The organism is Escherichia sp. WS3063, from assembly GCF_046486595.1.
In the GTDB taxonomy this organism is placed as follows: domain Bacteria; phylum Pseudomonadota; class Gammaproteobacteria; order Enterobacterales; family Enterobacteriaceae; genus Escherichia; species Escherichia coli.
In genome coordinates, this window is the sequence record NZ_JBJQKY010000001.1 from 56,795 (window position 1) to 171,386 (window position 114,592).

Here is a 114,592-nt window from a genome sequence, read left to right on the forward strand (position 1 = left end):
CGACTGGCTGGCCAGACCGCTGACCGAACGTCAGTGTGAATACGCAGCGGCGGATGTCTGGTATCTGTTACCGATCACCGCAAAACTTATGGTAGAAACGGAGGCCTCCGGCTGGCTACCTGCGGCGCTGGATGAATGCCGCCTGATGCAAATGCGTCGTCAGGAAGTCGTTGCGCCGGAAGATGCCTGGCGTGATATCACCAATGCCTGGCAGTTACGCACACGCCAACTGGCCTGTCTGCAACTGTTAGCCGATTGGCGATTGCGCAAGGCTCGGGAGCGCGATCTGGCAGTGAACTTTGTCGTGCGTGAAGAGCATTTGTGGTCGGTAGCGCGTTATATGCCGGGAAGTTTAGGCGAACTGGACAGCCTGGGTTTATCCGGTAGCGAAATCCGCTTTCACGGTAAAACGCTGCTGGCGCTGGTGGAAAAAGCGCAGACATTGCCGGAAGAGGCCTTACCGCAGCCGATGCTTAACCTGATGGACATGCCGGGTTATCGTAAAGCGTTTAAAGCGATTAAGTCGCTGATTACTGACGTGAGCGAAACGCACAAGATCAGCGCCGAATTGCTGGCATCGCGTCGGCAAATCAACCAACTGCTGAACTGGCACTGGAAACTGAAACCGCAGAACAATTTGCCGGAGCTGATTTCCGGCTGGCGTGGTGAGCTGATGGCGGAAGCATTACACAATTTATTGCAGGAATATCCGCAGTAAAATCTTCCGAAGCCGGACTGGGCGCGCTCAGCGCCACATCCGGCTTCGGCAAACTACAAATCCAACACCAGGCGTTTACCCTTCGCGCGCGAACAACAGATCAACATACTTTGCTGGCTGGCACGCTCTTCATCGCTAAAATACTGATCCCGATGGTCAGCTTCACCTTCCAGTATTGCCGTTTCGCAGGTTCCGCATACCCCTTCACGACATAAACATTCCACTTTCGCTGCTTTATTATTTTCAATAACCTGCAAAATAGTCATCTCTTCCGGCACCACAAACTCTTTTCCGGAACGGGCAAGCACCAGGGTAAATGCATCGCCGGTTTTGTCTTCAATCGCAAATTGTTCAAAGTGCATCGTATCGGCGGCGATGTCCAGACGCGCAGCTTCACTTCTTACCGCCTCATTTAGCGCCTCGGGGCCACAGGTATAAACATGTGTGCCAGGTTCGATATCCGCCAATAATCGCGCTAATTCCAGTCGTGTTCCGGTTGATGAATGATGAAAATGAACTTTCTCAGCCTGCGGATGCTGGACTAGCTCATCACGAAATGCGCAACTTTCTGGATTTCGCGAGCAGTAATGTAACTGCCAGTCGACGTCGCTGTATTGCAACTCTGCCAGGTGCGACAGGAAAGGGGTGATACCAATACCGCCCGCGATAAACAGATGCTTTCTGGCCGAGGGAATTAGCGCAAACAGGTTATTAGGCGTTGAAATCGTTAACCGATCGCCCACTTTTACCTGCTGATGCAAAAAGCGGGAACCGCCGCGCGAGTGTTCTTCCAGCCGAACGGCAATCTGATAACAAGAGGTGTCATGCGGCGAACTCAGTAGTGAATACGCATTGCTGTACTCGTTATCACCATCGCTCATCTGCACAATGACGTGACTTCCTCCGGTAAACGCAGGTAATGGTTTGCCATCGGTTGCCACCAGCGTGAAGCGTTTCACCTGTTCGGTAAGCGGTTCAATTTGGCTCACCTGTACTTCAAACATTTGATAGTCTGACATTGCTGTACTCCATCAAAAATCAGCCCAGCGGCGGAAAATACCGCCGCCGATGTCATTAGTCCTTAAACACCTGCGCCAGCAGATTATGGAAATGGGCGATACCATGTTCGGAAATTCCGCTACCGCTACTGTCGGCCATGATGCGCCCCTGACCACGATAGCCACGCGATTTCAGCCCTTTCTGTACGCTTTCAACCAGACGTAAATCTTCCGGACGGAACACATCGCGATACCACTCAATCAGCGATTTTTGCTCGTCGGTTAACTCTTCATTGGTGAAGTAAATATCGTAGTTTTGCAGGGTAGTTTCAGAATCCACCGGGAATTCATAAATGACCGTCATCATCCCTTTGATTGGGGTGACGTTCAGCATCGTGCACGGCCACAGCCAGAAACCGTGGAATGCCGCATCCGTGCCCTCTTCGAATTTGAAAGACTGTTCTGACGGTTTGGCGAAACCGTATTGCAGCGTCCAGTTACCGTGCATGGTGTGCCAGTAACGATCAACCTGAACGGAGTCGGAGAAACCTGGATGCGCCGGACCACAGTGATAGCACTCGAGATAGTTATCGACAATGTTCTTCCAGTTGGCAGGCGTGCGGGTGGTAAAGCGGGCCGCCAGTTTCAGGTCGTGGACTTCCGGGCAGGCTTCCAGCACTTTCGCCCCCAGACAGGGTAACTGATCTTCTACGCTGGTGGCGTTGGGATCCATGTTGATGAAGACGAATCCGGCATATTCGTCCAGACGCACCGGAACCAGTTGCGCTTTGTCGCTATCGAAATTGGCGACGTTTTCGCAGTTACGTGCATGGGCCAGGTTGCCATCGAGTTTGAATGCCCAGGCGTGATACGGGCAGGTAATCACATTTTTCGCTTTTCCTTCACCGCTCAACAACTGATGACCACGGTGCGGACACACGTTATAGAACGCGCGCAAAACCTTATCACGACCGCGTACCAGCACAATGCTTTCGCCAATGATCTCACGCGTCACATAATCATTGGCATTCGCCAGTTCGCTGCTGTGAGCGACGCAAATCCAGCTTTTGGCGAAGACGTTCTCTTTTTCGTGTTCAAAGGCGTTCTGATCGGTATAAAAACGGGCAGGAATGGTCCACGCCTCCTGCGGGTTAGCGCAAAAATTTTCGGGTAGTACAAAGTCAGGGCTCAGATTGCTCATAGGGATACCTTTATCGTTAGGATGATGGCGCTCAGTTGTCGCCTTTGAATACGGTTCCCGCAGGGAGCACTGGTGTTTTTTCCAGGGCTTCAACCGGTGTCTGCGGGAGATAATGTTCAACTTGATGAGCCGGAATGTCGGCGTAATCCTGTTTCAGCCAGCGAATAAATCCGCCGACTTTCACCAGTAAAATGACGAGGAACGGAAGGGCTGTGAGTACGACGGTGGTTTTCATCGTTTCCAGCGACGCGCCAGTGAAAAGAATTGAAAGCGGGATCAAGGTAATTACCACGCACCAGAAAAGACGCAGCCCACGGTCAGGATCGTCACCTTCCTGGAGATTACGCGTACTGGTTGCCGCCATGGTGTAGGTCACTGCATCCATATGCGAGGCAAGGAAAATAATCATCACGCCCAGGTATGCGGCGAGGAACAATTTACCGGCTGGCAACGACATCAGAACTTGCTGCACAGCTGTCTCGCCGCCCAGTGTTTCCAGCACCTGTGGGACGTTGATTACGCCATTGATAAACTGGTGAATGGCATAGCTTTCCATTACGCCGAAGAAGAACCAGCAACCGACGGTGCTGCCGAGGATCAGTCCCCAGATAACTTCTTTAATCTTACGACCGCGGGAAACGCGGGTGACAAACATTGCTACGCCAGGGGTGTATGAGATCCACCACAGCCAGTAGAAAACGGTCCAGTTGCGGGTAAATGATCCATCGCCAAGCGGATCGGTGAATAAGCTCATTTGCAGGAAGTTTTGCGTGGTCAGGCCGATGGCATTGATGATGCTGTTGGTAATAAATTCGGTTGGACCGACAATCAGCACCAGTAATGGCAGCAGGAACGCGCCCCAGCCAACCATTTTGCTCAGACGTTGCAAACCGTTGTTGATACCAATCCATGAGCTTAGGCAAAAAATGCCGCCGGAAAGCAGGATCACAAATGCCTGCACGGTGAAATTATCGGGTAAACCGGTCAGCGCGGAAAGCCCACGGGTAAAGGTTGCTGCGGTGACAACAAGGGAAATGGTCAGTGCGCCGACAGTGGCGATCAGGAACATCAAATCGACCAGTTTTCCCCACGGGCCTTGCGGGCGAACGCCGGTAATCGCGGCAATAATGCCGGAAAGACTCAGACCTTTGTTTTTCCGCACATGAAAGTGATAAGCCATGATTAATGAGGCCAGCGTATAAGTTGCCCAGGCGCTGATGCCCCAGTGGAAGAAGGAGTAAGGGACGCTAAATTCGAGTGCCTGTTGTGAACGCGGTGCGATATTTAATCCAGGTGTTTGATAATAATAGGCCCATTCAGCAACCCCCCAATAAAGCGTAGAAGAACCTAAACCGGCACAAATAAACATAAACAGCCAGGAGAGCGTGCTGTATTCCGGTTTTCCTTCGCCAAGACGAATATTGCCGTATTTACTGGTGGCTAAATAAATCACCAGTCCCATTGCCAGCAAAACCAATACCTGTACGGCGGAACCTAACGTACGCGTAACAAAAGTGTATATAGCGTTGGCCGCGTCGGCCGATTGTTGTGGGAAAAGGCTTAATGCAGCTGCGATGAAAAGAATGGCCACCAGACTGATGCTTATCAGCGGCACATCTTTTTTCTTAACATTGCTCATCATGAGTCATCTCCTGGGCATAAAAGCCCGTCTCTGGCTTTTGCCAGTTGTAATTATTTGCAGGGTAATGAGTTGTATGTCGTGATTAACAAATTGATTATTTGCATGTTACATAAATTAAACAATTAAGAATACGGAAAGCCATAAAACACGAAACGGAAACAATAAAAGGTGAAATGACGCAGGTTATTTACTGCAAAGAACGAATAAAAAAACCGCGTCAGTGACGCGGTTCAAATAAACTGGTTTGACCTTAACGCAAAATAATTTTGCAAATCGCGTCGGCAACCTGTGGCGTGGTGGCATTGCCTTTCATATCAGGTGTTTTCGGCCCGTGAGCAATCACTTCTTCAATCGCGGCCAGAATACCGTTATGCGCTTGCTGGAAACGCTCATCGCCATTGCCGAGAAAATCGAGCATCATTGCACCGGCCCAAATTGTGGCGATAGGGTTAGCAATGTTTTTCCCGTAGATATCCGGCGCGGAACCGTGGACTGGCTCGAAGAGCGACGGGAAAGTGCGTTCCGGATTCAGGTTGGCGGATGGGGCAATGCCAATGGTGCCGGTGCAGGCCGGGCCAAGATCGGAAAGGATATCGCCAAACAAATTGGACGCCACTACCACATCGAAGCGTTCCGGCTGCATCACAAAACGCGCGCAGAGAATATCAATATGCTGCTTGTCCCAGCAGATCTCCGGGTAATTCTCGGCCATTGCTTCCACTCGCTCATCCCAGTACGGCATGCTGATGGCTAAACCGTTCGATTTAGTGGCAGAAGTTAGCGTCTTACGTGGGCGGCTTTGTGCAAGTTCAAAGGCATAACGCAAAATGCGATCGACACCACGACGCGTAAATACCGATTCCTGAATGACGACTTCATGCTCTGTACCTTCATTCACTCTACCGCCGAGCGAGGAATATTCGCCTTCGGTGTTTTCCCTGACCACGTAAAAATCGATGTCGCCAGGCTGTTTTCCCGCCAGCGGGCAGGGAACGCCAGGAAAGAGACGAACCGGGCGCAGGTTGACGTACTGGTCGAACTCACGACGAAATTTCAGCAGCGAACCCCACAACGAAATATGGTCCGGAACGGTATCCGGCCAGCCGACGGCACCAAAATAGATGGCGTCGAAACGGCTAAGTTGCTCATGCCAGTCGTCCGGCATCATTTTACCGTGATGGCTGTAATACTCGCAGCTCGCCCACTCCATTTGCTCAAAACTCAAGGCGAAGCCCCAGCGCTCAGCGGCAGCCTGTAACACGCGAATCCCTTCAGGAAGGACTTCTTTGCCAATCCCGTCTCCCGGGATCGCAGCAATACGCATCGTTTTCATCATTGGGTTCTCACTTCCTGACCATCAAAATTGACAATACCCTCATCCTATAATTGACTGAAAAGGAATTAATCCCCGTAACTGGTGAAACATAAAACACGAATCATGAACAATTTACCGCTGCTGAACGATTTGCGCGTCTTTATGCTGGTGGCTCGCCGGGCTGGTTTTGCCGCTGTGGCGGAAGAACTGGGCGTTTCACCGGCGTTCGTCAGCAAGCGCATCGCCTTGCTGGAGCAAACGCTAAACGTGGTGTTGTTACACCGCACCACCCGCCGCGTCACCATTACCGAAGAAGGAGAGCGGATTTATGAATGGGCGCAGCGGATTTTGCAGGATGTCGGTCAGATGATGGACGAACTTTCTGACGTGCGTCAGGTGCCACAGGGGATGCTGCGTATTATCAGCAGCTTTGGTTTTGGACGACAGGTGGTGGCTCCGGCGTTATCAGCACTGGCGAAGGCGTATCCGCAACTGGAATTACGTTTTGATGTGGAAGACCGACTGGTCGATTTGGTCAATGAAGGTGTCGATCTCGATATTCGCATTGGCGATGATATCGCCCCTAATTTAATCGCCCGCAAACTGGCGACTAATTACCGCATTCTCTGCGCGTCGCCGGAATTTATTGCGCAACATGGCGCGCCGAAACATTTAACCGATCTTTCTGCATTGCCGTGCCTGGTCATTAAAGAGCGCGATCATCCTTTTGGTGTCTGGCACTTACGCAATAAAGAAGGCCACCATGCGATTAAAGTCACCGGCCCACTGTCGTCTAATCATGGAGAAATTGTCCATCAGTGGTGTCTCGATGGACAGGGGATTGCTCTGCGCTCCTGGTGGGATGTTAGCGAAAACATTGCCAGTGGTCATTTAGTACAAGTGCTACCGGAATATTACCAGCCAGCGAACGTCTGGGCCGTTTATGTTTCAAGGCTGGCGACGTCAGCGAAAGTGCGGATAACGGTAGAATTTTTACGCCAGTATTTTGCCGAGCACTACCCGAATTTTTCACTGGAGCATGCCTGATTAATGATTCAATTATCGGGTTGATATCAGGTTAAAACCTGATTTTCTCCTTTCTAAGCCGCTACAGATTGGTTAGCATATTCACCTTTAATCGCGCATGATCGAAAGATAATTAAAGAGGTTAATGTGTTCGCTGAATACGGGGTTCTGAATTACTGGACCTATCTGGTTGGGGCCATTTTTATTGTGTTGGTGCCAGGGCCAAATACCCTGTTTGTACTCAAAAATAGCGTCAGTAGCGGTATGAAAGGCGGTTATCTTGCGGCCTGTGGTGTATTTATTGGCGATGCGGTATTGATGTTTCTGGCATGGGCTGGAGTGGCGACATTAATTAAGACCACCCCGATATTATTCAACATTGTACGTTATCTTGGTGCGTTTTATTTGCTCTATCTGGGGAGTAAAATTCTCTACGCGACCCTGAAGGGTAAAAATAACGAGGCCAAATCCGATGAGCCTCAATACGGTGCCATTTTTAAACGCGCGTTAATTTTGAGCCTGACTAATCCGAAAGCCATTTTGTTCTATGTGTCGTTTTTCGTACAGTTTATCGATGTTAATGCCCCACATACGGGAATTTCATTCTTTATTCTGGCGACGACGCTGGAACTGGTGAGTTTCTGCTATTTGAGCTTCCTGATTATTTCTGGTGCTTTTGTCACACAGTACATACGTACCAAAAAGAAACTGGCTAAAGTGGGCAACTCACTGATTGGTTTGATGTTCGTGGGTTTCGCCGCCCGACTGGCGACGCTGCAATCCTGATGCTTTCAGCCCGCGTTGTCGCGGGCTTCCCATCTGTAATCCTCCCTGATTCTTCTCTGATATGGTGCTAAAAAGTAACCAATAAATGGTATTTAAAATGCAAATTATCAGGCGTACCCTGAAACGGCTGGAATAAACCGTTTTCAGCGCATTCACCGAAGGAGGGAAAAGGATGCTGCAAATCCCACAGAATTATATTCATACGCGCTCAACGCCTTTCTGGAATAAACAAACTGCGCCTGCCGGAATATTCGAACGTCATCTTGATAAAGGAACGCGCCCGGGGGTTTACCCACGCCTTTCCGTTATGCATGGGGCGGTCAAATATCTCGGCTACGCTGATGAACACAGTGCAGAGCCTGATCAAGTGATCCTTATCGAAGCGGGGCAGTTTGCGGTGTTCCCTCCAGAAAAGTGGCACAACATTGAAGCCATGACTGACGACACTTATTTCAACATTGACTTCTTCGTTGCTCCTGAAGTCCTGATGGAAGGCGCGCAACAACGGAAAGTCATTCATAACGGGAAATGAATCATGGGCAAAGCAACGTATACCGTGACCGTCACCAATAACAGCAATGGCGTTTCTGTCGATTATGAAACAGAGACGCCGATGACTTTGCTGGTACCAGAAGTGGCGGCTGAAGTGATAAAAGATCTGGTGAATACCGTGCGTTCTTATGACACGGAAAACGAACATGATGTTTGTGGTTGGTAATTATCACTGATCGTTGATGGCGCAATTTCTGCGCCATCGCAAAAAATTCCTCCGTGATGCTCGTCACAAATCTTGCCCTCCCGATGTTGTGCTATGCTTTTTATCAGCGACTAACCCGCTAATGCAAAACAGATAAGTGAGGAAACAATGGGCATTCTGTCATGGATTATTTTTGGGCTTATTGCCGGTATTCTGGCGAAGTGGATCATGCCAGGTAAAGATGGTGGTGGATTCTTTATGACTATCCTGCTGGGGATAGTCGGTGCCGTAGTCGGCGGATGGATCAGCACGCTGTTTGGCTTTGGTAAAGTCGATGGCTTCAATTTTGGCAGCTTCGTGGTTGCCGTTATTGGCGCGATTGTCGTGCTGTTTATCTACAGAAAGATTAAAAGTTAACGCGTAAATTGCACAAAGGCTGCACACAGGCAGCCTTTGCTATTTTCTAGATGTGACGTTACCACCATCCCAGCTCAGTGCCGAGTACGACAATAATCGCCACACCCATCATAATAATCGTTGTTTTTTTCATCTTTATGCTCCCGGGGCAGCATAGCCGCCAATAAAAAACCATGCTAAAAATACGACCGCTGTAATAAAGATTACAACCGGAAAAATAATACCGATTCGCATGTTATCACCAATCAAAAGGATGTGAATACGCCTCAGGAATGTAGCGCTGGATGCGCGACAAAAGGTGTTTTCTGTTTGTGTTTTTTCTCCTGATACATCGCGATATCGGCAGCATGCAGGGCACTGTCTGCATCGGTCGTTTCAGGATCGACTTCTACTATGCCAAGACTGGCACCAGGATAATACAAATCAACATCAGCTAAGTGATATTCTCCGCGTATTTGTTGTTGAATACGTTCTCGCAGCGACGAAATATCCGCATTCTCGTTGTTCAGTGAAACAACCAAAAACTCATCACCGCCGAGACGACCAATAACTTCGCCATTTTGCTGGAGCGTATTAAGGCGCTCGCCAACCTGAATGAGAAACAGATCGCCACTATTATGACCAAAACGATCGTTGATTAATTTGAAGTTATCCAGGTCGATAAACGCGATCATTATCTTATGGTTAAGATGCCGGGCGAGAGAAAACAGCGTCGTCAGATTTTCAAAAATCGCCCGCCGATTCGGTAGCCCGGTTAACGAGTCGGTATACGATTGCGCAATCAGCGCAGCATTAGCTTCGCGCAGCTGTTCAACCAGTGCCTCTTTTTGAATATATTGTGCAATCAGTCCGGCGAATAACTGCAAAACCTGTTCCGCGCGTTCACTCCACTGGCGCTTCTCACTGCTGGCGGCGCAAAGCGTGCCATAGAATGATCCATCCGGTAAGTGAATTGGCGTGCTCAGAAATGTGGTGATGCCAAGATTGCGTGCCGCAATACAGTCGCCCCAACGGTCGGGGACTTCATCGCTGAAAAAGCAGTTTTCATCAATGGCGCGTTTGCATAACGAGTAATCCCACGAGACGGTAAAATTCTCCGGGATGTGCATTTTCTGGCTGTTACGGGCAAACATTATATGCTGCAGGCGCGCTTCGACATCCACTTTGGTCAGGTAGGTTGATTCCATATCAGTGACCATTTCCAGCATCTCCAGAAGCTGTCGAACCAGACTTTCCAGTGACTGTTCTTTGGCAAGGGATTGCGAGACGCGGGCGATAATCTGATCTGACACGAAACAACTCCAGGATACGGCGGGTAAATGCTGATTATTTAATCTTTGCAGGCATGATAAAACATCATCAACAAAGATGAAACAAGGCGTAATATGTTTTGAGTGAATGTAATAAAAATAGTGCTGCAAAACAAAACGATACCGCGATACTCTAAGTCTGGATAAATATGTGAGATCAATAAATGAAAATTATCAGTTTTGTTCTGCCTTGCTTGCTGGTCCTGGCTGGTTGTTCAACCCCTTCTCAGCCAGAAGCACCTAAACCGCCACAGATTGGTATGGCAAATCCGGCGTCGGTCTATTGCCAGCAGAAGGGCGGGACGCTCATTCCTGTGCAGACAGCGCAAGGGGTCAGCAACAATTGCAAATTACCGGGCGGTGAAACGATTGATGAATGGGCATTGTGGCGACGGGACCATCCGGCTGGTGAAAAATAACCGCCGGATGGCGTACTAAAATCACAAGCTACGTAGCCAGTCTGCCAGTACCAGCGCATGGTTCTGCGTGGTGTTTTTTGCTGAGTAGAGCAGGGTCAGCGGCTGTTTTTTGGCGATGTTCGCCAGCCGCTTTCCTTCTTGCTCGTGTTGCGCCAGTTCTGCAAGATATTGCTCGCGAAAGGTTGCAAAATCGACGACTTCGCCGTGAAAGGCTTTGCGCAGTTCCGTTGACGGCGTGATTTCTTTATCCCACTCATCAAGGGCTAAATCGGTTTTTTTGATACCGCGCGGCCAGAGGCGGTCGACCAGTACGCGATAACCATCGCTCTGTTCAGCCGGATCATAAACGCGTTTGCACTGAATATTCATCGTGTTTGTTCTCCCTTTCACGCATGATTTGTCACGTCACTATAGCACCGGATATTAGCGAATTTCTTTGTCTCTCCCGGCGCAAAGTCCGAAAATCGCCATCAGTAGTGAAAGTATGGCAACACCCATCAGTGGTATGGACCAGTCACCGTTAGCATCGTGTATTTTACCCATCAGCGGCGGCCCACAGGCTGCCAGCAAATACCCGACGGATTGTGCCATCCCCGAGAGTGCCGCCGCCTGATGCGCAGAACTTGCCCGAAGACCAATGAACGTCAACCCCAGTATCATTGTTGCGCCGGAACCAAAACCGAAAAGCAGAGTCCAGGTGATCGCGTGCGCTGGCATAAAGCAGAGCCCAACCGCGCCCACTGCGCACATCAAGGCAACGAACGCTGCAATACCACGCTGATCTTTCACATGATGTAAGAAAAGTGGGATCAGCAAACCGGGAGCTGCTGTGGCTAGTTGCAGCAAACCATGCAGTGAACCCGCCTGTGCTTCGCTATAGCCGTGACTGATGAGGATCGCCGGAAGCCAGCCAATAATCACGTAATAGACGAGTGAGTTGATCCCAAGAAACAATGTTACCTGCCAGGCAAGCGGCGAACGCCAGATACCCCGAGTATGTAAGGCGCGTGAGGTACTCAAATTTGCATGTTGTTGACTTCGCCACTGTGGCAGCCATAAAAAAAGAGCCAGCAGAGGAAAAGACATCAGCATGAGCAACGCGCCTTGCCAGCCAAAACCGTTCAAAGCCAGCGGCACTACCATCGCCGATCCCAGTGCCGCTGCAGCTCCCATTGTCAGGGAATATGCGCCGGTAAGTCTGGCGACGGAATGAGGGAAATCGCGTTTAATTAATCCTGGCAGTAAGACATTACCTAATGCAATCCCACCGCCAATGACCGCTGTACCGCCAAATAATAAGTAAGGCGAAGGGAGAGAGCGAATTGCGATACCTGCACAGATCAAAAGTAACGCGGCAAACAGGCTACGTTCCATACCAAAACGTCGCGCCACCGGGGCGGCCAGCGGTGAGATTAGCGCAAAGGCTAATAATGGCAGGGTGGTCAATAAGCCGGTTTGCGCCGTCGTCAGCGAGTAAGCGGAACGAATCGTATCCAGTAACGGTGCTGCGCCGGTAAAGGTGACGCGTAATGTTGTGGCAATCATCAGAATACCAGCGATAAGGACAATCCTGTTTTTGCCGCTTAATGAAGTTGAACAGGTCATATGCTTCTCATTGTTACAAACGAGGCTGTACCTTACCGTTTTTATTGTTATGTTGAATCAAGCTAAAATGACAAATTATCGCTAAATTCGGACAAAATGATGCACAGGTTGAATCTCAATGGCTATGAACCCGACCGACACCATGAAGCCGCGGTCGCATTTTGTATTCACGCCGGAACGGATGAGTTAACCAGTCCTGTACATCAGCACCGCAAAGGACAGCTGATACTGGCGCTACATGGTGCAATTACCTGTACGGTGGAAAATGCTTTGTGGATGGTGCCGCCACAATATGCGGTTTGGATACCGGGAGGGGTGGAACATAGCAATCAAGTGACAGCTAACGCTGAACTCTGTTTTCTGTTTATCGAACCCAGCGCAGTGACAATGCCGACAACCTGTTGCACATTGAAAATATCGCCCTTATGCCGGGAATTAATTTTAACCCTGGCAAACAGGACGACGACTCAGCGTGCTGAGCCGATGACCCGCAGATTAATTCAGGTCCTGTTTGATGAACTCCCTCAGCAGCCACAACAACAGCTGCACCTACCCGTTTCTTCTCATCCTAAAATCCGCGCGATGGTGGAGATGATGGCGAAAGAGCCCGTCGAGTGGGGCTCATTGGGGCAATGGGCTGGCTTTTTTGCGATGAGTGAACGCAATCTTGCCCGGCTGATAGTGAAAGAGACGGGCTTGAGTTTTCGCCAGTGGCGTCAGCAGTTACAGCTGATTATGGCGCTTCAGGGATTAGTGAAAGGCGATACTGTACAGAAAGTTGCTCATACGCTGGGGTATGATTCAACAACGGCCTTTATTACTATGTTTAAGAAAGGCCTGGGGCAAACGCCAGGCCGATATATTGCGGGATTAACTACTGTTTCCCCACAATCAGCGAAACCAGACCCGCGGCAATAAGCGGGCCAACCGGTACGCCGCGAAACAGCGCCACGCCTAAAACAGTGCCCACCAGCAACCCGGCGACCAGTTGCGGCTGGCTGCCCATTAACGTCACGCCGCGCCCTCCCAGCCAGGAGACAATAACGCCGACTGCAATTGCCACCAGCGATTTCCAGTTCAGAAACGAGTGAATCAGGGTTGAGGGCGGTAGCGTCCCGCTGGCGATGGGGGCCATAACACCAATCGTCAGAATGATTATCCCGATACTTAGCCCCTGTTTTTCAATCCACGGAAAAAAGGTGCTTAACGGTGTGACGCGGACAATAATCAACACCAGAATTGAAACGGCGACAGTGGTGTTATGACTGATAAAGCCCAGCGCAGCTAACCCGAGCAGGATCAGCAAAGTGACATCAAACATCGTGGTTTCCTTGCCAAAAAATAATAAGCCTGCTTACTTTACGCTTGCTGCAGGAAGGAAGTAGAAAATCTTTACGTTTTTTGCATAAAAAATCAGGCGAACTGTCATCAAACTGCCATTTGCGCACGCTAACAATAACGTGAAAACAGCTATCTCCCGGGGGCATACTATGAACGATCAAATGTTCGTCGAGACACTGATTATCACGTCATCGTTTTTTGCCATTGCTGTTGTGCTGGTTTTGTCCGTTCTTCTTATCGAACGGACAGGCTAGTTACGCAGTGCGGCGGAAATTGACCAGTTCTGGTTGCGCAATGCGCAAATAATCCGCGGTTTTCAAAATAACGGATTTATCCAGCATGCCTGCATTGAAGGCGATTTCATCAAATCGTTCGAAGAGTAGGGGGTCGGCAACCAGTTTGAGTTTTGGATGGAAGCTGAAAGGGGGGATCGCGCCGAAGACACAGCCTGTGAGTTCATCGACTTCCGCCGGACTGGCCAACGAAGCGCGTAATCCGCCTATATGGCTGGCGAGTTGGCTCAGATCGGCCTGTTGATCGGCAGCGAGGATCGCCAGAACATGTTGATTTACGCCATTGCCTTTGACTTTACATACCAGTGCCTTAGCCCCCTGGCCTAAAGCGGTGCCACGAATTTCTGACACCGCTTCACATTTACCTACCGCTTCATGGGTAACGACGCGGAAGTCAGCACCTTCTTGCGATAATAAAGCGATTAACCGCTGATGCGTCACGCTTCCTTTAGCCATTTCAGTCATTTCATGCTCCTGAGATTACAAGCAAACAACCACAGAAGGTTATCATGAACGGCTGTTTTTGTTCTGCTTATTGACATATAAACGCTCATCGGAAGCTTTATACGCATCATGTAACGTATCGTTTTCTTTCATCGCGTAAATACCGGAAGAGAAGCCGATCTCTTTCTGCGGCGCGATATGTTGTAGACGTTTTTCGATACGTTCAGGCAGTTGTGCTGCAATTTGCGGCGTCGAATCGACAAGAATGATGCAGAATTCATCGCCACCGAGTCGGATGGCATAATCACTTTTACGAATCGATTGTTTAATCGCCTGAGCTAATAACGTAATCGCTAAATCCCCCTCCTGATGACCAAGGGTGTCATTTATTTGCTTTAACTTGTCCATGTCAATTGCAATAAACATCACCGAAGAACCGGATTGCACCAGTTTCTGCAACCGCTGCTCCAGTTCAGGGGTTAAAATTTTGCGATTATACAGTCCAGTCATCGCATCACTAATATTTTCTCGCGACACATTTTGGTATAAACGGAAGTGCATCCGCACCATATTCAGCAAAATTAACGCCGTCAAAATCCAGAACAGAACGCTTTTCCACGAAGACGTGATAAAGTAAAGAATATCAATGGATAACGAGACACGAATGCCGCCCGGTAAGTCATGGACGTAACTGACATACTGGAACAGATTATCTTCGCTCTGGTTGATGATAATGTCGCGCCCCGAATCTGTATCAGTTAGCGTGACATTGAGAAAACGCCAGAGGAGAGGGCGGTCATGAGTGTAAAAGATATTCCGCAGATTGTTTTTGTTAATATCCAGCAGCACAATCCCTTTTAGCTGCCCTGCGACATATACCGGCGTCAGCAAACTCATCACGTTCTGTTTAGTACGCTGATCCTGGTAAATGCTCGATAATACGGTACGCCCGGTAAATACCTTTTCAATATCTTTGCGATCGATGCCAATACTTCCTGACTGCAGGAAGGACCAGTTATTCATCGCAAAGTACTCAACATTAACCGGCTCATAAAAATAGACATAGCGGTCATTGAGATCGAGATAATAGTGAAATTTCTCTTCGGCCATCCCAAGACCTGAACCGTAATCATCCTGGTGGCGGTTGCCTTCCACTGCCTGATCAAAAGCGGGTAATAGTGCAGCAGCTTCCACAATTGTGTCGCAGTCAGTGGATGCGGTTTGTAGTGTGCCGCGTAAGCCAGGGTATTTATGGGCAGTCAGGTTTAAGCCATGGGTATTATTGGCAGACTCAAAAGCCTCGCAGATGGCTCGCCGCTGTTCTGGCGACACTTCCGACTGCTCAGCAGCGAGAGCGCGCATCACATGCGCGGCAATACTCTGATTCTGATACTTATCATAAAGAAAGGAGGAGTCTGCTCTCTGCACGATATAGCGCAGATAGGCACTCATTGCTCTGTCACTGGCGACAAGTTCAAAAATAAGGAAGGAAGATGTCAGCACAATGACACTTGCGGCGATAAAATGCCGGAGCATTCTATGGTGCAATTTCATGATAAATGGCACTCCTTCGGTTAGTGAAACGAGAAAACCAGATAAAGTTCGATTGCGGCCTGGCACAGGGGCGCTAATTATACTCATCTCTGCGCCGCTGGGGAGGGGAAATTTAGGGGTAATAGTAATAAATTGTATGCAAAAGCCACGCAAAAAGCATGGCTCTGAATATTTTTGCACTTAAATATGATGAATAATCACTTTGTTGCCCCCCTCGCTTTTCGCTTCGCGTAAGGCTTTATCTGCTTCCGTCATGACAAGCGAGATATTATGCGTGTCACCCGTTGAAAAAACCGTGCCAATACTGATGGTCATTTGTTCAGGAACATCATATCTGTTACTAAAGCCGGTCAGGAGTTCGACATTTTTACGCATACGTTCCGCAATGATTTTTGCCTGGGCACTATTGAGTTCGGTAAATAGCAAGCCAAACACCTCACCCTCCAGTCGCGCTAAAATATCATCGGGGCGGATGCTTTGCTGGATAATATCGACAATTGATACCAGCACTTTATCACCCACACGATGTCCCCATTGGGCATTGATGCGTTTGAACTGATTAATATCAACCAGCATGACACAAAAGTCCTTAACAACAGGTCGCGACAATAATGACTCTACGCTGTTGAAAAAGTAGCGCCGATTATAAATATTGGTCAGCACATCATGAACTGCCAGTTTGCTGGAGAGTTGCAGTTCCTGAAAAATGTTATAAATCAGAAAAGACACAACAAACAGTTTACTGGAAACTTCAATCCCGCGACTGATATACCAGATGGTGTAATTATACTCATCCAGAGTCAGTAGAAGTAAGTTGCAGCATAGCGATGCCAGACATAATAATGCTATTAACGGCCATAGTTCGCTGGCTAATCGTGTACGCATGATAATAAAGAACAGTAAAAATGCCCACAAACAAACCAATATTTTTGTATAGTTGATTCCCCAGGTCGCAGTATGGTTGTCCGGACAGTAATCGACGACATACAAAGAATAGTCAGCGTTATAACTACTCAGATTGTGTGCCAGAAGGGGAAAAACTAAAAAAGGAATCAGCGCCAGCAACAGAATGCCAGTTTTTTTCTTATTGTTGTCAAGGATGTTGTCTTTCCCATAACAAAAGAGCGCCAGCGAGGTTAAACAAATGAAACTGAGTTGGCGGAAAATATAGAAAATAGAAACATCATTCGACTTTGTCTGGATCAGTGTACTGCCGTTGATTGGTTTATGGATAATTACAATGGTTTCAACTAAATAGATAAGGCCACTTAAAAATGCAAGGCTTAAAATGAGTGTTGGTAAAATTTGTTTGTTAGTGAAATACTTCATTAACATGAAAAGAAAAATGACGGCGTTAAGGAAAAACAAAGCCACAACAACCATCAGGTAATTCATCTGTGGGATGAGTTTTACATTCGTGTTTTCGTTATATAAAGTAGTAATGCAAAATAAAATTAACGTCAGCAATAAGCTGAAAACTAAAAAGCCTTGAGCTTTTAATTTTTGTGTACCCATAGAAGCCATAAAAAGGAGAGCAATGTGAGTGCTGGATTTTATTGATGGCAGAGATATATAGTTTTGACCAGGATCAATTTTCGTTGACGATAAAAAATAATTAAAGAATAACCCCAGGGAAATACGTGTTGACCGAATCATTTTTCCGAATGATTGTTTTCTGGAACTAAATTGTGTAAAGGTTATGCTGTCATATTTAAAGCGATTGTAAGCTAATGTATGTAATAAATGAGATAATTTACAGTGAGCTAAAAATCAGCCAGGCGATAATGACCCGGCTGACAGTTTTAGTCTTTAGCTGTTGCATTTTGTTTATGAAACAGTTCACGGAACACCGGATAAATATCATCCTGTTCGCGGATATGCTGCATCGCAAAGTTGTCGAAAGTAGATTGCAGATGCTCATATTCTCGCCACAGTGTCTGATGCGCGCGACGTGTAATTTCGATATAGCTGTAATAACGAACGACGGGTAATATTTTTTTCGCCAGAATTTCATGGCAAAGCGGAGAGTCATCGGCCCAGTTATCGCCGTCCGATGCTTGTGCTGCGTAAATATTCCACTGTGCCGGGTTATAACGCTCTTTCACTACCTCATCCATCAGTTTCAGGGCGCTGGAAACAATGGTGCCGCCAGTTTCCTGCGAGTAGAAAAACTCATGTTCATCGACTTCTTTCGCCTGAGTATGGTGGCGGATGTAAACGACTTCCACGTTCTTATACGTTCTGCTAAGGAACAGATACAGCAGAATATAAAAACGCTTAGCCATATCTTTAGTGGACTGATCCATTGAACCCGAAACGTCCATCAGGCAAAACATCACTGCCTGGCTGGAGGGATCGGGCCGCTTCTCGTAGTTCTTGTAACGTAAATCGAAGGTGTCAATGAAAGGGACGCGTTCAATTTTGGCACGTAATTCTGCAATTTCTTTGCGCAGACGTTCCTCTTCCAGCAGTTGCGCAGGTTCACTGTTGCTGATGATGGCCAAATGCTCTTCCAGCGCATGAAGTTCCCGCCGCTTGCCCGCCGTCATGGCTGTGCGTCGTGCCAGTGAGTTCTGCAATGAACGCACAACGCTGATATTGGCCGGAACGCCGTTAGCGGTATAACCCGCACGATGCGTTTTATATTCGGTCAGCTGGCGTTGTTGGTTTTGTTTCAGATTCGGTAAGGCCAGATCTTCAAAGAGCAGATCAAGATACTCATCTTTCGAAATCTGAAAGACAAATTCATCCTGACCTTCACCATCCTGGCTGGCCTGGCCCTGACCACTGCCGGAACCTCCGCCGCCACCCTGGGGACGTTCAATTCGGTCGTTCTGGACGAAATGGTCATTGCCCGGATGCACGCGGTGGCGCAGACCGCCACGCCCCTGATGAAACATCGGTTCGCTAATATCTTCCGTGGGAATGGATACGGACTCGCCGCTGTCGACGTCAGTCACCGAACGCTTATTAATGGCCTCGGAGATCGACTGTTTAATTTGCGCTTTATAACGGCGTAAAAAACGCTGGCGATTCACCATGCTTTTGTTTTTGCCGTTCAGACGCCGGTCAATAAACCAGGTCATATGCCCCCCGTACTACATTTGCCAACGGTATGCTACGCCTGTGTTGCCATTTCTCTGGCCCACGGTTCGCTGTCGTTGTAGGCCCGGTAGCATGTGTACCGGGCCAGGGTTGTTAAGACGATTTACGTACGCGCAAATACCATTCGCACAGTAAACGCACCTGTTTACGGGTGTAGCCTTTTTCCATCATACGGTCGACAAAGTCGTCGTGTTTCTTCTGCTCGTCGGTTGACGTTTTGGCGTTAAACGAGATAACCGGCAACAGCTCCTCGGTATTGGAGAACATTTTCTTCTCAATAACCGTGCGCAGTTTTTCATAGCTGGTCCAGTTCGGATTGCGTCCGCTGTTATTCGCTCTGGCGCGCAGTACGAAGTTAACAATCTCGTTGCGGAAATCTTTTGGATTACTGATCCCCGCCGGTTTCTCGATTTTCTCCAGCTCGGCGTTAAGAGACTCGCGGTCAAACAACTGCCCGGTATCCGGATCGCGATACTCCTGATCCTGAATCCAGAAATCCGCGTAGGTAACATAACGGTCGAAAATGTTTTGCCCATATTCGGAATAGGATTCAAGGTAGGCCGTCTGGATCTCTTTGCCGATAAACTCGGCATATTTCGGGATCAGATAACCTTTCAGGAACTCCAGATAGCGTTCTGCCTGCTCTTGTGGGAACTGCTCGCGCTCGATCTGCTGTTCCAGGACGTAGAACAGATGGACCGGGTTTGCCGCCACTTCTACATGATCGAAGTTGAACACGCGGGAGAGGATCTTAAACGCAAAACGCGTCGACAGACCGTTCATCCCTTCATCGACACCGGCGTAGTCACGATATTCCTGATACGACTTGGCTTTGGGATCGGTGTCTTTCAGACTTTCGCCATCATAAACCCGCATCTTTGAATAAATGCTGGAGTTTTCTGGCTCTTTCAGGCGCGAAAGAATGGAAAAACGTGACAGTGTTTCCAGCGTGCCAGGGGCGCAGGGGGCGTGAGTCAATTCACTGTGATTAAGCAATTTCTCGTAGATTTTGATCTCTTCGGAAATGCGCAAGCAATACGGCACCTTCACGATGTAAACACGGTCGAGGAAGGCTTCGTTGTTTTTGTTATTACGGAAAGTGACCCATTCGGATTCGTTCGAGTGGGCGAGGATAATCCCGTTGAACGGCAGGGCGGAGATACCTTCCGTCCCGTTGTAGTTACCTTCCTGGGTGGCGGTTAACAAGGGATGCAGCACTTTTATCGGTGCTTTAAACATCTCGACAAACTCCATGATCCCCTGGTTGGCGCGGCACAGTGCACCAGAATATCCGTAGGCGTCTGGATCGTTCTGCGCGTAGTGTTCGAGTTTACGGATATCGACTTTCCCTACCAGCGCTGAGATGTCCTGGTTGTTCTCATCGCCAGGTTCCGTTTTGGCGATAGCAATTTGTTGCAGAATTGACGGCCAGACCTTTACCACCCGGAACTTAGTAATATCGCCACCAAATTCATGCAGGCGTTTTGCCGCCCACGGCGACATGATGGTGCCGAGATAACGGCGAGGAATGCCATACTCTTTTTCCAGAATCTGCGCATCTTCCTGCGGATTGAAAAGACAGAACGGATGATCGTTGACCGGGCTACGCTCACCGTTGGCGCTCAATACATAAATCGGTACGAGCTGCATTAATGATTTCAGTCGCTCAGCAAGCGATGATTTACCCCCACCCACAGGCCCCAGCAGATACAGGATTTGTTTCTTCTCTTCCAGCCCCTGAGCCGCGTGTTTCAGATAAGAGACAATCTGTTCAATCGCGTCTTCCATGCCGTAAAACTCTTCAAACGCCGGATAACGTGCAATGACCCGGTTAGAAAAGAGTCGAGAAAGTCTGGGTTCCTGGGCTGTATCGACCATGACAGGCTCACCAATAGCCATCAATAGCCGCTCAGCCGCGTTGGCATAAGCACTGCGATCTTGCCGACAAGTGGTAAGAAACTCCTGCAGTGTGAACTCTTCGTCCTTGGCAGCTTCATATCGCTGGCGATAGTGATCGAATATATTCATGGTATGCCGTCCTTTCGTTTTTTAGCACAGGTTAAGAGCCGTTCATATGAATAGTAGAGGCTCCCGGAAGAGGTAAACTGAACGACGTCTCTTGCTAAAACACAGCAACTCTCATGCCATTTTATTGACGATGAGAACAACGTGCCCGGTGATACACCTTCAAAATTAAGCGTAGATGGCAAATGGAAAACTTGCCTGCACGGCTTTCTTAATTTCAATGGCATATCAACAACTCATCCATAAATTTTGCATAATTAATGTAAACAATAGGGTCGCCGGTAACGCTAAATTCATTTGGCTGTAAGCGTGGTGTCATCTGCGTCAGGAAAATTAAACAGTTACTTTAAAAAATGAAAACGTAAAAAGGTTGGGTTTCGATGTATTGACGGGTAAACTTTGTCGCCCGCTAAACATTTGTTTAAGGAATGATTAATTGTGACCAAACTCAAACTTCTGGCACTTGGAGTGCTTATCGCAACGTCTGCAGGCGTAGCGCACGCTGAAGGTAAATTTTCCCTGGGCGCAGGCGTAGGTGTCGTTGAACACCCATATAAAGATTACGATACCGATGTTTACCCAGTACCGGTAATCAACTATGAAGGCGATAACTTCTGGTTCCGTGGCTTAGGTGGTGGTTACTACCTGTGGAATGACGCAACGGACAAACTTTCAATTACCGCTTACTGGTCGCCGCTTTACTTCAAAGCTAAAGACAGTGGCGATCACCAAATGCGTCACCTGGATGACCGTAAGAGCACCATGATGGCTGGTCTGTCTTATGCTCACTTTACCCAGTACGGTTACCTGCGTACCACCCTGGCTGGCGATACCCTGGATAACAGCAACGGCATTGTCTGGGATATGGCCTGGTTGTATCGTTACACCAACGGCGGCCTGACCGTGACTCCGGGTATTGGTGTGCAGTGGAACAGCGAAAACCAGAACGAATACTATTATGGCGTATCGCGCAAAGAGTCCGCTCGCAGCGGTCTGCGTGGCTATAACCCGAACGACAGCTGGAGCCCTTACCTGGAGCTGAGCGCCAGCTACAACTTCCTCGGCGACTGGAGTGTTTACGGTACCGCGCGCTACACCCGTCTGTCTGATGAAGTTACTGACAGCCCAATGGTGGATAAATCCTGGACTGGCCTGATTTCTACCGGGATCACCTACAAATTCTGATAATGCATCTTTCCAGGGCATTTTGTGCATAAAAACAGGGCGTCATGCCCTGTTTTGCATTACGGTGGTGCAATACCTGGGAGGAAACAATGCAACAAAAAATGATTCAATTTAGTGGCGATGTCTCACTGCCAGCCATAGGGCAGGGAACATGGTATATGGGCGAAGATGCCAGTCAGCGTAAAACAGAAGTTGCTGCACTACGCGCGGGCATTGAACTCGGTTTAACCCTCATTGATACCGCCGAAATGTATGCCGATGGCGGTGCCGAAATGGTGGTTGGGGAAGCATTAACCGGCCTGCGTGAGAACGTCTTTCTCGTCTCTAAAGTTTATCCGTGGAATGCTGGCGGGCAAAAAGCGATAAATGCATGCGAAGCCAGTTTACGCCGTCTCAATACTGATTATCTCGATCTCTACTTATTACACTGGTCTGGCAGTTTCGCTTTTGAAGAGACTGTCGCAGCGATGGAAAAATTGATCGCCCAGGGAAAAATCCGCCGCTGGGGCGTTTCTAACCTTGATTATGCCGATATGCAGGAACTCTGGCAGCTGCCGGGGGGGAATCAGTGTGCCACTAATCAGGTGCTTTACCATCTCGGTTCACGAGGGATTGAGTACGATCTACTTCCCTGGTGCCAGAAACAGCAGATGCCGGTGATGGCTTACAGTCCGTTAGCCCAGGCCGGGCGGTTGCGCAATGGGCTGTTAAAAAACGCGGTAGTCAACGAAATTGCACATGCTCACAATATCAGCGCGGCACAAGTATTGTTGGCGTGGGTGATCAGTCATCAGGGTGTGATGGCGATTCCAAAAGCGGCCACGATTGCCCATGTCCAACAAAATGCGGCTGTGCTTGAGGTCGAACTTTCATCAGCGGAATTAGCTATGCTGGATAAGGCATATCCGGCACCAAAAGGAAAAACTGCGCTGGATATGGTGTGATGTTGATACGTGCCGGATGCATCGCACCCGGCACACAACATTAACGCAAATTAACGTTTCGCAACGCGAATGGATTGCGCCAGATGTGCAGGTTTCTCTTTGGTGACTTTTTGCGTTTCTGAGGCGTAAGCTGTTTCTACACAAACAAAGGTCTTGTAGCCATCATCCGGCATATCGCCCATGCTAACTGAAAGCGCCGGTCCTGGGTTCCAGCCTACAACGTTCAGATGATGCTGGTGGCCTACGGCGATAATACGATTCAGCGCTTCGTCATTAATTACGCTGCAATCTTGCGGATTCAGATACACGCGATCGGTACGGTCAGGGAAGGTCTGAATACCGTCGGTCAGTACATCTTCTTTCGCGTCATTCACTTTATCAATGAAGCGATCGCCCAGTCCACTGACGCTTACCTTAGTGATATCACCCACGTTAAAGTAGGTATGCAGGGCAGAGGTGGTTTCAAATTCGCCGTGTGCTTCAAGATCGATTTCACAGGCTTTACCCACGCGGAAATGCGCTAATAGCGTAAAGTCGTGTGGCCAGAATTTTTTCGTCTCTTCGCTTTGTGTCAATTCAAAAGTCAGCGCTACGCCATCAGCATCTTCACGATGTGATTTCAGCGTCCACGGCAGGTTGCGGGCAAAACCGTGCGCAGGCAGACCTTGTTGTGCAGCCGGACCAAACCACGGCCAGCAAACCGGTACGCCACCGCGAATAGCGACGCCATTTTTGAACGGTGTGTTATTGCTCAACCACAGAACTTCTTCTTCACCCGCAGGTTTCCATGAGAGAAGGTGTGCGCCCTGTAATGCAAAAGAGGCTTTTACCTGGGGATGATCGACCACAATGAGGTCCAGTTCATCCAGTTTACGACGGGAGAGGACAGGGGAGATTTGTTCGATGACCGGAAGGGCAAAAATTTTCTTAATCATGACGCAGTCCTTTAACTTCATTTTATCAGGTAAAAAAAAGAGCGACCGAAGTCGCTCTTTTTAGATCACAGTGTCATCTCAACTTATTTGGAGATGTGAGCGATCAGGTCCAGAACTTTGTTGGAGTAACCGGTTTCGTTGTCGTACCAGGATACCAGTTTCACGAAGTTGTCGTTCAGAGCGATACCCGCTTTAGCATCGAACACGGAAGTGCAAACTTCGCCGTTGAAATCGGTAGATACTACGTCATCTTCGGTGTAGCCCAGAACGCCTTTCATTTCGCCTTCAGCAGCAGCTTTAACGGCAGCTTTGATCTGCTCGTAAGTTGCAGCTTTTTCCAGACGAACGGTCAGGTCAACTACGGATACGTTCGGGGTCGGAACGCGGAACGCCATACCAGTCAGTTTGCCATTCAGTTCTGGCAGTACTTTACCTACAGCTTTAGCAGCACCGGTAGAGGACGGGATGATGTTCTGGGAAGCACCGCGGCCGCCGCGCCAGTCTTTGTGAGACGGGCCATCAACGGTTTTCTGAGTAGCGGTAGTAGCGTGAACGGTGGTCATCAGACCTTCGATGATGCCGAAGTTATCGTTGATAACTTTAGCCAGCGGAGCCAGGCAGTTGGTGGTGCAGGAAGCGTTGGAAACGATGTCCTGGCCAGCATATTTGTCGAAGTTAGCGCCTTTAACGAACATCGGAGTGTTGTCTTTAGACGGACCAGTCATAACCACTTTCTTCGCACCAGCGGTGATGTGTTTACGAGCAGTTTCGTCAGTCAGGAACAGACCAGTTGCTTCAGCGACAACGTCAACACCAACTTCGTCCCATTTCAGGTTAGCCGGATCACGTTCAGCGGTAACACGGATTTTTTTACCGTTAACGATCAGATGACCGTCTTTCACTTCAACGGTACCGTCGAAACGGCCGTGAGTGGAGTCATATTTCAGCATGTATGCCATGTAATCAGCGTCTAACAGGTCGTTGATTGCAACGATCTCGATGTCAGAACGTTTCTGAGCAGCACGGAAAACAATGCGACCGATACGGCCAAAACCGTTGATACCTACTTTGATAGTCATATATTCCACCAGCTATTTGTTAGTGAATAAAAGGTTGCCTGTAAAATTACAAAAACCTTACGCAGCGTCAAGCGGAATCGTGTCAATCATTGCGACAAATCAATCCTGTGCCTAAGCATTACGCGACTGACTCGCCTCACTCTTCCTTTGGGCTTGAGACCACATGGGGTCGGCGTCCCGAATTTTAAAGGGCAATTACGATAAAAATGTGATTTTCATCACGATTTAGGTGCAGCCATTTCGTCGAGATCAAGTTTAGGACAAAATTTTGCCAGTTGGTGTTAATGTTTTGTTAGAATCAGTCACGTAATGTGAGCACGATTAAAGTGAGATGTGAGCAAATGGCTAATAAACCTTCGGCAGAAGAACTGAAAAAAAATTTGTCCGAGATGCAGTTCTACGTGACGCAGAATCATGGGACAGAGCCGCCATTTACGGGTCGTTTACTGCATAACAAGCGTGACGGCGTATATCACTGTTTGATCTGCGATGCCCCGCTGTTTCATTCCCAAACCAAGTATGATTCCGGCTGTGGCTGGCCCAGTTTCTACGAACCGGTGAGTGAAGAATCCATTCGTTATATCAAAGACTTGTCACATGGGATGCAGCGCATAGAAATTCGTTGCGGTAACTGTGATGCCCATCTGGGGCATGTCTTCCCCGACGGGCCGCAGCCAACGGGTGAACGTTATTGTGTTAACTCAGCCTCTTTACGCTTTACCGATGGCGAAAACGGCGAAGAAATCAACGGTTGAAAAAACGATTCAGCAACTTATTCCACAGGAGCGGAAAAATTATGAATCTTGATGACATTATCAACAGCATGACGCCTGAGGTATACCAGCGTTTGTCGACAGCCGTTGAACTGGGGAAATGGCCTGATGGCGTTACGTTGACCGAGGAACAAAAAGAGAACTGCCTGCAACTGGTGATGCTGTGGCAAGCCCGCCATAATACCGAAGCACAGCATATGACAATTGACACAAATGGTCAGATGGTCATGAAGAGCAAACAACAGTTAAAAGAAGATTTTGGTATCTCAGCAAAGCCAATTGCCATGTTTAAGTAAGTGGTTTGTCCCCTTTTTGCCGCGGTTATAAAGGGGATAGCCAACAATAACCCCACGACTCATCTCAATTATCTCGTCACGACCAGGCAAAGCCCCAGTCCGGTCTCTTGCAGTCGCGTTCACGCCTGAATGACTTCTCCTGAACTTAAGTCTCAGACCTATTTGGCCGGTAATCCCTCTCAAATTTGCTCATTTTGCGTTCCGCCTTCCATCAACCTGTAACAGATCCAGCCATTTTCTGCGTAATTGTGATCTGAGTTGTAAAACGCAGATCATTATCTGTGTTTTACAGATTTAATGTTGACCTCAAAAATCATGTGGGTAAGTATGATGACCATCTAAGCAAAACAAAATACAGAGGATGACGCAATGAAAGCACTGGCTCGGTTTGGCAAAGCCTTTGGCGGCTACAAGATGATCGATGTGCCACAACCCATTTGTGGCCCGGAAGATGTCGTGATTGAAATTAAAGCCGCGGCAATCTGCGGCGCAGACATGAAGCACTACAATGTCGATAGCGGTTCTGATGAGTTTAACTCTATCCGCGGCCATGAGTTCGCAGGTTGTATTGCGCAGGTTGGTGAAAAAGTCAAAGACTGGAAAGTGGGGCAACGCGTCGTGTCAGATAACAGCGGTCACGTCTGCGGCGTTTGTCCGGCCTGTGAACAAGGTGATTTTCTGTGTTGTACAGAAAAAGTAAACCTTGGTCTGGATAACAATACCTGGGGCGGTGGTTTTTCCAAATATTGTCTGGTTCCTGGTGAAATTCTCAAAATTCATCGTCATGCGTTGTGGGAAATCCCTGATGGTGTTGATTATGAGGACGCAGCCGTACTTGACCCTATCTGTAATGCCTACAAATCCATAGCGCAGCAATCGAAATTCCTCCCTGGTCAGGATGTGGTCGTCATCGGTACTGGCCCACTCGGGCTGTTCTCCGTACAAATGGCGCGGATTATGGGGGCGGTAAATATCGTCGTCGTTGGTCTACAAGAAGATGTGGCGGTCCGCTTCCCGGTTGCAAAAGAACTGGGTGCGACGGCAGTAGTAAATGGTTCTACCGAAGATGTGGTGGCGCGCTGCCAGCAAATTTGTGGCAAAGACAATCTGGGACTGGTGATTGAATGCTCCGGTGCCAATATCGCATTGAAACAAGCCATCGAAATGCTCCGCCCGAATGGGGAAGTGGTACGCGTTGGAATGGGCTTCAAACCTCTTGATTTCTCGATTAATGACATTACCGCCTGGAACAAAAGCATCATTGGGCATATGGCCTATGACTCCACCTCATGGCGTAACGCTATCAGGCTATTAGCCAGCGGCGCTATCAAAGTCAAACCGATGATCACGCATCGTATCGGCCTGTCGCAATGGCGCGAAGGGTTTGATGCGATGGTCGATAAAACCGCAATCAAAGTGATCATGACTTACGACTTTGATGAATAACTACTCTCCTGAAGGAGCGTTATCGCATGGAACAGATAACAAAACCGCATTGTGGTGCTCGGCTGGATCGCTTACCGGATTGCCGCTGGCATTCGTCAATGTTTGCTATCGTCGCGTTTGGCTTGCTTGTCTGCTGGAGTAATGCCGTTGGTGGCTTGATCCTCGCGCAGCTGAAAGCGTTGGGCTGGACAGATAATTCCACCACTGCCACATTCTCAGCAATCACGACCGCCGGAATGTTTCTCGGTGCGCTGGTTGGCGGCATCATCGGTGACAAAACCGGTCGCAGAAATGCGTTCATCCTCTATGAGGCCATTCATATTGCCTCGATGGTGGTCGGTGCTTTTTCACCGAATATGGATTTCCTTATTGCCTGCCGTTTTGTGATGGGCGTTGGGCTGGGAGCTTTACTGGTGACGCTGTTTGCTGGTTTCACCGAATATATGCCCGGTAGAAATCGCGGAACGTGGTCCAGTCGGGTTTCTTTTATTGGCAACTGGTCATATCCGCTCTGTTCATTGATTGCGATGGGACTCACGCCGCTGATTAGTGCAGAGTGGAACTGGCGAGTACAACTGCTTATCCCTGCAATATTGTCGCTTATCGCTACGGCGCTGGCCTGGCGCTACTTTCCTGAATCCCCGCGCTGGCTGGAATCGCGCGGACGGTATCAGGAAGCCGAGAAAGTCATGCGGAGTATAGAAGAAGGCGTCATACGCCAGACGGGAAAACCTTTGCCGCCCGTGGTTATTGCTGATGACGGTAAAGCGCCACAAGCGGTGCCGTATTCAGCCTTACTGACAGGAGTATTACTGAAACGCGTGATATTAGGTTCTTGTGTGCTGATTGCCATGAACGTTGTGCAGTACACACTAATTAACTGGTTGCCAACAATATTCATGACCCAGGGGATTAATTTAAAAGACTCGATTGTTTTAAATACCATGAGTATGTTTGGTGCGCCATTTGGTATATTTATTGCCATGCTGGTGATGGATAAAATTCCGCGTAAAACAATGGGTGTGGGGCTATTAATCCTGATTGCGGTGCTCGGATATATCTATTCACTGCAAACCAGTATGTTGCTCATAACGCTGATTGGTTTCTTCCTGATTACTTTCGTCTATATGTACGTTTGCTATGCCTCGGCAGTGTATGTCCCTGAAATCTGGCCGACAGAGGCCAAATTACGTGGCTCCGGTCTGGCGAATGCGGTAGGGCGAATCAGTGGTATTGCCGCACCTTATGCCGTTGCAGTGCTGCTCAGTAGTTATGGCGTAACGGGAGTCTTTATTCTTCTGGGGGCTGTTTCAATTATTGTCGCAATTGCTATCACCACCATTGGAATTGAAACGAAAGGTGTCTCCGTTGAAAGTTTAAGTATTGATGCAGTAGTCAATAAATAATACTGGTGGATTCAAAATGAAAAATTCAAAAGCAATATTGCAGGTGCCGGGCACAATGAAAATTATTTCAGCAGAAATACCTGTGCCTAAAGAAGATGAAGTTTTGATTAAAGTGGAATATGTCGGTATTTGTGGTTCAGATGTACATGGTTTCGAATCAGGCCCGTTTATTCCGCCTAAAGACCCAAATCAAGAAATTGGCCTGGGTCATGAATGCGCCGGGACGGTTGTGGCTGTGGGAAGCCGTGTGCGCAAATTTAAAGCGGGGGATCGGGTAAATATCGAACCTGGCGTTCCTTGCGGTCACTGTCGTTACTGTCTGGAAGGCAAATATAACATCTGCCCGGACGTTGATTTTATGGCGACACAACCTAACTACCGCGGCGCATTAACGCACTATCTGTGTCATCCGGAGAGCTTTACTTACAAACTGCCCGACAATATGGACACGATGGAAGGGGCGCTGGTGGAGCCTGCCGCAGTCGGGATGCATGCCGCGATGCTGGCAGATGTTAAACCGGGTAAGAAGATAATTATTCTGGGAGCGGGTTGTATTGGTTTGATGACGTTGCAAGCGTGCAAATGCCTGGGAGCTACGGATATTGCCGTCGTTGATGTGCTGGAAAAACGTCTGACAATGGCGGAACAGCTCGGCGCGACAGTGGTTATTAACGGCGCAAAAGAAGACACTATTGCACGCTGTCAGCAATTTACCGAAGAAATGGGCGCAGATATTGTTTTCGAAACAGCGGGTTCTGCGGTCACCGTTAAACAGGCACCTTATCTGGTAATGCGCGGCGGTAAAATTATGATTGTTGGTACTGTACCGGGCGATTCGGCAATCAATTTCCTCAAAATCAATCGCGAAGTCACTATCCAGACAGTATTCCGCTATGCCAATCGTTATCCGGTCACGATTGAAGCTATTTCCTCAGGGCGATTAGATGTGAAATCGATGGTGACACATATTTACGATTATCAGGATGTACAACAGGCATTTGAAGAGTCGGTTAACAACAAACGCGACATTATTAAAGGCGTTATTAAAATTAGCGATTAATTAATACGGGAGAACAGAATATGCTCGCAGATATCAGATATTGGGAAAACGATGCCACAAATAAACATTATGCAATTGCCCATTTTAACGTATGGAATGCAGAAATGTTGATGGGCGTTATCGACGCAGCCGAAGAAGCGAAATCACCGGTTATTATTTCTTTTGGTACAGGTTTTGTCGGGAACACCTCATTTGAAGATTTCTCTCACATGATGGTATCAATGGCAAAAAAAGCAACGGTGCCGGTAATAACTCATTGGGATCATGGTCGGAGTATGGAAATTATTCATAACGCCTGGACTCATGGTATGAATTCATTAATGCGTGATGCTTCCGCATTTGATTTCGAAGAAAATATTCGTTTAACCAAAGAGGCTGTTGATTTCTTCCATCCGCTGGGTATTCCGGTAGAGGCGGAATTAGGGCATGTCGGTAATGAAACCGTTTATGAGGAAGCGCTGGCGGGCTATCACTATACCGATCCTGACCAGGCGGCTGAATTTGTTGAACGTACGGGCTGTGACTCATTGGCTGTCGCCATCGGCAACCAGCATGGGGTTTATACGTCAGAGCCACAATTGAACTTTGAGGTCGTCAAAGGCGTACGCGATGCTGTTTCTGTTCCGCTGGTTTTGCACGGCGCATCGGGGATCAGTGATGCCGACATTAAAACTGCAATTTCGTTGGGTATTGCGAAAATCAACATTCATACGGAGCTCTGTCAGGCCGCAATGGTAGCAGTGAAAGAAAACCAGGATCAGCCTTTCCTGCATTTAGAACGTGAAGTACGTAAAGCTGTAAAAGAACGGGCATTGGAAAAAATTAAACTGTTCGGTTCTGATGGCAAAGCGGAATAATGATATGGATAATCTCGACGTTATTTGTATAGGTGCCGCTATTGTTGATATTCCATTGCAACCGGTCAGTAAAAATATCTTTGATGTGGATTCTTATCCTCTTGAAAGAATCGCAATGACCACCGGGGGTGATGCAATAAATGAAGCAACAATTATTTCTCGTCTGGGCCATCGCACAGCATTAATGAGTCGTATTGGTAAAGATGCCGCCGGGCAATTTATTCTCGACCATTGCCGCAAAGAGAATATTGATATTCAAAGCCTGAAGCAGGACGTCAACATAGATACCTCTATTAACGTTGGACTGGTGACGGAGGATGGCGAGCGGACGTTTGTCACAAACCGTAACGGCAGTCTGTGGAAATTGAATATTGACGATGTTGATTTTGCGCGGTTTTCCCAGGCGAAATTATTATCACTGGCCAGTATTTTCAACAGTCCACTATTGGATGGTAAAGCGCTAACAGAAATTTTTACGCAAGCTAAAGCCCGGCAGATGATTATCTGTGCCGATATGATCAAACCGCGGTTGAATGAAACGCTGGATGATATTTGCGAAGCATTGAGTTATGTCGATTATCTGTTTCCTAATTTTGCCGAGGCAAAATTACTCACCGGGAAAGAGACACTGGATGAAATTGCTGACTGCTTTCTTGCGTGCGGCGTAAAAACGGTGGTGATTAAAACGGGTAAAGACGGCTGCTTTATCAAGCGTGGTGACATGACGATGAAGGTGCCGGCGGTCGCAGGAATAACCGCCATCGACACCATTGGCGCGGGCGATAACTTTGCTTCAGGTTTTATTGCGGCACTGTTAGAAGGCAAAAATCTGCGTGAATGCGCACGCTTTGCCAATGCAACGGCGGCTATCTCGGTTCTAAGCGTCGGTGCCACCACCGGCGTAAAAAACAGAAAGCTGGTCGAACAATTGCTGGAAGAATACGAAGGATAATGAAGGCAAATGAAAAAGATACCTTTAGGCACAACGGATATTACGCTTTCGCGAATGGGGTTGGGGACATGGGCCATTGGCGGCGGTCCTGCATGGAATGGCGATCTCGATCGGCAAATATGTATTGATACGATTCTTGAAGCCCATCGTTGTGGCATTAATCTGATTGATACTGCGCCAGGATATAACTTTGGCAATAGTGAAGTTATCGTCGGTCAGGCGTTAAAAAAACTGCCCCGTGAACAGGTTGTAGTAGAAACCAAATGCGGCATTGTCTGGGAACGAAAAGGGAGTTTATTCAACAAAGTTGGCGATCGGCAGTTGTATAAAAACCTTTCCCCGGAATCTATCCGCGAAGAGGTAGAAGCCAGCTTGCAACGTCTGGGTATTGATTACATCGATATCTACATGACGCACTGGCAGTCGGTGCCGCCATTTTTTACGCCGATAGCTGAAACTGTCGCAGTGCTCAATGAGTTAAAGGCCGAAGGAAAAATTCGCGCTATAGGCGCTGCTAACGTCGATGCTGACCATATCCGCGAGTATCTGCAATATGGTGAACTGGATATTATTCAGGCGAAATACAGTATCCTCGACCGGGCATTGGAAAGCGAACTGCTGCCGCTATGTCGTGATAATGGCATTGTGGTACAGGTTTATTCCCCGCTAGAGCAGGGATTGTTGACCGGTACCATCACTCGTGATTACGTTCCGGGTGGCGCTCGGGCAAATAAAGTCTGGTTCCAGCGTGAAAACATGCTGAAAGTGATTGATATGCTTGAACAGTGGCAGCCACTCTGTGCTCGTTATCAGTGCACAATTCCCACTCTGGCACTGGCGTGGATATTAAAACAGAGTGATTTAATCTCCATTCTTAGTGGGGCTACTGCACCGGAACAGGTACGCGAAAATGTCGCGGCATTGAATATCAACTTATCGGATGCAGACGCAACATTGATGAGGGAAATGGCAGAGGCCCTGGAGCGTTAAATACTCAACACGATTCACCTCTGTTTCTGTGAAAACTGTGATGAAAATCTGTGATTCAAACAGGTTATTTTGAAAGTAAACATCGGTTATGCGATAATCGCGCTAATGTGATGTAAAAAGATACAGGGGTGTAATCGTGGCGGCAAAAGACAGGATTCAGGCAATTAAGCAAATGGTTGCCAACGATAAAAAGGTGACAGTCTCAAATTTGAGTGGGATTTTTCAGGTAACCGAAGAAACCATTCGCCGCGATCTTGAGAAGCTGGAAGATGAAGGCTTTTTGACCAGAACCTATGGTGGTGCTGTTTTAAATACAGCGATGTTGACGGAGAATATCCATTTTTATAAGCGCGCTTCATCGTTTTATGAAGAGAAGCAGCTTATTGCACGCAAGGCACTACCCTTTATCGACAATAAAACCACCATGGCAGCCGATTCCAGTAGTACCGTAATGGAATTGCTCAAATTGTTACAGGACCGTAGTGACCTGACGTTGCTAACCAACTCGGCGGAAGCGATTCATGTTCTGGCTCAGTCAGAAATTAAAGTCGTTTCAACGGGGGGGGAACTAAACAAAAATACACTTTCCCTGCAAGGAAGAATTACTAAAGAGATCATCAGCCGCTACCATGTCGATATCATGGTAATGAGTTGTAAAGGTCTTGATATTAACAGCGGCGCGCTGGACTCTAACGAAGCGGAAGCTGAAATCAAAAAGACAATGATCCGTCAGGCGACAGAAGTTGCGTTATTGGTTGATCACTCTAAGTTTGATCGCAAAGCTTTTGTCCAGTTAGCTGACTTTAGTCATATTAATTACATAATAACTGATAAATCACCGGGTGCAGAGTGGATAGCATTTTGCAAAGACAATAATATCCAGCTGGTGTGGTAATTTAAGCACACGTTGTCAATATTATTTGTTCCTGCGCCTGGAAATAAAATGATGATAAAGATGCGGCAAGTGAATTTGCCGCAATTGCTACCTTTTTAGCAAATCCGAGGCACCTAATGGAACAATATGATCAAATTGGCGCAAGACTGGACCGCTTGCCTTTGGCCCGGTTTCATTATCGTATATTTGGTATTATAAGCTTTAGTCTGTTATTAACGGGTTTTTTGAGTTATTCAGGCAATGTTGTTTTAGCAAAGCTGGTAAGCAATGGATGGTCAAATAATCTCCTCAATGCCGCCTTTACCTCGGCATTAATGTTTGGTTATTTCATCGGCTCTCTTACCGGTGGGTTTATTGGTGACTACTTTGGGCGGCGCAGGGCGTTTCGCATAAATCTTCTCATCGTCGGTATTGCGGCAACAGGGGCCGCTTTTGTCCCTGATATGTACTGGCTCATCTTCTTTCGCTTCCTGATGGGAACAGGAATGGGGGCGCTGATTATGGTTGGCTATGCCTCATTTACGGAGTTTATCCCCGCGACGGTGCGTGGAAAATGGTCCGCGCGGCTCTCATTTGTCGGTAACTGGTCGCCCATGTTGTCTGCGGCGATAGGCGTGGTGGTTATCGCTTTTTTTAGTTGGCGGATAATGTTTCTGCTGGGTGGTATTGGCATACTGTTAGCCTGGTTTCTCTCAGGTAAATACTTTATTGAGTCGCCTCGATGGTTGGCGGGGAAAGGGCAAATCGCAGGTGCAGAAAGCCAACTTCGTGAAGTAGAGCAGCAAATTGAAAGAGAGAAGAGTATTCGTTTACCCCCGCTTACTTTGAACCAGAGCAACAGCAAGGTTAAGGTAATCAAGGGTACCTTCTGGCTCCTGTTTAAAGGGGAAATGTTACGACGTACATTAGTCGCGATTACTGTTTTAATTGCAATGAACATTTCGCTTTATACCATCACCGTATGGATACCGACCATATTTGTTAACTCCGGCATTGATGTTGATAAATCAATATTAATGACCGCTGTTATTATGATTGGCGCTCCGGTAGGGATATTTATTGCGGCATTAATTATTGATCATTTTCCTCGTCGATTATTTGGCTCTGCCTTACTTATTATTATTGCTGTGTTAGGCTATATCTATTCAATTCAGACTACAGAGTGGGCGATTTTAATCTATGGCCTGGTGATGATCTTCTTTTTATACATGTATGTGTGCTTCGCGTCGGCGGTTTATATCCCGGAACTTTGGCCAACGCATTTACGCCTGCGTGGTTCGGGTTTCGTTAATGCCGTCGGACGGATCGTCGCAGTCTTCACGCCCTATGGCGTTGCGGCACTATTAACGCATTATGGGTCAATCACGGTGTTTATGGTGCTTGGTGTCATGTTAGTGCTCTGTGCGCTGGTTCTCTCCATTTTTGGCATCGAAACGCGGAAGGTGTCGCTGGAAGAGATTTCTGAGGTGAATTAAATCTTTCGTTGATGGCATCAATTGCCAGATGTACCACTGACGTGTTTTATTTGGCCTACAATGGCAGTACAGAATTGTAGGCCAGCGTAAAATTACTCCTGCGTTTCTTCCCAGTCTGCCAGCGTATATAGCGTTGCCCCAGCTGCTGACATCTCCATAAACGCGTGCGCACTGTCCTGTGGCTGGATATTTACGCCACGACAACCATCGGTAATCACGTTCACCTTATAGCCTAACTGTAACGCGTCCAGCACGGTAAACTTCACGCAATAGTCAGTAGCCAGACCCATAACGATCAATTCATTGATTACATGAGCGCGCAACCAGTCATCGAGCGCAGTTTTCTGCCGACGGCCGTTATCAAAAAAGGCACTGTAACTGTCAACTAAAGGATTTTCGCCTTTATGGAACACCGCTGCGATCGCTTTTTGGTTCAGTAACGGATGTAATTGTGCGCCTTCACTGTTCTGCACACAGTGATCTGGCCAGAAGGTTTGTGGCAAACCGTCGAGTTGGCCCGGCGTATAAGGCTCTACACCGTGCTGACTGGCAAAACTGCCGTGATTCGCCGGGTGCCAGTCCTGACTGGCGATAACCGCTTCACCGCGCGACTGGCACCAGTCAATCAGGCGGTTAGCGACATCCACCGTACTGTCACCTTCCGGCACGGCGAGCGCGCCACCAGCACAGAAATCATTTTGTAAATCGACCAGTAACAGGGCGCGAGGGGGCATTGCAGTCTCCTTAATCATCCGGCGTCAGTTCGCCGCGCAGGTTTTGGCTCATGGCCTTGCGAATGGTTTCAGTATCCAGTTCCTGGCTAAGCAGGTAATGCAGTTTGGTTAGTGTGGCTTCTACAGTCATATCTGCACCGCCAATAACGCCGGCATGGGCGAGGGCGTTACCGGTGGCATAACCACCCATATTCACTTTACCGGACATACATTGTGTCAGGTTGACTACCACAATACCGCGATCGCTGGCTTCTTGTAATTCTTGCAGGAAGGCTTTGTTTTGTGGCGCATTACCCACGCCATATGAGCGCAGAATCAATGCTTTCACCGGTTGGCGCAGAAAATTGCGCACGACGTCAGCAGAAATCCCTGGATAAATCGTCACTACGCCAATCGGTTGTGGGGTGATTGGATGAACGATCAATTCCCCTTCACCGTGCGGGGCGGGTGGTGTATTCAAACGACGAATATGGATACCTGCTTCCAGTAACGGAGGAAGGTTTGGAGAGGCAAACGCATCAAAACCATCGGCATGGGCTTTGGTGGTACGGTTGCCACGATAAAGTCGATTATTAAAAAAGAGAGTTACTTCGTTGATAGGATAATTCGCCGCAACGTACAACGCATTCAGCAGATTAATTTGTCCGTCAGAGCGTAACTCAGCTAGCGGGATTTGTGACCCTGTCACAATGACCGGTTTACCGAGATTCTCGAGCATGAACGACAGTGCAGAGGCGGTATACGCCATCGTGTCTGTACCGTGCAGAATGACAAAACCATCATAGTCGTCATAGTGCGCTTTAATATCTTCAGCAATATGCTGCCAGTCTTCTGGCGTCATATCAGAAGAATCCATCAATGGCGTATATTCATGAATGGTGAAATCTGGCATCTCCGGGCGATGGAATTCCGGCATCAGCGCCAGTTGGCGTTGTAGATGACCTGACACCGGAATATAACCCTGCTCGGAACGCTGCATCCCGATGGTCCCGCCCGTGTAGGCGACGTAAATTGATTTCTTTTGCATGATATTGATATGAATGATATCGAAAGAGCAAAAGTATATACGTGAGGCAGGGGGAGCGCACCTGATACTATGCGGATAAGGAAATATGGGGCGAGACAGCGGGAAGAGGATTCGTCGAGGTAAAAAAAATGTGGCCGACGATCTGTCGGCCACTTAGTACATGACTTAACGCACGTTGGCGCAGGTCAGGCAAAACGCATAACGGTTTTGTGGGTCGTTAAACGCGGCCAGCTTGTCGCTTTCACTTTTAACGGTAGAGGCTACCGAGGCCAGCGGTGCAGGTAACATGGCCTGGAACGCATCTGGCAACATTGCGCGGACAGAACCAGACATGTTGTCCATCACTTTGTCGAAGAAGGTCGGTTCATCAACGTAGTATTCCAGATGCCACTGTTTCACTTTTGCCAGCTCTGCTGCTTTGGCGACCGCATCATCGAAATCCCCGAGACTATCGACCAGCCCGTTAGCTTTTGCATCCTGACCGGTCCAGACGTGGCCCTGGGCGATTTTATCAATCTGCTCCGGCGTTGAATGACGCGCATCAGCAACCAGCGTGATAAAGCGTTTATAGCCATTCTCAATGCTTAACTGCATCATCTGCTGCGCTTCCGGCGGCAGTGCCCTGGTGATAGAAACATCCGCCAGCGGTGAAGTTGAGACACCATCAGTATGAACACCAATCGAATCCAGACTATTTTCTACGGTGGTGATCACGCCGAAGATACCGATAGAACCGGTCAGGGTGCTGGGGTTAGCCACAATGTAATTAGCTGGTGTGGAAATCCAGTAACCACCAGATGCCGCCATACCGCCCATCGATACAACCACAGGCTTACCCGCTGCCCGGGCTGCTGCCAGTTCAGCGCGAATCACTTCAGACGCGGTAACGCTGCCGCCTGGGCTATTAACACGCAGGACAATCGCTTTCACTTTCGGGTCAAGGCGAGCGTCGCGGATTTGTGCCGCAGTGGTATCACCGCCAACATTCCCCTGAGTTTCCTCGCCATCCATAATTGCGCCATTAGCGAAGACGACTCCGATGCTGTCACCGGTATCTGCCGGCGTTTTCAATGCGTAATCGTAATAACTGATGGCGCGATAATTTTTATCAGTCTTACTCCAGCCGAACTCTTTGGTCAGAGCTTTTTCGATTTCGGCACTCGATGCCAGTGCATCGACCAGCTTGTTTTCCAGCGCATATTTCGCGGTATCGCCACCGGTTTTGGTTAAACCCTCAAGCAACCCTTGCGCGCCAGGGAATACCTGCTGAGCAGGGATCTGCCGGTTAGCGGCAACAGTATTCAGATAGTTTTGCCACAGCTCACCAATCCAGCGGCTGTCAGCTTCGCGGGCTGCCGGCGACATATCATCACGAATAAACGGTTCAACGGCAGATTTATACGTACCCACGCGGAACACATGGGTGGAAACTTTCAGCTTATCCAGCAACGATTTGTAGTACAGACCGTTGGTGGCAAAGCCGTGCAGATCCACCACGCCTTGCGGAGACAGCCAAATTTTATTGGCGAAACTGGCGAGATAATATTGCCCCTGGCTGTAGTTCTCGCCAACGGCATAAACCGGTTTCCCGCTGTCACGAAACTCTTTCAGAGCTTTGCCGATGTACTGCATAGACGGCTGGTCGCCGCCTGCAAAGTTTTTCAGATCCATCACGATACCGGTGATATTGCGGTCGTCCTTCGCCTGGCGAATGGTGTTGACGATATCAAACAGTGAGTTTTCCTGCAGACGATCGGAACTGGCACCAAGCAGCTGGCGGCTTAATTTACTAAACCGCTGAGAACTGTCGGGTTTATCGACGATCACACCAGAAATGTCCAGCAGCAGTGCGCCACGACTGGCCGTTTCTTTCGAATCACCACCACTGACCTGCATCCAGATCCCCACACCAACCAGCACGAGAAAAATAAAGAACAGGTTAAGTACCATTTCACGGACGAAATTCAGCAGACGCCACGTCCATTTAAAAAATCCGGCAATAAATCGCCAAAGGGTTCGCATGTATTCTCCCAACTTAAGGTCACACCTTTTTCAGGCGCAATAGATGTGGTTATCGTAATGACCCAACCGGCACTTGTCAGCAGGAATTGCGGACTGGGCTGTAACAAAATCCACTCTCGTGTTAATTTTGTGAATAAATATCACGACAGGAGTTAATCAAATGGATGCACTCGAACTATTGATCAATCGCCGTAGCGCCTCCCGCCTGGCTGAACCCGCGCCAACGGGTGAACAACTGCAAAACATCCTGCGTGCGGGTATGCGTGCGCCGGACCATAAGTCCATGCAACCGTGGCATTTCTTTGTGATTGAAGGGGAAGGGCGCGAGCGTTTCAGCGCTGTACTGGAGCAGGGGGCGATTGCTGCCGGTAGTGATAACAAAGCCATCGACAAAGCGCGTAATGCGCCGTTCCGCGCACCGCTCATCATAACGGTGGTGGCGAAATGCGAAGAAAATCATAAAGTCCCGCGCTGGGAACAGGAAATGTCTGCGGGATGCGCGGTCATGGCGATGCAAATGGCAGCAGTTGCCCAGGGGTTTGGCGGCATCTGGCGCAGTGGTGCATTAACTGAAAGTCCGGTAGTGCGTGAAGCATTCGGTTGCCGTGAGCAGGATAAAATTGTCGGTTTTCTCTACCTCGGTACGCCGCAGTTGAAAGCATCTACGTCGATAAACGTCCCGGACCCGACGCCGTTTGTGACTTATTTCTGATAATTGTCGCGAAACTGTCTGGATTGTGAGCAAAGGAGCAGGAATTCAGACACTCTCACTTATCACTTCATGGAATGAGGGTTACCATACCCGGATTGCATTGACAGGAGATGTCCATGAGCGAGAACTCGATTCGTTTGACCCAATACAGCCACGGCGCTGGTTGCGGCTGTAAAATTTCCCCAAAAGTGTTGGAAACCATCCTGCACAGTGAGCAGGCGAAGTTTGTTGATCCGAATTTGCTTGTGGGTAATGAAACCCGCGACGATGCGGCGGTATACGATCTGGGCAATGGCACCAGCGTTATCAGTACCACCGACTTCTTTATGCCGATCGTTGATAATCCTTTCGATTTTGGCCGCATTGCGGCGACTAACGCCATCAGCGATATCTTCGCAATGGGCGGCAAACCAATTATGGCGATTGCGATCCTCGGCTGGCCGATTAACAAACTTTCCCCGGAAATTGCCCGCGAAGTGACCGAAGGTGGACGCTATGCATGCCGTCAGGCGGGTATTGCGCTGGCTGGCGGTCACTCCATCGATGCGCCGGAGCCGATTTTTGGTCTGGCGGTAACGGGGATCGTACCGACCGAGCGGGTGAAGAAAAACAGTACCGCACAAGCCGGATGCAAACTGTTCCTGACGAAGCCGCTGGGGATTGGCGTTCTTACCACGGCTGAGAAAAAATCACTGCTTAAACCAGAACATCAGGGACTGGCGACGGAAGTGATGTGCCGGATGAACATCGCAGGCGCGTCCTTTGCCAACATCGAAGGCGTAAAAGCGATGACCGACGTTACGGGTTTTGGTTTGCTGGGGCATTTAAGCGAAATGTGTCAGGGCGCAGGTGTGCAGGCGCGCGTCGACTATGACGCGATCCCGAAATTGCCTGGGGTTGAAGAGTACATTAAGTTGGGCGCAGTGCCTGGCGGCACCGAACGTAACTTTGCCAGCTACGGTCATCTGATGGGTGAAATGCCGCGTGAAGTGCGCGATCTGCTGTGCGATCCGCAAACTTCTGGCGGTTTGCTGCTGGCGGTCATGCCGGAAGCAGAAAATGAGGTCAAAGCTACAGCCGCCGAGTTTGGCATTGAACTGACGGCGATTGGCGAACTGGTGCCAGCGCGCGGCGGTCGTGCCATGGTTGAGATCCGTTAATTCAATGCGGTTGTTTATTGCCGAAAAACCGAGTCTGGCGCGCGCCATTGCTGATGTCCTGCCTAAACCGCACCGGAAAGGCGATGGCTTTATCGAGTGCGGTAATGGTCAGGTGGTGACCTGGTGTATCGGTCACCTGCTTGAGCAGGCGCAGCCAGACGCCTACGACAGCCGCTATGCGCGCTGGAATCTTGCGGATTTGCCAATTGTCCCGGAAAAGTGGCAATTACAGCCCCGACCCTCCGTGACTAAACAACTTAATGTCATCAAACGCTTCCTGCATGAAGCCAGCGAAATCGTTCACGCCGGAGACCCGGATCGCGAAGGGCAACTGCTGGTGGATGAAGTGCTGGACTACCTGCAACTGGCACCGGAAAAGCGCCAGCAGGTACAGCGTTGTTTGATAAACGACCTGAACCCGCAGGCGGTTGAGCGGGCGATCGATCGTCTTCGCTCCAATAGCGAGTTTGTACCGCTGTGCGTTTCTGCACTGGCGCGAGCCCGAGCTGACTGGCTGTACGGCATCAATATGACCCGCGCTTACACCATTCTCGGTCGCAATGCCGGTTATCAGGGCGTACTTTCCGTGGGACGCGTGCAGACGCCCGTACTCGGACTGGTGGTGCGCCGCGACGAAGAGATTGAAAACTTCGTGGCGAAAGATTTCTTTGAAGTCAAAGCACATATCGTGACACCTGCCGATGAGCGGTTTACCGCTATCTGGCAACCGAGCGAAGCGTGTGAACCGTACCAGGATGAAGAAGGGCGCTTGTTACATCGTCCACTGGCGGAGCATGTGGTTAACCGCATTAGTGGTCAACCAGCTATTGTCACCAGCTATAACGATAAACGGGAATCAGAATCCGCGCCGCTTCCTTTTTCGCTTTCGGCGTTGCAGATTGAAGCGGCTAAACGTTTTGGTCTGAGCGCGCAGAACGTGCTTGATATCTGCCAGAAGCTGTACGAAACGCACAAGCTAATCACTTATCCGCGTTCCGATTGCCGCTATTTGCCAGAAGAACATTTTGCCGGACGCCACGCAGTGATGAATGCCATCAGCGTTCATGCACCGGATCTGTTGCCGCAGCCAGTGGTAGATCCAGATATACGCAACCGCTGTTGGGATGACAAAAAGGTCGATGCGCACCACGCCATCATTCCGACCGCACGGAGTTCTGCGATCAACCTGACGGAGAACGAAGCGAAGGTCTATAACCTGATTGCCCGTCAGTACTTGATGCAGTTCTGCCCGGATGCGGTGTTCCGCAAGTGTGTTATCGAACTGGACATTGCCAAAGGCAAATTTGTCGCTAAAGCCCGTTTTCTTGCTGAAGCAGGCTGGCGCACGCTGTTAGGCAGCAAAGAACGCGATGAAGAAAACGACGGCACGCCGCTGCCTGTGGTGGCGAAAGGCGATGAATTGTTGTGCGAAAAAGGTGAAGTGGTAGAGCGGCAAACCCAGCCGCCGCGCCATTTTACCGATGCAACACTGCTTTCGGCGATGACCGGGATCGCACGCTTTGTGCAGGACAAAGATCTGAAAAAGATCCTTCGTGCGACCGATGGTCTGGGGACAGAAGCAACCCGTGCCGGGATTATTGAACTGTTGTTCAAGCGTGGTTTCCTGACCAAAAAAGGGCGCTATATCCACTCCACCGACGCCGGAAAAGCGCTATTCCATTCGCTGCCAGAGATGGCGACGCGACCGGACATGACCGCGCACTGGGAATCGGTGCTGACGCAAATCAGCGAAAAGCAGTGTCGCTATCAGGACTTTATGCAGCCGCTGGTGGGGACATTGTACCAGTTGATTGATCAGGCAAAGCGCACGTCGGTAAGGCAGTTTCGGGGAATAATGGTTCCCGGCGGTGGAGAAGGGAAGAAAAAGGATTCGACACGCAAGAGAGCGCCGAAAAAAAGCCCGCCATCAGAAGAGGCGGGCAATGGAGTGATAATATAAAGGTTCTTTCAACCATCTGATACTGAAGATTTTTATGGCCGGATAAGGCGTTTGCGCTGTATCCGGCACAATTGTCTTAAATCACGCCCTGGCTTAACATCGCATCGGCAACCTTCACAAAACCGGCAATATTCGCGCCCTGTACGTAGTTGGTTTGCTCACCTTCACCACCATGCTCAACACAGGCATGGTGGATATCCAGCATGATGTGATGCAAACGTGCGTCAACTTTCTCGGCTTTCCAGCCCAGGCGCGCAGCGTTTTGCGCCATTTCCAGGCCCGATGTTGCTACACCGCCAGCATTAGCCGCTTTACCCGGTGCAAACAGTACGCCTGCCTGCTGGAACAGTTCAGTCGCTTCGATGGTGGTCGGCATATTTGCCCCTTCGGCGACGGCTTTAACGCCATTGGCGATAAGCTGATGCGCGGCGTCAACATCCAGTTCGTTCTGGGTGGCGCAAGGCAGGGCGATATCAACCGGTACAGACCACGGCTGTTGGCCTTCGAGATAGACCAGACCAAATTCTTTGGCGTAATCTGCCACTCGACCATCGCGGCTGGCTTTGATTTCGATAAGACGCGCCAGTTTCTCTTTCGTGAATCCGCTTTCATCAACTACAGTGCCACTGGAGTCTGACGCAGTGATCACACGAGCACCAAATTCCATCGCTTTTTCGATAGCGTACTGGGCGACGTTGCCGGAGCCAGAAACGGAAACGCGCATTCCTTCAAAACCCATACCGTGGCGTTTTAGCATTGCTTCTGTGAAATAAACCAGACCGTAGCCGGTAGCTTCCGGGCGAATAAGACTGCCGCCAAATGAAAGGCCCTTACCGGTGAAGACGCAGGCGGTATTGTTGGAGAGCTTTTTCATCATCCCCGCCATAAAGCCGACTTCACGACCACCAACCCCGATATCACCTGCCGGAACGTCGGTATCCGCGCCCAGGTGGCGATACAGTTCAGTCATCAGCGCCTGGCAAAAACGCATCACTTCACCTTCGCTTTTTCCTTTCGGATCGAAATCGCTGCCGCCTTTACCACCGCCCATCGGCAGAGTAGTCAGGGCATTTTTGAAGGTTTGTTCGAAGCCGAGGAATTTGAGAATGGAAAGGTTAACTGACGGATGGAAGCGCATACCGCCTTTGTACGGGCCGATGGCAGAGCTGAACTGCACACGCCATGCACGGTTGACCTGTACCTGGTTGCGATCATCAACCCATACCACGCGAAACTGGATCACGCGCTCCGGTTCAACCAGACGCTCCAGTAATGACATCTGGCGATATTTTGGATTTTGTTCAAGAAAAGGCCAGAGTGTGGTCATTACTTCACGAACGGCTTGCGCGAACTCGGTTTGATTCGGGTCGCGCTTTTGGACATGGTTGAGGAATGACTCCAGAGAATATGTCTGATCCATAGATATAAAACCCTTATATATTAATACGATTGTGCTTATGTTGTTTATGTCATGTGCTTTTGCAGTTTTCGACTATACCATCAAGAATGTGACGGTAAGCAAGAAAAAAATGACCCAGGAAAGCAAATTAATAACGAGAGTAATCTCATAACCAAATGCGATAACTCAGACGCTAAAGTTATGCCGCCCGGCTACCGTTATTAGTAGCAGAGACAATAACGTTAAGGAGTTCCCTGTGAGTCGAGCATTGTTCGCCGTAGTATTAGCATTTCCATTAATTGCACTGGCTAACCCGCATTATCATCCGGACGTGGAGGTAAACGTACCGCCAGAAGTGTTCAGTTCAGGCGGGCAGTCAGCGCAGCCCTGTACTCAGTGCTGCGTTTATCAGGATAAAAATTATTCTGAAGGAGCGGTAATTAAAGCCGAGGGAATACTGCTGCAATGCCAGCGTGATGACAAAACCCTTAGCACTAATCCGCTGGTCTGGCGGCGCGTAAAGCCATAAATGCCTCTAATAGTGGAATGTCAGCAGGGGCCAGCGGATATTGCAGCGCCTCTTCAGGTGAGCACCAGACCAGCGCCTGATGTTCATGTGCCTGTAACGTCCCGTGGAAGTCGGGTACGTGCCAGGCATGAAGATGGATAATCCGCCCCGAAACTTCTCGCTGATGGCTGGCAACATATTCACCCACAGCTGCTTCGATGCCCAGTTCTTCGCGTAACTCACGCACCAGCGCCTGCCGCTGGTTTTCATCCGGCTCGACTTTACCACCGGCAAACTCCCATAATCCCGCCTGATCGCTATGGGCGGGGCGTTGCGCGAGTAAAATTTTGCCATCACGTTCGATGATGGCGGCAACAACTTCAATCATTTTCATAAATTACACACGGGCAGATAAGCGAAAAATGCCATAATATCCGCACTGTTGCTCAATCAGAAAGGCTTTATATTTAAGGAGTGCCTGTGCTAGACCGCCATCTTCATCCCCGGATTAAACCGTTGTTGCATCAGTGCGTGCGGGTTCTTGATAAACCGGGCATTACGCCAGATGGTTTAACATTAGTGGGATTTGCCATCGGCGTGCTGGCACTGCCTTTTCTGGCGCTGGGCTGGTATCTGGCGGCGCTAGTCGCCATTTTGTTGAACAGGCTGCTTGATGGTCTGGACGGTGCGCTGGCGCGGCGCAGAGGGCTTACCGACGCGGGCGGCTTTCTCGATATTTCTCTCGATTTTCTCTTTTACGCGCTGGTGCCGTTTGGTTTTATTCTTGCTGCACCGGAGCAAAATGCGCTGGCAGGCGGCTGGCTGCTGTTTGCGTTTATCGGCACGGGCAGCAGTTTTCTCGCTTTTGCTGCGCTGGCGGCGAAACATCAGATTGATAATCCTGGTTATGCGCATAAATCGTTTTATTATCTGGGCGGGTTAACCGAAGGCAGCGAGACGATTTTGCTGTTTGTTCTGAGTTGCCTCTTTCCGGCCTGTTTTCCGTGGTTTGCGTGGGTATTTGGTGCGTTGTGCTGGATGACGACCTTTACGCGGGTGTGGAGTGGGTATCTGACGCTGAAGTCGCTCCAGCGTCAGTAATTGCAATGTTATTTGCTGCTGTCCGGGCCGCGTTCACCGGTTGCTACCGGATTTTTTGGATCGCTGCTCCATTCGTACCAGCCGCCGTCGTAAACGGAGACGTTATTCCAGCCCATTGCGCGTGCGTACATAAAGGTTTCGGACGCGCGCCAGCCGGTGCCGCAGTAGAATGAAACTTGCTGATCTGGCTTGATATTCCATGCTTTCCACATAGCGGTAATATCATCGGCGCTACGCATGGTGCCATCCGGGTTATGGAAATCTTCCATATGCGTCGAGTCGCTACCAGCGTGTCCCCAACGTGCTCCGGCTATTTCACCTTTTGGTTTAATATAGCTGTAACCACTGGTCGTACCGATAAACTCCGGCCACGAACGAATACTCACCAGCGATGCATCCTGGCGATGCAGCAGTCCACGCGCTTGTTCCATATCAAGCATCAGTTGCGGTTGTGCCGGGATCTTCACGCCGAAATCCGGTTCCGCTTTCACTTTCGGTGGCGTACCGCGCTCAACGGGCAGACCCGCGTCGGACCAGGTTTGCCAGCCTCCGTCCAGCAGGCGCACATCTTTCACGCCGGCATAAAGCATAATTTGCGCCACACGCGCTGCAGCGTATACGTCACGCCCGTACAGAATGACCGTGGTGTCATGGCGAATGCCGTGTTTTGCCAGCATCGCTTTCAGTTGTTCATCAGAAACTTTGTTCCACAGCGGTTCGCTTTCCACTTCGTTGGTGTCGATGTAGTCAGCGCCGGGAATATGGCTGATAAGGTAAAGCTTAGGAGCGCCCCAGGCCGCTTCAATGACTTTCCAGTCACCGGCAGGTTTCGCCGTAACCTCTTTACCTTGTTGCAGGTCATGCAGCCATTGCGGATAAACCAGCTGCTCAAAGTGCGGCAGTTTTTGCAGACGGGAAGGTTCGCTTAGCGCGTCACTCAGGATGGAGATATGCGTAAAACCTGCTTTTTGCAGACGCGTTTTGACGGCATCGACATCTTTGTCATTACCGTACAGCGCCACCGGGGCATCGGCTTTCAGGTTATGTTGCTTGATCCACTCGTTGAGCTGTTCGGTGCTCATTTTGTCGAGCCAGCTAGCAGAGAGGTTTAAGGCGGCAGGTTCATGACCGGAAGGGCCATTTAAGGTTTGTGGCCAGCCGTTATAAAACGCGCTGGGGCGAGTATCAATCGCTTTGCCATTTTGTTGTTGAAGCTGGTCAAGTGTAAGAGGCTTCGCCAGTTCAGCGGCCCACGAAGAAGCGCAAGCCAGCCCTAAAGCCATTGCCAGCGCGGTCATTTGAGAAACACGTTTCATCGAAAATCCCGACATTGTATTTTTGAGAGCGCCATTCTGAACTGACGCATTGAGAAAAACTTTGCGTTATCGCAGTTTGTTGTAATTTTCTGACCACTGCGCCATATCCAGAACGGGGCTATCAGCAGGAACATCCTGGAGATCGTGCGTTACCTGAACGACTGGGATCGCCTGGGCGCGAACTTCGCTGAACACCCACTGGCGAAAATTATCGCGCAGAGCTACATCAAGACGGCTGAATGGCTCATCCAGTAGCAACGCTTTTGGCTGAGCGAGAAGGGCGCGTACTAGAGCAACGCGCGCTCGCTGACCGCCAGACAAAGTGGCAGGATCCTGATGGAACATACCGCCAAGCCCCGCACGCTCCAGCGCATCATTTACCGCATCGCGCCTTGCAACACCTTTGAGTGCCGCTGGCAGAGCCAGCAGTAAATTTTGCCCGACGCTGAATTGGTCAAATAACAGTGCATCCTGGAAAAGAATGCCAATCTGACGCTGTGCGGTGGGTAGCATGTCAATCCGTTGCTCATTGAGCCATAGCTCACCTGTACAAGAAAACTGTCCGGCCAGCGCACCAATCATCCATGAAAACAGTGTAGATTTTCCACAGCCAGACGGCCCCATTAACGTGACAATGTCACCTTTATCCACCGTAAAGTTAACGTTTGTCAGCAAGCGGCTTTCTGGTAAACGTAGCGAAACATTTTTCACGCAGAGCATTAGCGGAGTCCTTGTCTGACATAACCTACCCATTTTGCGACTAACGCGGTCAGGGCAAAAATAATAAGCGGCAACAGTAGTTGCCATAAAGCCTGGGCGGCGAGAATGCCGTTGCTGCCGCCGCTGCTTAATGCCACCGCTTCAGTGGTGAGCGTCGGAAAACGCCCCGCGCCCAGCCACAGCGTCGGCATATACTGCGCAATACTGACTGAAAATCCCACCGCGAAGGCAATCAACGCAGGGCGCAACATGAGTGGGCATTTTACGTAAAAGAAGATTTTGGCCCGCGACCAGCCCAGTGTTTGCGCAATCAAAATTAACCGTGAATCAATGCGCTGCCAGGCGGGTTGCAGGATAAACAGCATCCACGGCATTACCCACAGCAGATGCCCCCAGACCACCGCCGTCCAGCTTCCATCCAGGTTCAGCCATAGCGCCAGCGTGTACTGGCCCGCCACCAGCGGCAGAGCGGGTAATAAAATAGGCAACCATAGCCACAATTGGCGACGCTGTGGCCCCCATTCCAGCCACAGCAGTAACAGGAGCAAAGCGATGAATGTCGCCACCGGCCCCATTGTCAGGCTGTTGATGAGCGCTTCACTATTGATCGTCGACTGATCCGCGAGGATCGCCAGCAGAACCACACACAGCACACCGGTTAAGGGTAAAAAACTCGCCAGCGTATTGCCTGGCAATAAAGGCGTGGCAGGCTTACGAACGCCATCTACGCGGGGAATAGTACGCCGCCAGCCACGCCATAGCAGATAGTCCAGCAAAACGTAGGCGGCGAGTAACAGCATCAGCAGCAGGCTGGCGAGTGCGCCTTTCGTTTGTTGATCGGCGTCGCCCTGAGTTAACCACTGCCAGCTAATTACTGCCAGCGTCGGGGGATTACCTGGCCCAAGAATAATCGCCACATCCACGACCGACAGCGACCAGGCCACAATCGCCAGCATCGCCATTGCCAGCGCAGGCGCGACGGAGGGCAACAGCAGCCAGTTCAGGCATTGCCAGCGGCTGTAGCCCAGCGAATCCAGCACAATGAGTTGCTGCAACAGCCGTTTTTCGCTCAATACTGCCGCTAAGATCCACAATAGAAATGCGCTTTCTTTCACCGCCAGCGTGAAGCCCAGCCCAATACCCAATTTGTCCATTGGCGGAGTGAAATATGGGAAATAGTCATAAAGCAGCCCTCCGTCAGCAAAGAGCAGAAGGGTGCTGGTGGCAAAAGCCACATGGGGAATGGCGAGCAGCCACGGCAGACGGGCGCACATACGCTGCCATTTCGGCCCAGGCCACAGCGCCACAATCACCAGCAGGGCAATCAACAACGCCCCGACCGCCGCGATGGTTGTCGACACCAGCGTTGCCAGTAATGCCTGCGGTAACTGTGGATCGGCAAATAACGCCTGCCAGTGTGTCAACGATAAAGCAGGCGATATCAGCGTGAGAGTTGCCGGGATCAGCGGTGCATAAATCACCGCCACCATCGCCCACAGCAAAAAGATTAATGCGTACCGTAACGGTGTAGCCATTCTTGTTCCAGCGCATTTACCCAACCTGCGTGCGGTTCAGCCAGTACCGGCGGCAGATCCTGCGGCATTCTCGATTGCAATGTTTCGCGCTGCCCGTCAGGCAGTTTTTGCGGATCGAGAACAGAAGGATCGCCCCAGACAGTGGGATCTGCTTTACGCAGTTGCGCATCGGGTGAGAGCAGGAAATTGGCAACTACCTTCGCCGCAGCACTGGCATTCGCGTTGGCAGGAATGGTGACGAAATGCACGTTGCCAATCATCCCCTCGCGAAAGCCAAAACTGTAACTGCTGGCGGGTAAATCGCCGCTGGCGATTTTTTGCTGCGCATGCGCGGGGTTAAAGGTCAGCGACAGGCGCAATGTGCCGGCTTTCAGCAGAGCATCCATCCGCGCGGGCGAAGGCGGGAAATCCTTTCCTTCGCGCCACAAATACGGATGTAGCGCATCAAGATATTGCCACAAGGGAGCAGTGACACGGGCGAAAGTTGCATCGTCCGGCGCTTCTTTTAATGCTGCGGGATCGGGCGTCAGCATAATCAGCAACTGTTCAAGAAACGCCGTGCCGGTAAAGTCCGGTGGGCGCGGATAGGTAACCGTGCCGGGATTGGCTTTAGCAAACTCCAGTAAGGCTTGCGGCGTTTGTGGTGGCTGTGGCGTAACATCGCGGCGGGCGATAAACGTCAATTGCGCGCCGCCCCAGGGTGATTCTGCCCCTTCTGTAGGCACTGAAAAATCTTCCCGCACCGGCAGCTGTGTGTCGACATAGCGCCAGTTGGGCAGGGTCTCCGCCCAGTCAGTTTGCAGTAAATTAGCCTCTTTTAAGGTGCGGAAGTTTTCGCCGTTCACCCAGAGCAGATCCACCGAACCGCCTGTTTTGCGCCCGGCAGCAGCTTCGGTCTGAATGCGCTTCACCGCGTCTGCGGCATCCGCGAGACGAACAATCTTCAGGTTTATAGCGTAATGGGTTTTCATCTCGCCGCTAACCCAGTCGAGATAGCGGTTAATTGCGGTATCGCCGCCCCAGGCGTTAAACCAGACGGTTTGCCCTTTGGCCTCATTTTTAATTTCCTGCCAGTCACTGGCATGTGTTGCCAAAGAAAACAGCGATAACAATCCCAGCAACCATACACAATGGCGCATCATCTCTCCTTAAGAACGTTTGTCAGGAATACGGCACAGCCCCTGAGCGGGAATGTCCATGGCAGAATTAAAACGGGCTGACAGGTTTTGCAGGCCGATCAATGCCGTCAGTTCGGTGAGTGCCTGAGCGTCAAAATGGGTAGCCAGTCGGGTACGCAGGGCATCATCGACCGTTGGCGGTGTGACGCTTGCGGCTTCGGCGTACTCCAGCGCCAGCCGTTCTTCATCGCTAAAGAGCGGGCTTTGCCGCCAGTCAGCCACTGCCAGCAGTTTATCGGTGCTGCCGGTACGCTCGGCGACTTTCATACTGGTGATATCCACGCAAAACTCACACAGGCACATTTGCGCAATGCGCGCGCTGACAAGCGATCGCACTACCGGATCGAGCGGTGAGCGTTTGCGCTCCAGCCAGCCGACAAACATCGACACCAGATAAAAGATAAACGGGATCCGCCCCCACCAGCGAATCGGGCTTAGCACCTCGCCGTAATGGCGACGATGCAGCCACGCCTGCGGACGTAAAATGAAAGGAATTTTGCTAAGCGGCGGTAAACCCATCAGGCATTCCTCTTCTGGCGCTCAAGCCATATTTTCTTCGCCATAAAAATCACCACGGTCAGGGCAAACAGAATAAACAGTCCGGTGACAAACCAGAAGGTACCGCCTGTTAACATGCTGCCCGCCCAAGAATAAACAATAGTCGCCGGTAACTGACCAAGCCCGGTGGCGATAAAAAACGAGCGAAAACGTATTGAAGTCAAACCGGCAGCATAGCTTACGGGATCAAAAGGCACAAAAGGCAATAACCGACATACCAGGATGGTGTGTTTGCCGTAGCGAGTGAAAAAGCCGTCCATACTGTCAAGTACGGTTTTGCCGGTTAATTTTTCCACCACTTCGCGGCCCATCACTCTGGCGATAAAAAAGCACAGCGCCGCGCCGGCCATCGAACTGGTCCACGACAGCAATCCCCCCCAGAACGCGCCAAACAGCGACGCATTGGCAAAGGTGATCAAAAACGCAGGTAGCGGTGCAGCAATGGCCTGTAAAATCATCAACAAGAACGAGACAACTGCCGCCAGTGCGCCGTAAGACTGAATAAAGCGTTCTATACCCTGTTGGTCCACGGCGGCAAACGCCGCAACGCTGCGATTGATAAACTCATGGACGCCGGGAAGCAGCGCCCATGCCAGCAGCATAGCGAACAACAGGATGATGAGGGTTATACGGTAGTACCAGATTTTTCGCGATTGCATCTTCATCATCCTTTATCCTGGCTTTATTCGGTGATTTTAAAGGTAACCGTTGCCAGCGTGTTATCCGCCGGGAGAACTGAGGCATTGCCTTTGAATTTCACTTCGCCGCGTTTTTCCACCGCACCATAAGTGTATGTTGCATTGCTGACGATGCCGACCGGGCAGCTATCCAGACACACCAGGCAACCCGTTTTCTTCTCTTCTGCTGCCGTTAAATTACCGCCAAAGCGCATGTCCAGTTTCTTGCCATTACTGTCAACAATCACTTCATCGAAGGAATACGCTTTTGCCGCCCCTTGCCAGTTGACCGAAATATCCAGTTTGCTGCCTGTGACATGAGTCGTTTCTTTATTATCCATCGTCATGTTTTCGCCCGGCGTACCACCTGCCTCTTTCAGGGCTTCATAAAATGCTTTCGGGGTCGCATAACCCATAAACAGCGATTTATGTCCGTTGGAGCCATCTTTAAACACAATACCGTGACGAGTGTCGTCGGTGAGGAAGCGACCATTAATTTGCACCAGCATGGTTACCGTATGGTTATTAGCATCGACACGCAGCGGTTGGCTGTTCGAAAGTTCGTCGTATTCCACTTTTGCCGCCGCATTCTCTTTTTGATCGCAGCCGCTAAGCCCAGCAACAGCCAGTAAGCAGAGTGCAGTCAGTCCTTTTTTCCATGACACTGAATAATGTTGCAACATTGTTCTATCCTTCATTTTTTGGGTGAGAAAGTGGGCTGCGGCGAGAAGCAGACAGATCCACATGTTTGTGTCGAGCGTAGAGTTTTGCGAGCTGGACGAGAATAAACAGCGCCAGGCCCGCCAGACAGAGTTGTAAAATAAAGCGCAGCGTAATGCCTTCATTGGCGAGATCGCTTGCCATCACGGTATAAATAACAATACCGGGCAGGGTCGTGAGTGCCGAAATAAGGGTATAAGGCCAGAAGGCGATTGTGGTTAATCCGTAAGCGTAATTTTGAATATTGTAAGGAAACAACGGGATTAAGCGGGTCAGAATAAGAAAATCAATACCGTTACGCGCAATGCCTTTTTCAATGGACTGAAAGGTATGGCTATGACCAACGTATTTCAGCAGTAAATCACGTCCCAGCCAGCGCGCCAGCAGGAATGAGCACGAGGAGGCCAGCGTGGCGGCAATTAATGATAGTAGTGTCCCTAAGAGCGGGCCAAAAACTATCCCTCCAGCGATCACCAGTATGCTTCCTGGCAACAGAAAGAGGGTGGCAATGATGAATAACAGAATATAGAGGCTATAACCGAACAATCCGCTCTGGCGAATGAGTGTCTGTAAGTGAGGTAAATCGGTGAGCAGCTCGAATAAACCGAAAGCGTGGATAGCGTAAATGACCAGCGCAAAAATAAGACAGGCAAAAAGAAATTTACGCTCAGCGTTCATCGTGGAGTTTCCTATATCAAACTTGATAATAGAGAAGTGGTCAGACAACTAAAAACGCTGTGACGGTATAACAAAGGACGGCAGGCAACAAATCATTACTGACAGTTTGTTGATTTTTCTCAAGGTTAATTCTCCTGACTCCGTTTGTGCCAGGAGAGCAGCTAAATTAGCGGCGGAAGGTCGCCCACACAGGCGCGTGATCGGACGGTTTTTCCATGCTGCGGATTTCATAGTCGATGCCGGTTTCTACGCAACATTCTGCCAGCGGTTGGCTGGCGAGCAGCAGGTCGATGCGCAGACCACGGTTATCGTCAAAACCTTTTGAGCGGTAATCAAACCATGAGAAACGATCTGCTGTTTGCGGATTCGCATGGCGGAAGGTATCGACCAACCCCCAGCTCATCAGTCTCTCCATCCATTCGCGTTCCTCCGGAAGGAAAGAACATTTTCCGGTACGCAGCCAGCGCTTACGGTTCTCTTCGCCAATGCCAATATCCAGGTCGCCAGGACTGATATTCATATCGCCCATAATCAGCACCGGATTTTCACGCTTAAGTTCGGTTTCGAGATAGTTTTGCAGGTTCTGATAAAACTGCGCTTTCGCCGGGAATTTAATCGGATGGTCGCGACTTTCGCCCTGTGGGAAGTAACCGTTGATCACGGTGACATTACCCAGCGGCGAGGGGATTTCCGCCATAATAATTCGCCGTTGTGCCTCTTCGCCGTCGTCAGGGAAGCCGCGACGCACAGCAATCGGCGTCTCTTTGGTCAACAATGCCACGCCGTAATGGCCTTTCTGCCCGTGATAAAACACGTTGTAGCCGAGCTTCGCCACCTCTTCGAGTGGAAACATATCGTCATGAACTTTTGTCTCCTGCAGGCCAATCACATCCGGCTGGTGCTTTTCGACGATGGCTTCAAGCTGGTGAGGTCTGGCGCGCAGGCCGTTGATATTAAAAGAGACAAATTTCATAGTCGCTGCCATTTATTCAGATAAAGAGTGCGTGGATGGTAGCAGAATTTCGCTTTGCTTACCGCCTGTTGTTAAGTGATTTGATCGATGGTTGTTAATGATGTCAACGATGGCGCAAAAAATGCCCGCTTTTGGTGCGCGCTGCGTCAGAATGGCGCAGTAATTTCCAGTAAATTTCGTCAATGATCACAATTCCAGAATTATATTTTACTTCTGCATAACATTGCGTTTTTTATTCTTTTTATTCACCCACATCGCAAACGTATTCACTTTATATGCACTTTAAATGCATATGATGTGGTTATAACTCCTTGATTTTCAGTTAGCCTCCGCCGTTTATGCACTTTTATCACTGGCTGGCACGAACCCTGCAATCTACATTTACAGCGCAAACATTACTTATTATTAACATATAAATAACGAATTATTTACTGTAGAGGTCGCTATGTCTCAGCCAATTACGCGTGAAAACTTTGATGAATGGATGATACCTGTTTACGCTCCGGCACCGTTTATACCGGTACGTGGCGAAGGTTCGCGCTTGTGGGATCAGCAGGGGAAAGAGTATATCGACTTCGCGGGTGGCATTGCGGTGAACGCGCTGGGCCATGCGCATCCGGAACTGCGTGAGGCGCTGAACGAACAGGCGAGTAAGTTCTGGCATACCGGCAACGGTTACACCAACGAGCCGGTACTGCGACTGGCGAAAAAATTGATCGACGCCACGTTTGCCGATCGCGTCTTCTTTTGTAACTCCGGTGCGGAAGCCAACGAAGCGGCCCTAAAACTGGCGCGTAAATTCGCTCACGACCGCTACGGCAGCCATAAGAGCGGCATCGTGGCGTTCAAAAATGCGTTTCATGGTCGCACGCTGTTTACTGTCAGTGCGGGCGGTCAGCCAGCCTATTCACAGAATTTTGCGCCACTGCCGCCGGATATTCGTCATGCTGCATATAACGATATTAACTCTGCTAGCGCGCTGATTGACGACGCCACCTGTGCGGTGATTGTCGAGCCCATCCAGGGCGAAGGCGGTGTGGTGCCAGCCAGCAACGCGTTTTTACAAGGTCTGCGTGAATTGTGTGACCGCCACAATGCGCTGTTGATTTTTGATGAAGTACAAACCGGCGTCGGGCGCACCGGGGAACTGTATGCCTATATGCACTACGGCGTGACGCCTGATCTGTTAACTACCGCCAAAGCGCTGGGTGGCGGTTTCCCGGTCGGTGCGTTGTTAGCAACCGAAGAGTGCGCCAGCGTGATGACCGTTGGCACTCATGGCACCACCTATGGCGGCAATCCGCTGGCCTCGGCGGTGGCGGGCAAAGTGCTGGATCTCATTAACACGCCAGAGATGCTTAACGGGGTTAAGCAGCGTCACGACTGGTTTGTTGAGCGTCTTAATACCGTTAATCACCGCTGCGGTTTGTTCAGTGAAATTCGTGGATTAGGTTTGTTGATTGGCTGTGTACTGAATGCCGATTACGCCGGGCAAGCGAAACAGATCTCTCAGGAAGCGGCGAAAGCAGGCGTGATGGTACTGATTGCGGGTGGCAACGTGGTGCGTTTTGCGCCTGCGCTCAATGTCAGCGAAGAAGAGGTGACGACCGGACTGGATCGCTTTGCAGCTGCTTGCGAACACTTTGTTAGCCGAGGTTCATCATGATGGTCATCCGTCCCGTTGAGCGTTCAGATGTCTCGGCGCTGATGCAGCTTGCCAGCAAAACGGGCGGCGGCCTGACGTCGCTTCCCGCCAATGAAGCCACGCTTTCGGCGCGTATCGAAAGGGCAATCAAAACCTGGCAAGGCGAACTGCCCAAAAGTGAGCAGGGCTATGTGTTCGTGCTGGAAGATAGCGAGACAGGCACAGTGGCGGGGATTTGTGCCATTGAGGTGGCAGTTGGGCTGAACGATCCCTGGTACAACTATCGCGTCGGCACGTTGGTTCACGCCTCAAAAGAGCTGAATGTCTATAATGCATTGCCGACGCTGTTTCTCAGTAACGATCACACCGGCAGCAGCGAGCTGTGCACGCTGTTTCTCGACCCGGACTGGCGCAAAGAGGGCAACGGCTATTTGCTGTCGAAATCGCGCTTTATGTTTATGGCGGCTTTTCGCGACAAGTTTAATGACAAAGTGGTCGCCGAAATGCGCGGGGTGATTGACGAACACGGCTATTCACCGTTCTGGCAAAGCCTCGGTAAACGCTTCTTTTCGATGGATTTTAGCCGCGCTGATTTTCTCTGCGGCACCGGGCAAAAGGCATTTATTGCAGAACTGATGCCGAAACATCCGATCTATACCCACTTTTTATCCCAGGAAGCACAGGACGTCATCGGTCAGGTACATCCGCAAACCGCGCCTGCCCGTGCGGTACTGGAGAAAGAAGGTTTTCGCTACCGTAATTATATCGACATCTTCGACGGTGGGCCGACGCTTGAGTGTGACATCGACCGCGTGCGCGCCATCCGTAAAAGTCGGCTGGTGGAAGTGGCAGAAGGGCAGCCTGCGCAGGGCGATTTTCCGGCCTGCCTGGTCGCCAATGAAAATTATCACCATTTCCGCGTGGTGCTGGTGCGTACCGATCCGGCAACCGAGCGTTTGATTTTAACCGCCGCACAACTGGATGCCCTCAAATGCCACGCAGGGGATCGCGTTCGTCTGGTGCGCCTGTGCGCAGAGGAGAAAACAGCATGACTTTATGGATTAACGGTGACTGGATAACGGGCCAGGGCGCATCGCGTGTGAAGCGTAATCCGGTATCGGGCGAGGTGTTATGGCAGGGCAATGATGCCGATGCCGCTCAGGTCGGGCAGGCTTGTCGGGCAGCCCGTGCGGCGTTTCCGCGCTGGGCGCGTCTCTCCTTTGGCGATCGTCAGGTAAGAGTTGAACGCTTTGCCGGATTGCTGGAAAGCAATAAAGCCGAATTAACCGCGATTATTGCCAGAGAAACCGGCAAGCCGCGCTGGGAAGCGGCAACCGAAGTGACGGCGATGATCAATAAAATCGCGATATCAATTAAGGCGTATCACGTTCGTACCGGTGAGCAGCGTAGCGAAATGCCGGACGGCGCGGCGAGCCTGCGACATCGTCCACACGGCGTGCTGGCGGTGTTTGGGCCGTATAATTTCCCCGGTCATTTACCGAACGGACATATCGTTCCGGCATTGCTGGCAGGTAACACCATTATCTTTAAACCCAGCGAACTGACACCGTGGAGTGGCGAAGCGGTAATGCGTTTATGGCAGCAGGCTGGCTTGCCGCCGGGCGTGCTGAACCTGGTGCAGGGCGGGCGCGAAACCGGTCAGGCGCTGAGTGCACTTGAGGATCTCGACGGCTTGCTGTTTACCGGTAGCGCCAATACCGGCTACCAGTTGCATCGCCAGCTCTCCGGTCAGCCGGAGAAAATTCTCGCCCTTGAGATGGGCGGTAATAATCCGCTAATTATCGCTGAGGTGGCGGATATCGATGCCGCTGTCCATCTGACCATTCAGTCGGCGTTTGTCACAGCCGGGCAACGCTGCACCTGTGCCCGCCGTTTATTGCTGAAAAGCGGGGCGCAGGGCGATGCGTTTCTTGCTCGTCTGGTTGCCGTCAGCCAGCGGTTAACGCCGGGCAACTGGGATGACGAACCGCAGCCGTTTATTGGCGGGCTGATTTCTGAACAGGTCGCACAGCAGGTGGTTACTGCCTGGCAGCAACTGGAAGCGATGGGCGGACGAACCCTGCTTGCGCCGCGCTTATTACAAGCAGGGACATCGTTGCTGACGCCGGGGATCATTGAAATGACAGGCGTTACTGGCGTGCCGGATGAAGAAGTGTTTGGGCCGCTATTGCGCGTCTGGCGTTATGACAATTTCGATGAAGCGATTCGAATGGCGAATAACACTCGCTTCGGCCTCTCTTGCGGTCTGGTTTCCCCCGAGCGGGAAAAATTCGATCAACTGTTGCTGGAGGCACGGGCGGGGATTGTTAACTGGAACAAACCGCTTACCGGCGCTGCCAGTACCGCGCCATTCGGCGGCATTGGCGCTTCCGGTAACCATCGCCCCAGCGCCTGGTATGCCGCAGATTACTGCGCCTGGCCGATGGCGAGCCTGGAGTCGGACTCGTTAACATTGCCCGCCACGCTTAACCCCGGGCTGGATTTTTCCGATGAGGTGGTGCGATGAACGCCTGGGAAGTCAATTTCGACGGGCTGGTAGGGCTGACGCATCATTACGCGGGCCTGTCGTTTGGCAATGAAGCCTCTACCCGTCACCGTTTTCAGATCTCTAACCCGCGGCTGGCGGCAAAACAGGGCTTACTGAAAATGAAAGCCCTTGCCGATGCGGGATTTCCCCAGGCGGTGATCCCGCCGCACGAGCGTCCGTTTATTCCGGTGCTGCGTCAGTTGGGTTTCAGTGGTAGCGATGAGCAGGTACTGGAAAAAGTTGCACGCCAGGCACCGCACTGGCTTTCCAGCGTCAGTTCCGCTTCGCCAATGTGGGTAGCCAATGCGGCAACGATCGCGCCATCCGCCGATACGCTGGATGGCAAAGTGCATCTCACTGTTGCTAACCTGAACAATAAATTTCACCGTTCGCTGGAAGCCCCCGTCACCGAATCGCTGTTAAAAGCGATTTTTGACGACGAAGAGAAATTTAGCGTCCATTCGGCGTTGCCGCAGGTAGCCTTGCTCGGTGATGAGGGGGCGGCAAACCACAATCGTCTCGGCGGTCATTACGGTGAACCGGGTATGCAACTTTTTGTCTACGGGCGAGAAGAGGGCAATGATACCCGGCCTTCCCGTTATCCGGCGCGACAGACTCGCGAAGCCAGCGAGGCGGTGGCAAGGCTGAATCAGGTGAATCCCCAACAGGTGATTTTCGCCCAGCAAAACCCGGACGTTATCGACCAGGGCGTTTTTCATAATGACGTGATTGCCGTGAGTAACCGCCAGGTGCTGTTTTGCCATCAACAGGCGTTCGCTCGCCAGTCACAGTTACTGGCAAGCCTGCGTGCGCGGGTGAACGGTTTTATGGCGATAGAAGTTCCGGCGACTCATGTTTCCGTGTCAGATGCGGTGTCTACATATCTGTTTAACAGCCAACTGCTGAGCCGCGATGATGGTTCCATGATGTTGGTGCTGCCTCAGGAGTGTCGGGAACACGCCGGAGTATGGGGTTATCTCAATGAACTCCTTGCCGCTGACAACCCGATTAGCGAACTAAAAGTCTTTGATTTACGTGAAAGCATGGCGAATGGCGGAGGCCCGGCGTGCCTGCGGTTGCGCGTGGTATTGACAGAAGAAGAACGCCGGGCAGTGAATCCGGCGGTGATGATGAACGATACGCTGTTTAATGCGCTCAATGACTGGGTGGATCGTTACTACCGCGATCGCCTTACTGCTGCCGATCTGGCCGACCCGCAATTGCTGCGCGAAGGGCGGGAAGCACTGGATGTATTGAGCCAATTACTGAATCTCGGTTCGGTTTATCCGTTCCAGCGCGAGGGAGGGGGCAATGGATAATTTTCTTGCTCTGACATTAACGGGTAAAAAACCGGTTATCACCGAGCGAGAAATCAACGGCGTTCGCTGGCGCTGGCTGGGCGATGGCGTGCTGGAACTGACGCCATTAACGCCACCGCAAGGCGCACTGGTGATTTCAGCGGGAATACACGGTAATGAGACGGCACCTGTGGAAATGCTGGATGCGTTGCTTGGCGCGATATCTCACGGCGAGATCCCGTTACGTTGGCGGTTGCTGGTGATCCTCGGGAATCCTCCTGCGCTGAAGCAAGGGAAACGTTATTGCCATAGCGATATGAACCGAATGTTTGGCGGTCGTTGGCAGCTATTTGCTGAAAGCGGGGAAACCTGTCGGGCGCGCGAACTGGAACAGTGCCTGGAAGATTTTTATGACCAGGGCAAAGAATCTGTGCGCTGGCACCTTGATCTACATACCGCAATTCGTGGCTCCTTGCATCCGCAGTTCGGTGTATTACCGCAACGCGACATTCCCTGGGACGAGAAATTTCTGACGTGGCTGGGTGCGGCGGGGCTGGAGGCACTGGTGTTCCATCAGGAGCCTGGTGGTACGTTTACCCATTTCAGCGCCAGACATTTTGGCGCGCTGGCCTGTACGCTGGAACTTGGCAAAGCGTTGCCCTTTGGGCAAAACGATCTTCGCCAGTTTGCAGTCACTGCCAGCGCAATTGCTGCGCTGCTATCTGGTGAGAGTGTCGGTATCGTGAGAACACCGCCGCTCCGTTATCGGGTGGTTTCGCAAATTACTCGCCACTCGCCGTCCTTCGAAATGCATATGGCAAATGACACGCTGAATTTTATGCCGTTTGAGAAAGGAACATTGCTGGCGCAGGACGGGGAGGAACGTTTTACCGTAACCCATGATGTAGAGTATGTGTTATTCCCTAATCCGTTGGTAGCGTTGGGATTACGTGCGGGATTAATGCTCGAAAAAATAAGCTAATACTTACCCGCAGAAATCATTCTGCGGGTATTAAGTTACTTTCTTATAAATTAATACAGATTAATCCTGGTTATTTGCTTTATTTATCACCAGTCATCCGGTATAGTTCTTCATAATCTCTGCAAAATCATCGTGTTGTAATATTTTCTCATTACTCTCCATCAAATTTTCTTTTTTTCTCCATAATTGGCGCAAAAGTGTTTTTTACACTTTCATTGTTTTACCGTTGCTCTGATTAATTGACGCTAAAGTCAGTAAAGTTAATCTCGTCAACACGGCACGCTACTTAAGAAAGCCGTAATAAATAACTGAAAGGAAGGATATAGAATATGCGTAAATTAACTGCACTGTTTGTTGCCTCTACCCTGGCTCTTGGCGCGGCTAACCTGGCCCATGCCGCAGACACCACTACCGCAGCACCGGCTGACGCGAAGCCGATGATGCACCACAAAGGCAAGTTCGGTCCGCATCAGGACATGATGTTCAAAGACCTGAACCTGACCGACGCGCAGAAACAGCAGATCCGCGAAATCATGAAAGGCCAGCGTGACCAGATGAAACGTCCGCCGCTGGAAGAACGCCGCGCAATGCATGACATCATTGCCAGCGATACCTTCGATAAAGCAAAAGCTGAAGCGCAGATCGCAAAAATGGAAGAACAGCGCAAAGCTAACATGCTGGCGCACATGGAAACCCAGAACAAGATTTACAACATCCTGACGCCGGAACAGAAAAAGCAATTTAATGCTAATTTTGAGAAGCGTCTGACAGAACGTCCAGCGGCAAAAGGTAAAATGCCTGCAACTGCTGAATAATCTTTCAGCCAAAAAACTTAAGACCGCCGGTCTTGTCCACTACCTTGCAGTAATGCGGTGGACAGGATCGGCGGTTTTCTTTTTTGTTCTCAAACAGATGCAAAAAAAGCCTGATCGCCACTAACGTAAATCACCCGAGTTGCCGATAACCATCCACGGTTACCTGAACGATAACAATGAAAAGAACGGGCCGGGAGCGGGTATGGAATACTTTGATATGCGTAAAATGTCGGTGAATCTGTGGCGAAACGCTGCCGGTGAAACGCGCGAAATTTGCACTTTCCCACCGGCAAAACGTGATTTTTACTGGCGTGCCAGCATTGCATCCATCGCGGCGAATGGGGAGTTTTCTTTGTTTCCAGGTATGGAAAGGATAGTGACGTTGCTGGAAGGCGGCGAGATGTTCCTTGAAAGCACAGACCGCTTTAACCATACCTTAAAACCGTTACAGCCTTTTGCCTTTGCGGCGGACCAGGTGGTTAAAGCGAAACTGACGGCAGGGCAGATGTCGATGGATTTCAACATCATGACACGCCTGGATGTCTGTAAGGCGAAAGTCAGAATTGCCGAACGTACGTTTACTACCTTTGGCTCACGCGGCGGGGTGGTGTTTGTAATTAACGGCGCGTGGCAACTGGGCGACAAACTGCTCACTACCGACCAGGGCGCGTGCTGGTTCGATGGCAGGCACACCCTGCGGCTTTTACAACCGCAAGGTAAACTGTTGTTCAGTGAAATCAACTGGCTTGCTGGTTATTCACCGGATCAAGTTCAGTAATTTCATAGTTCCCGGAAAGCAGCGGCTTACAAAGAATTTTATAACCGTCGTGATCAAACCCGGCGGGTGCCCGAATTAACGTTGTCGCTTCTTTCAGCGAATTAACCGCCCCCAGCCACAGCCAGTTTTGAATAATATGATATTGAGTCATTTCCGGGTGCTGTTCTTTCAGCGCCACCGCCCCTTGCCAAGGCCAACACACCACCCGCAAACGCTCCAGAGACTGGCGCAAGCGTAGCGCATGTTCCTCATGGCTCTCTTTACCGCAGCATGCTCCGGCGCAACGTTTAAGCGCTGAACGAAAACAAGCACGACCGCGGCTTAACGGTTCCAGTCCCAACAGGCCATAACAAAGTTTTTGTTCATCAGCGATGGTCTGCAATGCTTGCAAAGCTGCGCGCCTATTGGCAAACAGGCCAAACAGGTTGGGGGCTCGTGAAAAATCCACCTCTTTGGCATACACCATATCGACGCGCTTTTCATTTAATTGCAGGGCGCAGAGCTGGCGATTGCGGCGCAACCGTTTATTAAACAGTGGCTGCTGCTCTTTGATTAATCGCGCTTCAAGGAGCAGAGCGCCGATTTCGCCTGCGGTGCAGATCCAGCTAATTCGCCGGGATTGCCGTAGCATGGCGGCTTCATCCGGGGTACGTAAATGAGAAAGGACGCGGCTGCGGATGTTAATGCTTTTGCCGATATAGAGCGGCATGGTGTCACTTTCGCCATGAAACAGATACACCCCTGGTCGGGTGGGTAAGTCATTAAGGAATGAACGTAAATGTTCGGGATATTCATAAATTGCCGCAGCTTCAAATTCGAGCCGCGGAGAAGTTAAACGCCGTACCACTGTTGACTCCGAGTGCTGGTTATCTATCCAGTGTAACAGGCGGGGAGCGATTAAAAAAGAGGCGGGGCGATGACAAAGGTTACACCGTGAGACGTGCTACGCCTGTCAGTCCTATTCGACTCATGCAATATATTGAATTTGCATAGTTTTGTAGGTCGAATAAGGCGTTCACGCCGCATCCGGCGTGAACAAAGTACTCTTTTTCGCACAAACCAATATGTGCAAATTATTACTTCTTCCAGAAATCATCGAAAACGGTAATTGGCGGACGGCGTTTATGTTCGGTTTTCAGATACCAGTTCTCTATTGTTCTGGCGACCTGTTCAGGTAGGTTTTTCCCTTCCAGATAGTCGTCGATATTGTCATAGGTCACGCCGAGTGCCACTTCATCTGGCAGAGAAGGGCGATCATCTTCCAGATCGGCAGTTGGCGCTTTCTTATAAAGGTGTTCCGGGCAACCTAATGCTGCCAGTAACTGTTTACCCTGACGTTTGTTGAGACGATACAGTGGATTAATGTCTGTACCGCCGTCACCATATTTAGTGAAGAATCCGGTAATGGCTTCTGCTGCATGATCGGTGCCCACCACGACACCGCTGGTCATACCCGCAATGCTATATTGTGCTTTCATCCGCTCACGCGCTTTTTCATTGCCACGGACAAAATCACTTAATTCAATACCCGCTTCGCGCAGCGCCTGTTCGCTGGCCAATACCGCGCCCTTGACATTAACGGTTAATACGCGATCCGGTTGAATAAAGGCAATGGCATCCTGGCAATCTTGTTCGTCGGCCTGAACACCATAGGGCAGGCGTACGGCAATAAATTGCAGTGATTCGTTGCCGGTTTCCTGGCGCAGCTCATTAATCGCCATCTGGCACAGCTTACCGGCAAGCGTGGAGTCCTGACCGCCGCTGATCCCTAGCACCAGTGATTTAATGAACGGATAAGTTTGCAGGTAGCTTTTCAGAAAATCGACACTACGACGAATTTCCTCTTCAGCATTAATCTGCGGTTTTGCGCCCAGCGCCTTTATTATTTGTTGTTGCAATGTCATTGAACCCCTCCAGACAGAAAAGACAAAACTTCCTTAAAGCTAACCCGTTGCTACTGAAACGACAAGCGACAGCGGGCTGAATGGTGGTTAAAACGTCATACAGGAATCCTCTGAAAGCGGAGCCGTTTCGTTCACGGGCTTGAAAAAGCGCCCAATGTATTCCAGGCTTATCTAACACGCTGATAAACAAGAGGACGGAATATGAACAAGAATATGGCAGGAATTCTGAGTGCAGCGGCGGTATTAACCATGCTGGCGGGTTGTACGGCTTATGATCGTACCAAAGACCAGTTTGTACAGCCTGTGGTGAAAGACGTCAAAAAAGGCATGAGCCGGGCGCAGGTTGCACAAATTGCGGGTAAACCTTCGTCTGAAGTGAGCATGATCCATGCTCGTGGTACTTGCCAGACCTACATCCTGGGTCAACGTGATGGTAAAGCAGAAACCTACTTTGTCGCGTTAGATGATACCGGACATGTCATCAACTCCGGTTATCAGACCTGTGCTGAATACGACACTGATCCACAGGCTGCGAAGTAATCACTTCGCCTGAAAGCTTGAGTTACAACGGAAACCGGCCATTGCGCCGGTTTTTTTTGGCCTGAGTTCTTAATTATCTTCGCGAATTATTTGCCCGAAATGTGAAGAGGGTCATAACCGCAGGTCAAGGAGAGACAATTTATAAGGTCAAAGAAATACTATTGCTCAGGTCTATACCGTATACTCCTTTCAGCCACAAAAAAAGTCATGTTGGTTTCGCAAGTTACCCAGAGCATGGAAGCAGGTTAAGGCTTGCGGAGTGTCTGGCTTACAGATAATCGTCGATGAGGGCAGTTTTATGGAAAAGAAACACATTTATCTGTTTTGTTCTGCGGGCATGTCTACCTCTTTACTGGTATCAAAAATGCGCGCACAGGCAGAAAAATATGAAGTTCCGGTCATTATTGAAGCATTTCCGGAAACACTGGCTGGTGAAAAAGGTCAGAATGCCGATGTCGTGTTATTAGGGCCGCAGATTGCTTATATGTTGCCCGAAATCCAGCGTTTGTTACCCAACAAACCGGTTGAAGTAATTGACTCGTTGCTTTATGGCAAAGTCGATGGTTTAGGCGTGCTTAAGGCTGCGGTTGCAGCGATTAAAAAAGCCGCAGCAAATTAATTTTTTTAAATTTTCCCGTCAAAGAGTTATTTCATAAATCAATACCGCAATATTTAAATTGCGGTTTTTAAGGGTATTTTTCTATGAGTAATGTTATTGCATCGCTTGAAAAGGTACTCCTCCCTTTTGCAGTTAAAATAGGAAAGCAGCCACACGTTAATGCAATCAAAAATGGCTTTATTCGCTTAATGCCGTTAACCCTTGCGGGGGCCATGTTTGTATTAATTAACAACGTTTTTCTAAGCTTTGGGGAGGGGTCGTTTTTTTATTCCTTAGGTATTCGCCTGGATGCCTCAACCATTGAAACACTTAATGGTCTGAAAGGTATTGGCGGCAACGTATATAACGGAACATTAGGGATAATGTCTTTAATGGCACCGTTCTTTATTGGCATGGCGCTGGCAGAAGAGCGTAAAGTCGATGCGCTGGCGGCTGGGTTGTTATCCGTTGCAGCATTTATGACCGTCACCCCATATAGTGTCGGTGAGGCCTATGCGGTTGGCGCAAACTGGTTAGGTGGGGCGAATATCATCTCCGGGATTATTATTGGCCTGGTGGTGGCAGAAATGTTTACCTTTATTGTCCGCCGCAATTGGGTCATTAAATTGCCCGATAGCGTACCTGCTTCAGTATCGCGTTCCTTCTCGGCTTTAATTCCCGGCTTTATTATTCTTTCCGTGATGGGGATTATTGCCTGGGCGTTGAATACCTGGGGCACCAACTTCCATCAGATCATTATGGATACCATCTCAACCCCACTGGCATCGTTGGGTAGCGTGGTGGGCTGGGCCTATGTGATCTTTGTTCCACTGCTCTGGTTCTTCGGTATTCATGGTGCGCTGGCGCTGACCGCACTGGACAACGGCATTATGACGCCGTGGGCGCTGGAAAATATCGCGACCTATCAGCAATATGGTTCCGTCGAAGCGGCGCTGGCAGCCGGTAAGACCTTCCATATCTGGGCCAAGCCGATGCTGGACTCCTTTATTTTCCTTGGGGGCAGTGGTGCGACTTTAGGTCTGATCCTGGCTATCTTTATCGCCTCTCGCCGTGCTGATTATCGTCAGGTGGCAAAACTGGCGCTGCCGTCCGGCATCTTCCAGATTAACGAACCGATTCTGTTTGGTCTGCCAATTATCATGAACCCGGTGATGTTTATCCCGTTTGTACTGGTACAACCGATTCTGGCGGCAATCACCCTGGCAGCGTACTACATGGGCATTATTCCTCCGGTGACCAATATTGCACCGTGGACCATGCCAACCGGTCTGGGAGCCTTCTTTAACACCAACGGTAGCGTCGCCGCATTGCTGGTTGCACTCTTCAACCTTGGTATCGCAACGTTAATTTATCTGCCCTTTGTTGTGGTCGCTAACAAAGCACAAAACGCGATTGATAAAGAAGAGAGCGAAGAAGATATCGCTAACGCCCTGAAATTTTAATCGATGCCGGTACGGGTAATCGTGCCGGTAAGAAAAGAGAGGAACGATGTATGATGGATCTCGATAACATTCCCGATACGCAAACAGAAGCTGAAGAGCTGGAAGAAGTGGTGATGGGGCTTATCATCAACTCCGGACAAGCGCGCAGCCTGGCGTATGCGGCACTGAAACAGGCGAAGCAGGGCGATTTTGCCGCAGCAAAAGCCATGATGGATCAGTCACGGATGGCATTGAATGAAGCGCATCTGGTACAGACGAAACTGATTGAAGGCGATGCGGGCGAAGGTAAGATGAAAGTGAGTCTGGTGCTGGTCCACGCTCAGGATCATTTAATGACGTCCATGCTTGCGCGTGAACTGATTACTGAATTAATTGAGCTTCATGAAAAACTGAAGGCATAAGGAGTCGATGATGCAGCCAGTGATTAACGCGCCGGAAATTGCCACCGCCCGAGAACAGCAGTTGTTTAATGGCAAAAATTTCCATGTGTTTATCTATAACAAAACTGAGAGTATCAGCGGACTGCATCAGCACGACTATTATGAATTTACTCTGGTATTAACCGGGCGTTATTTCCAGGAGATTAACGGTAAGCGCGTGTTACTGGAACGGGGCGATTTTGTTTTTATTCCGTTAGGTTCGCACCATCAAAGTTTTTATGAGTTTGGTGCCACGCGCATATTGAACGTTGGGATCAGTAAACGCTTTTTTGAGCAGCATTACCTGCCGTTGTTGCCTTATTGCTTTGTAGCTTCGCAGGTATACCGGACCAATAACGCTTTTCTCACCTATGTGGAAACAGTGATTTCTTCATTGAATTTCCGCGAAACAGGGCTGGAAGAGTTTGTTGAGATGGTTACTTTTTATGTCATTAACCGTTTACGTCATTACCGCGAAGAACAGGTGATTGATGATGTACCGCAGTGGCTGAAAAGTACGGTAGAAAAGATGCATGATAAAGAGCAGTTTAGTGAATCGGCGCTGGAGAATATGGTGACGTTGTCAGCCAAATCACAGGAATATTTGACGCGAGCGACTCAACGATATTATGGCAAAACGCCAATGCAGATTATTAATGAAATCCGTATTAATTTTGCCAAAAAACAACTGGAAATGACCAACTATTCAGTGACGGATATTGCGTTTGAGGCCGGTTATAGTAGCCCGAGTTTGTTTATTAAAACGTTTAAGAAATTAACGTCCTTTACGCCTAAGAGCTATCGTAAGAAATTGACTGAATTTAATCAGTAAGTCGTTATACCTGACAATTCACATATCTGTCCTGTTGCTGGATTATTTATGTCCGGGGGGGCAGATATGCCAGATATCAGTATTCTGTACTGAAGGGAGAAATTATGAGCCAGAAATTAAAAGTCGTCACTATTGGTGGCGGGAGCAGCTATACCCCGGAGTTACTGGAAGGATTTATTAAGCGTTATCACGAATTGCCGGTCAGCGAATTATGGCTGGTGGATGTCGAAGATGGTAAAGAGAAACTGGATATTATTTTTGATCTCTGCCAACGGATGATTGATAACGCTGGCGTCCCGATGAAGCTTTATAAAACGCTGGATCGCCGCGAAGCATTGAAAGATGCTGATTTCGTTACTACCCAACTGCGCGTAGGCCAATTACCGGCGCGCGAACTGGATGAACGTATTCCATTAAGTCATGGTTATCTTGGTCAGGAAACTAACGGCGCGGGCGGTCTGTTTAAAGGTCTGCGTACCATTCCGGTGATTTTTGACATCGTAAAAGATGTCGAAGAACTTTGTCCGAATGCATGGGTGATTAACTTCACTAACCCGGCGGGAATGGTCACTGAAGCCGTTTATCGTCATACCGGATTTAAACGCTTTATCGGCGTGTGTAATATTCCGATAGGCATGAAGATGTTTATTCGCGATGTTCTGATGCTGAAAGACAGCGATGATTTATCTATCGATCTGTTCGGCCTCAACCATATGGTGTTCATTAAAGATGTGCTGGTAAATGGCAAATCACGCTTTGCCGAATTGCTTGATGGTGTGGCATCCGGGCAGTTAAAAGCATCTGGCGTTAAAAATATTTTCGATCTGCCATTTAGCGAAGGCTTAATTCGTTCTCTGAATCTGTTGCCGTGTTCTTATTTGCTTTATTACTTCAAGCAAAAAGAGATGCTGGCTATTGAAATGGGCGAATACTACAAAGGCGGCGCACGAGCGCAGGTAGTACAGAAAGTCGAGAAACAACTTTTTGAGCTATATAAAAACCCGGAGTTGAAAGTTAAGCCGAAAGAACTGGAACAGCGCGGTGGGGCTTATTACTCTGATGCAGCGTGCGAAGTGATCAACGCTATCTACAACGACAAGCAAGCTGAACATTACGTTAATATCCCGCATCATGGGCATATTGATAATATTCCGGCAGACTGGGCGGTAGAAATGACCTGTACGCTGGGGCGCGATGGCGCGACGCCACATCCGCGCATTACGCATTTCGATGATAAAGTGATGGGGCTGATTCACACCATTAAAGGCTTCGAGATTGCTGCCAGCAACGCCGCACTTAGCGGAGAGTTTAACGATGTGTTACTGGCCCTAAACCTTAGTCCGTTGGTGCATTCCGATCGCGATGCTGAGCTGCTGGCACGCGAGATGATTCTGGCGCACGAGAAATGGTTGCCAAATTTTGCCGACTGCATCGCAGAGCTTAAAAAAGCACATTAACCGAGGCTGATTATGGAACGCTTACTGATTGTTAATGCCGATGATTTTGGCTTAAGCAAAGGTCAGAACTACGGCATTATCGAGGCCTGTCGCAATGGGATTGTCACGTCGACGACGGCGCTGGTGAATGGGCAGGCTATTGACCATGCGGTGCAGTTTAGCCGTGATGAACCGAGTCTGGCCATAGGGATGCACTTTGTCCTTACTATGGGCAAGCCTCTGACAGCTATGCCTGGGTTAACCCGCGATGGTGTGCTGGGAAAATGGATCTGGCAGTTGGCAGAAGAAGATGCTTTACCGCTGGAAGAAATTACTCAGGAGCTTGCCAGTCAGTATTTGCGTTTCATTGAGCTATTTGGACGCAAACCTACGCATCTTGATAGCCATCATCATGTGCATATGTTCCCGCAGATTTTCCCGATTGTGGCAAAGTTTGCGGCTGAAGAGGGGATTGCGTTGCGCATCGACCGTCAGCCGCTATCTAACGATGGTGATTTACCGGCTAATCTGCGCAGTTCGCAGGGATTCAGTAGCGCGTTTTATGGTGAAGAGATTAGCGAGGCACTGTTCCTGCAAGTGCTTGATGATTCCAGCCATCGCGGGGAACGCTCGTTGGAAGTGATGTGCCATCCGGCGTTTGTCGATAATACGATTCGCCAGAGTGCTTATTGCTTCCCTCGGTTAACGGAACTGGATGTGCTGACTTCAGCGTCGTTGAAATATGCGATTGCTGAGCGTGGTTATCGGTTGGGTAGTTATCTTGATGTGTAAGTAAGGTGGTAAGGTCACTCCCCAGGGGGCGTGACCTTATCCATATTTACGCCGGGATTTTGTCAATCTTAGGAATGCGTGACCACACGCGGTGTGCTGCCATCAGCGTTAACAGTTCATCCATAAAACTACCGTCGGCGCTGTCAGCTTCCACAATCCCTTCTTCACCCTTGTCAGCGACCTTGATTGTTGCTTTAAACTTGCGCGCGTCTCCCGCCAGCGCAATCGGTTTAAGGTGTTTGTAGGCTTCCATCAGGTAGTAGTTGGCATCGCCGTTGTCAGCGATATCCGCGATATTGCCGCAAGGGACAATGACCGCATCGACCGTCAGCGAAGGTGCACCGGCAAAGGTAGCGGCTATAGGCAACACCGTACCGTCATCCGCAGTCACTTCACCCATTCGGGAGTAGAGCAGTTTGGCATGAACGCCTTTGGCCTTCAGCGCCTTGAGAATGGTCAGAAGGTCTGCCGATCTCACTTCATCATTAAGTAAAATCGCTACCACGCGACCTTTCACATCACCGTCAGGAATGGCGTACAAACTTAAGGATGGATCCTTTTTCAGACCGTTGACGTCCGGAGGCGGGGTGATATTCAGCTGGTCGTCCGTCAGCTCGATACCGAGATTTTTCGCCACCGCCTGGGCCAGAGTGAGATCAATATGTGCCAGCTGGTCAACAACGCGCTCACGAATATACGGACGAACTACTTTGCTTAACTCAAAACTGAAACCATCGACAATATGGCGCTGCTCGAATGGCGTCTGACTTAGCCAGAACAGACGCGGATGGGAATAATATTCGCCAAACGATGGGCTGCGCTCGCGAACTTTATTGCCTTCCACGCGCTCCTGGTATGATTCAAAACCGCCGCGTTTCGGCCCCGGCGGTGTTTCGCGCGGCCAGTTATCGTTGATCGAGTTCGGTTCATAATTCGCCGGGTTAGTGTCGATCCCCATACGATGCATGCCGTCACGCTGGAAATTATGGTAAGGGCAGGTCGGGCGGTTAATCGGAATCTCATGGAAATTTGGTCCGCCAAGACGACTGATTTGTGTATCGGTATAAGAGAACAAACGCCCCTGCAACAGCGGATCGTTGGTGAAGTCCAGACCAGGAACAATATGACCTGGATGGAATGCTGCTTGTTCGTTTTCGGCAAAGAAGTTATCCGGATTGCGATTGAGCACCATTTTGCCGACACGCTGAACGGGCACCAGTTCTTCCGGGATAAGTTTAGTTGGATCAAGAAGGTCGAAGTCGAACTTAAATTCATCTTCCTCAGGAATCAACTGGAAGCCCAGTTCGTATTCCGGAAAATCGCCTGCTTCAATCGCTTCCCACAACTCGCGGCGGTGGAAGTCCGGGTCACGTCCGGTTAGTTTTTGTGCTTCATCCCAAACGAGTGAGGCTTTACCTGCCAGTGGTTTCCAGTGGAAACGTACGAACGTTGCCTTCCCTTCGGCATTAATCAGGCGGAAGGTGTGAATACCGAAGCCTTCCATGGTGCGGTAACTGCGCGGGATACCGCGATCCGACATCGCCCACATCACGTTGTGCAGAGTTTCAGGTTGCAGAGAAACATAATCCCAGAAAGTATCGTGGGCGCTTTGCCCTTGTGGAATTGCCCAGTGTGGTTCTGGTTTTACCGCATGCACAAAATCAGGGAATTTATGCGCATCCTGGATAAAGAAGATTGGCGTGTTATTGCCAACAAGGTCAAAAATACCCTCTTCGGTATAGAACTTGGTGGCAAAGCCACGGATATCACGCACGGTATCGGCAGAGCCAGCACCACCCTGAACGGTAGAGAAACGTACAAATACTGGGGTGATTTTGTTCGGATCTGAGAGGAAATCCGCTTTGGTAATATCGCTTAAGCTTTTATATGGCTGGAAATAACCGTGAGCGGCTGATCCGCGTGCATGAACAATACGTTCCGGGATGCGCTCATGGTCAAAGTGGGTGATTTTCTCGCGCAGAATAAAATCTTCCAGCAGCGTTGGACCACGGTTACCGGCACGCAGTGAGTTTTGATCGTCGGCGATGCGCACGCCCTGATTAGTGGTCAGCGCATAATTTTCACTGCCTTTGCGTACGTCTTCCAGAGAATTAAGTTTTTCGTTACGCGTATCAGGGGCTTTCAGGCTCCCAGGGGCGGTAGGCTGTGCACCTGGCGGTGTTGGTTCAGCCGCTGGACGATGAGATCCGTCTTCAGGTGCCAGTGAGTCCATCCCCGGTTTCGCTTCGCTGGAATCGTGTAGTGGTGACTGGTGCTGATGTGGGTTCTTTTCGTTATGTTGCGACATTGAACTCGTCTCCTTAAATTATTACTGAAAGGGCCGCTGTTTTGGTCAAAAAACCCTCTAACTATAGACCACCAGTCAGATCCCGCTTCGGAGACTATTCTGGAAACGGTGTTATGAAATACACGCAAAGCAGGACGTACAGGGGCTAAATCGGCTAAACTACAGTTTTTCTGATTTTTAATATGCGTTTAGTGAAGCCAGTAATGAAGAAACCGCTCCGTCAGCAAAACCGCCAGATTATTAGCTATGTCCCACGCACGGAACCCGCGCCGCCAGAACATGCGATAAAGATGGATTCGTTTCGTGATGTCTGGATGCTGCGTGGCAAATATGTTGCGTTTGTACTGATGGGGGAGTCATTTATGCGCTCACCGGCGTTTACTGTGCCTGAATCCGCCCAGCGTTGGGCAAATCAGATCCGCCAGGAAGGGGAAGTGACTGAGTAAAGATTACGTACCTCCCGGTTTTGTCGGGAGTTACATGGCCTGAAATTTTGTATTTCATTGCTACATTCATTCAAACCACCTGTAACAAAAAGCTGCCTTTGACGATCTATTGCTATAAATAAGTGAACTTTTTTCTTTAATTGTTTATTTATTTTAAAATGGTTAAGTTTTGCTAATCATGATGAGCTATTTTTGATAGTTCATCCTGTGGCGTCGCTCTTAAACTTATATTGTAAATGACTTAGATTTAAATGAGATAATAATTTTGTTAACAATATGAGGCGGGAGATGCTTTCTACAAACTTAATACAGAGTAATTATGGTGATTTAAATATTAAAAGCCTGGCTTTCGACTCTTTTAAAGAAAGGCTGCAGTCTACTATGACAGCACTCACTTTCTTTATATCAACGGGTCAATGTGACTGCGATGAAATAGCAGAATCAAACTTTAATTATATGATTGCCTATATGTCTAACATTAACTATGATGCCTCAAAGCCAGGAGCGCCAGCACTTAGTTTTGATACATATCTGCAGGACAATGTTAAATATAGAGTAATAATTAATAATCTTTATGGTAGTGAAATTCGGATAAGAGGTATAAATAAAGATTTTATTGGAATGGATGTCACTTCTGTATTTCGCCCAGAAAAAATGACCAATTTGATCAATATAAAAAACAGGTTGGTTATTCACTATTTAAGGACTATATACTATGAACAAAATTATATACATCCTGTCGGGAGCATTTTTGCTGCGATTCAAAAAAATGAGAGTCTCCTAAAGTTTCCTTCGATAATATCAATGCTTAATATCAGTCTTCTTTTTAATCCACTAAATCTTCCGGGAATAGGAAATGGTGTGCTTGAAGATATTATGAGTATTCCAGATAGTTCACTTAGAAAACGTCTCGGGTATGAGGTTTTAAGCTTCTCGCTACAGGCACATTCATTGAGCCAGGAATGTATTGATAAGTTGGCCATTTTTTTCGCTGACGATCTGTTTCAATATGAGTCAGTATGCATCGCCGCGATGGAACATTTAAAAAGTAAGGCAACGGTCCCTATACAAAACGGACCGTTGCCAGCATAAGAATTAACGGTGTGCCAGTTCGGCGTCGTCTTCGCTATCCAGAATGGCTTTATCGGTTTGCTTCAGCCACTGGCTGGTCAGCGTGCCAGCGGTCATCGAGCCACTAACGTTTAGCGCCGTACGGCCCATGTCGATAAGCGGTTCAACGGAGATTAACAGCGCCACCAGGGTTACTGGCAGGCCCATCGCAGGCAGCACAATCAGTGCGGCGAAAGTTGCACCACCACCGACACCGGCAACGCCTGCGGAACTAACGGTAACAATACCGACCAGCGTCGCAATCCACATCGGGTCCATCGGGTTAATGCCAACCGTAGGCGCAACCATCACCGCCAGCATCGCCGGATACAAACCGGCACAGCCGTTCTGACCAATGGTTGCACCGAAAGAGGCGGCGAAACTGGCGATGGATTCAGGAACACCGAGTCGACGCGTTTGTGCTTCCACATTCAGTGGGATAGACGCAGCACTGGAACGGCTGGTAAAGGCAAACGTCAGAACTGGCCATACCTTACGGAAGTACTTCAGCGGGCTCACGCCATTAATGCCCAGCAGAATGCCATGCACTGCAAACATAATCAGCAGACCGAGGTAGGACGCGACAACGAAACTTCCCAGTTTGATGATGTCTTGCAGGTTAGAACCTGCAACCACTTTGGTCATCAGCGCCAGAACGCCGTAAGGGGTCAGCTGCATGACCAGGCGAACCAGTTTCATCACCCAGCTTTGCAGGGTATCGATAGCGGTTAAGACGCGTTCACCTTTCGGCGCATCATCCTTCAGCAGCTTCAGCGCAGCTACGCCGAGGAATGCGGCAAAAATTACCACGCTGATAATTGACGTCGGATTGGCTCCGGTCAGATCGGCAAACGGGTTTTTCGGGATAAAGGACAAGACCAGCTGCGGAACGCTCAGGTCAGAGACTTTACCAACATAGTTACTTTCGATGGCGTTCAAACGTGCAGTTTCTGCACCACCCTGAACCAGACCTTCAGCCGTCAAACCAAACAGGTTGGTGACCAGCACACCGACCAGCGCCGCAATCAGCGTGGTAAACAAAAGCGTTCCGATGGTCAGAAAACTGATTTTGCCTAACTGTGATGCGTTATGCAGACGGGCAACCGCGCTCAGAATAGAGGCGAAGACTAACGGCATTACGATCATTTGCAGCAGTTGAACATAGCCGTTACCAACAATGTTAAACCACTGTACAGAATCTTTAAGTACCTGGCTGTCAGAACCATAAATGGTATGCAGGGCAAGGCCAAAAACCACACCCATCACCAGACCCACCAGCACTTTTTTCGCCAGACTCCACTGTTTATGGCGGGTCTGAGCCAGCGCAAACAGCAGTACAACGAACACCACGATGTTCGCAATTAATGGAAAGTTCATCCCCGTTCTCCTGATCTTATTATTTCTATCACTGCGTAGCAGTCATAGTGTTGGCGCAAGATTAACAGAACTGTGAGCTGGCTCTTATATTCAAATGGAATTGCTTATTCCAGAAAGGTGATTTTTGCCTTTTTAGTATTCAACCTGATGCTTAATAAGCCGATGAAACTGGATCTGCAAGGTATTGATCATTTGCGATGACCAACGGACAGCGCTGTTTTCGGGTAATGAATGGGGCATCCATACCGACCAGACAAATAATGCCATGCAGATAAAACGTTCCAGTTGGTTGCCCTTTTGGGGAACCAGGATAGGCAAGCGGAAACGCCAGCGGCATGGCCAGAGCAGGGGAACACCGGCGGGGGTCAGCATATCGGCAAGTATGTGGCTCAAATAACCCAGCACCATTCCTTGTAGCGCATCAGCCGGAATGAACCAGCTTTCAGGAACCTTAAGGTAAAAGGTTGCCAGCAGCGCAAATACCGCCAGCAGACTGTGGGTAAAACCACGATGCCCAAAAGCGCGGGCGATCGGTTTTGATATCCACTTTAATCGCTGCCCAAGAAACGACTTTGGGTGATCGATGTCCGGTAACAAACACGTCAGGATTGCGGAAGGGACAATATGCCACCAGTCACCCTGTGCCAGCACGGGCGTCAGCTCGGCATTTTTGGCAAATACCGCACAAGCAATAGAAAATAGAAGGTGACCTTCCGCCGTCATGATAAAACTCACTAAACTGTCGATACGTACAGTATAGGATTTTTATACAGTGCGCGGAAGTGGTGACGGTGTAACTCTTTCTCTTAAATTGACGATTAATCCGTCAGTTGAATGCAAATTCAGATAAAGAACCAGGAGCAGTGTGATCACTGCCCCTGGTCATTAACCGAGAAGGTCTTTTGCGGTGAGTTCTGTCAGCGATGAGAGTTTGACGTTTGCTAATACAAAACGTGGATCATTTTGCGCTTCTGGCGCAGGAACGACGATGGAACGCATGCGGGCTGCTTTAGAAGCGATCATGCCATTTACCGAGTCTTCCAGCGCCACGCAGGTCAGTGGGTCAACGCCCAGTTTTGCTGCGCAGTCGAGATATACTTGCGGATGCGGCTTGCTGTAAGGCAGTTTTTCAGCCGAGGCGAGGGCATCGAAACTGTCGCGTAAGTCAAACATGGTCAACACTTTTTCCAGCATATGTAGTGGTGACGCGGAGGCCAGTCCCACTAATAAACCTTGTTCTTTGCATAACGCAACAGCTTCGCGCACGCCTGGTAATAATGGACGTGTCTCTTCAACCAGTGAAATGGCACGGGCAATAACCCGTTCTACTACTTCCTGACGGCTTGGCCCATTCCACGGTTGCCGGGCGTACCAAAGATCGACCACCATATCGATGCGTAAACCTAAGGTGTCCGGCAGCTCGTTACGACGGGAGATATCCACCCCCAGGCTTGCCATCACATCCAGTTCAGCTCGATCCCATAAAGGTTCTGAGTCGATAAGTAATCCATCCATATCAAAAATTGCAGCAAGAATCTGACGCGGGGTTGACATTACAACCTCTCCTTTAGAGCATTATGTGTAAGGTATTAAGCCGTGCTTATGATTAAGCGCCTATCATATCGCCTTTAAAGAATGGGCGAAAACAGATATCTACAGGTAAACTAAGTGAAACGACGCGTCTTAATCAAGGAGAACTCATGACGTATCAACAAGCTGGACGCATTGCTGTTTTGAAAAGGATTTTGGGTTGGGTGATTTTTATACCTGCATTGATCTCTACATTGATTTCTTTGCTGAAATTTATGAATACCCGGCAGGAAAACCAGGAAGGCATTAATGCGGTCATGCTCGACTTTACTCATGTCATGATCGATATGATGCAGGCGAATACGCCTTTTTTGAATCTGTTCTGGTACAACTCTCCGACGCCCAATTTTAATGGTGGCGTGAACGTTATGTTCTGGGTGATTTTCATCCTGATTTTTGTCGGACTGGCGTTGCAGGATTCCGGAGCCCGGATGAGTCGCCAGGCGCGCTTCTTGCGGGAAGGTGTTGAAGATCAACTCATTCTGGAAAAAGCCAAAGGGGAAGAGGGGCTAACGCGTGAACAAATTGAGTCACGTATTGTTGTTCCGCACCATACTATTTTCCTGCAGTTTTTCTCGCTGTATATCCTGCCGCTTATTTGTATTGCTGCAGGTTATGTGTTCTTTTCTCTGCTTGGGTTTATTTAATCAAAAGGCCGCACGGAGCGGCCATTATCCTCACCCCATATTATGCTGCTAATAATCTATCCAGTGACTGCTGAGCAATAACCAAATGCTGACCGCCAAATAACCTTGCACGATTTAACAGCGTGTAGAGTTGGTAAACCGGTTGACGTTCAAGGAAATCGGCAGGTAGCGGGGATACTGACTGATAGCCGTCATAGATTTGTGGCGGCTGTTCAGTATGCAGCGGTAACATCGCCAGGTCGCACTCTCGGTCACCCCAGTAGCAGGCCGGGTCGAAAATGTACGGGCCATCCGGACCCAGCGCACAGTTGCCGGACCATAAATCGCCGTGCAACAGAGAAGGCTGCGGTTGATGCGAGGCCAGACGCTGCTGAATATGCTCGACGATGGCATCGATATTGCCGAAAGCGATCCCTTTTTCTGCCGCCAGTTCCAGCTGCCAGCCAATCCGTTGTTCAGCAAAAAACGTTGACCAGCGACGTTGCCAGGTGTTGGGCTGGGGAGTTGTGGAGAGCGCGTTATCGAAATCGAGGCCAAATTGTGGTTGGTCGCTCCATTGATGTAAACGCGCAATTTGCTGACCAAGAATAAATGCGCTATGCGCATCCAGCGGGCGAGGTGGGAGATAATCCATCACCAGAAAACTGTAGTCACGGTCAGCGCCAACTGCCCAAACCTTAGGCACGGTGACGGTTTTACTACGCGACAGTAACTCCAGTTGGTCAGCTTCGGCGGTAAAACCAGGAAGCAGTTCCCTTTCATCACATTTGACGAAAAAGTCATGTCCTGCATAGCGCAAATGCCATGCGGCATGGACTTCTCCGCCAGGCAGTTCATTACGCAGTTCGATTTCGCCTTCACCTAACTGCTCGCTCAAAAGACGACTGATTGCCTGCCACATGATGTCTCTCCCATGTTGTCTGCCAGATCATAAGGTTAGCGCAAGAATGCGGTGTAAAAACACGAGCTAACGCACACCACAGACTGATTATTGCCCAAAAACCATTTATTTTCTGTTGCTATTCCATTCCTCCCAGGTCGTGATGGTGATTTCAGGATCTTTGCCGGTTGCACTTTGGGTAAGCCCCGAAACCAGTTCTCTAATTTCTTCTTCACTTTGGGTACTGATAAGTCCAAAAGTGTTAGTCCCCAGCTCATGGATATTTCCATCATCATCCGTCATGGTGAGCAAAAAACCGTCGCGAGTCAGGTAATTATTCAACTCGTTAATTTCAGTCAATGTATCTTCGTGCAACATGACGGTTATGACATAACGGACAAGATCGCCACTGGCCATAGTTCACCCCTTTGTTATCACATGACTTTTGAGCATAGTCGGAGAAACGCGTTGCCGACAGGTTGGTGGTGATTCCCCCAATGCAGGGGGAATGTTTCAGTTAGCGGGAAAGGTAAGCGTAAATTTTTTGTGTATCGTCATGGGAGCACAGGCGTGTTCCCTGATTGAGTGTGGCTGCACTCCCCGCAGCTACGCCAAAACGGACCATCTCTTCAAGAGAGGCATTTTCTGCCAGTTTCAGTGTCATCGCGCCGACCATGCTGTCACCAGCGCCAACGGTGCTCTGGCTTTTCACCGGTGGTGGCACAACCTGAATGCAGTTTTCACTATCAACGCCCAACGCCCCTTGTGGACCCAGGGAAACGACAACTCGTTTGGCCTTGCCGCTATTAACGATTTCCTGCGCGGCTTTGCGGACATCGTCTGGCTGGGTGAGTTCGCGATTCACTAGCGCACTGAGTTCTTTTTGGTTAGGCTTAACCAACTCGATATTACCAATCGCCAGTGCTGCACTTAACGCTTCGCCAGAACTGTCGACGATGCAGCGAATCCCTTGTTTTTGCGCAGCGGAAATCAGTTGGGTTAATTTTTCCAGCTTCACACCTGGCGGCAGGCTTCCGCTTATGACCAGGATAGCACCGGATTCAATTTCCAGAACTTGCTCTTCAAGCTGGCGAAACTCATCTTCACTTAATGCCGCGCCTGGCATGACAAAACGATACTGCTCACCGCTTGCTTCCACATGTACGTGTAAATTCTGCCGGGTCCAGTCTTTGGCTTCTACAGTAGCGACGGGGACATTTTCATCTGCCAACAGTGAAACCAGATGTTCGCCGGTCGCACCACCCGCCGGGAAGATCGCTGTGGCACTGCCTCCAAGATGGGCAATGGCGCGGGCGACGTTGATGCCGCCGCCTCCGGGTTCGAATACCGGTGCGGTACAGCGCAGCTTTCCTTCGGGATAAATTTGCGGGGTAATTGTTGCGCTATCGAGAGAGGGCGCAAGTGTCAACGTATAGATACGTACCATCATTTCCTCCTATAGGCTGATTTCAGTCTGGCACCGAATCAGCGGAAAGTGAAGAAATTAACAATATGATTTATTGGAGCTTTATTTAAAATTTTGCAGATAAATATATATAAATAAAAATCTGTTTTCGCCACATGCTTATTCAAAAAATGAAATAAGAATACATTGCTAAGTTATTCGCGCCTTTTTATAATTCGTTACCTTTCCAGGGACGCTAATCTTTGATCCTTAAGAAAGTTTCCGGGACCGCGAAGGTCTCTTTTTTTGTTGTACGGACTCTTGATAAATGAAGCTTTTGAAGACAGTTCCTGCCATCGTTATGTTGGCGGGGGGCATGTTTGCGTCACTGAATGCAGCTGCCGATGATTCCGTTTTTACTGTCATGGACGATCCTGCCAGCGCTAAAAAACCTTTCGAAGGTAATCTGAACGCAGGATATCTTGCACAATCAGGCAATACGAAAAGCTCCTCACTTACGGCTGACACCACCATGACCTGGTATGGACAAACCACTGCCTGGTCGCTGTGGGGGAACGCCAGTAATACTTCTTCTAATGATGAGCGTTCTTCAGAAAAATATGCGGCGGGCGGGCGTAGCCGTTTTAATTTAACTGATTATGACTATTTATTTGGTCAGGCAAGCTGGCTGACAGACCGTTATAACGGCTATCGAGAGCGCGATGTGTTGACCGCGGGTTATGGTCGTCAGTTTTTGAATGGCCCGGTACACAGTTTCCGCTTTGAATTCGGTCCAGGTGTGCGTTACGACAAATATACCGATAATGCCAGTGAAACCCAGCCGCTGGGTTATGCCTCCGGGGCTTATGCATGGCAGTTGACTGACAACGCTAAATTTACGCAGGGTGTTTCCGTCTTTGGCGCGGAAGACACAACGCTGAACTCTGAAAGCGCATTAAATGTTGCTATTAATGAACATTTTGGACTGAAGGTGGCTTACAACGTCACATGGAACTCTGAACCTCCAGAGTCTGCACCGGAACATACCGATCGTCGGACAACCTTATCGCTGGGCTACAGCATGTAAAATTATCTGCCGGACCGTGTTATGCGGTCTGGCTGTCTTCGTTTGTCACTGCTCAGCCCCAAATCATTGCTGCCCAACGTAGCAACAACATAGCGCCACAGATTGCCAGTAGCACCACCACCATCTTCCAGTGTTTTTTATCAAAGCGTTTAGTCGGCATACCAGTGTCCTGCATATCTCTTGTGCGTGATAACGGAGTGTAACAAAAGGGACAGGCATCAAGGGATTTTTTGTTATTACAGCCGTCGGGTGGCGTTGTACACCTGATCACTGTTTTTGCGGTTTATGAAAAAAATAAAATTATGTATCGATATATAAATATCTGGTTATAAATACGTCTTTAGCTCATCAGCACTAAAACTCAGGCTTTGGCTGATTACGTTTATAGCAGCATAATATGTTTCTACAGTTTTATAATGATTATGATGAATGGCTATATGAACAGCTGACATGTTGTCATGATTTTTAGCGGCCAACAATGTGAATAACTGACATTGACTAAAAGAATATTTTTTTGCAAAAGTACCCAGCGTTGATATATAAGATAACACGACGTCTTTATTACCCTTACTCATGGCGATGTATAAAGCAGGGGTTCCATGTGCTGTTGCGCCTTTTAATAAATCCATGATGTTAATTTTGCTGAGGTTATATTTAACAGCGATTCCATAAACTTTAGAGAGGAACCGTGTGACACACAAAGGGTGATTATTTTCCATTGCGGCATATAATCCTGGCTCACCATCACGTGTTTTCATTGCTAAAATATCCATCACCATTTTTTTGCTTAAAAGCTCTTGTGTTATTGGAGTGGTTAATGCATTCAGAAAGATATCGATTATTTCATCGAATCCATACAACATGGAGATATAGAGTCCAGGTGTTTCGTTAGCACTTTTAGTTTGCAGTAATTTAACCAGATTATCTTCATGAATGATATGATTATCTACCAGTGACTGAATTTCTTGCATAAATATTTTCACGTTGTCAGTATGTCCGTTCATCATAGCCAAAAATAATGCAGGTGTACCAACGCTATTCTGCGCAGTTATTATTTCAATGATTTCTTTTTCAGGGAGTATGGGTAACTGTTTGAATAATGTAATAAGCTGTTGAGTCTGGCCTGTGGCCATTATTAACAACATTGCCGATGGATGTATAGGGGCAAATGGCATTCGTGATGCAATACCCGCGAAAATAGCCACTGGAACTCCCTCAGGTAATAGGGGCAGAAAAGCAATTGCACAGTTGCGAACATACCTATCAGCCCAGGTCTGAGCATCGGGACCTGAACTGATGAATTTATCGAGCGAGAGAAAGCCCCGTGCTGTCCTGTGGGTGCCTCTGACGGCAACGTTGGTATCGTTCGGGTCGTAAACGGACACAACATAATTTAATTGCCCATACGCTGACTGCTTTATTCGTAGCCTTACTGACAAAGTATGATTGTCTATATATAAAATCGCGGACATATGACTGACATTGTTTGCCATCATTCGACAGAAGAAAATATCTAAAGCGAAGCCAAAATCTTTACTCGCGATAACGCGACTCCCTGCAGGAGGATGGCGAAGTAATGATCTGAACTCCGCGTCCCGGACTAAGGGAACATGCTGCTGTATGGATTCAACGGAGGAGTAATGTTTAATCAGATTGACTTTGCCTTTTCCATTTCTCAGTGAATCAAGTGCGTATTGCAATGACAGATGGCGACAAAAAATAGCGTCAGAAGGAGATTGCGAAAAAAATGCACTACCATTGAGATTTACTGTTGGTTGTATAGTTTTTTCTCTATGGATTTTTTTTGACAGCTTCATGCAATGGTTACGTTTTTCGGCAGTTGACTGTCCCTGTTCAATATAATCCAGTATGCTTCGCAAATGGTTAGCTTTAATGGGCGTGGTTTCCAGAAGTAAGGAAATGATTTCTTTTTTATAGTGTAATGTAATGAGTATATTTTCTGCATGGATGGGTGAAGTGGCAAAGTTAATGGTAAAAAGGGCAGTGGAATAACAATTTTGTGATATTTTTCGACAGTTTGCGGTAAATTCCTGAGTAACACAGTATGACAGCATCGAACTTAAGTCAGAGGTATCAAGTAGGGTGATGAGTTGGCGCGCAAATTGATTAATAGGCTCTGATGAAGGCGTTGGTATGTCGCTATCGATGTGCATTCTATGAGGAGACTTATAATGAGTTCTGATAATAATGTCGTTTTGACTCATAATCTTTTCGCCTTATATATGTCTGGAGGTTTTGAGGATGATGATTAATTATTATCGCCAGAACGAAATGTGCACGAAAAATTGCTATAAGAATTGTGTCACTTTTATCATTGTGATATGACCACTTCGTCATTAATCTTATGATCGTTTAAATAGTACCGCCAAATCACGCAACGAACTTTGCTGGATTCAGTTTATGCTGCTGCAAATCCGCTCGCAGTAAACCTTTCAGACGCTCCGTGATGTTATCAGTGGTTCTTTAAGCGTTTTGCTGGTGTACTCACTACAAACGAATTGCGAATCGAATCAATGTGAAACGGAAAGGTACAATCTCCCTTTTTTTAGTGTTAACATCGTTCAACCGGGTGGAAGGTGAGAGGTTAATGTCTTTCATTTGTGTACCTGATTGCGAACCAATTTAGCATTTGTTGGCTAGATGGTTTCGCAATGAACTGTTAATAAACAAATTTTTCTTTGTATGTGATCTTTCGTGTGGGTCACCACTGCAAATAAGGATATAAAATGCCTGTTATAACTCTTCCTGATGGCAGCCAACGCCATTACGACCACGCTGTAAGCCCCATGGATGTTGCGCTGGACATTGGTCCAGGTCTGGCGAAAGCCTGTATCGCAGGGCGCGTTAATGGCGAACTGGTTGATGCTTGCGATCTGATTGAAAACGACGCACAACTGTCGATCATTACCGCCAAAGACGAAGAAGGTCTGGAGATCATTCGTCACTCCTGTGCGCACCTGTTAGGGCACGCGATTAAACAACTTTGGCCGCATACCAAAATGGCAATCGGCCCGGTTATTGACAACGGTTTTTATTACGACGTTGATCTTGACCGTACGTTAACCCAGGAAGATGTCGAAGCACTCGAGAAGCGGATGCATGAGCTTGCTGAGAAAAACTACGACGTCATTAAGAAGAAAGTCAGCTGGCACGAAGCGCGTGAAACTTTCGCCAACCGTGGGGAGAGCTACAAAGTCTCCATTCTTGACGAAAACATCGCCCATGATGACAAGCCAGGTCTGTACTTCCATGAAGAATATGTCGATATGTGCCGCGGTCCGCACGTACCGAACATGCGTTTCTGCCATCATTTCAAACTAATGAAAACGGCAGGGGCTTACTGGCGTGGCGACAGCAACAACAAAATGTTGCAACGTATTTACGGTACGGCGTGGGCAGACAAAAAAGCGCTTAACGCTTACCTGCAGCGCCTGGAAGAAGCCGCGAAACGCGACCACCGTAAAATCGGTAAACAGCTCGACCTGTACCATATGCAGGAAGAAGCACCGGGTATGGTATTCTGGCACAACGATGGCTGGACCATCTTCCGTGAACTGGAAGTGTTTGTTCGTTCTAAACTGAAAGAGTACCAGTATCAGGAAGTTAAAGGTCCGTTCATGATGGACCGTGTTCTGTGGGAAAAAACCGGTCACTGGGACAACTACAAAGATGCAATGTTCACCACGTCTTCTGAGAACCGTGAATACTGCATTAAGCCGATGAACTGCCCGGGTCACGTACAAATTTTCAACCAGGGGCTGAAGTCGTATCGCGATTTGCCGCTGCGTATGGCCGAGTTTGGTAGCTGCCACCGTAACGAGCCGTCAGGTTCGCTGCATGGCCTGATGCGCGTACGTGGATTTACCCAGGATGACGCGCATATCTTCTGTACTGAAGAACAAATTCGCGATGAAGTTAACGGATGTATCCGTTTAGTCTATGATATGTACAGCACTTTTGGCTTCGAGAAGATCGTCGTCAAACTCTCCACTCGTCCTGAAAAACGTATTGGCAGCGACGAAATGTGGGATCGTGCTGAGGCGGACCTGGCGGTTGCGCTGGAAGAAAACAACATCCCGTTTGAATATCAACTGGGTGAAGGCGCTTTCTACGGTCCGAAAATTGAATTTACCCTGTATGACTGCCTCGATCGTGCATGGCAGTGCGGTACAGTACAGCTGGACTTCTCCTTGCCGTCTCGTCTGAGCGCCTCCTATGTGGGCGAAGACAACGAGCGTAAGGTACCGGTAATGATTCACCGCGCAATTCTGGGGTCGATGGAACGTTTCATCGGTATCCTGACCGAAGAATTCGCTGGTTTCTTCCCGACTTGGCTTGCGCCGGTTCAGGTTGTTATCATGAATATTACCGATTCGCAGTCTGAATACGTTAACGAATTGACGCAAAAACTATCAAATGCGGGCATTCGTGTTAAAGCAGACTTGAGAAATGAGAAGATTGGCTTTAAAATCCGCGAGCACACTTTGCGTCGCGTCCCGTATATGCTGGTCTGTGGTGATAAAGAGGTGGAATCAGGCAAAGTTGCCGTTCGCACCCGCCGTGGTAAAGACCTGGGAAGCATGGACGTAAATGAAGTGATCGAGAAGCTGCAACAAGAGATTCGCAGCCGCAGTCTTAAACAATTGGAGGAATAAGGTATTAAAGGCGGAAAACGAGTTCAAACGGCGCGCCCTAACCGTATCAATGGCGAAATTCGCGCCCAGGAAGTTCGCTTAACAGGTCTGGAAGGCGAGCAGCTTGGTATTGTGAGTCTGAGAGAAGCTCTGGAGAAAGCAGAAGAAGCCGGAGTAGACTTAGTCGAGATCAGCCCTAACGCCGAGCCGCCGGTTTGTCGTATAATGGATTACGGCAAATTCCTCTATGAAAAGAGCAAGTCTTCTAAGGAACAGAAGAAAAAGCAAAAAGTTATCCAGGTTAAGGAAATTAAATTCCGTCCTGGTACAGATGAAGGCGACTATCAGGTAAAACTCCGCAGCCTGATTCGCTTTCTCGAAGAGGGTGATAAAGCCAAAATCACGCTGCGTTTCCGCGGTCGTGAGATGGCGCACCAGCAAATCGGTATGGAAGTGCTTAATCGCGTGAAAGACGATTTGCAAGAACTGGCAGTGGTCGAATCCTTCCCAACGAAGATCGAAGGCCGCCAGATGATCATGGTGCTCGCTCCTAAGAAGAAACAGTAAGGCCTTCAAGTAGCACTGTCTGTGGAGCCTTTGGGCTTCACAGGCATTGTTCGCCTTTGTTTCGTTTATTAACAATGCGAAGTGGAAGTTATTAAAATGCCAAAAATTAAGACCGTACGCGGTGCTGCTAAGCGCTTCAAAAAAACCGGTAAAGGTGGTTTTAAGCACAAGCACGCTAACCTGCGTCACATTCTGACCAAAAAAGCGACCAAACGTAAACGTCACCTGCGTCCGAAAGCCATGGTTTCCAAAGGCGATCTGGGCCTGGTAATCGCGTGCCTGCCGTACGCATAAGCCGTTAACGTTTTTTAACTTTTTAATTAGAATATAGATACAGGAGAGCACATATGGCTCGCGTAAAACGTGGTGTTATTGCACGCGCACGTCACAAGAAAATTTTGAAACAAGCTAAAGGCTACTACGGTGCGCGTTCTCGCGTATACCGCGTTGCCTTCCAGGCTGTTATCAAAGCTGGTCAGTATGCTTACCGTGACCGTCGTCAACGTAAGCGTCAGTTCCGTCAACTGTGGATTGCGCGTATCAACGCAGCAGCACGTCAGAACGGTATTTCTTACAGCAAATTCATCAATGGCCTGAAAAAAGCCTCTGTTGAAATCGACCGTAAGATCCTGGCTGATATCGCAGTATTCGACAAAGTAGCGTTCACCGCTCTGGTTGAAAAAGCGAAAGCAGCTCTGGCATAAGCCAGTTGAAAGAGGGAGCTAGTCTCCCTCTTTTCGTTTCAACGCCATCAAAACATTGACTTTTATCGCCGTAGCCTTTTCAATAAAGGTCTTTTGAAGAGTACCAAAAGGTAACGCAAGCAATGAATGCTGCTATTTTCCGCTTCTTTTTTTACTTTAGCACCTGACTCCAGGAGGCTAGCGCGTGAGAAGAGAAACGGAAAACAGCGCCTGAAAGCCTCCCAGTGGAGGCTTTTTTTGTATGCGCGTTTTGAAAAAATTAAGTCCAACGAACCAGTGTCACCACTGACACAATGAGGAAAACCATGTCACATCTCGCAGAACTGGTTGCCAGTGCGAAGGCGGCCATTAGCCAGGCGTCAGATGTTGCCGCGTTAGACAATGTGCGCGTCGAATATTTGGGTAAAAAAGGGCACTTAACCCTTCAGATGACGACCCTGCGTGAGCTGCCGCCAGAAGAACGCCCGGCAGCCGGTGCGGTTATCAACGAAGCGAAAGAGCAGGTTCAGCAGGCGCTGAATGCACGTAAAGCGGAACTGGAAAGCGCAGCACTGAATGCGCGTCTGGCGGCGGAAACGATTGATGTCTCCCTGCCGGGTCGTCGTATTGAAAACGGCGGTCTGCATCCGGTGACCCGTACCATCGACCGTATCGAAAGTTTCTTCGGTGAGCTTGGCTTTACCGTGGCAACCGGGCCGGAAATCGAAGACGATTATCATAACTTCGATGCTCTGAACATTCCTGGTCACCACCCGGCGCGCGCTGACCACGACACTTTCTGGTTTGACGCTACCCGCCTGCTGCGTACCCAGACCTCTGGCGTACAGATCCGCACCATGAAAGCTCAGCAGCCACCGATTCGTATCATCGCGCCTGGCCGTGTTTATCGTAACGACTACGACCAGACTCACACGCCGATGTTCCATCAGATGGAAGGTCTGATTGTTGATACCAACATCAGCTTTACCAACCTGAAAGGCACGCTGCACGACTTCCTGCGTAACTTCTTTGAGGAAGATTTGCAGATCCGCTTCCGTCCTTCCTACTTCCCGTTTACCGAACCTTCTGCAGAAGTGGACGTCATGGGTAAAAACGGTAAATGGCTGGAAGTACTGGGCTGCGGGATGGTGCATCCGAACGTGCTGCGTAACGTTGGCATCGACCCGGAAGTTTACTCTGGTTTCGCCTTCGGGATGGGGATGGAGCGTCTGACCATGTTGCGTTACGGCGTCACCGACCTGCGTTCATTCTTCGAAAACGATCTGCGTTTCCTCAAACAGTTTAAATAAGGCAGGAATAGATTATGAAATTCAGTGAACTGTGGTTACGCGAATGGGTGAACCCGGCGATTGATAGCGATGCGCTGGCAAATCAAATCACTATGGCGGGCCTGGAAGTTGACGGTGTAGAACCGGTTGCCGGTAGCTTCCACGGCGTGGTCGTTGGTGAAGTGGTTGAGTGTGCGCAGCATCCGAACGCTGACAAACTGCGTGTGACAAAAGTGAATGTCGGCGGCGATCGCCTGCTGGACATCGTCTGCGGTGCGCCAAACTGCCGTCAGGGCCTGCGTGTGGCGGTAGCGACCATTGGTGCTGTTCTGCCGGGCGATTTCAAAATTAAAGCGGCGAAACTGCGTGGCGAACCGTCTGAAGGGATGCTGTGCTCTTTCTCTGAGCTGGGAATTTCTGACGATCACAGCGGTATTATCGAACTGCCTGCGGATGCGCCAATTGGCACCGACATTCGTGAATACCTGAAACTCGATGACAACACCATCGAAATTAGCGTAACGCCAAACCGTGCCGACTGCTTAGGTATCATTGGTGTTGCGCGTGACGTTGCCGTGCTGAACCAGCTGCCGCTGGTTGAACCGGAAATCGTTCCGGTTGGTGCGACCATCGACGACACGCTGCCGATTGCAGTCGAAGCGCCGGAAGCCTGCCCGCGCTATCTTGGCCGTGTGGTAAAAGGCATTAACGTTAAAGCGCCAACTCCGCTGTGGATGAAAGAAAAACTGCGTCGTTGCGGGATCCGTTCTATCGATGCAGTTGTTGACGTCACCAACTATGTGCTGCTCGAACTGGGCCAGCCGATGCACGCTTTCGATAAAGATCGCATTGAAGGCGGCATTGTGGTGCGGATGGCGAAAGAGGGCGAAACGCTGGTACTGCTCGACGGTACCGAAGCGAAGCTGAACGCTGACACCCTGGTCATCGCCGACCACAACAAGGCGCTGGCGATGGGCGGCATCTTTGGTGGCGAACACTCTGGTATGAATGACGAAACGCAAAACGTTCTGCTGGAATGTGCTTTCTTCAGCCCGCTATCTATCACCGGTCGTGCTCGTCGTCATGGCCTGCATACTGATGCGTCTCACCGTTATGAGCGTGGCGTTGATCCGGCACTGCAGCACAAAGCGATGGAACGTGCGACCCGTCTGCTGATCGACATCTGCGGTGGTGAGGCTGGTCCGGTAATTGATATCACCAACGAAGCAACGCTGCCGAAGCGTGCAACCATCACTTTGCGTCGCAGCAAACTGGATCGCCTGATTGGCCATCATATTGCCGATGAGCAGGTCACTGACATTCTGCGTCGTCTCGGCTGCGAAGTGACCGAAGGCAAAGACGAATGGCAGGCCGTTGCGCCGAGCTGGCGTTTCGACATGGAGATTGAAGAAGATCTGGTTGAAGAAGTGGCGCGTGTTTACGGCTACAACAACATCCCGGATGAGCCGGTACAGGCAAGCCTGATTATGGGTACTCACCGTGAAGCTGACCTGTCGCTCAAGCGCGTGAAAACGCTGCTCAACGACAAAGGCTATCAGGAAGTGATCACCTACAGCTTCGTTGATCCGAAAGTGCAGCAGATGATCCATCCAGGCGTTGAAGCCTTACTGCTGCCAAGCCCGATCTCTGTTGAAATGTCAGCAATGCGTCTTTCTCTGTGGACCGGCCTGCTGGCAACCGTGGTGTACAACCAGAACCGTCAGCAGAACCGTGTGCGCATTTTCGAAAGCGGTCTGCGTTTCGTACCAGATACTCAGGCACCGTTGGGCATTCGTCAGGATCTGATGTTAGCCGGTGTGATTTGCGGTAACCGTTACGAAGAGCACTGGAACCTGGCAAAAGAGACCGTTGATTTCTATGATTTGAAAGGCGATCTTGAATCCGTTCTCGACCTGACCGGTAAACTGAATGAGGTTGAGTTCCGTGCAGAAGCGAATCCGGCACTGCATCCGGGGCAATCCGCAGCGATTTATCTGAAAGGTGAACGTATTGGTTTTGTTGGGGTTGTTCATCCTGAACTGGAACGTAAACTGGATCTTAACGGTCGCACTCTGGTGTTCGAACTGGAGTGGAACAAGCTCGCAGACCGCGCGGTGCCTCAGGCGCGCGAGATTTCTCGCTTCCCGGCGAACCGTCGTGACATCGCGGTGGTGGTCGCAGAAAACGTTCCCGCAGCGGATATTTTATCCGAATGTAAGAAAGTTGGCGTAAATCAGGTAGTTGGCGTAAACTTATTTGACGTGTACCGCGGTAAGGGTGTTGCGGAGGGGTATAAGAGCCTCGCCATAAGCCTGATCCTGCAAGATACCAGCCGTACACTCGAAGAAGAGGAGATTGCCGCTACCGTCGCCAAATGTGTAGAGGCATTAAAAGAGCGATTCCAGGCATCATTGAGGGATTGAACCTATGGCGCTTACAAAAGCTGAAATGTCAGAATATCTGTTTGATAAGCTTGGGCTTAGCAAGCGGGATGCCAAAGAACTGGTTGAACTGTTTTTCGAAGAGATCCGTCGCGCTCTGGAAAACGGCGAACAGGTGAAACTCTCTGGTTTTGGTAACTTCGATCTGCGTGATAAGAATCAACGCCCGGGACGTAACCCGAAAACGGGCGAGGATATTCCCATTACAGCACGGCGCGTGGTGACCTTCAGACCCGGGCAGAAGTTAAAAAGCCGGGTCGAAAACGCTTCGCCCAAAGACGAGTAATCTGATCTAACTAAAAAGGCCGCTCTGCGGCCTTTTTTCTTTTCACTGTCGAAGAGTCACCGTAAAATCAACGCCATGACACTTCAGCAGAATGGATACCATGCTGACACTTGCCCGCCAACAACAGCGACAAAATATTCGCTGGTTATTATGCCTGTCAGTTTTGATGCTGCTGGCGCTTCTCTTAAGCCTTTGCGCCGGTGAACAATGGATCTCGCCAGGTGACTGGTTTACTCCTCGTGGCGAACTGTTCGTCTGGCAAATTCGCCTGTCACGTACGCTGGCTGTATTGCTGGTTGGTGCGGCGCTGGCTATATCCGGCGCTGTAATGCAGGCGTTGTTTGAAAATCCTCTGGCAGAACCTGGACTACTTGGCGTCTCTAATGGCGCAGGCGTGGGGCTTATCGCCGCGGTATTGCTTGGGCAAGGGCAACTCCCCAACTGGGCGCTGGGGCTGTGTGCGATTGCTGGCGCGCTTATCATCACTTTAATACTCTTACGTTTCGCCCGTCGTCATCTTTCGACCAGTCGGTTATTGCTGGCTGGCGTTGCATTAGGGATTATCTGTAGCGCACTAATGACGTGGGCTATCTACTTTTCCACCTCTGTTGATTTACGTCAGCTGATGTACTGGATGATGGGCGGTTTTGGCGGCGTAGACTGGCGGCAAAGCTGGCTGATGCTGGCATTGATCCCCGTGTTGTTGTGGATCTGTTGTCAGTCCAGGCCAATGAATATGTTAGCACTTGGCGAGATCTCGGCGCGGCAACTGGGTTTACCCCTGTGGTTCTGGCGCAATGTGTTGGTGGCAGCGACCGGCTGGATGGTTGGCGTCAGTGTGGCGCTGGCGGGTGCTATCGGCTTTATTGGTCTGGTGATCCCACATATTCTCCGGCTGTGTGGTTTAACCGATCATCGCGTATTACTTCCCGGCTGCGCGCTGGCAGGGGCGAGCGCATTGCTGCTGGCCGATATTGTAGCGCGCCTGGCATTAGCTGCCGCAGAGCTGCCTATTGGCGTGGTCACCGCAACGTTGGGTGCGCCGGTGTTTATCTGGTTATTGTTAAAAGCAGGACGTTAGCCGCAAAAAGACGGTCTATGATTAAAAGCTAAGATTTTTACTGACCACACCCAGGAGAAACGATGCAAGATTCCATTCTGACGACCGTAGTGAAAGATATCGACGGTGAAGTGACCACGCTGGAGAAGTACGCCGGTAATGTGCTGTTGATTGTCAATGTCGCCTCAAAGTGTGGCTTAACGCCGCAATATGAGCAGTTGGAGAATATTCAGAAAGCCTGGGCTGATCGTGGTTTTGTGGTGCTGGGATTCCCGTGCAACCAGTTTCTGGAACAAGAACCGGGCAGCGATGAAGAGATTAAAACTTACTGTACCACCACATGGGGGGTGACGTTCCCGATGTTCAGTAAGATTGAAGTTAATGGCGAAGGACGCCATCCGCTGTATCAAAAATTGATTGCCGCAGCGCCGACCGCAGTCGCGCCGGAAGAGAGCGGATTCTATGCCCGTATGGTCAGCAAAGGTCGTGCACCGCTGTACCCTGATGATATTTTATGGAATTTTGAGAAATTTTTAGTTGGCAGGGACGGATTGGTCATCCAGCGTTTTTCCCCGGATATGACGCCGGAAGATCCCATTGTGATGGAAAGCATTAAACTGGCGTTGGCAAAATAATGTCTATTGTGATGCAGTTACAGGATGTTGCGGAATCTACCCGCCTGGGGCCGCTTTCTGGCGAGGTTCGGGCTGGGGAGATCCTGCACCTGGTGGGGCCGAACGGCGCGGGTAAGAGTACCTTGCTTGCACGAATGGCCGGAATGACCAGCGGTAAGGGAAGCATTCAGTTCGCGGGGCAACCACTGGAAGCATGGTCCGCAACAAAACTCGCGCTGCATCGCGCCTATCTTTCACAACAGCAGACGCCGCCGTTTGCAATGCCGGTCTGGCACTACCTGACACTGCATCAGCACGATAAAACGCGTACCGAACTACTGAATGATGTCGCAGGGGCGCTGGCTCTTGATGACAAACTCGGACGTAGCACCAATCAACTTTCCGGCGGCGAATGGCAACGCGTACGTCTTGCTGCGGTGGTGCTGCAAATCACACCACAAGCCAATCCCGCAGGCCAATTACTACTTCTTGATGAGCCTATGAACAGTCTTGATGTTGCGCAACAAAGTGCGTTAGACAAAATTCTGAGCGCGCTGTGTCAGCAAGGACTGGCGATTGTGATGAGCAGTCACGATCTCAACCATACATTGCGTCATGCGCATCGGGCGTGGTTGCTAAAAGGTGGAAAAATGCTGGCCAGTGGACGCAGGGAAGAGGTGCTCACGCCGCCAAATCTGGCGCAGGCCTATGGGATGAATTTTCGCCGTCTGGATATCGAAGGTCACAGAATGCTGATTTCGACCATCTGATTTCATTAGTATCTTGAAAATCGGGTAATTACGACGCTAAATTAATGCAAGAATAAAAAACAGAGGAACCGTACGGAATGCGTTTCTGCCTTATTTTGATCACAGCACTGTTTCTGGCCGGGTGTAGCCACCATAAAGCACCGCCGCCAAATGCCAGACTTTCTGATTCGATTACCGTTATTGCCGGTTTGAACGACCAGCTACAGAGCTGGCATGGCACGCCGTATCGTTATGGTGGCATGACGCGGCGCGGTGTGGACTGTTCGGGGTTTGTGGTTGTGACGATGCGCGATCGTTTCGATTTGCAGCTGCCCCGAGAAACCAAAGAACAAGCCTCTATCGGCACGCAAATTGATAAAGACGAGTTGCTGCCTGGTGACCTGGTCTTTTTCAAAACGGGCTCCGGACAAAATGGTTTGCATGTAGGTATTTACGATACCAACAACCAATTTATCCACGCCTCTACCAGCAAGGGAGTGATGCGTTCCTCACTCGATAATGTTTATTGGCAGAAAAATTTCTGGCAGGCGAGACGAATCTAGTATGTCGAAAAATGGACGGCGATGATACATCTCCGTCCATTTACTCCTGAATACAGTAGTATTTTACAGACAAAAATTCCGTAAATGGATTATTCGTTTATAATCAGGATAATCTAATAAAAGGACCCCTGAAAAAGTGGTTAACATGGAACAAATGAAAGTTACTCCTTCTGTAATTGTTATGTCTTATGGCCTCATCCCTTTTAGCCGGATACTGAAAAACATCCTTCGAGAGGGACGGTTACCATGAAGATTTTTTTGGAGAATCTTTATCATTCTGATTGCTATTTCCTGCCGATAAGAGATAACCAGCAAGACCTTGTCGGCGTTGAGTTAATTACCCATTTCTCCAGTGAAGATGGTACGGTTCGTATACCGACGAGTCGGGTTATAGCGCAACTTACCGAGGAGCAACATTGGCAATTATTTTCTGAGCAGTTGGAATTGCTAAAATCATGCCAACACTTTTTTATTCAACATAAACTCTTTGCCTGGCTTAATTTAACCCCACAAGTGGCTACTTTATTATTAGACAGGGATAATTACGCGGGCGAACTATTAAAATATCCGTTTATTGAACTGTTGATTAATGAGAATTACCCGCATCTCGATGAAGGAAAAGATAATCGCGATCTTTTTTCCTTATCGCAAATGTATCCCCTTGTGTTAGGTAATTTGGGCGCAGGCAATAGCACAATGAAAGCGGTTTTTGATGGTCTTTTCACCCGCGTCATGCTGGATAAAAGTTTTATTCAGCAACAAATCACGCATCGCTCCTTCGAACCGTTTATTCGTGCGATCCAGGCGCAAATTTCCCCATGTTGCAATTGCATCATCGCGGGGGGCATTGATACGCCAGAAATAATGGCACAGATTACCCCCTTTGATTTCCATGCTCTCCAGGGATGCCTGTGGCCTGCCGTTCCTGTAAATCAGATAACGACGTTGGTTCAGCGATAACCCTCCTGTTTGCTGGTGTTTAAGACGAGAGTAACCGTCTACACTATCAAACAGGAGGATCTATGACCCTGTCTTTTATTACCCGCTGGTGCGATGAATTGCCAGAAACCTATACAGCACTTTCCCCTACGCCTTTAAATAAGGCCCGGCTGATTTGGCATAATGCCGAACTGGCTAACACGCTGAGTATTCCATCGTCGCTGTTTAAAAATGGCGCAGGTGTCTGGGGCGGCGAAACCCTACTGCCTGGTATGTCACCACTGGCGCAGGTTTACAGTGGTCATCAGTTCGGCGTCTGGGCGGGCCAACTGGGTGATGGGCGCGGCATTTTACTCGGCGAACAACAGCTGGCCGATGGCACTACAATGGACTGGCATCTGAAAGGTGCTGGCCTGACGCCTTATTCGCGAATGGGTGATGGACGGGCGGTTTTACGTTCGACGATACGAGAAAGTCTCGCCAGTGAGGCGATGCATTATCTGGGCATTCCGACGACCCGCGCGTTAAGTATCGTCACCAGCGATTCGCCAGTGTATCGGGAAACGGTGGAGCCAGGCGCGATGCTGATGCGTGTGGCACCAAGTCATCTGCGCTTTGGTCATTTCGAACATTTTTACTATCGCCGCGAGCCGGAAAAGGTTCGTCAGTTGGCTGACTTTGCCATTCGTCATTACTGGTCACATCTTGCAGATGATGAGGACAAATACCGTCTCTGGTTTAGCGATGTTGTCGCACGTACCGCATCGTTAATTGCCCAATGGCAGACGGTCGGCTTTGCTCATGGGGTGATGAATACCGACAACATGTCGCTGCTGGGGCTGACGCTTGATTACGGGCCGTTTGGTTTTCTTGATGATTACGAACCCAGTTTTATTTGTAATCACTCGGATCATCAAGGGCGTTATAGCTTTGATAATCAACCTGCTGTCGCGTTGTGGAATTTTCAGCGTCTGGCGCAGACATTGTCACCATTTGTTGCCGTAGATGCCCTGAATGAGGCCCTGGACAGCTATCAGCAGGTTTTGTTGACGCATTATGGACAACGGATGCGGCAGAAGCTGGGCTTCATGACGGAGCAAAAAGAGGATAACGCGCTACTGAATGAATTATTCAGTCTGATGGCGCGAGAGCGCAGCGATTATACCCGCACATTCCGCATGCTGAGTCTGACCGAGCAGCACAGCGCGGCGTCACCGCTACGTGATGAGTTTATTGATCGTGCGGCATTTGATGACTGGTTTGCCCGTTATCGGAGGCGTTTGCAACAAGACGAGGTTAGCGATATTGAGCGTCAGCAACTGATGCAAAGCGTTAACCCAGCTCTGGTGTTGCGCAACTGGTTGGCGCAACGGGCGATTGAAGCGGCAGAAAAGGGTGATATGACGGAATTGCACCGCCTGCATGAGGCGTTGCGAAATCCTTTCAGCGACAGAGATGATGACTATGTCAGTCGTCCACCTGACTGGGGTAAACGGCTGGAAGTCAGCTGCTCGAGTTAAAGGCTACTTGGTCAACAGCAGCTTGCCAGCCTGAGTTTTACGGAGCAGATATTCTTGCCCGTCATGATCGATAATCAGTTTGCCATCCGGACCTAACAGTGTCTGGCTGGTAATTCGCCGAATGGGCTGCGGGGAAGCGGTCTTGTGATTGGCATCCGTTTCAGGCGTGAGTTTTCTGCTATCCGTATAACGCATAAAAATTAATAATAATTGATATAACAATGATTCTTATTATCAATATTCTGGCGGGCCAGAGCAAGCAGTAATGTGTTGAGAAGACAACAAGTTGCGCAGAAATGCCCATTCCGTCAGGAATGGGCACGCATTCAGAAGCGGGTATCAACCGCAGAGGCGAGTTTTTCGACCAGGCGTTCGGTATCTTCCCAGCCCAGACACGGGTCGGTAATCGATTGACCGTAAGTGAGCGGCTGACCGCCGACGATTTTTTGCGTTCCTTCGCGCAGGAAACTTTCCGCCATAATTCCAGCAATCGCCGTAGAGCCATTGCGGATTTGCTGACAAATATCCTCACAAACTTCTAACTGGCGACGGTGCTGCTTCTGGCAGTTACCGTGGCTGAAATCCACCACCAGATGTTCAGGTAAATCAAACTCGTGCAGCGTATCGCAGGCTGCAGCGATATCATCGGCATGGTAATTCGGTTTTTTGCCGCCACGCATAATAATATGGCCATACGGGTTGCCACTGGTCTGATAGATGGTCATCTGACCGTTTTTGTCTGGTGAGAGGAACATATGGCTGGCGCGGGCTGCGCGGATAGCATCCACGGCAATCCGCGTGTTGCCATCGGTACCATTTTTAAAACCTACCGGACAGGAGAGTGCTGAAGCCATTTCGCGGTGGATCTGACTTTCGGTAGTACGAGCGCCAATCGCGCCCCAACTGATTAAATCAGCAATAAACTGACCGGTCACCATATCGAGGAACTCAGTCGCGGTAGGGACGCCCAGCTCATTTACCTGTAAAAGTAATTTGCGCGCCAGCTCCAGACCGTGATTTACCCGATAGCTACCGTTTAAATCTGGATCGGAGATGAGTCCTTTCCAGCCGACAACAGTTCGTGGTTTTTCAAAATAGGTGCGCATTACGATTTCCAGCCGTGACTGGTACTGGTTGCGCAGCGACTGCAGACGGGTGGCGTACTCCATTGCAGCGGTGAGATCGTGGATCGAGCAGGGGCCAATAATGACCAACAGTCGCTTATCTTCACCATTCAGTATTTTTTCAATTCTGCGGCGGGAGTCGGTGACATGGGTGGCGACGCCAGGCGTTACGGGATACCGTAGCGCGAGTTCGGCGGGCGTTACCAGGCTCTCAATACGCGCAGTACGGAGTTCGTCAGTTCTGTTCATTACAAGTCTCAGAAATTTGTTGCTTCTACGGCAGGACTACCGGGAAGTGATGCGCATCACGATAAACCAATCGCAGCTGATTTCAAGTGCGAGGTGTGTCACACCTCGCCGGGTGGTTAGCATGATAACAAAAAAGCAAGCCAATGCACTAGTTTTCTAGTACATTCGGCGGCTAAGGCCCATGATATCGAGGATCTTGGTGGCAATCTCTTCTACCGAATAATTGGTACTGTTAATCCACGGGATCTGATTTTTACGGTACAACGCTTCCACTTCCGCGACTTCCATCCTGCACTGACGAAGCGAGGCATAGCGACTGTTCTCCCGACGTTCCTCGCGAATCGCCGCCAGACGTTCCGGGTCGATAGTCAGGCCGAACAATTTGTGCTGAAGCGGTTTGAGCGACGCGGGTAGCACCAGATTATCCATATCGTCGGCAATAAAGGGGTAGTTTGCCGCGCGGATACCAAATTGCATTGCCAGATACAGACTGGTGGGGGTTTTACCACAGCGAGAAACACCGAGCAGGATCACCTGAGCCTGGTCCAGATTGCGCAACGAAATGCCGTCGTCATGGGCAAGGGTGTAATCAATCGCCGCAATACGCGCATCATATTTATTGAGGTTATTAGGGTTCAGGCCATGGGTACGATGAGCAATCGGCGTGGGATCCAGTTTCATCTCTTGTTGTAGCGGGGCAACCAGCGCCTGAACGATATCCTGGCAAAAGCCCTCACTTTGCAAGATGATGGCGCGAATCTCCGGCAACACGATGGAGTAGAAGACCAGCGGGCGCACACCTGTCTGGTGATAAATTGCGTCAATCTGATCCTTCACTGCCCGTGCACGGCTCTCATTTTCGACAAACGGCAGCGTAATGCTGCTGATAGTGACGGGAAATTGTGACATTACTGCGTGTCCTAATACCTCCGCAGTTATTGCCGTACCATCAGAAATATAAAAAACGTGGCGATCAACAGCATTATCCATTTTGTTCTTCCCGTGATGCAGACATAATTCTATGAAAGCATAAATTAAAAACGCACAGAAGCGTAGAACGTTATGTCTGGTTTATAAATGAACCTTCAATTTTATTTTTTATGAAAACAGCATTTCATTTTTATGGTTTCGTTTATACCGATGGTTTATGTGGAAATTGTCGAAGAGAGCAGATTTGCGCAACGCTGGGATCAGTCTTAAAAAGTAAAAAAATATATTTGCTTGAACGATTCACCGTTTTTTTCATCCGGTTAAATATGCAAAGATAAATGCGCAGAAATGTGTTTCTCAAACCGTTCATTTATCACAAAAGGATTGTTCGATGTCCAACAATGGCTCGTCACCGCTGGTGCTTTGGTATAACCAACTCGGCATGAATGATGTAGACAGGGTTGGGGGCAAAAATGCCTCCCTGGGTGAAATGATTACTAACCTTTCCGGAATGGGTGTTTCCGTTCCGAATGGTTTCGCCACAACCGCCGACGCGTTTAACCAGTTTCTGGACCAAAGCGGCGTAAACCAGCGCATTTATGAACTGCTGGATAAAACGGATATTGACGATGTTACCCAGCTTGCGAAAGCGGGCGCGCAAATCCGCCAGTGGATTATCGACACTCCCTTCCAGCCTGAGCTGGAAAACGCCATCCGCGAAGCCTATGCACAGCTTTCCGCCGATGACGAAAACGCTTCGTTTGCGGTGCGTTCCTCCGCTACTGCAGAAGATATGCCGGACGCTTCTTTTGCCGGTCAGCAGGAAACTTTCCTCAACGTTCAGGGTTTTGACGCCGTTCTCGTGGCAGTGAAACATGTATTTGCTTCTCTGTTTAACGATCGCGCCATCTCTTATCGTGTGCACCAGGGTTACGATCACCGTGGCGTGGCGCTCTCCGCCGGTGTTCAGCGGATGGTGCGCTCCGACCTCGCATCTTCTGGCGTGATGTTCTCCATTGATACCGAATCCGGCTTTGACCAGGTGGTGTTTATCACTTCCGCATGGGGCCTTGGTGAAATGGTCGTGCAGGGTGCGGTTAACCCGGATGAGTTTTACGTGCACAAACCGACACTGGCGGCGAATCGCCCGGCTATCGTGCGCCGCACCATGGGGTCGAAAAAAATCCGCATGGTTTACGCGCCGACCCAGGAGCACGGCAAGCAGGTTAAAATCGAAGACGTACCGCAGGAACAGCGTGACATCTTCTCGCTGACCAACGAAGAAGTGCAGGAACTGGCAAAACAGGCCGTACAAATTGAGAAACACTACGGTCGCCCGATGGATATTGAGTGGGCGAAAGATGGCCACACCGGCAAACTGTTCATTGTGCAGGCGCGTCCGGAAACCGTGCGCTCACGCGGTCAGGTCATGGAGCGTTATACGCTGCATTCACAGGGTAAGATTATCGCCGAAGGCCGTGCTATCGGTCATCGCATCGGCGCGGGTCCGGTGAAAGTCATCCATGACATCAGCGAAATGAACCGCATCGAACCTGGCGACGTGCTGGTTACTGACATGACCGACCCGGACTGGGAACCGATCATGAAGAAAGCATCTGCCATCGTCACCAACCGTGGCGGTCGTACCTGTCACGCGGCGATCATCGCTCGTGAACTGGGTATTCCGGCGGTAGTGGGCTGTGGAGATGCAACAGAACGGATGAAAGACGGTGAGAACGTCACTGTTTCTTGTGCCGAAGGTGATACCGGTTACGTCTATGCGGAGTTGCTGGAATTTAGCGTGAAAAGCTCCAGCGTAGAAACGATGCCGGACCTGCCGTTGAAGGTGATGATGAACGTCGGTAACCCGGACCGAGCTTTCGACTTCGCCTGTCTGCCGAACGAAGGCGTGGGACTTGCGCGTCTGGAATTTATCATCAACCGTATGATTGGCGTCCACCCACGCGCACTGCTTGAGTTTGACGATCAAGAACCGCAGTTGCAAAACGAAATCCGCGAGATGATGAAAGGTTTTGATTCTCCGCGTGAATTTTACGTTGGTCGTCTGACTGAAGGGATCGCGACGCTGGGTGCCGCGTTTTATCCGAAGCGCGTCATTGTCCGTCTCTCTGATTTTAAATCGAACGAATATGCCAACCTGGTCGGTGGTGAGCGTTACGAGCCAGATGAAGAGAACCCGATGCTCGGCTTCCGTGGCGCGGGCCGCTATGTTTCCGACAGCTTCCGCGACTGCTTCGCGCTGGAGTGTGAAGCAGTGAAACGTGTGCGCAACGACATGGGGCTGACCAACGTTGAGATCATGATCCCGTTCGTGCGTACCGTAGATCAGGCGAAAGCGGTGGTTGACGAACTGGCGCGTCAGGGGCTGAAACGTGGTGAGAACGGGCTGAAAATCATCATGATGTGTGAAATTCCGTCCAACGCCTTGCTGGCCGAGCAGTTCCTCGAATATTTCGACGGCTTCTCAATTGGCTCAAACGACATGACGCAGCTGGCGCTCGGTCTGGATCGTGACTCCGGCGTGGTATCTGAACTGTTCGATGAGCGCAACGATGCGGTGAAAGCACTGCTGTCGATGGCGATTCGTGCCGCGAAGAAACAGGGCAAATATGTCGGGATTTGCGGTCAGGGCCCGTCCGACCACGAAGACTTTGCCGCATGGTTGATGGAAGAAGGGATCGATAGCCTGTCTCTGAACCCGGACACCGTGGTGCAAACCTGGTTAAGCCTGGCTGAACTTAACAAGTAAATAAAAACCCGGCGGCGTTCAGTCGCCGGGTCCATTTCTATATCCCCACCTTTTAACAACCTGCTTTGGGCAAACGCGCTCGTGCAATATAAAAAGCTTCCGGACATCATCTGAATAATTGGCTGCTGTTCTTTCTGATTTTAATTTGTTTGCGATCCTCACCACAGAATAATTCTCGATACCGTTTTTTCTCAAAGCCGAATGTGACCACACGTCAATTTCCTTAAGCATATGCGTAATTTTTTCGTCCAGAGTTCGTTGGATTGCACGAAGTCACTGATGAGTCCCGTTTTTATACTATCTTCAACCACAGCATAAAAAGGGATATGGCCATGAAAAATTACCGCACCGTTATTCAGACATAAGCGCAGATTATGTAATTCAGAGAATTTATTCGAACTAAAACCGATTTTCTGATTTGTCTGGCTGTACAGAAAACAGGATAAATTCCCTCCGCGAGCGGTGGGAAACAGCTACAGGGATTGCATATGAGTTGCTATTTGAAAGTCCTGATTTGTGCGATTGTCGCACTCGCTATATGGTTTTTCCCCGTCCCCGACGGATTAACACCCTTAACCTGGCACATTCTGGCCATATTTATCACCACTGTGGTGGCGTTTATTCTGCAACCGTTGCCGGTAGGCGCTATCGCGTTAATAGCCATCAGTTTTATTATGCTGACCGGCATGATGAAAACCAGCGAAGCCTTAAAAGGTTTCAGCAGCACGACGGTATGGCTTATTGTCGCCGCATTCCTGTACGCGAAAGGATTCATCAAAACGGGGTTGGGGCGGCGTATCGCCTATTTGCTGATTCGCGGATTTGGCGGCAGCTCGTTGCGTCTGGGTTATACATTGGCGCTAAGCGATATGATTATCGCGCCCGCAACGCCATCAAACACAGCGCGAGCAGGAGGGATTTTGTTCCCGATTGTTCGCAGTGTCTCTAACAGCTTTGGATCTGAACCGGATCAAGGGCCGCGTAAAATAGGCGCTTATCTGATGCAGACGGTGTTCCATTCCAACTGTCTCTCATCCTCGATGTTTATGACGGCCAGCGCGCCAAATGCACTCATTGTATCTCTGGCGGCCAGCACTTTATTTGTCGATATCTCATGGGGGATGTGGACGCTAAGCGCACTGGTGCCGGGCATTATCGCTTTTATCACTATGCCGTTGGTCATTTACAAACTCTACCCGCCAGAGATCAAAAAGACGCCAGAAGCCAAAGCGTTGGCACAGGAAGAACTTATCAAAATGGGGCCGGTAACCCGTGATGAGCGCGTGACGATTGGCATTTTCCTGCTTTCATTATTGGCCTGGAGTACATCGAAATGGACTGGCCTGGATGCGACGGCTGTCGCGCTTTCTGGCGTCTGTTTAATGTTGATGACCCGGATTATCACCTGGCAGGATGTGCAGTCAGAGAAGGGGGCCTGGGACATTCTGGTCTGGCTGGGAGTCATGATCTGTATGGCAGATAAGCTCAATCAGCTTGGCCTGTTCAAATGGTTTGCCGTCACAACCTCGGCGCTGTTCACCGGCATTCCGTGGGAGATAACGTTGACGGTGTTGCTGATAGTTTACTGCTATTCCCACTATTTCTTTGCCGGAAGTACGCCGCATGTAGTGGCGATGTATGCCGCTTTTGGCAGCGTCTCGGTTGCTGCTGGCGCACCGCCGATGATGGCGGCTCTGTCACTGGCGTTCGTCACTAACCTGATGAGCGGCATTTCGCATTATGGCAACGGACCCGCAGTGATCTATTACGGCGCTGGCTATGTCTCGCAACGAGAATGGTGGCGGCTGGGCTTTATCGTCATGTTGTTGAACATTGTCATCTGGTTCGGACTGGGGGCGGTGTGGTGGAAAATTCTTGGCCTGTGGTAAGTGGCCTGCGACAAACATCAATCAAGGAATAGTGTATGAACTTAAAAGATATTCAAGTGGCGATCGTCGGCAAATTAAGTGACCGCTTAATGGCTAAAGTTGAATCTACCTTCACCGCATATCGCCTGTGGGAACTGGCTGATGAAGGCGCTTTTTACACGCAAATCGCGCCGGATATTCAGGCGCTGGTGACCAGTGGTAATCCGGTAATGGGGGCTTCTCGGGCGCTAATAGAAAAATTTCCGAATCTGAAGATTATTGCCAGCAACGGTGTGGGTTATGACCCTATTGATATCGTGGCAGCCAGGGAGCATGGCGTTATCGTCACCAACACACCTGGCGTGCTTAATGACTGTGTCGCAGACATTGGTATAGCGTTGTTACTCAATGTTGCCCGACGTATTAACATTGCCGATCGTTATGTTCGTGACGGCCGTTGGCCAAACGAGGGGCGTTTCCCGATGGCGACGAAAGTGAGTGGCAAACGTTGCGGAATTGTCGGTCTGGGGAACATTGGTAACGCAGTAGCCCGCCGTGCAGCAGCATTTGAAATGGAAATTCACTATTTCGACCCAAAACCGCATAACAAACCTGATTGGACGGCGCATGATTCGTTGGTTTCTCTGGCGCAAGCGGTGGACTTCCTCGTTCTGACGCTGCCAGGCGGCGCGAGTACGCGCGGCGTTATTGACAAAACGGTGCTGCAGGCTCTGGGGAAAACCGGGCATTTGATCAGTATTTCCCGGGGATCAGTGGTGAACGAAACCGATCTGATTGATGCTCTGCAAAATAACATTATTGCTGGTGCGGCACTGGACGTTTATGCCAACGAACCACATGTGCCAGAACAATTAATGTCGCTGGATAACGTTGTCCTTACGCCACATATCGCCAGTGGTACGAGCGAAACGTTTAATGCGATGGCGGATTTGGTATTTGATAACTTACAGGCTTTCTTTAGCGGACGGCCAGTTATTACCCCTGTTACTCAATAAGGCGGAAAATATGATTTATGGTGATATCGCGTATCTTAGTGAACAACAAAAGCGGACATTTCATCCTGTCATCACTCGTGTCATTGAGTATCTTTCACAACATGATCTGAATAGTCTTCCTGTGGGAGAGAAGGTTTTTATTCAGGATGACTCAATATTTTATACCGTGGTTGAACTGATGACTAAACCACTACATGAATGTCGACCGGAAGTTCATCGTAAATATCTTGATGTCCATTTTTTAATTGCCGGAGAAGAGCGGATTTGTGTGGATTTTGATGATGGGGGAAACTCGGTTGTAGAAAGCCACCTGGGCGACCGTGATGTTATTTTTTATGCTGATGAACGTATTAATGATCGAATCATCACGCTGACACCAGGACAGTTTGTGGTGGTCTTTCCGGAAGAAGTGCATCGGGCATGCTATAAAATCGATAACGTGGAAAAAATCAAAAAAACAGTCGTGAAAATCGACATGAGTTTATTATAGGCGGAGCTGGCTATGACAAAAATTGCCCTGGTGACGGGGGGAAGTAAAGGCATCGGCTACGCAGCAGCAAAGGCACTCTATGACATTGGATATACAGTTATTGTTGCCGCGCGTAACGAAGAAACCTTACAGCAATGTGCACAAGGATTAGCCAAGGAACGCTTTATTCCTCTGGTTGCCGATGTCACGGATGAGTCCGCTGTCGTTGCGCTATTTGCCGAGATTAAGGCTCTTTTTGGTCGACTGGATCTCTTGTTCAATAATGCGGGCAATAATAGTCCGGCAAAAAGTATTGAAGAGGTTGAGTTTACTGAGTGGACGCGCGTGTTTGACGCCAATATTCATTCGACATTTTTGTGTTCGAAAGAGGCGATTAAAATCATGAAAGCGCAGCAGCCAATGGGAGGACGTATTATTAACAATGCGTCAATTTCTGCACTGACGCCGCGCCTCTATACTGCGCCATACACGGCGTCGAAACATGCTGTTACCGGGTTGACCAAGGCCATTTCCCTGGATTGTCGCAAATTTAATATCGCTTGCGGGCAAATTAATATCGGCAATGCGGAAACGACATTATCGAATCGGATGCGTAAGGGCGTTTATCAGGCAGATGGTGCTATTAAAGCGGAAGATATGATGAATGTTGCTGATGTTGCAGCGGCCATTCAGATGATGGCTCAGTTGCCAGTAACCACGAATGTGCTGGAAATAACGATTATGGCAAATAATATGCCGTATGTCGGACGTGGTTAATCGAGATTGAATAAAGCACCTTGCGTGTAAGGTGCTTTATTATTTATGACTTATGCCTCAACGCATGTTTGTTCCAGCCGTTGAAGAATATCTTTACGTAACAAAAATTTTTGTATTTTACCGGAGGCAGTGCGCGGTAGTTTTTCGATTACCACGATATGTTCAGGATATTTATATTTCGCGACCCGTTTACGGCTAAAAAATGCCACTACATCTTCCAGCGATAATGAATGATGCGGTGCTTTCAGCACGACATAAGCGCATGAACGTTCACCTAAGCGTTCATCGGGCATTGCAACCACACAAGCATCGTGAATTTTAGGATGCTGCAATAAAATATCTTCCACTTCACGGCTGCTAATATTTTCGCCGCCGCGGACAATAATATCTTTCTTGCGCCCGGTTATTTTTATATAGCCAGCCTCATCCATGCGGCAGAGATCGCCGCTGTAATACCAGCCTTCTTCATCCAGGGCATGGGCGGTTAATTCAGGTTCATCAAAATACCCCATAAACACATTGGGACCACGCGAGGCTTCTTCACCTTCGCAACCTGGCGGTAAAGTCTTGCGTGCGTCATCGACCACTTTAATCTCTACACCTGCGGCAGCGTAACCGTCGGTGTGCATAAAGCGCGGCAAAGGATCGTCGAGATTCACCACCGCATGCGGCGAACTTTCTGTGGAACCATAAACACTTAATAATTTAATGCCGCGCTGCTGGCATTCACGCGCCACTTTTTTGGGGATTGTGGTACCGCCGCAAAGAAAGAAACGCAGCGCTGAAAGGTCTGCGGGCTGTTTCTCTAGTAAATTCAAAAGATCATAGACAAACGGCGTTGCGCCGAGCATACAGGTGCAACGCTGCTGCTCAAGCAGCGCGAGACACGCAGCAGGAGTGAAAATATCTAACAACACGCTGCGAGCACCAATTAAAAATGGTGCTGTTACGCCATGCAGAAAGCCCGTTGCGTGACCAAGTGGCGCAGGCATCATAAAGACATCCTGCCAGGTCAGATTCAGCCGCGCGCAATAAGCCCGCTCACTGGCGAGAATATTGTTATGCGTTAGCATCACGCCCTTTGGCAGACCCTCGGTTCCGGAGGTAAACAGCACCGCGGCTAATTCATCGCCGTGGACCGTTATCGCCGTGGTCAGAGGAGTATTGTCGGCGATAATCTGACTTAATGAGAGGGAAGAGGTGGCGGGAGCCAGTTTGTCCACGCCGACAATTTGTTGTAGTTGTGGAAGCTGATTTTGCAGCGGCAGGATTAAATCTACTGGACGCGTTTGTTTAAACAACGTCGGTGCAAAGAACATTTTTGCCTGACACTTATTGAGCACCCACACCAGTTCTGCTTCCCGCCAGGAAGGTAACAGCGGCACGGAAACCGCACCGGTTTTCAGGCAGGCAAGATAGATAACGGTAAATTCACACCAGCCTGGCAGTTGAAATGCGATGCGATCGCCTGATTCAATACCCTTCGCTAACATCCAGTTTGCCAGACAGCTCGCGGCGTGATCGAGCGCGCTATAGGTGTATGATGCACCATGATTATCGACCACGGCAATTTTGTCTGGCATCGCACGAGCGGTCTGCTGCCAGTAATCGGCCAGCGAAGCATCGCCCCATAACCCTTGCTGACGATACGCCGCACGACGTTGTTCGTTGAACGTTAATGTCACTTTCATTTTGGACTCTCGAAACAGAACATCAGGCCCGAGATGTGGGCCTGTGGGATGCATGATTAGCCGTAGCGAAATTCAATACCGAAGGTGCCTGCGGGATATTGCCACTGTTCGAGAATAGTGTTGCCGCACAGCACCCGACAGGTGCCGCACTCCAGACAACCGGCGGAATCGAAATGAATGTTTCCTGCGTCATCCTGCTTATAAAGTCCGGCAGGGCAGGCTTTCATTAATTTACGGAATTCATTGATATCGGGATTTGCCGCCAAAATGATATGCGGGTGGCCCTCATCAACATGGAATTTATTGACGCCTAATTTGATGTCGACGTTAACCGTAGCGTTCTGGCTCATAGCGCGGTTGCTCCCTTAATGCCATCTTTCAGCAAGTTGATCAGCCCAATTTTCTTCGCGTGTCCCATGATCATTTTGCGTACCGGCTGGTTTGGTTTGCCGTCAATGGTGAACATCTCGTTCATGATGTCGGCGACCATTCGTGGGTATTGGCTAAACAGGCGCGGGTTTTCCATCAGCGCCGGGATCTTGCGAAAATGCTGCATATCACGCATGACGCAGCTTTGTTCCAGCTCACGTTTGTATTGCGCCAGACTGCTGGCGGAGAAATCCGCGCGTTCTTTGGCGGCGATCACCGTTGTGGCGGCAGCCTGAGCCGATGCAATGGCTAAATCCATGCCGCGAACTGTAAAACCCAAATTCAGGCAGAAGCCTGCGGCGTCACCAACGATCATCACGCCATCGTTAACCAGCTGCGGCACCATTGCCAGACCGCCCTCCGGCACCATATGCGCGGAATATTCAAGCAGTTTGCCGCCGCTAATCAGCGGGCGAATGGCGGGGTGTTGTTTAAAATCTTCCAGCATTTGCGGCACGCTTTTTTGCGCATGGGCGATATCACCCAATCCACAAACCAGCCCCAACGATACGGAATCTTTGTTGGTATAGAGGAATCCGCCGCCCATCAGGCCGTCCGAAGGGGAACCGGCAAACAGCCAGGCGGCACCTTCCTCGCCCGTAATATTAAAGCGATCGTTGATCTGTTCTGGTGTGAGGCCAATAACCTCTTTAACACCAACAGCGTAATGATGCGGATCGGAAGCGGGAACCATTCCCAGCGAGCGGCCAAGCATCGAGTTAACGCCATCAGCCAGAATCACCACATTCGCTTCAAGAACATCATCCCCGGCCTGAACGCCAGTGACCTTGTTTCCTTCACGAACCAGCGCATCGACACGAACGCCCGGGATAAACTGCGCGCCAGCCTGTTCGGCTTGTTCCATCAACCACGGGTCCAGACGATTACGCAATACGGTATAAGACGCGTGTTGCGGAACATCTGATTGCTCGCGGTGAAAATCGAGGGTAACGGCACTCTCTTTGGTTAAGAAGGAGATTTTCTCGCGTGTGACCTTGCGTTCTACTGGCGCTGATGCTGCAAAGCCTGGAATGATTGCTTCAAGTGTGTGGGCATAAAGACGCCCGCCGGTCATGTTTTTACATCCGGCACTGTCGCCGCGTTCTATCACCAGGACATCCAGCCCGGCCTGCGCCATGACCAGTGCGGCAACGCTACCGGCAACGCCCGCACCGACCACAATGGCATCAAATTTGTCATCCGACATGCGTTATGCTCCCTTCCCGCTGCGTTTACAGCGGGAGATGTGGTTGAAAGGGGAATTAGCGGCTCAACTGGCTAATCAGGGCAGGGACGACTTTGTAGATATCGCCCACCAGACCGTAGTCGGCATAGTTGAAGATTGGCGCATTTTTATCTTTATTGATGGCGACAATCACTTTTGCGCCGTTGCCGCCAACCATATGCTGGATCTGCCCGGAGATCCCCAGCGTCAGGTAGAGATCGGATTTCAGCAACACGCCGGAGACACCGATATAACGTTCACGCTCCATCCAGTTCTCGCCTTCGGCAATTGGACGTGAACAGCCGACTTCAGCATTCAGCACTGCCGCCAGTTCGTGGACCATTTTCAGGTCATCCTGCGCCGCCAGACCACGACCGACGCCAACCACACGTTTTGCTTTGCTCAGGTCCACGCTGCTTGCCGCTTTCGCACGGCGTTCGCGACAGAGAATTTCATGACGCGGAGCAACATAAGGTACCGTTTCTGTCGGGCACTGATGAGAGGTATCACTGGTGCACGGTTCCTGAACACCGGGTGCAAGGGTAATGATCGCCAGCGGGCTGTTGATCTTTTCCTGTGCGAACGCTAACCCGCCATACATCCGGTGTTCGGCGCAAATGTGACCATCGACAATATCCACCGCCGTGGCATCGTTCACCAGCGCCGCATTCAGTTGCACACTTAACCGTGCTGCCAGAGCTTTACCACGTTTCGTCGCGGCCAGCAGCAACATAGAAGGGTGTTTATCTTTCAGCAGGGCAGCAATGCTTTCGGCGTAATTTTCAGTACGTTGCAGCGCGTCGTTTTGCGCAAGAACATAAATACATTTTGGACCATAAGGCATAACTGCCTGCGCCTGGTCGGTATTTTGGACAATGGCATACACCTGTTGGCCCCATTGCTGCGCGCCGCCAAACAGTTCAGCATAACGTTCAGGATTATCGCTAAAGACCCAGACGCTGTTTAATTGACTCATCGTTTCTTCTCCGTAGGCTTCAGTTCAGGGCTTTCTTCAGATGTTCCGCCAGCTCGGCAATGGCCTCCGGCGAATCGTTATCGAGAATGATGTGCTTACGTTCTGTTTGCGGCGGTACGCGAATGCCGGTCAGTTCAGCAAGTGGTGCGCTCTGGCTCCAGCCAATGTCACTTGCCTGCCACTGATTTACCGGTTTTTTACCCGCGCCGAGAATGGCTTTCATCGAAGGAATGCGTGGCACGTTAATATCGGAGGTGACGCAGAGCACGGCTGGAACAGAGAGCTCAATAACTTCAACATCATCTTCAAGCGTGCGTTCAATCACCAGTGTATTGCCCTGACGCTGAATAGCACTCACTGCATTAATCACCGGAAGTTGCAGAATTTCTCCGACCAGCAAGCCAACCTGCTGGGCATAAAGGTCGCCGGAACCTTCACCAAAGATCAGTAAATCGAAGCCGATCTTTTCAACTGCTGCCGCCAGCGCCTTTGCGGTATCGAGAGGCAGTGCATGTTCAAGTTGCGCATCCTGCACCAAATACAGGCTATGCGGCCCGCGGGATAGCACGTCTTTACGCACTTTCGAGTTCTGCAACAATGAGCCGCCAATGGTCAGCGCGGCTATCTCATCGTCATCTGTTGCAACCTGGCTTGCAGCTTCAATGGCATTGAGATCGAACTGGCTGATTTTGGCGTCGGCATTGTCGAAATTCAGGGTGTATTCTGGAGTGACAACAATGTCCTGTTCTTCAGGCACCAGCTTAAAGCAGGTTATTATTTTCATGATTTCTCCTGTGAGTCGCATACGGAACCATCTCCGATGGAAGGTAAAAATGGCCTGAAAATAGTGTGCGATAGCGGTGCGGGGTTTTCGACGGAGCAAGCTGTTTTCCTTGCCAACAATCTTGCAAAAAAAATGCGATCGCTAAAACAAAAGTGCAATTTGCGGCAATATAGTTATTCCATGACCGTACAATCTTGCATTCAGTGTAAATAATCTTGTTTAGCTCTCGCTAAACGCGGTTGTATAACCGCAATACACGCCGTATTTTATCCGGCATATATTGTTTTTGCTTGCTCATGGAATAGGGAGGTTGTCATGTATCAACGCTGTTTTGATAATGCCAGTGAAACGCTGTTTGTCGCCGGTAAAACGCCACGGCTTTCACGTTTCGCATTTAGCGATGATCCAAAATGGGAGTCCGGACATCACGTTCATGACAATGAAACCGAGCTGATTTACGTCAAGAAAGGGGTAGCAAGGTTTACCATCGATTCTTCGTTATATGTCGCGCATGCCGATGACATTGTGGTGATAGAACGTGGCAGGCTGCATGCGGTGGCCTCTGACGTTAACGATCCGGCAACGACGTGTACCTGTGCGCTGTACGGCTTTCAGTTTCAGGGGGCTGAGGAAAATCAGCTACTGCAACCGCATTCTTGCCCGGTAATTGCCGCAGGGCAGGGAAAAGAAGTCATAAAAACCTTATTTAATGAGCTAAGTGTGATTTTGCCGCAAAGTAAAAATAGCCAAACATCTTCGTTATGGGATGCATTTGCCTATACATTAGCAATTCTTTACTACGAAAACTTTAAAAATGCTTATCGTTCGGAGCAGGGGTATATTAAAAAAGATGTTCTGATAAAAGATATTCTTTTTTATCTGAATAATAATTATCGCGAAAAAATCACTTTAGAACAGTTATCGAAAAAATTTCGTGCCAGCGTCAGTTATATTTGCCATGAATTTACCAAAGAGTATCGTATTTCCCCTATTAACTATGTTATTCAACGGCGTATGACGGAAGCAAAATGGTCACTCACTAATACTGAATTATCACAGGCAGAGATCTCCTGGCGTGTGGGTTATGAAAATGTCGATCACTTTGCCAAACTGTTTTTGCGCCATGTCGGTTGTTCGCCCAGCGATTACCGTAGGCAATTTAAAAACTGTTTTGCGGAACAAGAAATCCTATCTGAATTTCCTCAACCGGTAAGTCTTGTTGGATAAATCTGGCGGCGCAGTTTGTTAAGAAGCTGCGCCGCCTGCAGATTATTTGTTCTGATAGTCTTTCAGGATCTGCCGACCTGCTACGTAAATCATAATTTCGTCTGTACCGCCGCCGATACGTTCACAACGGACATCACGCCAGAAGCGGGAGACGCGCGCTTCATCGGTATAGCCCAGACCGCCCATGATTTGAATCGCATCATCAATGACTTCCATTGCGGTACGTGCACAGTACAGTTTTGCCAGCGCCGCGCTGGTGCGCAGTGACTGATGCTGATCGGCTTGCCATGCCACTTTCAACACCATGTTGCGCATGTTGTCGATCTTAATCGCCATCAGCGCCAGTTTTTCCTGGATCATCTGGTTATGACCAATGGGCTTACCAAAAGCGATACGCTGGTTGGCATAGCGGGCGGCATCTTCGAATGCGCATTCGGCAAAGCCGGTGCTGCGCGCGGCGTTGATCAGGCGCTCCATCTCAAAGTTGTACATCACATTGAGGAAACCCATTCCTTCTTCGCCCACCATGTCGCTCTCTTCAACTTCCACGTTGTCGAGATAGACTTCGCAGGTGCTGAGCATATGCCAGCCGATTTTATGCAGTGGATTGATTTTAATGCCGGGCTTACTGGAGTCGACCCACCACAGAGTAAAGGCCTTTTTCGGATCTTTCGGTTGCGGATCGCGCGCCAACACCAGCATATATGGATACTCTTTCGCACCGGTAATAAAGGTTTTCTGTCCGTTGATGTAAACCTTGCCGTTTTTACGCGTGTAAGTGGTAGTGGCACTGTTGTTGTCTGAGCCTGCGCCTGGCTCCGTCAATGCCAGGGCATAGGCGGGATCACCCGTTTCCAGTGTGCTCTCTGCCGTTTTACGTAGCTGCTCTGCAGAACCGAAACGGCGCATACTGTGAATACATTGACCGTTGGTAATCAAAAATGCCGGAGCACCGCATTTTGACACTTCCATCAGCGCCAGCATTTGGGTGACGTAATCCGCAGGGATACCACCAAATTCTTCCGGCACGCCAAGCATGGAAATACCGTTATCCGCCAGTGCCCGCATAAACTCACGCGGGTATGTCCCGTTTTGATCGCAGGTGCGGAAATACTCTTCCGGAAAGTTAGTCGTAATCAGTTCGCGAATACTGGCCAGCAGCAGTTCTTGTTCTTCAGTTAAAGAAAAATCCATCATTATACTCCTGTTAATGAGCCGCTTCAGGCAGGACAAAACCCATCGCCGCATCGATAAATAATCTTTCGTCCATCAGTTTGAGTTCTGGCGAAATCACTGGGGTGAAATCCATTTTGTCGAGAATATCTTTTTGTAAATCGACGCCAGGAGCGATTTCGATTAAATGCAGGCCGTCTTCTTTTAACGTGAATACAGCGCGCTCAGTGATATAACGAACATCCAGCCCTCGCTCGAGAGCGATTTTTCCGCTGAAAGTTATTTCCGGTAGTTCCCGAATAAATTTCTTCACCCGTCCTTCCTGGACGATATTTAATTTGCCGTCGGTAATTTCTGTTTTTAAACTGCCCGCAGTTAATGTGCCGCAGAACACGATTTTCTTCGAAGTGGCACTGATATCAATAAATCCACCGGTGCCCATGATTTTACCATTGAATTTATGCACGCCGACGTTACCGTGCTGGTCGACTTCAGCAAAACTCAAATAACAAACATCCAGACCACCACCGTGATAAAAATCAAACTGGGACGTCATATCCAGAATGGCACGGGTATTCACGTTCGCGCCAAAGGCGATCCCCTGTGAAGTAATACCGCCAATCGGACCTGTTTCTACCGTCAGAATAAAGTCATCAGCACAACCTTCTTCCCGGGCGACCAGGCCAATGCCGTCAGCAATACCGACGCCGACATTCCCCACTGCGCCTTTGCGCATTTCGAATAATGCGCGCCGCGCAACTAATTTACGTTGGTTTAGGGGCAGGCTAAGTTTGGTGCTGTCATCAAGAGTGAAGTCACCAGAAATAAAGCGGTTAACCGGCGCACCGCCATACAGCTGGGTTTGATCCGGATCGACCACCACAATATCCACCAGATAACCCGGAATACGGACAGATTTAGGATGCAGCGTGGCTTTCTTAACCATTTTCTGCACCTGCATCATCACAATACCGCCGTTATTGTGCACCGCCTGAGCAATAACCAATGCGTCGAGATACATCACCTCATCTTCAAAAGTGGCGTAGCCTTCGCTGTCGCAGGTGGTAGCGCGAATGAAGGCGATATCTGGCGCAATCGATTTGTAATAGAGATATTCTTTGTTATCAAACTCGACCAGTTTAATCAGGTCTTCTTTAGTGACTTCATTCAGTTTGCCGCCTTGCTGGCGTGGATCGACAAATGTTCCGATGCCAATATCACTAATAATACCAGGCTGGTGGGCTGCGGCGGCGCGTAAGGTTTGTGTAAGTACACCTTGTGGATAGTTATAAGCAATAATTTTATTTTGTTCTGCGAGATCAGAAATACGCGGCGATTGTCCCCAGTGACCGCATAATGCCCATTTCACCAGACCTTCTTGTGCCAGCGGACTAATGCCACGGTCGGCGCGATCGCCAAGCCCTGTTGGACTAATAATCGATAAATTACGT

General features: G+C 49.6%; 116 protein-coding genes and 1 other annotated feature (2 of these 117 cut by a window edge). Of the genes, 64 read left to right on the plus strand and 52 right to left on the minus strand.

Annotation, left to right across the window (positions count from 1 at the left end; translation table 11 throughout):
- Positions 1 to 718, plus strand: partial view of a ribonuclease D gene (rnd, locus tag ACJHYW_RS00295; protein WP_001306170.1) — the 3' portion only. It extends 398 nt beyond the left edge of the window; 718 of the gene's 1,116 nt are visible here — the last part of the coding sequence; its start codon lies beyond the left edge, outside the window; the stop codon is at positions 716 to 718.
- Positions 719 to 771: 53 nt separating this feature from the next.
- Here rnd and yeaX read toward each other — a convergent pair whose 3' ends face one another.
- The 4 genes from yeaX to dmlA all read right to left on the minus strand — a co-directional run bounded on the left by yeaX (position 772) and on the right by dmlA (position 5,895).
- A complete protein-coding gene (gene yeaX / locus ACJHYW_RS00300) occupies positions 772 to 1,737 on the minus strand; it encodes a carnitine monooxygenase reductase subunit YeaX (RefSeq protein ID WP_001286988.1) in 966 nt (321 codons plus the stop codon).
- 55 nt (positions 1,738 to 1,792) lie between these two features.
- Complete coding sequence (yeaW, locus tag ACJHYW_RS00305) at positions 1,793 to 2,917, minus strand: carnitine monooxygenase, oxygenase subunit YeaW (RefSeq protein WP_061092669.1); 1,125 nt, start codon at positions 2,915 to 2,917, stop codon at positions 1,793 to 1,795.
- 31 nt (positions 2,918 to 2,948) lie between these two features.
- Positions 2,949 to 4,559, minus strand: a complete 1,611-nt coding sequence (gene yeaV / locus ACJHYW_RS00310) for a BCCT family transporter YeaV (protein WP_121868840.1) — start codon at positions 4,557 to 4,559, stop codon at positions 2,949 to 2,951.
- 250 nt (positions 4,560 to 4,809) lie between these two features.
- Complete coding sequence (dmlA, locus tag ACJHYW_RS00315) at positions 4,810 to 5,895, minus strand: multifunctional D-malate/3-isopropylmalate/tartarate dehydrogenase (protein ID WP_000978487.1); 1,086 nt, start codon at positions 5,893 to 5,895, stop codon at positions 4,810 to 4,812.
- Between the two features lie 102 nt (positions 5,896 to 5,997).
- Between dmlA and dmlR the strand changes: the two genes are divergently transcribed.
- From dmlR to ACJHYW_RS00340, 5 genes are all read left to right on the plus strand, one after another.
- A complete protein-coding gene (gene dmlR / locus ACJHYW_RS00320; RefSeq protein WP_001361424.1) occupies positions 5,998 to 6,921 on the plus strand; it encodes a DNA-binding transcriptional regulator DmlR in 924 nt (307 codons plus the stop codon).
- Between the two features lie 126 nt (positions 6,922 to 7,047).
- Positions 7,048 to 7,686: a leucine efflux protein LeuE gene (leuE, locus tag ACJHYW_RS00325; protein ID WP_000457202.1), complete on the plus strand. Its 639-nt coding sequence runs from the start codon at positions 7,048 to 7,050 to the stop codon at positions 7,684 to 7,686.
- A 172-nt stretch (positions 7,687 to 7,858) separates the two neighbouring features.
- Positions 7,859 to 8,218 carry a DUF1971 domain-containing protein YeaR gene (yeaR, locus tag ACJHYW_RS00330; RefSeq protein WP_000939317.1) on the plus strand — a complete coding sequence of 120 codons (360 nt, stop codon included), beginning with the start codon at positions 7,859 to 7,861 and terminating at the stop codon, positions 8,216 to 8,218.
- 3 nt (positions 8,219 to 8,221) lie between these two features.
- Complete coding sequence (locus ACJHYW_RS00335; RefSeq protein WP_000513737.1) at positions 8,222 to 8,404, plus strand: DUF1869 domain-containing protein; 183 nt, start codon at positions 8,222 to 8,224, stop codon at positions 8,402 to 8,404.
- Positions 8,405 to 8,551: 147 nt separating this feature from the next.
- Positions 8,552 to 8,800, plus strand: coding sequence for a GlsB/YeaQ/YmgE family stress response membrane protein (locus ACJHYW_RS00340; protein WP_000512153.1), 249 nt, complete (start codon positions 8,552 to 8,554; stop codon positions 8,798 to 8,800).
- Positions 8,801 to 8,858: 58 nt separating this feature from the next.
- On the opposite strand, the gene yoaJ is transcribed toward ACJHYW_RS00340, so the two are convergent.
- From yoaJ to dgcP, 3 genes are read right to left on the minus strand one after another with little or no spacing between them, the layout of a single operon-like run.
- Positions 8,859 to 8,933 (minus strand): protein YoaJ, encoded by a 75-nt coding sequence (gene yoaJ / locus ACJHYW_RS00345; protein WP_001386836.1) that lies wholly within the window; start codon positions 8,931 to 8,933, stop codon positions 8,859 to 8,861.
- Between the two features lie 2 nt (positions 8,934 to 8,935).
- Positions 8,936 to 9,034, minus strand: a complete 99-nt coding sequence (locus ACJHYW_RS00350) for a YoaK family small membrane protein (RefSeq protein ID WP_001219350.1) — start codon at positions 9,032 to 9,034, stop codon at positions 8,936 to 8,938.
- 32 nt (positions 9,035 to 9,066) lie between these two features.
- A complete protein-coding gene (dgcP, locus tag ACJHYW_RS00355; protein WP_001361425.1) occupies positions 9,067 to 10,092 on the minus strand; it encodes a diguanylate cyclase DgcP in 1,026 nt (341 codons plus the stop codon).
- A gap of 182 nt (positions 10,093 to 10,274) precedes the next feature.
- On the opposite strand from dgcP, the gene yoaF reads away from it, so the two are divergent.
- Positions 10,275 to 10,529: a DUF333 domain-containing lipoprotein YoaF gene (gene yoaF / locus ACJHYW_RS00360; protein ID WP_000691930.1), complete on the plus strand. Its 255-nt coding sequence runs from the start codon at positions 10,275 to 10,277 to the stop codon at positions 10,527 to 10,529.
- Positions 10,530 to 10,550: 21 nt separating this feature from the next.
- Here the strand turns inward: yoaF and ACJHYW_RS00365 are convergent, their stop codons facing one another.
- Together ACJHYW_RS00365 and nimT are read right to left on the minus strand one after the other, a co-directional pair.
- Entirely contained in the window at positions 10,551 to 10,898 is a 348-nt protein-coding gene (locus tag ACJHYW_RS00365; protein ID WP_001317878.1) for a DUF488 domain-containing protein, read from the minus strand.
- A 54-nt stretch (positions 10,899 to 10,952) separates the two neighbouring features.
- Complete coding sequence (nimT, locus tag ACJHYW_RS00370) at positions 10,953 to 12,134, minus strand: 2-nitroimidazole transporter (RefSeq protein ID WP_000128497.1); 1,182 nt, start codon at positions 12,132 to 12,134, stop codon at positions 10,953 to 10,955.
- Between the two features lie 96 nt (positions 12,135 to 12,230).
- Here nimT and nimR point away from each other — a divergent pair, with 96 nt between their 5' ends.
- Positions 12,231 to 13,052, plus strand: coding sequence for a DNA-binding transcriptional regulator NimR (nimR, locus tag ACJHYW_RS00375; protein ID WP_000972241.1), 822 nt, complete (start codon positions 12,231 to 12,233; stop codon positions 13,050 to 13,052).
- Here the strand turns inward: nimR and ACJHYW_RS00380 are convergent.
- Positions 13,009 to 13,455, minus strand: a complete 447-nt coding sequence (locus ACJHYW_RS00380) for a DUF441 domain-containing protein (protein ID WP_000460707.1) — start codon at positions 13,453 to 13,455, stop codon at positions 13,009 to 13,011. The two genes, nimR and ACJHYW_RS00380, sit on opposite strands and share 44 nt — an antisense overlap.
- Before the next feature lie 169 nt (positions 13,456 to 13,624).
- On the opposite strand from ACJHYW_RS00380, the gene yoaI reads away from it, so the two are divergent.
- Positions 13,625 to 13,729 carry a small membrane protein YoaI gene (gene yoaI, locus ACJHYW_RS00385; RefSeq protein WP_000999630.1) on the plus strand — a complete coding sequence of 35 codons (105 nt, stop codon included), beginning with the start codon at positions 13,625 to 13,627 and terminating at the stop codon, positions 13,727 to 13,729.
- On the opposite strand, the gene yeaK is transcribed toward yoaI, so the two are convergent.
- From yeaK to yeaG, 5 genes are all read right to left on the minus strand, one after another.
- Positions 13,730 to 14,233, minus strand: coding sequence for a mischarged aminoacyl-tRNA deacylase (gene yeaK, locus ACJHYW_RS00390; protein ID WP_000138043.1), 504 nt, complete (start codon positions 14,231 to 14,233; stop codon positions 13,730 to 13,732).
- 42 nt (positions 14,234 to 14,275) lie between these two features.
- Complete coding sequence (gene dgcJ / locus ACJHYW_RS00395; protein ID WP_000766137.1) at positions 14,276 to 15,766, minus strand: diguanylate cyclase DgcJ; 1,491 nt, start codon at positions 15,764 to 15,766, stop codon at positions 14,276 to 14,278.
- 180 nt (positions 15,767 to 15,946) lie between these two features.
- Positions 15,947 to 17,422, minus strand: a complete 1,476-nt coding sequence (locus ACJHYW_RS00400) for a GGDEF domain-containing protein (RefSeq protein ID WP_000621399.1) — start codon at positions 17,420 to 17,422, stop codon at positions 15,947 to 15,949.
- Between the two features lie 146 nt (positions 17,423 to 17,568).
- Positions 17,569 to 18,852: a YeaH/YhbH family protein gene (locus ACJHYW_RS00405; protein ID WP_000219676.1), complete on the minus strand. Its 1,284-nt coding sequence runs from the start codon at positions 18,850 to 18,852 to the stop codon at positions 17,569 to 17,571.
- 112 nt (positions 18,853 to 18,964) lie between these two features.
- On the minus strand, positions 18,965 to 20,899 hold the full coding sequence (gene yeaG, locus ACJHYW_RS00410; protein WP_001019882.1) for a protein kinase YeaG: 1,935 nt from the start codon (positions 20,897 to 20,899) through the stop codon (positions 18,965 to 18,967).
- Between the two features lie 435 nt (positions 20,900 to 21,334).
- Between yeaG and mipA the strand changes: the two genes are divergently transcribed.
- Both mipA and yeaE read left to right on the plus strand, forming a co-directional pair.
- Positions 21,335 to 22,081 carry a scaffolding protein MipA gene (gene mipA, locus ACJHYW_RS00415; RefSeq protein ID WP_000163771.1) on the plus strand — a complete coding sequence of 249 codons (747 nt, stop codon included), beginning with the start codon at positions 21,335 to 21,337 and terminating at the stop codon, positions 22,079 to 22,081.
- Between the two features lie 89 nt (positions 22,082 to 22,170).
- Positions 22,171 to 23,025, plus strand: coding sequence for a methylglyoxal reductase YeaE (gene yeaE, locus ACJHYW_RS00420; protein ID WP_001330282.1), 855 nt, complete (start codon positions 22,171 to 22,173; stop codon positions 23,023 to 23,025).
- Positions 23,026 to 23,075: 50 nt separating this feature from the next.
- Here yeaE and ACJHYW_RS00425 read toward each other — a convergent pair whose 3' ends face one another.
- Together ACJHYW_RS00425 and gapA are read right to left on the minus strand one after the other, a co-directional pair.
- Positions 23,076 to 23,960: a D-hexose-6-phosphate mutarotase gene (locus ACJHYW_RS00425; protein ID WP_001520671.1), complete on the minus strand. Its 885-nt coding sequence runs from the start codon at positions 23,958 to 23,960 to the stop codon at positions 23,076 to 23,078.
- A gap of 83 nt (positions 23,961 to 24,043) precedes the next feature.
- The gene (gapA, locus tag ACJHYW_RS00430; RefSeq protein ID WP_000153502.1) at positions 24,044 to 25,039 is read right to left on the minus strand and encodes a glyceraldehyde-3-phosphate dehydrogenase; all 996 of its coding nucleotides are present in this window, start codon (positions 25,037 to 25,039) and stop codon (positions 24,044 to 24,046) included.
- A 341-nt stretch (positions 25,040 to 25,380) separates the two neighbouring features.
- Here gapA and msrB point away from each other — a divergent pair, with 341 nt between their 5' ends.
- The 10 genes from msrB (at position 25,381) to ACJHYW_RS00480 (ending at position 35,189) form a co-directional block, all read left to right on the plus strand.
- Positions 25,381 to 25,794 carry a peptide-methionine (R)-S-oxide reductase MsrB gene (gene msrB, locus ACJHYW_RS00435; RefSeq protein WP_001284618.1) on the plus strand — a complete coding sequence of 138 codons (414 nt, stop codon included), beginning with the start codon at positions 25,381 to 25,383 and terminating at the stop codon, positions 25,792 to 25,794.
- Positions 25,795 to 25,835: 41 nt separating this feature from the next.
- A complete protein-coding gene (locus ACJHYW_RS00440; protein WP_001046792.1) occupies positions 25,836 to 26,108 on the plus strand; it encodes a YeaC family protein in 273 nt (90 codons plus the stop codon).
- 369 nt (positions 26,109 to 26,477) lie between these two features.
- Entirely contained in the window at positions 26,478 to 27,554 is a 1,077-nt protein-coding gene (locus ACJHYW_RS00445; protein WP_000645203.1) for a zinc-binding dehydrogenase, read from the plus strand.
- Between the two features lie 26 nt (positions 27,555 to 27,580).
- Positions 27,581 to 28,960 (plus strand): MFS transporter, encoded by a 1,380-nt coding sequence (locus ACJHYW_RS00450; protein WP_000435294.1) that lies wholly within the window; start codon positions 27,581 to 27,583, stop codon positions 28,958 to 28,960.
- Between the two features lie 16 nt (positions 28,961 to 28,976).
- Positions 28,977 to 30,020, plus strand: coding sequence for an NAD(P)-dependent alcohol dehydrogenase (locus ACJHYW_RS00455; protein ID WP_000798097.1), 1,044 nt, complete (start codon positions 28,977 to 28,979; stop codon positions 30,018 to 30,020).
- Positions 30,021 to 30,040: 20 nt separating this feature from the next.
- Positions 30,041 to 30,877: a ketose-bisphosphate aldolase gene (locus ACJHYW_RS00460; protein WP_000878881.1), complete on the plus strand. Its 837-nt coding sequence runs from the start codon at positions 30,041 to 30,043 to the stop codon at positions 30,875 to 30,877.
- Between the two features lie 4 nt (positions 30,878 to 30,881).
- Complete coding sequence (locus ACJHYW_RS00465; RefSeq protein WP_001361429.1) at positions 30,882 to 31,829, plus strand: sugar kinase; 948 nt, start codon at positions 30,882 to 30,884, stop codon at positions 31,827 to 31,829.
- 9 nt (positions 31,830 to 31,838) lie between these two features.
- Positions 31,839 to 32,819, plus strand: coding sequence for an NADH-dependent methylglyoxal reductase (ydjG, locus tag ACJHYW_RS00470; RefSeq protein ID WP_000723719.1), 981 nt, complete (start codon positions 31,839 to 31,841; stop codon positions 32,817 to 32,819).
- Between the two features lie 136 nt (positions 32,820 to 32,955).
- The gene (locus ACJHYW_RS00475; RefSeq protein ID WP_000719088.1) at positions 32,956 to 33,714 is read left to right on the plus strand and encodes a DeoR/GlpR family DNA-binding transcription regulator; all 759 of its coding nucleotides are present in this window, start codon (positions 32,956 to 32,958) and stop codon (positions 33,712 to 33,714) included.
- Between the two features lie 116 nt (positions 33,715 to 33,830).
- The gene (locus ACJHYW_RS00480; protein ID WP_000438822.1) at positions 33,831 to 35,189 is read left to right on the plus strand and encodes an MFS transporter; all 1,359 of its coding nucleotides are present in this window, start codon (positions 33,831 to 33,833) and stop codon (positions 35,187 to 35,189) included.
- A gap of 92 nt (positions 35,190 to 35,281) precedes the next feature.
- On the opposite strand, the gene pncA is transcribed toward ACJHYW_RS00480, so the two are convergent.
- The 3 genes from pncA to sppA form a co-directional block, all read right to left on the minus strand.
- Positions 35,282 to 35,923, minus strand: coding sequence for a bifunctional nicotinamidase/pyrazinamidase (gene pncA, locus ACJHYW_RS00485; protein ID WP_001135072.1), 642 nt, complete (start codon positions 35,921 to 35,923; stop codon positions 35,282 to 35,284).
- Positions 35,924 to 35,933: 10 nt separating this feature from the next.
- On the minus strand, positions 35,934 to 36,950 hold the full coding sequence (gene ansA / locus ACJHYW_RS00490; RefSeq protein ID WP_001170162.1) for an asparaginase: 1,017 nt from the start codon (positions 36,948 to 36,950) through the stop codon (positions 35,934 to 35,936).
- Between the two features lie 165 nt (positions 36,951 to 37,115).
- Complete coding sequence (sppA, locus tag ACJHYW_RS00495) at positions 37,116 to 38,972, minus strand: signal peptide peptidase SppA (RefSeq protein ID WP_001259824.1); 1,857 nt, start codon at positions 38,970 to 38,972, stop codon at positions 37,116 to 37,118.
- 160 nt (positions 38,973 to 39,132) lie between these two features.
- Here sppA and ACJHYW_RS00500 point away from each other — a divergent pair, with 160 nt between their 5' ends.
- The 3 genes from ACJHYW_RS00500 to topB all read left to right on the plus strand — a co-directional run bounded on the left by ACJHYW_RS00500 (position 39,133) and on the right by topB (position 42,804).
- Positions 39,133 to 39,684 carry an NAD(P)H nitroreductase gene (locus ACJHYW_RS00500; protein ID WP_000339292.1) on the plus strand — a complete coding sequence of 184 codons (552 nt, stop codon included), beginning with the start codon at positions 39,133 to 39,135 and terminating at the stop codon, positions 39,682 to 39,684.
- A gap of 116 nt (positions 39,685 to 39,800) precedes the next feature.
- Positions 39,801 to 40,844: a selenide, water dikinase SelD gene (gene selD / locus ACJHYW_RS00505; protein WP_001298241.1), complete on the plus strand. Its 1,044-nt coding sequence runs from the start codon at positions 39,801 to 39,803 to the stop codon at positions 40,842 to 40,844.
- A gap of 4 nt (positions 40,845 to 40,848) precedes the next feature.
- Positions 40,849 to 42,804, plus strand: coding sequence for a DNA topoisomerase III (gene topB / locus ACJHYW_RS00510; RefSeq protein WP_001235808.1), 1,956 nt, complete (start codon positions 40,849 to 40,851; stop codon positions 42,802 to 42,804).
- Positions 42,805 to 42,880: 76 nt separating this feature from the next.
- Here the strand turns inward: topB and gdhA are convergent, their stop codons facing one another.
- Positions 42,881 to 44,224 (minus strand): NADP-specific glutamate dehydrogenase, encoded by a 1,344-nt coding sequence (gene gdhA, locus ACJHYW_RS00515; RefSeq protein WP_000373044.1) that lies wholly within the window; start codon positions 44,222 to 44,224, stop codon positions 42,881 to 42,883.
- Between the two features lie 235 nt (positions 44,225 to 44,459).
- Here gdhA and ACJHYW_RS00520 point away from each other — a divergent pair, with 235 nt between their 5' ends.
- Positions 44,460 to 44,732 carry a YnjH family protein gene (locus tag ACJHYW_RS00520; RefSeq protein WP_000085227.1) on the plus strand — a complete coding sequence of 91 codons (273 nt, stop codon included), beginning with the start codon at positions 44,460 to 44,462 and terminating at the stop codon, positions 44,730 to 44,732.
- Here ACJHYW_RS00520 and nudG read toward each other — a convergent pair.
- Entirely contained in the window at positions 44,698 to 45,105 is a 408-nt protein-coding gene (gene nudG / locus ACJHYW_RS00525) for a CTP pyrophosphohydrolase (protein ID WP_000781861.1), read from the minus strand. The genes ACJHYW_RS00520 and nudG overlap by 35 nt on opposite strands.
- A gap of 86 nt (positions 45,106 to 45,191) precedes the next feature.
- Here nudG and ACJHYW_RS00530 point away from each other — a divergent pair, with 86 nt between their 5' ends.
- A complete protein-coding gene (locus tag ACJHYW_RS00530; protein ID WP_001296118.1) occupies positions 45,192 to 45,812 on the plus strand; it encodes a CDP-alcohol phosphatidyltransferase family protein in 621 nt (206 codons plus the stop codon).
- An 8-nt stretch (positions 45,813 to 45,820) separates the two neighbouring features.
- On the opposite strand, the gene ynjE is transcribed toward ACJHYW_RS00530, so the two are convergent.
- The 9 genes from ynjE to xthA all read right to left on the minus strand — a co-directional run bounded on the left by ynjE (position 45,821) and on the right by xthA (position 54,167).
- Positions 45,821 to 47,128: a thiosulfate sulfurtransferase YnjE gene (gene ynjE, locus ACJHYW_RS00535; RefSeq protein WP_001361433.1), complete on the minus strand. Its 1,308-nt coding sequence runs from the start codon at positions 47,126 to 47,128 to the stop codon at positions 45,821 to 45,823.
- A 66-nt stretch (positions 47,129 to 47,194) separates the two neighbouring features.
- On the minus strand, positions 47,195 to 47,848 hold the full coding sequence (locus ACJHYW_RS00540) for an ATP-binding cassette domain-containing protein (protein ID WP_001361434.1): 654 nt from the start codon (positions 47,846 to 47,848) through the stop codon (positions 47,195 to 47,197).
- Positions 47,848 to 49,383, minus strand: a complete 1,536-nt coding sequence (locus ACJHYW_RS00545; protein WP_000235002.1) for an ABC transporter permease — start codon at positions 49,381 to 49,383, stop codon at positions 47,848 to 47,850. Before ACJHYW_RS00545 ends, ACJHYW_RS00540 begins: the two co-directional genes overlap by 1 nt.
- Positions 49,356 to 50,522, minus strand: coding sequence for an ABC transporter substrate-binding protein (locus tag ACJHYW_RS00550; protein ID WP_001215389.1), 1,167 nt, complete (start codon positions 50,520 to 50,522; stop codon positions 49,356 to 49,358). The genes ACJHYW_RS00545 and ACJHYW_RS00550 overlap by 28 nt, the downstream gene beginning before the upstream one ends.
- Positions 50,523 to 50,531: 9 nt before the next feature.
- Positions 50,532 to 51,080 carry a carboxymuconolactone decarboxylase family protein gene (locus ACJHYW_RS00555; RefSeq protein WP_000524083.1) on the minus strand — a complete coding sequence of 183 codons (549 nt, stop codon included), beginning with the start codon at positions 51,078 to 51,080 and terminating at the stop codon, positions 50,532 to 50,534.
- Positions 51,080 to 51,787: a TVP38/TMEM64 family protein gene (locus ACJHYW_RS00560; RefSeq protein WP_000977131.1), complete on the minus strand. Its 708-nt coding sequence runs from the start codon at positions 51,785 to 51,787 to the stop codon at positions 51,080 to 51,082. The genes ACJHYW_RS00555 and ACJHYW_RS00560 overlap by 1 nt, the downstream gene beginning before the upstream one ends.
- Positions 51,788 to 51,801: 14 nt before the next feature.
- A complete protein-coding gene (gene ydjY / locus ACJHYW_RS00565) occupies positions 51,802 to 52,479 on the minus strand; it encodes a lipoprotein YdjY (protein WP_000939217.1) in 678 nt (225 codons plus the stop codon).
- Between the two features lie 4 nt (positions 52,480 to 52,483).
- Entirely contained in the window at positions 52,484 to 53,194 is a 711-nt protein-coding gene (locus tag ACJHYW_RS00570; protein WP_001361435.1) for a TVP38/TMEM64 family protein, read from the minus strand.
- Positions 53,195 to 53,360: 166 nt separating this feature from the next.
- Positions 53,361 to 54,167 carry an exodeoxyribonuclease III gene (gene xthA / locus ACJHYW_RS00575; RefSeq protein ID WP_000673910.1) on the minus strand — a complete coding sequence of 269 codons (807 nt, stop codon included), beginning with the start codon at positions 54,165 to 54,167 and terminating at the stop codon, positions 53,361 to 53,363.
- Between the two features lie 445 nt (positions 54,168 to 54,612).
- On the opposite strand from xthA, the gene astC reads away from it, so the two are divergent.
- From astC to ves, 7 genes are all read left to right on the plus strand, one after another.
- Positions 54,613 to 55,833: a succinylornithine/acetylornithine transaminase gene (gene astC / locus ACJHYW_RS00580; RefSeq protein WP_000082010.1), complete on the plus strand. Its 1,221-nt coding sequence runs from the start codon at positions 54,613 to 54,615 to the stop codon at positions 55,831 to 55,833.
- Positions 55,830 to 56,864, plus strand: coding sequence for an arginine N-succinyltransferase (gene astA / locus ACJHYW_RS00585; RefSeq protein WP_000989419.1), 1,035 nt, complete (start codon positions 55,830 to 55,832; stop codon positions 56,862 to 56,864). Before astC ends, astA begins: the two co-directional genes overlap by 4 nt.
- Positions 56,861 to 58,339: a succinylglutamate-semialdehyde dehydrogenase gene (gene astD / locus ACJHYW_RS00590; protein WP_000177239.1), complete on the plus strand. Its 1,479-nt coding sequence runs from the start codon at positions 56,861 to 56,863 to the stop codon at positions 58,337 to 58,339. The genes astA and astD overlap by 4 nt, the downstream gene beginning before the upstream one ends.
- Positions 58,336 to 59,679, plus strand: coding sequence for an N-succinylarginine dihydrolase (astB, locus tag ACJHYW_RS00595; protein ID WP_000994957.1), 1,344 nt, complete (start codon positions 58,336 to 58,338; stop codon positions 59,677 to 59,679). The genes astD and astB overlap by 4 nt, the downstream gene beginning before the upstream one ends.
- Positions 59,672 to 60,640, plus strand: coding sequence for a succinylglutamate desuccinylase (gene astE / locus ACJHYW_RS00600; protein ID WP_000368502.1), 969 nt, complete (start codon positions 59,672 to 59,674; stop codon positions 60,638 to 60,640). Before astB ends, astE begins: the two co-directional genes overlap by 8 nt.
- Before the next feature lie 329 nt (positions 60,641 to 60,969).
- A complete protein-coding gene (gene spy / locus ACJHYW_RS00605; RefSeq protein WP_001228981.1) occupies positions 60,970 to 61,455 on the plus strand; it encodes an ATP-independent periplasmic protein-refolding chaperone Spy in 486 nt (161 codons plus the stop codon).
- A 202-nt stretch (positions 61,456 to 61,657) separates the two neighbouring features.
- On the plus strand, positions 61,658 to 62,233 hold the full coding sequence (ves, locus tag ACJHYW_RS00610; RefSeq protein ID WP_001361436.1) for an environmental stress-induced protein Ves: 576 nt from the start codon (positions 61,658 to 61,660) through the stop codon (positions 62,231 to 62,233).
- Here the strand turns inward: ves and cho are convergent.
- A complete protein-coding gene (gene cho / locus ACJHYW_RS00615) occupies positions 62,193 to 63,080 on the minus strand; it encodes an excinuclease Cho (protein ID WP_061092671.1) in 888 nt (295 codons plus the stop codon). The two genes, ves and cho, sit on opposite strands and share 41 nt — an antisense overlap.
- 229 nt (positions 63,081 to 63,309) lie before the next feature.
- Positions 63,310 to 64,137: an ammonia-dependent NAD(+) synthetase gene (gene nadE, locus ACJHYW_RS00620; protein WP_061092672.1), complete on the minus strand. Its 828-nt coding sequence runs from the start codon at positions 64,135 to 64,137 to the stop codon at positions 63,310 to 63,312.
- A 201-nt stretch (positions 64,138 to 64,338) separates the two neighbouring features.
- Here nadE and osmE point away from each other — a divergent pair, with 201 nt between their 5' ends.
- The 7 genes from osmE to chbG all read left to right on the plus strand — a co-directional run bounded on the left by osmE (position 64,339) and on the right by chbG (position 70,217).
- A complete protein-coding gene (gene osmE, locus ACJHYW_RS00625; RefSeq protein WP_001039044.1) occupies positions 64,339 to 64,677 on the plus strand; it encodes an osmotically-inducible lipoprotein OsmE in 339 nt (112 codons plus the stop codon).
- A gap of 298 nt (positions 64,678 to 64,975) precedes the next feature.
- Positions 64,976 to 65,296: a PTS N,N'-diacetylchitobiose transporter subunit IIB gene (chbB, locus tag ACJHYW_RS00630; protein WP_000412169.1), complete on the plus strand. Its 321-nt coding sequence runs from the start codon at positions 64,976 to 64,978 to the stop codon at positions 65,294 to 65,296.
- A gap of 83 nt (positions 65,297 to 65,379) precedes the next feature.
- Positions 65,380 to 66,738, plus strand: a complete 1,359-nt coding sequence (chbC, locus tag ACJHYW_RS00635) for a PTS N,N'-diacetylchitobiose transporter subunit IIC (RefSeq protein ID WP_000073041.1) — start codon at positions 65,380 to 65,382, stop codon at positions 66,736 to 66,738.
- Positions 66,739 to 66,788: 50 nt separating this feature from the next.
- Positions 66,789 to 67,139: a PTS N,N'-diacetylchitobiose transporter subunit IIA gene (gene chbA, locus ACJHYW_RS00640; RefSeq protein WP_000968919.1), complete on the plus strand. Its 351-nt coding sequence runs from the start codon at positions 66,789 to 66,791 to the stop codon at positions 67,137 to 67,139.
- 7 nt (positions 67,140 to 67,146) lie between these two features.
- Positions 67,147 to 67,989 (plus strand): transcriptional regulator ChbR, encoded by an 843-nt coding sequence (chbR, locus tag ACJHYW_RS00645; RefSeq protein ID WP_000983653.1) that lies wholly within the window; start codon positions 67,147 to 67,149, stop codon positions 67,987 to 67,989.
- 104 nt (positions 67,990 to 68,093) lie between these two features.
- Positions 68,094 to 69,446 (plus strand): 6-phospho-beta-glucosidase, encoded by a 1,353-nt coding sequence (gene celF / locus ACJHYW_RS00650; RefSeq protein ID WP_001571521.1) that lies wholly within the window; start codon positions 68,094 to 68,096, stop codon positions 69,444 to 69,446.
- A gap of 12 nt (positions 69,447 to 69,458) precedes the next feature.
- A complete protein-coding gene (gene chbG / locus ACJHYW_RS00655; protein ID WP_061092673.1) occupies positions 69,459 to 70,217 on the plus strand; it encodes a chitin disaccharide deacetylase in 759 nt (252 codons plus the stop codon).
- Positions 70,218 to 70,263: 46 nt separating this feature from the next.
- Here the strand turns inward: chbG and katE are convergent, their stop codons facing one another.
- Positions 70,264 to 72,525 carry a catalase HPII gene (gene katE, locus ACJHYW_RS00660; protein WP_061092674.1) on the minus strand — a complete coding sequence of 754 codons (2,262 nt, stop codon included), beginning with the start codon at positions 72,523 to 72,525 and terminating at the stop codon, positions 70,264 to 70,266.
- Positions 72,526 to 72,707: 182 nt separating this feature from the next.
- Here katE and cedA point away from each other — a divergent pair, with 182 nt between their 5' ends.
- Together cedA and ydjO are read left to right on the plus strand one after the other, a co-directional pair.
- Positions 72,708 to 72,971, plus strand: a complete 264-nt coding sequence (gene cedA, locus ACJHYW_RS00665; RefSeq protein WP_001241566.1) for a cell division activator CedA — start codon at positions 72,708 to 72,710, stop codon at positions 72,969 to 72,971.
- A gap of 288 nt (positions 72,972 to 73,259) precedes the next feature.
- Positions 73,260 to 74,063 (plus strand): protein YdjO, encoded by an 804-nt coding sequence (ydjO, locus tag ACJHYW_RS00670; RefSeq protein ID WP_061092675.1) that lies wholly within the window; start codon positions 73,260 to 73,262, stop codon positions 74,061 to 74,063.
- 3 nt (positions 74,064 to 74,066) lie between these two features.
- Here the strand turns inward: ydjO and tcyP are convergent, their stop codons facing one another.
- The 3 genes from tcyP to hxpB form a co-directional block, all read right to left on the minus strand.
- Positions 74,067 to 75,458, minus strand: coding sequence for a cystine/sulfocysteine:cation symporter (gene tcyP, locus ACJHYW_RS00675; protein WP_001010711.1), 1,392 nt, complete (start codon positions 75,456 to 75,458; stop codon positions 74,067 to 74,069).
- A 132-nt stretch (positions 75,459 to 75,590) separates the two neighbouring features.
- Positions 75,591 to 76,181: a metal-dependent hydrolase gene (locus ACJHYW_RS00680; protein WP_001295408.1), complete on the minus strand. Its 591-nt coding sequence runs from the start codon at positions 76,179 to 76,181 to the stop codon at positions 75,591 to 75,593.
- 162 nt (positions 76,182 to 76,343) lie between these two features.
- Complete coding sequence (gene hxpB / locus ACJHYW_RS00685) at positions 76,344 to 77,012, minus strand: hexitol phosphatase HxpB (RefSeq protein ID WP_000106834.1); 669 nt, start codon at positions 77,010 to 77,012, stop codon at positions 76,344 to 76,346.
- Positions 77,013 to 77,158: 146 nt separating this feature from the next.
- Between hxpB and ACJHYW_RS00690 the strand changes: the two genes are divergently transcribed.
- Positions 77,159 to 77,695, plus strand: coding sequence for a YniB family protein (locus ACJHYW_RS00690; protein ID WP_000222171.1), 537 nt, complete (start codon positions 77,159 to 77,161; stop codon positions 77,693 to 77,695).
- Between the two features lie 40 nt (positions 77,696 to 77,735).
- Here the strand turns inward: ACJHYW_RS00690 and ACJHYW_RS00695 are convergent, their stop codons facing one another.
- The 3 genes from ACJHYW_RS00695 to pfkB form a co-directional block, all read right to left on the minus strand.
- Complete coding sequence (locus tag ACJHYW_RS00695; protein WP_000267650.1) at positions 77,736 to 78,596, minus strand: fructosamine kinase family protein; 861 nt, start codon at positions 78,594 to 78,596, stop codon at positions 77,736 to 77,738.
- Positions 78,597 to 78,701: 105 nt separating this feature from the next.
- Positions 78,702 to 78,992 (minus strand): type V toxin-antitoxin system endoribonuclease antitoxin GhoS, encoded by a 291-nt coding sequence (gene ghoS / locus ACJHYW_RS00700; protein ID WP_000146149.1) that lies wholly within the window; start codon positions 78,990 to 78,992, stop codon positions 78,702 to 78,704.
- A gap of 100 nt (positions 78,993 to 79,092) precedes the next feature.
- Complete coding sequence (gene pfkB / locus ACJHYW_RS00705) at positions 79,093 to 80,022, minus strand: 6-phosphofructokinase II (protein WP_000251740.1); 930 nt, start codon at positions 80,020 to 80,022, stop codon at positions 79,093 to 79,095.
- A 286-nt stretch (positions 80,023 to 80,308) separates the two neighbouring features.
- Between pfkB and ACJHYW_RS00710 the strand changes: the two genes are divergently transcribed.
- Complete coding sequence (locus ACJHYW_RS00710; RefSeq protein ID WP_000771396.1) at positions 80,309 to 81,067, plus strand: YdiY family protein; 759 nt, start codon at positions 80,309 to 80,311, stop codon at positions 81,065 to 81,067.
- A gap of 52 nt (positions 81,068 to 81,119) precedes the next feature.
- Here ACJHYW_RS00710 and yniD read toward each other — a convergent pair whose 3' ends face one another.
- Complete coding sequence (yniD, locus tag ACJHYW_RS00715; protein WP_001142445.1) at positions 81,120 to 81,227, minus strand: small membrane protein YniD; 108 nt, start codon at positions 81,225 to 81,227, stop codon at positions 81,120 to 81,122.
- Positions 81,228 to 81,393: 166 nt separating this feature from the next.
- Positions 81,394 to 83,292: a type III secretion system effector EspL1 gene (gene espL1 / locus ACJHYW_RS00720; RefSeq protein WP_061092676.1), complete on the minus strand. Its 1,899-nt coding sequence runs from the start codon at positions 83,290 to 83,292 to the stop codon at positions 81,394 to 81,396.
- Positions 83,293 to 83,814: 522 nt separating this feature from the next.
- Between espL1 and thrS the strand changes: the two genes are divergently transcribed.
- The 14 genes from thrS (at position 83,815) to selO (ending at position 96,433) form a co-directional block, all read left to right on the plus strand.
- Positions 83,815 to 85,743 carry a threonine--tRNA ligase gene (thrS, locus tag ACJHYW_RS00725; protein WP_001144202.1) on the plus strand — a complete coding sequence of 643 codons (1,929 nt, stop codon included), beginning with the start codon at positions 83,815 to 83,817 and terminating at the stop codon, positions 85,741 to 85,743.
- 3 nt (positions 85,744 to 85,746) lie between these two features.
- Positions 85,747 to 86,289 (plus strand): translation initiation factor IF-3, encoded by a 543-nt coding sequence (gene infC, locus ACJHYW_RS00730; protein ID WP_001700733.1) that lies wholly within the window; start codon positions 85,747 to 85,749, stop codon positions 86,287 to 86,289.
- Positions 86,290 to 86,385: 96 nt separating this feature from the next.
- Positions 86,386 to 86,583, plus strand: coding sequence for a 50S ribosomal protein L35 (gene rpmI, locus ACJHYW_RS00735; RefSeq protein WP_001124225.1), 198 nt, complete (start codon positions 86,386 to 86,388; stop codon positions 86,581 to 86,583).
- A gap of 53 nt (positions 86,584 to 86,636) precedes the next feature.
- Complete coding sequence (rplT, locus tag ACJHYW_RS00740; RefSeq protein ID WP_000124850.1) at positions 86,637 to 86,993, plus strand: 50S ribosomal protein L20; 357 nt, start codon at positions 86,637 to 86,639, stop codon at positions 86,991 to 86,993.
- A gap of 116 nt (positions 86,994 to 87,109) precedes the next feature.
- Positions 87,110 to 87,234, plus strand: a sequence feature (Phe leader region).
- A complete protein-coding gene (pheM, locus tag ACJHYW_RS00745) occupies positions 87,116 to 87,160 on the plus strand; it encodes a pheST operon leader peptide PheM (protein ID WP_001386830.1) in 45 nt (14 codons plus the stop codon). (Overlaps the previous feature by 45 nt.)
- Before the next feature lie 64 nt (positions 87,235 to 87,298).
- On the plus strand, positions 87,299 to 88,282 hold the full coding sequence (gene pheS, locus ACJHYW_RS00750; RefSeq protein WP_000018588.1) for a phenylalanine--tRNA ligase subunit alpha: 984 nt from the start codon (positions 87,299 to 87,301) through the stop codon (positions 88,280 to 88,282).
- A 14-nt stretch (positions 88,283 to 88,296) separates the two neighbouring features.
- Positions 88,297 to 90,684 carry a phenylalanine--tRNA ligase subunit beta gene (gene pheT / locus ACJHYW_RS00755; protein ID WP_061092677.1) on the plus strand — a complete coding sequence of 796 codons (2,388 nt, stop codon included), beginning with the start codon at positions 88,297 to 88,299 and terminating at the stop codon, positions 90,682 to 90,684.
- Between the two features lie 4 nt (positions 90,685 to 90,688).
- Positions 90,689 to 90,988: an integration host factor subunit alpha gene (ihfA, locus tag ACJHYW_RS00760; protein WP_001229265.1), complete on the plus strand. Its 300-nt coding sequence runs from the start codon at positions 90,689 to 90,691 to the stop codon at positions 90,986 to 90,988.
- Between the two features lie 100 nt (positions 90,989 to 91,088).
- On the plus strand, positions 91,089 to 92,069 hold the full coding sequence (gene btuC, locus ACJHYW_RS00765; protein ID WP_410233336.1) for a vitamin B12 ABC transporter permease BtuC: 981 nt from the start codon (positions 91,089 to 91,091) through the stop codon (positions 92,067 to 92,069).
- Positions 92,070 to 92,131: 62 nt separating this feature from the next.
- The gene (btuE, locus tag ACJHYW_RS00770; RefSeq protein WP_001154187.1) at positions 92,132 to 92,683 is read left to right on the plus strand and encodes a bifunctional thioredoxin/glutathione peroxidase; all 552 of its coding nucleotides are present in this window, start codon (positions 92,132 to 92,134) and stop codon (positions 92,681 to 92,683) included.
- Positions 92,683 to 93,432, plus strand: coding sequence for a vitamin B12 ABC transporter ATP-binding protein BtuD (gene btuD, locus ACJHYW_RS00775; protein WP_000029466.1), 750 nt, complete (start codon positions 92,683 to 92,685; stop codon positions 93,430 to 93,432). Before btuE ends, btuD begins: the two co-directional genes overlap by 1 nt.
- Before the next feature lie 77 nt (positions 93,433 to 93,509).
- Positions 93,510 to 93,974 carry an NlpC/P60 family protein gene (locus tag ACJHYW_RS00780; protein WP_001209780.1) on the plus strand — a complete coding sequence of 155 codons (465 nt, stop codon included), beginning with the start codon at positions 93,510 to 93,512 and terminating at the stop codon, positions 93,972 to 93,974.
- Positions 93,975 to 94,220: 246 nt separating this feature from the next.
- A complete protein-coding gene (ydiV, locus tag ACJHYW_RS00785) occupies positions 94,221 to 94,934 on the plus strand; it encodes an anti-FlhDC factor (protein WP_001361438.1) in 714 nt (237 codons plus the stop codon).
- Positions 94,935 to 94,996: 62 nt separating this feature from the next.
- A complete protein-coding gene (selO, locus tag ACJHYW_RS00790; protein ID WP_061092678.1) occupies positions 94,997 to 96,433 on the plus strand; it encodes a protein adenylyltransferase SelO in 1,437 nt (478 codons plus the stop codon).
- Positions 96,434 to 96,436: 3 nt separating this feature from the next.
- Here the strand turns inward: selO and hemP are convergent, their stop codons facing one another.
- From hemP to ppsR, 3 genes are all read right to left on the minus strand, one after another.
- Positions 96,437 to 96,628: a hemin uptake protein HemP gene (gene hemP / locus ACJHYW_RS00795; RefSeq protein WP_001270810.1), complete on the minus strand. Its 192-nt coding sequence runs from the start codon at positions 96,626 to 96,628 to the stop codon at positions 96,437 to 96,439.
- 131 nt (positions 96,629 to 96,759) lie between these two features.
- Complete coding sequence (gene aroH, locus ACJHYW_RS00800; protein WP_001082226.1) at positions 96,760 to 97,806, minus strand: 3-deoxy-7-phosphoheptulonate synthase AroH; 1,047 nt, start codon at positions 97,804 to 97,806, stop codon at positions 96,760 to 96,762.
- A 156-nt stretch (positions 97,807 to 97,962) separates the two neighbouring features.
- Positions 97,963 to 98,796 carry a posphoenolpyruvate synthetase regulatory kinase/phosphorylase PpsR gene (gene ppsR, locus ACJHYW_RS00805; RefSeq protein WP_000368046.1) on the minus strand — a complete coding sequence of 278 codons (834 nt, stop codon included), beginning with the start codon at positions 98,794 to 98,796 and terminating at the stop codon, positions 97,963 to 97,965.
- Positions 98,797 to 99,127: 331 nt separating this feature from the next.
- On the opposite strand from ppsR, the gene ppsA reads away from it, so the two are divergent.
- From ppsA to ACJHYW_RS00830, 5 genes are all read left to right on the plus strand, one after another.
- Positions 99,128 to 101,506, plus strand: a complete 2,379-nt coding sequence (gene ppsA, locus ACJHYW_RS00810) for a phosphoenolpyruvate synthase (protein WP_000069371.1) — start codon at positions 99,128 to 99,130, stop codon at positions 101,504 to 101,506.
- A gap of 488 nt (positions 101,507 to 101,994) precedes the next feature.
- On the plus strand, positions 101,995 to 103,395 hold the full coding sequence (locus ACJHYW_RS00815) for an anion permease (protein ID WP_001278074.1): 1,401 nt from the start codon (positions 101,995 to 101,997) through the stop codon (positions 103,393 to 103,395).
- A gap of 35 nt (positions 103,396 to 103,430) precedes the next feature.
- Entirely contained in the window at positions 103,431 to 104,390 is a 960-nt protein-coding gene (locus ACJHYW_RS00820) for a 2-hydroxyacid dehydrogenase (protein ID WP_001049279.1), read from the plus strand.
- Between the two features lie 10 nt (positions 104,391 to 104,400).
- Complete coding sequence (locus tag ACJHYW_RS00825) at positions 104,401 to 104,880, plus strand: YhcH/YjgK/YiaL family protein (protein ID WP_061092679.1); 480 nt, start codon at positions 104,401 to 104,403, stop codon at positions 104,878 to 104,880.
- 12 nt (positions 104,881 to 104,892) lie between these two features.
- On the plus strand, positions 104,893 to 105,636 hold the full coding sequence (locus ACJHYW_RS00830) for an SDR family oxidoreductase (protein ID WP_061092680.1): 744 nt from the start codon (positions 104,893 to 104,895) through the stop codon (positions 105,634 to 105,636).
- A gap of 50 nt (positions 105,637 to 105,686) precedes the next feature.
- Here the strand turns inward: ACJHYW_RS00830 and fadK are convergent, their stop codons facing one another.
- The 5 genes from fadK to ACJHYW_RS00855 are packed head-to-tail and all read right to left on the minus strand — an operon-like array spanning position 105,687 to position 110,741.
- A complete protein-coding gene (gene fadK, locus ACJHYW_RS00835) occupies positions 105,687 to 107,327 on the minus strand; it encodes a medium-chain fatty-acid--CoA ligase (RefSeq protein ID WP_061092708.1) in 1,641 nt (546 codons plus the stop codon).
- Between the two features lie 56 nt (positions 107,328 to 107,383).
- Positions 107,384 to 107,677 (minus strand): ferredoxin family protein, encoded by a 294-nt coding sequence (locus ACJHYW_RS00840; protein ID WP_000081072.1) that lies wholly within the window; start codon positions 107,675 to 107,677, stop codon positions 107,384 to 107,386.
- Positions 107,674 to 108,963 (minus strand): FAD-dependent oxidoreductase, encoded by a 1,290-nt coding sequence (locus ACJHYW_RS00845; RefSeq protein WP_061092681.1) that lies wholly within the window; start codon positions 108,961 to 108,963, stop codon positions 107,674 to 107,676. Before ACJHYW_RS00845 ends, ACJHYW_RS00840 begins: the two co-directional genes overlap by 4 nt.
- Before the next feature lie 55 nt (positions 108,964 to 109,018).
- The gene (locus ACJHYW_RS00850; protein WP_061092682.1) at positions 109,019 to 109,957 is read right to left on the minus strand and encodes an electron transfer flavoprotein subunit alpha; all 939 of its coding nucleotides are present in this window, start codon (positions 109,955 to 109,957) and stop codon (positions 109,019 to 109,021) included.
- 19 nt (positions 109,958 to 109,976) lie between these two features.
- A complete protein-coding gene (locus ACJHYW_RS00855; protein ID WP_061092683.1) occupies positions 109,977 to 110,741 on the minus strand; it encodes an electron transfer flavoprotein in 765 nt (254 codons plus the stop codon).
- A gap of 315 nt (positions 110,742 to 111,056) precedes the next feature.
- Between ACJHYW_RS00855 and ACJHYW_RS00860 the strand changes: the two genes are divergently transcribed.
- On the plus strand, positions 111,057 to 111,968 hold the full coding sequence (locus ACJHYW_RS00860) for an AraC family transcriptional regulator (RefSeq protein ID WP_000284799.1): 912 nt from the start codon (positions 111,057 to 111,059) through the stop codon (positions 111,966 to 111,968).
- Positions 111,969 to 112,010: 42 nt separating this feature from the next.
- Here ACJHYW_RS00860 and ACJHYW_RS00865 read toward each other — a convergent pair whose 3' ends face one another.
- Together ACJHYW_RS00865 and ACJHYW_RS00870 are read right to left on the minus strand one after the other, a co-directional pair.
- Positions 112,011 to 113,162 carry an acyl-CoA dehydrogenase gene (locus ACJHYW_RS00865; RefSeq protein WP_000347850.1) on the minus strand — a complete coding sequence of 384 codons (1,152 nt, stop codon included), beginning with the start codon at positions 113,160 to 113,162 and terminating at the stop codon, positions 112,011 to 112,013.
- A gap of 13 nt (positions 113,163 to 113,175) precedes the next feature.
- Positions 113,176 to 114,592, minus strand: the 3' portion of a protein-coding gene (locus ACJHYW_RS00870) for an acyl CoA:acetate/3-ketoacid CoA transferase (RefSeq protein WP_061092684.1). 179 nt of this gene lie beyond the right edge of the window; the window shows 1,417 of its 1,596 coding nt (coding positions 180-1,596); its start codon lies beyond the right edge, outside the window; its stop codon occupies positions 113,176 to 113,178.

Bases quoted from the DNA above. Each gene is read 5' to 3' on its own strand.
- ACJHYW_RS00455 (WP_000798097.1), top strand. From the start codon at position 28,977: ATGAAAAATTCAAAAGCAATATTGCAGGTGCCGGGCACAATGAAAATT.
- rpmI (WP_001124225.1), top strand. From the start codon at position 86,386: ATGCCAAAAATTAAGACCGTACGCGGTGCTGCTAAGCGCTTCAAAAAA.
- ACJHYW_RS00350 (WP_001219350.1), bottom strand. From the start codon at position 9,034: ATGCGAATCGGTATTATTTTTCCGGTTGTAATCTTTATTACAGCGGTC.
- ACJHYW_RS00695 (WP_000267650.1), bottom strand. From the start codon at position 78,596: ATGTGGCAGGCAATCAGTCGTCTTTTGAGCGAGCAGTTAGGTGAAGGC.
- ACJHYW_RS00380 (WP_000460707.1), bottom strand. From the start codon at position 13,455: ATGTTTGATGTCACTTTGCTGATCCTGCTCGGGTTAGCTGCGCTGGGC.
- hemP (WP_001270810.1), bottom strand. From the start codon at position 96,628: ATGCGTTATACGGATAGCAGAAAACTCACGCCTGAAACGGATGCCAAT.
- aroH (WP_001082226.1), bottom strand. From the start codon at position 97,806: ATGAACAGAACTGACGAACTCCGTACTGCGCGTATTGAGAGCCTGGTA.
- ansA (WP_001170162.1), bottom strand. From the start codon at position 36,950: ATGCAAAAGAAATCAATTTACGTCGCCTACACGGGCGGGACCATCGGG.
- ACJHYW_RS00460 (WP_000878881.1), top strand. From the start codon at position 30,041: ATGCTCGCAGATATCAGATATTGGGAAAACGATGCCACAAATAAACAT.
- gdhA (WP_000373044.1), bottom strand. From the start codon at position 44,224: ATGGATCAGACATATTCTCTGGAGTCATTCCTCAACCATGTCCAAAAG.
- ACJHYW_RS00405 (WP_000219676.1), bottom strand. From the start codon at position 18,852: ATGACCTGGTTTATTGACCGGCGTCTGAACGGCAAAAACAAAAGCATG.
- topB (WP_001235808.1), top strand. From the start codon at position 40,849: ATGCGGTTGTTTATTGCCGAAAAACCGAGTCTGGCGCGCGCCATTGCT.
- ACJHYW_RS00445 (WP_000645203.1), top strand. From the start codon at position 26,478: ATGAAAGCACTGGCTCGGTTTGGCAAAGCCTTTGGCGGCTACAAGATG.
- espL1 (WP_061092676.1), bottom strand. From the start codon at position 83,292: ATGAGTCAAAACGACATTATTATCAGAACTCATTATAAGTCTCCTCAT.
- rplT (WP_000124850.1), top strand. From the start codon at position 86,637: ATGGCTCGCGTAAAACGTGGTGTTATTGCACGCGCACGTCACAAGAAA.
- nimR (WP_000972241.1), top strand. From the start codon at position 12,231: ATGATGCACAGGTTGAATCTCAATGGCTATGAACCCGACCGACACCAT.
- chbG (WP_061092673.1), top strand. From the start codon at position 69,459: ATGGAACGCTTACTGATTGTTAATGCCGATGATTTTGGCTTAAGCAAA.
- ACJHYW_RS00365 (WP_001317878.1), bottom strand. From the start codon at position 10,898: ATGAATATTCAGTGCAAACGCGTTTATGATCCGGCTGAACAGAGCGAT.
- btuC (WP_410233336.1), top strand. From the start codon at position 91,089: ATGCTGACACTTGCCCGCCAACAACAGCGACAAAATATTCGCTGGTTA.
- ACJHYW_RS00865 (WP_000347850.1), bottom strand. From the start codon at position 113,162: ATGGATTTTTCTTTAACTGAAGAACAAGAACTGCTGCTGGCCAGTATT.
- astC (WP_000082010.1), top strand. From the start codon at position 54,613: ATGTCTCAGCCAATTACGCGTGAAAACTTTGATGAATGGATGATACCT.
- ydjG (WP_000723719.1), top strand. From the start codon at position 31,839: ATGAAAAAGATACCTTTAGGCACAACGGATATTACGCTTTCGCGAATG.
- ACJHYW_RS00335 (WP_000513737.1), top strand. From the start codon at position 8,222: ATGGGCAAAGCAACGTATACCGTGACCGTCACCAATAACAGCAATGGC.
- chbB (WP_000412169.1), top strand. From the start codon at position 64,976: ATGGAAAAGAAACACATTTATCTGTTTTGTTCTGCGGGCATGTCTACC.
- chbC (WP_000073041.1), top strand. From the start codon at position 65,380: ATGAGTAATGTTATTGCATCGCTTGAAAAGGTACTCCTCCCTTTTGCA.
- spy (WP_001228981.1), top strand. From the start codon at position 60,970: ATGCGTAAATTAACTGCACTGTTTGTTGCCTCTACCCTGGCTCTTGGC.
- astB (WP_000994957.1), top strand. From the start codon at position 58,336: ATGAACGCCTGGGAAGTCAATTTCGACGGGCTGGTAGGGCTGACGCAT.
- celF (WP_001571521.1), top strand. From the start codon at position 68,094: ATGAGCCAGAAATTAAAAGTCGTCACTATTGGTGGCGGGAGCAGCTAT.
- dgcJ (WP_000766137.1), bottom strand. From the start codon at position 15,766: ATGAAATTGCACCATAGAATGCTCCGGCATTTTATCGCCGCAAGTGTC.
- ppsA (WP_000069371.1), top strand. From the start codon at position 99,128: ATGTCCAACAATGGCTCGTCACCGCTGGTGCTTTGGTATAACCAACTC.
- astA (WP_000989419.1), top strand. From the start codon at position 55,830: ATGATGGTCATCCGTCCCGTTGAGCGTTCAGATGTCTCGGCGCTGATG.
- ACJHYW_RS00540 (WP_001361434.1), bottom strand. From the start codon at position 47,848: ATGCTCTGCGTGAAAAATGTTTCGCTACGTTTACCAGAAAGCCGCTTG.
- sppA (WP_001259824.1), bottom strand. From the start codon at position 38,972: ATGCGAACCCTTTGGCGATTTATTGCCGGATTTTTTAAATGGACGTGG.
- chbA (WP_000968919.1), top strand. From the start codon at position 66,789: ATGATGGATCTCGATAACATTCCCGATACGCAAACAGAAGCTGAAGAG.
- ghoS (WP_000146149.1), bottom strand. From the start codon at position 78,992: ATGGCCAGTGGCGATCTTGTCCGTTATGTCATAACCGTCATGTTGCAC.
- selD (WP_001298241.1), top strand. From the start codon at position 39,801: ATGAGCGAGAACTCGATTCGTTTGACCCAATACAGCCACGGCGCTGGT.
- ihfA (WP_001229265.1), top strand. From the start codon at position 90,689: ATGGCGCTTACAAAAGCTGAAATGTCAGAATATCTGTTTGATAAGCTT.
- ACJHYW_RS00815 (WP_001278074.1), top strand. From the start codon at position 101,995: ATGAGTTGCTATTTGAAAGTCCTGATTTGTGCGATTGTCGCACTCGCT.
- fadK (WP_061092708.1), bottom strand. From the start codon at position 107,327: ATGAAAGTGACATTAACGTTCAACGAACAACGTCGTGCGGCGTATCGT.
- ACJHYW_RS00465 (WP_001361429.1), top strand. From the start codon at position 30,882: ATGGATAATCTCGACGTTATTTGTATAGGTGCCGCTATTGTTGATATT.
- ACJHYW_RS00710 (WP_000771396.1), top strand. From the start codon at position 80,309: ATGAAGCTTTTGAAGACAGTTCCTGCCATCGTTATGTTGGCGGGGGGC.
- ves (WP_001361436.1), top strand. From the start codon at position 61,658: ATGGAATACTTTGATATGCGTAAAATGTCGGTGAATCTGTGGCGAAAC.
- yeaK (WP_000138043.1), bottom strand. From the start codon at position 14,233: ATGACTGAAATGGCTAAAGGAAGCGTGACGCATCAGCGGTTAATCGCT.
- yeaG (WP_001019882.1), bottom strand. From the start codon at position 20,899: ATGAATATATTCGATCACTATCGCCAGCGATATGAAGCTGCCAAGGAC.
- ACJHYW_RS00425 (WP_001520671.1), bottom strand. From the start codon at position 23,960: ATGATTAAGAAAATTTTTGCCCTTCCGGTCATCGAACAAATCTCCCCT.
- ACJHYW_RS00690 (WP_000222171.1), top strand. From the start codon at position 77,159: ATGACGTATCAACAAGCTGGACGCATTGCTGTTTTGAAAAGGATTTTG.
- ACJHYW_RS00820 (WP_001049279.1), top strand. From the start codon at position 103,431: ATGAACTTAAAAGATATTCAAGTGGCGATCGTCGGCAAATTAAGTGAC.
- chbR (WP_000983653.1), top strand. From the start codon at position 67,147: ATGATGCAGCCAGTGATTAACGCGCCGGAAATTGCCACCGCCCGAGAA.
- ACJHYW_RS00840 (WP_000081072.1), bottom strand. From the start codon at position 107,677: ATGAGCCAGAACGCTACGGTTAACGTCGACATCAAATTAGGCGTCAAT.
- ppsR (WP_000368046.1), bottom strand. From the start codon at position 98,796: ATGGATAATGCTGTTGATCGCCACGTTTTTTATATTTCTGATGGTACG.
- yoaI (WP_000999630.1), top strand. From the start codon at position 13,625: ATGAACGATCAAATGTTCGTCGAGACACTGATTATCACGTCATCGTTT.
- btuD (WP_000029466.1), top strand. From the start codon at position 92,683: ATGTCTATTGTGATGCAGTTACAGGATGTTGCGGAATCTACCCGCCTG.
- ACJHYW_RS00560 (WP_000977131.1), bottom strand. From the start codon at position 51,787: ATGATGAAGATGCAATCGCGAAAAATCTGGTACTACCGTATAACCCTC.
- nimT (WP_000128497.1), bottom strand. From the start codon at position 12,134: ATGACCTGTTCAACTTCATTAAGCGGCAAAAACAGGATTGTCCTTATC.
- yeaR (WP_000939317.1), top strand. From the start codon at position 7,859: ATGCTGCAAATCCCACAGAATTATATTCATACGCGCTCAACGCCTTTC.
- yeaV (WP_121868840.1), bottom strand. From the start codon at position 4,559: ATGATGAGCAATGTTAAGAAAAAAGATGTGCCGCTGATAAGCATCAGT.
- selO (WP_061092678.1), top strand. From the start codon at position 94,997: ATGACCCTGTCTTTTATTACCCGCTGGTGCGATGAATTGCCAGAAACC.
- ACJHYW_RS00480 (WP_000438822.1), top strand. From the start codon at position 33,831: ATGGAACAATATGATCAAATTGGCGCAAGACTGGACCGCTTGCCTTTG.
- msrB (WP_001284618.1), top strand. From the start codon at position 25,381: ATGGCTAATAAACCTTCGGCAGAAGAACTGAAAAAAAATTTGTCCGAG.
- pheS (WP_000018588.1), top strand. From the start codon at position 87,299: ATGTCACATCTCGCAGAACTGGTTGCCAGTGCGAAGGCGGCCATTAGC.
- ACJHYW_RS00545 (WP_000235002.1), bottom strand. From the start codon at position 49,383: ATGGCTACACCGTTACGGTACGCATTAATCTTTTTGCTGTGGGCGATG.
- ACJHYW_RS00845 (WP_061092681.1), bottom strand. From the start codon at position 108,963: ATGTCGGATGACAAATTTGATGCCATTGTGGTCGGTGCGGGCGTTGCC.
- katE (WP_061092674.1), bottom strand. From the start codon at position 72,525: ATGTCGCAACATAACGAAAAGAACCCACATCAGCACCAGTCACCACTA.
- hxpB (WP_000106834.1), bottom strand. From the start codon at position 77,012: ATGTCAACCCCGCGTCAGATTCTTGCTGCAATTTTTGATATGGATGGA.
- nudG (WP_000781861.1), bottom strand. From the start codon at position 45,105: ATGAAAATGATTGAAGTTGTTGCCGCCATCATCGAACGTGATGGCAAA.
- pncA (WP_001135072.1), bottom strand. From the start codon at position 35,923: ATGCCCCCTCGCGCCCTGTTACTGGTCGATTTACAAAATGATTTCTGT.
- ydjY (WP_000939217.1), bottom strand. From the start codon at position 52,479: ATGTTGCAACATTATTCAGTGTCATGGAAAAAAGGACTGACTGCACTC.
- yeaW (WP_061092669.1), bottom strand. From the start codon at position 2,917: ATGAGCAATCTGAGCCCTGACTTTGTACTACCCGAAAATTTTTGCGCT.
- osmE (WP_001039044.1), top strand. From the start codon at position 64,339: ATGAACAAGAATATGGCAGGAATTCTGAGTGCAGCGGCGGTATTAACC.
- nadE (WP_061092672.1), bottom strand. From the start codon at position 64,137: ATGACATTGCAACAACAAATAATAAAGGCGCTGGGCGCAAAACCGCAG.
- ACJHYW_RS00780 (WP_001209780.1), top strand. From the start codon at position 93,510: ATGCGTTTCTGCCTTATTTTGATCACAGCACTGTTTCTGGCCGGGTGT.
- cedA (WP_001241566.1), top strand. From the start codon at position 72,708: ATGCGTTTAGTGAAGCCAGTAATGAAGAAACCGCTCCGTCAGCAAAAC.
- yoaF (WP_000691930.1), top strand. From the start codon at position 10,275: ATGAAAATTATCAGTTTTGTTCTGCCTTGCTTGCTGGTCCTGGCTGGT.
- astD (WP_000177239.1), top strand. From the start codon at position 56,861: ATGACTTTATGGATTAACGGTGACTGGATAACGGGCCAGGGCGCATCG.
- ACJHYW_RS00830 (WP_061092680.1), top strand. From the start codon at position 104,893: ATGACAAAAATTGCCCTGGTGACGGGGGGAAGTAAAGGCATCGGCTAC.
- yeaX (WP_001286988.1), bottom strand. From the start codon at position 1,737: ATGTCAGACTATCAAATGTTTGAAGTACAGGTGAGCCAAATTGAACCG.
- yeaE (WP_001330282.1), top strand. From the start codon at position 22,171: ATGCAACAAAAAATGATTCAATTTAGTGGCGATGTCTCACTGCCAGCC.
- ACJHYW_RS00450 (WP_000435294.1), top strand. From the start codon at position 27,581: ATGGAACAGATAACAAAACCGCATTGTGGTGCTCGGCTGGATCGCTTA.
- ydiV (WP_001361438.1), top strand. From the start codon at position 94,221: ATGAAGATTTTTTTGGAGAATCTTTATCATTCTGATTGCTATTTCCTG.
- astE (WP_000368502.1), top strand. From the start codon at position 59,672: ATGGATAATTTTCTTGCTCTGACATTAACGGGTAAAAAACCGGTTATC.
- ACJHYW_RS00680 (WP_001295408.1), bottom strand. From the start codon at position 76,181: ATGACGGCGGAAGGTCACCTTCTATTTTCTATTGCTTGTGCGGTATTT.
- dmlR (WP_001361424.1), top strand. From the start codon at position 5,998: ATGAACAATTTACCGCTGCTGAACGATTTGCGCGTCTTTATGCTGGTG.
- dmlA (WP_000978487.1), bottom strand. From the start codon at position 5,895: ATGATGAAAACGATGCGTATTGCTGCGATCCCGGGAGACGGGATTGGC.
- ACJHYW_RS00440 (WP_001046792.1), top strand. From the start codon at position 25,836: ATGAATCTTGATGACATTATCAACAGCATGACGCCTGAGGTATACCAG.
- ACJHYW_RS00825 (WP_061092679.1), top strand. From the start codon at position 104,401: ATGATTTATGGTGATATCGCGTATCTTAGTGAACAACAAAAGCGGACA.
- tcyP (WP_001010711.1), bottom strand. From the start codon at position 75,458: ATGAACTTTCCATTAATTGCGAACATCGTGGTGTTCGTTGTACTGCTG.
- ynjE (WP_001361433.1), bottom strand. From the start codon at position 47,128: ATGAAACGTGTTTCTCAAATGACCGCGCTGGCAATGGCTTTAGGGCTG.
- thrS (WP_001144202.1), top strand. From the start codon at position 83,815: ATGCCTGTTATAACTCTTCCTGATGGCAGCCAACGCCATTACGACCAC.
- ACJHYW_RS00855 (WP_061092683.1), bottom strand. From the start codon at position 110,741: ATGAAAATAATAACCTGCTTTAAGCTGGTGCCTGAAGAACAGGACATT.
- ACJHYW_RS00860 (WP_000284799.1), top strand. From the start codon at position 111,057: ATGTATCAACGCTGTTTTGATAATGCCAGTGAAACGCTGTTTGTCGCC.
- xthA (WP_000673910.1), bottom strand. From the start codon at position 54,167: ATGAAATTTGTCTCTTTTAATATCAACGGCCTGCGCGCCAGACCTCAC.
- yniD (WP_001142445.1), bottom strand. From the start codon at position 81,227: ATGCCGACTAAACGCTTTGATAAAAAACACTGGAAGATGGTGGTGGTG.
- pfkB (WP_000251740.1), bottom strand. From the start codon at position 80,022: ATGGTACGTATCTATACGTTGACACTTGCGCCCTCTCTCGATAGCGCA.
- ACJHYW_RS00555 (WP_000524083.1), bottom strand. From the start codon at position 51,080: ATGGGTTTACCGCCGCTTAGCAAAATTCCTTTCATTTTACGTCCGCAG.
- gapA (WP_000153502.1), bottom strand. From the start codon at position 25,039: ATGACTATCAAAGTAGGTATCAACGGTTTTGGCCGTATCGGTCGCATT.
- pheT (WP_061092677.1), top strand. From the start codon at position 88,297: ATGAAATTCAGTGAACTGTGGTTACGCGAATGGGTGAACCCGGCGATT.
- ACJHYW_RS00500 (WP_000339292.1), top strand. From the start codon at position 39,133: ATGGATGCACTCGAACTATTGATCAATCGCCGTAGCGCCTCCCGCCTG.
- ACJHYW_RS00850 (WP_061092682.1), bottom strand. From the start codon at position 109,957: ATGAGTCAATTAAACAGCGTCTGGGTCTTTAGCGATAATCCTGAACGT.
- ACJHYW_RS00400 (WP_000621399.1), bottom strand. From the start codon at position 17,422: ATGATTCGGTCAACACGTATTTCCCTGGGGTTATTCTTTAATTATTTT.
- ydjO (WP_061092675.1), top strand. From the start codon at position 73,260: ATGCTTTCTACAAACTTAATACAGAGTAATTATGGTGATTTAAATATT.
- ACJHYW_RS00550 (WP_001215389.1), bottom strand. From the start codon at position 50,522: ATGCGCCATTGTGTATGGTTGCTGGGATTGTTATCGCTGTTTTCTTTG.
- btuE (WP_001154187.1), top strand. From the start codon at position 92,132: ATGCAAGATTCCATTCTGACGACCGTAGTGAAAGATATCGACGGTGAA.
- ACJHYW_RS00340 (WP_000512153.1), top strand. From the start codon at position 8,552: ATGGGCATTCTGTCATGGATTATTTTTGGGCTTATTGCCGGTATTCTG.
- ACJHYW_RS00570 (WP_001361435.1), bottom strand. From the start codon at position 53,194: ATGAACGCTGAGCGTAAATTTCTTTTTGCCTGTCTTATTTTTGCGCTG.